This window comes from Streptomyces sp. NPDC056580, from assembly GCF_042793175.1.
In the GTDB taxonomy this organism is placed as follows: domain Bacteria; phylum Actinomycetota; class Actinomycetes; order Streptomycetales; family Streptomycetaceae; genus Streptomyces.
The window spans coordinates 504,816-616,409 of the sequence record NZ_JBHTVE010000002.1 but is presented as its reverse complement, the minus strand read 5'-3'; the positions used below and the strand labels follow the sequence as shown (position 1 = coordinate 616,409).

Annotated in this window: 108 protein-coding genes and 2 riboswitches (2 of these 110 running past the window's edge); of the genes, 56 read left to right on the top strand and 52 right to left on the bottom strand. The window is 73.0% G+C overall.

The window, feature by feature from the left end; translation table 11 throughout:
• The 4 genes from thiE to ACFQ9Z_RS06545 all read right to left on the bottom strand — a co-directional run.
• Positions 1-10: the start of a thiamine phosphate synthase gene (gene thiE, locus ACFQ9Z_RS06560; RefSeq protein WP_383011663.1), read on the bottom strand. 638 nt of this gene lie to the left of the window's left edge; the window shows 10 of its 648 coding nt (coding positions 1-10); it begins with the start codon at positions 8-10; its stop codon lies beyond the left edge, outside the window.
• Positions 11-101: 91 nt separating this feature from the next.
• A complete protein-coding gene (locus ACFQ9Z_RS06555; protein WP_383011659.1) occupies positions 102-467 on the bottom strand; it encodes an Rv2175c family DNA-binding protein in 366 nt (121 codons plus the stop codon).
• Between the two features lie 141 nt (positions 468-608).
• The gene (locus ACFQ9Z_RS06550; protein WP_383011656.1) at positions 609-1,835 is read right to left on the bottom strand and encodes an NAD(P)/FAD-dependent oxidoreductase; all 1,227 of its coding nucleotides are present in this window, start codon (positions 1,833-1,835) and stop codon (positions 609-611) included.
• A gap of 32 nt (positions 1,836-1,867) precedes the next feature.
• A complete protein-coding gene (locus ACFQ9Z_RS06545) occupies positions 1,868-2,218 on the bottom strand; it encodes a hypothetical protein (RefSeq protein WP_383011653.1) in 351 nt (116 codons plus the stop codon).
• 52 nt (positions 2,219-2,270) lie between these two features.
• A riboswitch (TPP riboswitch) is annotated at positions 2,271-2,382 on the top strand.
• Here ACFQ9Z_RS06545 and thiO point away from each other — a divergent pair.
• The 6 genes from thiO (at position 2,380) to ACFQ9Z_RS06515 (ending at position 8,185) form a co-directional block, all read left to right on the top strand.
• Positions 2,380-3,540, top strand: coding sequence for a glycine oxidase ThiO (gene thiO, locus ACFQ9Z_RS06540; protein WP_383011649.1), 1,161 nt, complete (start codon positions 2,380-2,382; stop codon positions 3,538-3,540). Its footprint overlaps the riboswitch before it by 3 nt.
• Positions 3,541-3,542: 2 nt before the next feature.
• Positions 3,543-3,743, top strand: coding sequence for a sulfur carrier protein ThiS (thiS, locus tag ACFQ9Z_RS06535; RefSeq protein ID WP_383011858.1), 201 nt, complete (start codon positions 3,543-3,545; stop codon positions 3,741-3,743).
• Between the two features lie 4 nt (positions 3,744-3,747).
• The gene (locus ACFQ9Z_RS06530; protein WP_383011645.1) at positions 3,748-4,569 is read left to right on the top strand and encodes a thiazole synthase; all 822 of its coding nucleotides are present in this window, start codon (positions 3,748-3,750) and stop codon (positions 4,567-4,569) included.
• Positions 4,570-4,688: 119 nt separating this feature from the next.
• Positions 4,689-6,614, top strand: coding sequence for a Stk1 family PASTA domain-containing Ser/Thr kinase (gene pknB / locus ACFQ9Z_RS06525; RefSeq protein ID WP_383011642.1), 1,926 nt, complete (start codon positions 4,689-4,691; stop codon positions 6,612-6,614).
• Positions 6,615-6,679: 65 nt separating this feature from the next.
• Positions 6,680-7,591: a deoxyribonuclease IV gene (locus tag ACFQ9Z_RS06520; RefSeq protein WP_383011639.1), complete on the top strand. Its 912-nt coding sequence runs from the start codon at positions 6,680-6,682 to the stop codon at positions 7,589-7,591.
• Positions 7,592-7,675: 84 nt separating this feature from the next.
• A complete protein-coding gene (locus ACFQ9Z_RS06515; protein ID WP_383011855.1) occupies positions 7,676-8,185 on the top strand; it encodes a DUF4396 domain-containing protein in 510 nt (169 codons plus the stop codon).
• A 49-nt stretch (positions 8,186-8,234) separates the two neighbouring features.
• On the opposite strand, the gene ACFQ9Z_RS06510 is transcribed toward ACFQ9Z_RS06515, so the two are convergent.
• Positions 8,235-8,867 (bottom strand): sulfite oxidase-like oxidoreductase, encoded by a 633-nt coding sequence (locus ACFQ9Z_RS06510; RefSeq protein WP_383011636.1) that lies wholly within the window; start codon positions 8,865-8,867, stop codon positions 8,235-8,237.
• A gap of 174 nt (positions 8,868-9,041) precedes the next feature.
• Between ACFQ9Z_RS06510 and bfr the strand changes: the two genes are divergently transcribed.
• The gene (bfr, locus tag ACFQ9Z_RS06505; protein WP_383011633.1) at positions 9,042-9,560 is read left to right on the top strand and encodes a bacterioferritin; all 519 of its coding nucleotides are present in this window, start codon (positions 9,042-9,044) and stop codon (positions 9,558-9,560) included.
• A gap of 19 nt (positions 9,561-9,579) precedes the next feature.
• Here the strand turns inward: bfr and ACFQ9Z_RS06500 are convergent, their stop codons facing one another.
• The gene (locus tag ACFQ9Z_RS06500; RefSeq protein WP_383011630.1) at positions 9,580-9,804 is read right to left on the bottom strand and encodes a bacterioferritin-associated ferredoxin; all 225 of its coding nucleotides are present in this window, start codon (positions 9,802-9,804) and stop codon (positions 9,580-9,582) included.
• A gap of 136 nt (positions 9,805-9,940) precedes the next feature.
• The gene (locus ACFQ9Z_RS06495) at positions 9,941-11,293 is read right to left on the bottom strand and encodes a class II 3-deoxy-7-phosphoheptulonate synthase (protein WP_383011627.1); all 1,353 of its coding nucleotides are present in this window, start codon (positions 11,291-11,293) and stop codon (positions 9,941-9,943) included.
• Positions 11,294-11,416: 123 nt separating this feature from the next.
• On the opposite strand from ACFQ9Z_RS06495, the gene ACFQ9Z_RS06490 reads away from it, so the two are divergent.
• Both ACFQ9Z_RS06490 and ACFQ9Z_RS06485 read left to right on the top strand, forming a co-directional pair.
• Complete coding sequence (locus ACFQ9Z_RS06490; RefSeq protein ID WP_142195936.1) at positions 11,417-11,473, top strand: trp operon leader peptide; 57 nt, start codon at positions 11,417-11,419, stop codon at positions 11,471-11,473.
• A 105-nt stretch (positions 11,474-11,578) separates the two neighbouring features.
• Complete coding sequence (locus ACFQ9Z_RS06485; RefSeq protein ID WP_383011624.1) at positions 11,579-13,441, top strand: anthranilate synthase family protein; 1,863 nt, start codon at positions 11,579-11,581, stop codon at positions 13,439-13,441.
• Between the two features lie 57 nt (positions 13,442-13,498).
• Here the strand turns inward: ACFQ9Z_RS06485 and ACFQ9Z_RS06480 are convergent, their stop codons facing one another.
• From ACFQ9Z_RS06480 to ACFQ9Z_RS06465, 4 genes are all read right to left on the bottom strand, one after another.
• Entirely contained in the window at positions 13,499-14,527 is a 1,029-nt protein-coding gene (locus ACFQ9Z_RS06480; protein WP_383011621.1) for a 6-phosphofructokinase, read from the bottom strand.
• A gap of 124 nt (positions 14,528-14,651) precedes the next feature.
• Positions 14,652-15,332 carry a response regulator gene (locus ACFQ9Z_RS06475; protein WP_383011618.1) on the bottom strand — a complete coding sequence of 227 codons (681 nt, stop codon included), beginning with the start codon at positions 15,330-15,332 and terminating at the stop codon, positions 14,652-14,654.
• Positions 15,329-16,561 (bottom strand): MacS family sensor histidine kinase, encoded by a 1,233-nt coding sequence (gene macS / locus ACFQ9Z_RS06470; protein ID WP_383011614.1) that lies wholly within the window; start codon positions 16,559-16,561, stop codon positions 15,329-15,331. The genes ACFQ9Z_RS06475 and macS overlap by 4 nt, the downstream gene beginning before the upstream one ends.
• Before the next feature lie 32 nt (positions 16,562-16,593).
• Complete coding sequence (locus tag ACFQ9Z_RS06465) at positions 16,594-17,331, bottom strand: lysophospholipid acyltransferase family protein (RefSeq protein WP_383011610.1); 738 nt, start codon at positions 17,329-17,331, stop codon at positions 16,594-16,596.
• A 148-nt stretch (positions 17,332-17,479) separates the two neighbouring features.
• Between ACFQ9Z_RS06465 and ACFQ9Z_RS06460 the strand changes: the two genes are divergently transcribed.
• Positions 17,480-18,259 carry an alpha/beta hydrolase gene (locus ACFQ9Z_RS06460; protein ID WP_383011607.1) on the top strand — a complete coding sequence of 260 codons (780 nt, stop codon included), beginning with the start codon at positions 17,480-17,482 and terminating at the stop codon, positions 18,257-18,259.
• Positions 18,252-18,824: a hypothetical protein gene (locus tag ACFQ9Z_RS06455; RefSeq protein ID WP_383011604.1), complete on the top strand. Its 573-nt coding sequence runs from the start codon at positions 18,252-18,254 to the stop codon at positions 18,822-18,824. Before ACFQ9Z_RS06460 ends, ACFQ9Z_RS06455 begins: the two co-directional genes overlap by 8 nt.
• Before the next feature lie 22 nt (positions 18,825-18,846).
• On the opposite strand, the gene ACFQ9Z_RS06450 is transcribed toward ACFQ9Z_RS06455, so the two are convergent.
• The 6 genes from ACFQ9Z_RS06450 to ACFQ9Z_RS06425 all read right to left on the bottom strand — a co-directional run bounded on the left by ACFQ9Z_RS06450 (position 18,847) and on the right by ACFQ9Z_RS06425 (position 23,911).
• On the bottom strand, positions 18,847-19,599 hold the full coding sequence (locus ACFQ9Z_RS06450) for an endonuclease/exonuclease/phosphatase family protein (RefSeq protein WP_383011601.1): 753 nt from the start codon (positions 19,597-19,599) through the stop codon (positions 18,847-18,849).
• A gap of 68 nt (positions 19,600-19,667) precedes the next feature.
• Positions 19,668-20,621, bottom strand: coding sequence for an ROK family glucokinase (locus ACFQ9Z_RS06445; protein WP_383011598.1), 954 nt, complete (start codon positions 20,619-20,621; stop codon positions 19,668-19,670).
• 66 nt (positions 20,622-20,687) lie between these two features.
• The gene (locus ACFQ9Z_RS06440; protein WP_383011594.1) at positions 20,688-21,179 is read right to left on the bottom strand and encodes a DUF5304 domain-containing protein; all 492 of its coding nucleotides are present in this window, start codon (positions 21,177-21,179) and stop codon (positions 20,688-20,690) included.
• A gap of 55 nt (positions 21,180-21,234) precedes the next feature.
• A complete protein-coding gene (locus ACFQ9Z_RS06435) occupies positions 21,235-22,407 on the bottom strand; it encodes an ArsA family ATPase (protein WP_383011591.1) in 1,173 nt (390 codons plus the stop codon).
• Between the two features lie 139 nt (positions 22,408-22,546).
• Positions 22,547-22,987: an SRPBCC family protein gene (locus ACFQ9Z_RS06430; protein ID WP_383011588.1), complete on the bottom strand. Its 441-nt coding sequence runs from the start codon at positions 22,985-22,987 to the stop codon at positions 22,547-22,549.
• Positions 22,988-23,113: 126 nt separating this feature from the next.
• The gene (locus ACFQ9Z_RS06425; protein ID WP_383011585.1) at positions 23,114-23,911 is read right to left on the bottom strand and encodes a metallophosphoesterase; all 798 of its coding nucleotides are present in this window, start codon (positions 23,909-23,911) and stop codon (positions 23,114-23,116) included.
• Between the two features lie 307 nt (positions 23,912-24,218).
• Between ACFQ9Z_RS06425 and ACFQ9Z_RS06420 the strand changes: the two genes are divergently transcribed.
• Complete coding sequence (locus ACFQ9Z_RS06420; RefSeq protein WP_383011582.1) at positions 24,219-26,015, top strand: AMP-dependent synthetase/ligase; 1,797 nt, start codon at positions 24,219-24,221, stop codon at positions 26,013-26,015.
• Positions 26,016-26,181: 166 nt separating this feature from the next.
• On the opposite strand, the gene ACFQ9Z_RS06415 is transcribed toward ACFQ9Z_RS06420, so the two are convergent.
• The gene (locus tag ACFQ9Z_RS06415) at positions 26,182-27,324 is read right to left on the bottom strand and encodes a glycosyltransferase family 4 protein (RefSeq protein WP_383011578.1); all 1,143 of its coding nucleotides are present in this window, start codon (positions 27,322-27,324) and stop codon (positions 26,182-26,184) included.
• Positions 27,325-27,408: 84 nt separating this feature from the next.
• On the opposite strand from ACFQ9Z_RS06415, the gene ACFQ9Z_RS06410 reads away from it, so the two are divergent.
• Complete coding sequence (locus tag ACFQ9Z_RS06410) at positions 27,409-28,638, top strand: glycosyltransferase 87 family protein (protein ID WP_383011575.1); 1,230 nt, start codon at positions 27,409-27,411, stop codon at positions 28,636-28,638.
• On the opposite strand, the gene ACFQ9Z_RS06405 is transcribed toward ACFQ9Z_RS06410, so the two are convergent.
• The 5 genes from ACFQ9Z_RS06405 to ACFQ9Z_RS06385 form a co-directional block, all read right to left on the bottom strand.
• The gene (locus ACFQ9Z_RS06405; protein WP_383011572.1) at positions 28,595-29,797 is read right to left on the bottom strand and encodes a hypothetical protein; all 1,203 of its coding nucleotides are present in this window, start codon (positions 29,795-29,797) and stop codon (positions 28,595-28,597) included. The genes ACFQ9Z_RS06410 and ACFQ9Z_RS06405 overlap by 44 nt on opposite strands.
• A 29-nt stretch (positions 29,798-29,826) precedes the next feature.
• Positions 29,827-30,849 carry an NlpC/P60 family protein gene (locus ACFQ9Z_RS06400; protein WP_383011569.1) on the bottom strand — a complete coding sequence of 341 codons (1,023 nt, stop codon included), beginning with the start codon at positions 30,847-30,849 and terminating at the stop codon, positions 29,827-29,829.
• Between the two features lie 234 nt (positions 30,850-31,083).
• On the bottom strand, positions 31,084-32,115 hold the full coding sequence (locus tag ACFQ9Z_RS06395; protein WP_383011565.1) for an NlpC/P60 family protein: 1,032 nt from the start codon (positions 32,113-32,115) through the stop codon (positions 31,084-31,086).
• A 211-nt stretch (positions 32,116-32,326) separates the two neighbouring features.
• Positions 32,327-33,670 carry an NYN domain-containing protein gene (locus ACFQ9Z_RS06390; RefSeq protein ID WP_383011562.1) on the bottom strand — a complete coding sequence of 448 codons (1,344 nt, stop codon included), beginning with the start codon at positions 33,668-33,670 and terminating at the stop codon, positions 32,327-32,329.
• A 37-nt stretch (positions 33,671-33,707) separates the two neighbouring features.
• The gene (locus tag ACFQ9Z_RS06385) at positions 33,708-33,947 is read right to left on the bottom strand and encodes a hypothetical protein (RefSeq protein ID WP_029382693.1); all 240 of its coding nucleotides are present in this window, start codon (positions 33,945-33,947) and stop codon (positions 33,708-33,710) included.
• Between the two features lie 152 nt (positions 33,948-34,099).
• On the opposite strand from ACFQ9Z_RS06385, the gene ACFQ9Z_RS06380 reads away from it, so the two are divergent.
• Positions 34,100-34,843, top strand: coding sequence for a rhomboid family intramembrane serine protease (locus ACFQ9Z_RS06380; RefSeq protein WP_383011558.1), 744 nt, complete (start codon positions 34,100-34,102; stop codon positions 34,841-34,843).
• Positions 34,840-35,121, top strand: a complete 282-nt coding sequence (locus tag ACFQ9Z_RS06375) for an Lrp/AsnC family transcriptional regulator (protein WP_383011555.1) — start codon at positions 34,840-34,842, stop codon at positions 35,119-35,121. Before ACFQ9Z_RS06380 ends, ACFQ9Z_RS06375 begins: the two co-directional genes overlap by 4 nt.
• Before the next feature lie 83 nt (positions 35,122-35,204).
• Here ACFQ9Z_RS06375 and ACFQ9Z_RS06370 read toward each other — a convergent pair whose 3' ends face one another.
• The 6 genes from ACFQ9Z_RS06370 to ACFQ9Z_RS06345 form a co-directional block, all read right to left on the bottom strand.
• Positions 35,205-36,575 carry an aminotransferase class V-fold PLP-dependent enzyme gene (locus ACFQ9Z_RS06370; protein WP_383011552.1) on the bottom strand — a complete coding sequence of 457 codons (1,371 nt, stop codon included), beginning with the start codon at positions 36,573-36,575 and terminating at the stop codon, positions 35,205-35,207.
• A 180-nt stretch (positions 36,576-36,755) separates the two neighbouring features.
• Positions 36,756-36,872, bottom strand: a riboswitch (SAM riboswitch).
• A gap of 84 nt (positions 36,873-36,956) precedes the next feature.
• Positions 36,957-38,021: an anthranilate phosphoribosyltransferase gene (trpD, locus tag ACFQ9Z_RS06365; RefSeq protein ID WP_383011549.1), complete on the bottom strand. Its 1,065-nt coding sequence runs from the start codon at positions 38,019-38,021 to the stop codon at positions 36,957-36,959.
• 123 nt (positions 38,022-38,144) lie between these two features.
• Positions 38,145-39,776, bottom strand: coding sequence for a cytochrome bc complex cytochrome b subunit (locus ACFQ9Z_RS06360; RefSeq protein ID WP_383011546.1), 1,632 nt, complete (start codon positions 39,774-39,776; stop codon positions 38,145-38,147).
• The gene (locus ACFQ9Z_RS06355) at positions 39,773-40,831 is read right to left on the bottom strand and encodes a Rieske 2Fe-2S domain-containing protein (RefSeq protein WP_383011542.1); all 1,059 of its coding nucleotides are present in this window, start codon (positions 40,829-40,831) and stop codon (positions 39,773-39,775) included. Before ACFQ9Z_RS06355 ends, ACFQ9Z_RS06360 begins: the two co-directional genes overlap by 4 nt.
• Entirely contained in the window at positions 40,828-41,640 is an 813-nt protein-coding gene (locus ACFQ9Z_RS06350; RefSeq protein WP_383011538.1) for a c-type cytochrome, read from the bottom strand. The genes ACFQ9Z_RS06355 and ACFQ9Z_RS06350 overlap by 4 nt, the downstream gene beginning before the upstream one ends.
• Before the next feature lie 59 nt (positions 41,641-41,699).
• Positions 41,700-42,320 carry a heme-copper oxidase subunit III gene (locus ACFQ9Z_RS06345; protein WP_383011535.1) on the bottom strand — a complete coding sequence of 207 codons (621 nt, stop codon included), beginning with the start codon at positions 42,318-42,320 and terminating at the stop codon, positions 41,700-41,702.
• Between the two features lie 146 nt (positions 42,321-42,466).
• Here ACFQ9Z_RS06345 and ACFQ9Z_RS06340 point away from each other — a divergent pair, with 146 nt between their 5' ends.
• Complete coding sequence (locus tag ACFQ9Z_RS06340) at positions 42,467-42,868, top strand: response regulator transcription factor (RefSeq protein ID WP_143636564.1); 402 nt, start codon at positions 42,467-42,469, stop codon at positions 42,866-42,868.
• A 57-nt stretch (positions 42,869-42,925) separates the two neighbouring features.
• On the opposite strand, the gene ACFQ9Z_RS06335 is transcribed toward ACFQ9Z_RS06340, so the two are convergent.
• From ACFQ9Z_RS06335 to coxB, 4 genes are all read right to left on the bottom strand, one after another.
• Positions 42,926-44,191, bottom strand: a complete 1,266-nt coding sequence (locus tag ACFQ9Z_RS06335; protein ID WP_383011530.1) for an Ig-like domain-containing protein — start codon at positions 44,189-44,191, stop codon at positions 42,926-42,928.
• Positions 44,192-44,334: 143 nt separating this feature from the next.
• On the bottom strand, positions 44,335-44,733 hold the full coding sequence (locus tag ACFQ9Z_RS06330) for a cytochrome c oxidase subunit 4 (protein ID WP_383011527.1): 399 nt from the start codon (positions 44,731-44,733) through the stop codon (positions 44,335-44,337).
• Positions 44,730-46,463, bottom strand: a complete 1,734-nt coding sequence (ctaD, locus tag ACFQ9Z_RS06325) for a cytochrome c oxidase subunit I (protein ID WP_383011524.1) — start codon at positions 46,461-46,463, stop codon at positions 44,730-44,732. The genes ACFQ9Z_RS06330 and ctaD overlap by 4 nt, the downstream gene beginning before the upstream one ends.
• Entirely contained in the window at positions 46,460-47,425 is a 966-nt protein-coding gene (gene coxB / locus ACFQ9Z_RS06320) for a cytochrome c oxidase subunit II (protein ID WP_383011519.1), read from the bottom strand. Before coxB ends, ctaD begins: the two co-directional genes overlap by 4 nt.
• Positions 47,426-47,743: 318 nt before the next feature.
• Between coxB and ACFQ9Z_RS06315 the strand changes: the two genes are divergently transcribed.
• Positions 47,744-49,126, top strand: coding sequence for a cysteine desulfurase/sulfurtransferase TusA family protein (locus tag ACFQ9Z_RS06315; RefSeq protein WP_383011516.1), 1,383 nt, complete (start codon positions 47,744-47,746; stop codon positions 49,124-49,126).
• Between the two features lie 262 nt (positions 49,127-49,388).
• On the opposite strand, the gene ACFQ9Z_RS06310 is transcribed toward ACFQ9Z_RS06315, so the two are convergent.
• Complete coding sequence (locus tag ACFQ9Z_RS06310) at positions 49,389-50,363, bottom strand: carbohydrate kinase family protein (protein ID WP_383011513.1); 975 nt, start codon at positions 50,361-50,363, stop codon at positions 49,389-49,391.
• A gap of 160 nt (positions 50,364-50,523) precedes the next feature.
• On the opposite strand from ACFQ9Z_RS06310, the gene ACFQ9Z_RS06305 reads away from it, so the two are divergent.
• Together ACFQ9Z_RS06305 and ACFQ9Z_RS06300 are read left to right on the top strand one after the other, a co-directional pair.
• Positions 50,524-50,733, top strand: a complete 210-nt coding sequence (locus ACFQ9Z_RS06305) for a hypothetical protein (protein WP_383011510.1) — start codon at positions 50,524-50,526, stop codon at positions 50,731-50,733.
• 99 nt (positions 50,734-50,832) lie between these two features.
• Positions 50,833-52,479, top strand: a complete 1,647-nt coding sequence (locus ACFQ9Z_RS06300; RefSeq protein ID WP_383011507.1) for a hypothetical protein — start codon at positions 50,833-50,835, stop codon at positions 52,477-52,479.
• Between the two features lie 130 nt (positions 52,480-52,609).
• Here the strand turns inward: ACFQ9Z_RS06300 and ACFQ9Z_RS06295 are convergent, their stop codons facing one another.
• Positions 52,610-52,966: an iron-sulfur cluster assembly accessory protein gene (locus ACFQ9Z_RS06295; protein ID WP_061919812.1), complete on the bottom strand. Its 357-nt coding sequence runs from the start codon at positions 52,964-52,966 to the stop codon at positions 52,610-52,612.
• A gap of 274 nt (positions 52,967-53,240) precedes the next feature.
• Here ACFQ9Z_RS06295 and nadA point away from each other — a divergent pair, with 274 nt between their 5' ends.
• Complete coding sequence (gene nadA / locus ACFQ9Z_RS06290; protein ID WP_383011503.1) at positions 53,241-54,425, top strand: quinolinate synthase NadA; 1,185 nt, start codon at positions 53,241-53,243, stop codon at positions 54,423-54,425.
• A gap of 63 nt (positions 54,426-54,488) precedes the next feature.
• Here nadA and ACFQ9Z_RS06285 read toward each other — a convergent pair whose 3' ends face one another.
• From ACFQ9Z_RS06285 to ACFQ9Z_RS06265, 5 genes are all read right to left on the bottom strand, one after another.
• Positions 54,489-57,587 carry an efflux RND transporter permease subunit gene (locus ACFQ9Z_RS06285; protein ID WP_383011499.1) on the bottom strand — a complete coding sequence of 1,033 codons (3,099 nt, stop codon included), beginning with the start codon at positions 57,585-57,587 and terminating at the stop codon, positions 54,489-54,491.
• A gap of 156 nt (positions 57,588-57,743) precedes the next feature.
• Positions 57,744-58,421 carry a response regulator gene (locus ACFQ9Z_RS06280; protein WP_383011496.1) on the bottom strand — a complete coding sequence of 226 codons (678 nt, stop codon included), beginning with the start codon at positions 58,419-58,421 and terminating at the stop codon, positions 57,744-57,746.
• Entirely contained in the window at positions 58,418-59,638 is a 1,221-nt protein-coding gene (locus ACFQ9Z_RS06275) for a sensor histidine kinase (protein ID WP_383011493.1), read from the bottom strand. The genes ACFQ9Z_RS06280 and ACFQ9Z_RS06275 overlap by 4 nt, the downstream gene beginning before the upstream one ends.
• A 164-nt stretch (positions 59,639-59,802) precedes the next feature.
• A complete protein-coding gene (locus ACFQ9Z_RS06270) occupies positions 59,803-60,081 on the bottom strand; it encodes a hypothetical protein (protein ID WP_383011490.1) in 279 nt (92 codons plus the stop codon).
• Between the two features lie 33 nt (positions 60,082-60,114).
• Positions 60,115-60,906, bottom strand: a complete 792-nt coding sequence (locus ACFQ9Z_RS06265) for a PspA/IM30 family protein (protein ID WP_383011487.1) — start codon at positions 60,904-60,906, stop codon at positions 60,115-60,117.
• Between the two features lie 310 nt (positions 60,907-61,216).
• Here ACFQ9Z_RS06265 and ACFQ9Z_RS06260 point away from each other — a divergent pair, with 310 nt between their 5' ends.
• The 3 genes from ACFQ9Z_RS06260 to ACFQ9Z_RS06250 all read left to right on the top strand — a co-directional run bounded on the left by ACFQ9Z_RS06260 (position 61,217) and on the right by ACFQ9Z_RS06250 (position 63,955).
• Complete coding sequence (locus ACFQ9Z_RS06260) at positions 61,217-61,813, top strand: DUF3043 domain-containing protein (RefSeq protein ID WP_383011485.1); 597 nt, start codon at positions 61,217-61,219, stop codon at positions 61,811-61,813.
• 74 nt (positions 61,814-61,887) lie between these two features.
• The gene (locus ACFQ9Z_RS06255; RefSeq protein WP_383011851.1) at positions 61,888-62,625 is read left to right on the top strand and encodes a class I SAM-dependent methyltransferase; all 738 of its coding nucleotides are present in this window, start codon (positions 61,888-61,890) and stop codon (positions 62,623-62,625) included.
• 259 nt (positions 62,626-62,884) lie between these two features.
• Complete coding sequence (locus ACFQ9Z_RS06250; RefSeq protein ID WP_383011480.1) at positions 62,885-63,955, top strand: S1C family serine protease; 1,071 nt, start codon at positions 62,885-62,887, stop codon at positions 63,953-63,955.
• Positions 63,956-63,995: 40 nt separating this feature from the next.
• Here ACFQ9Z_RS06250 and ACFQ9Z_RS06245 read toward each other — a convergent pair whose 3' ends face one another.
• Positions 63,996-64,208 carry a hypothetical protein gene (locus ACFQ9Z_RS06245; RefSeq protein ID WP_143639167.1) on the bottom strand — a complete coding sequence of 71 codons (213 nt, stop codon included), beginning with the start codon at positions 64,206-64,208 and terminating at the stop codon, positions 63,996-63,998.
• Between the two features lie 80 nt (positions 64,209-64,288).
• On the opposite strand from ACFQ9Z_RS06245, the gene ACFQ9Z_RS06240 reads away from it, so the two are divergent.
• On the top strand, positions 64,289-65,491 hold the full coding sequence (locus ACFQ9Z_RS06240) for a bifunctional adenosylcobinamide kinase/adenosylcobinamide-phosphate guanylyltransferase (RefSeq protein WP_383011475.1): 1,203 nt from the start codon (positions 64,289-64,291) through the stop codon (positions 65,489-65,491).
• A 209-nt stretch (positions 65,492-65,700) separates the two neighbouring features.
• Here ACFQ9Z_RS06240 and ACFQ9Z_RS06235 read toward each other — a convergent pair whose 3' ends face one another.
• Positions 65,701-66,705, bottom strand: coding sequence for a class I SAM-dependent methyltransferase (locus ACFQ9Z_RS06235; protein WP_383011472.1), 1,005 nt, complete (start codon positions 66,703-66,705; stop codon positions 65,701-65,703).
• A 133-nt stretch (positions 66,706-66,838) separates the two neighbouring features.
• Between ACFQ9Z_RS06235 and cobT the strand changes: the two genes are divergently transcribed.
• From cobT to ACFQ9Z_RS06220, 3 genes are read left to right on the top strand one after another with little or no spacing between them, the layout of a single operon-like run.
• Positions 66,839-67,981: a nicotinate-nucleotide--dimethylbenzimidazole phosphoribosyltransferase gene (cobT, locus tag ACFQ9Z_RS06230; protein ID WP_383011469.1), complete on the top strand. Its 1,143-nt coding sequence runs from the start codon at positions 66,839-66,841 to the stop codon at positions 67,979-67,981.
• Positions 67,982-68,036: 55 nt separating this feature from the next.
• Positions 68,037-69,926, top strand: coding sequence for a phosphatidylglycerol lysyltransferase domain-containing protein (locus tag ACFQ9Z_RS06225; RefSeq protein ID WP_383011466.1), 1,890 nt, complete (start codon positions 68,037-68,039; stop codon positions 69,924-69,926).
• Positions 69,927-69,936: 10 nt separating this feature from the next.
• Positions 69,937-70,644, top strand: a complete 708-nt coding sequence (locus ACFQ9Z_RS06220; protein WP_383011462.1) for a hypothetical protein — start codon at positions 69,937-69,939, stop codon at positions 70,642-70,644.
• A 379-nt stretch (positions 70,645-71,023) separates the two neighbouring features.
• Here the strand turns inward: ACFQ9Z_RS06220 and ACFQ9Z_RS06215 are convergent, their stop codons facing one another.
• Complete coding sequence (locus tag ACFQ9Z_RS06215; RefSeq protein ID WP_383011459.1) at positions 71,024-71,788, bottom strand: hypothetical protein; 765 nt, start codon at positions 71,786-71,788, stop codon at positions 71,024-71,026.
• A 92-nt stretch (positions 71,789-71,880) separates the two neighbouring features.
• Between ACFQ9Z_RS06215 and ACFQ9Z_RS06210 the strand changes: the two genes are divergently transcribed.
• From ACFQ9Z_RS06210 to ACFQ9Z_RS06175, 8 genes are all read left to right on the top strand, one after another.
• Positions 71,881-72,666, top strand: coding sequence for an adenosylcobinamide-GDP ribazoletransferase (locus ACFQ9Z_RS06210; protein ID WP_383011456.1), 786 nt, complete (start codon positions 71,881-71,883; stop codon positions 72,664-72,666).
• A gap of 469 nt (positions 72,667-73,135) precedes the next feature.
• Positions 73,136-74,662, top strand: a complete 1,527-nt coding sequence (locus ACFQ9Z_RS06205) for a leucyl aminopeptidase (RefSeq protein WP_383011453.1) — start codon at positions 73,136-73,138, stop codon at positions 74,660-74,662.
• A 283-nt stretch (positions 74,663-74,945) separates the two neighbouring features.
• Positions 74,946-76,334: a dihydrolipoyl dehydrogenase gene (gene lpdA, locus ACFQ9Z_RS06200; protein ID WP_365290421.1), complete on the top strand. Its 1,389-nt coding sequence runs from the start codon at positions 74,946-74,948 to the stop codon at positions 76,332-76,334.
• 62 nt (positions 76,335-76,396) lie between these two features.
• Complete coding sequence (gene sucB / locus ACFQ9Z_RS06195; protein ID WP_383011448.1) at positions 76,397-78,196, top strand: 2-oxoglutarate dehydrogenase, E2 component, dihydrolipoamide succinyltransferase; 1,800 nt, start codon at positions 76,397-76,399, stop codon at positions 78,194-78,196.
• Positions 78,197-78,373: 177 nt separating this feature from the next.
• Positions 78,374-78,997 carry a GntR family transcriptional regulator gene (locus tag ACFQ9Z_RS06190; protein WP_383011445.1) on the top strand — a complete coding sequence of 208 codons (624 nt, stop codon included), beginning with the start codon at positions 78,374-78,376 and terminating at the stop codon, positions 78,995-78,997.
• A 274-nt stretch (positions 78,998-79,271) separates the two neighbouring features.
• Positions 79,272-81,974: a pyruvate dehydrogenase (acetyl-transferring), homodimeric type gene (aceE, locus tag ACFQ9Z_RS06185; RefSeq protein WP_383011442.1), complete on the top strand. Its 2,703-nt coding sequence runs from the start codon at positions 79,272-79,274 to the stop codon at positions 81,972-81,974.
• Between the two features lie 86 nt (positions 81,975-82,060).
• The gene (locus ACFQ9Z_RS06180) at positions 82,061-83,095 is read left to right on the top strand and encodes a helix-turn-helix transcriptional regulator (protein ID WP_383011439.1); all 1,035 of its coding nucleotides are present in this window, start codon (positions 82,061-82,063) and stop codon (positions 83,093-83,095) included.
• A 56-nt stretch (positions 83,096-83,151) separates the two neighbouring features.
• Positions 83,152-83,670, top strand: coding sequence for a DUF4240 domain-containing protein (locus ACFQ9Z_RS06175; RefSeq protein WP_383011848.1), 519 nt, complete (start codon positions 83,152-83,154; stop codon positions 83,668-83,670).
• On the opposite strand, the gene ACFQ9Z_RS06170 is transcribed toward ACFQ9Z_RS06175, so the two are convergent.
• Together ACFQ9Z_RS06170 and ACFQ9Z_RS06165 are read right to left on the bottom strand one after the other, a co-directional pair.
• A complete protein-coding gene (locus ACFQ9Z_RS06170; protein ID WP_383011436.1) occupies positions 83,660-83,911 on the bottom strand; it encodes a hypothetical protein in 252 nt (83 codons plus the stop codon). The two genes, ACFQ9Z_RS06175 and ACFQ9Z_RS06170, sit on opposite strands and share 11 nt — an antisense overlap.
• On the bottom strand, positions 83,908-84,912 hold the full coding sequence (locus ACFQ9Z_RS06165) for a peptidoglycan recognition protein (RefSeq protein ID WP_383011431.1): 1,005 nt from the start codon (positions 84,910-84,912) through the stop codon (positions 83,908-83,910). Before ACFQ9Z_RS06165 ends, ACFQ9Z_RS06170 begins: the two co-directional genes overlap by 4 nt.
• A 138-nt stretch (positions 84,913-85,050) precedes the next feature.
• On the opposite strand from ACFQ9Z_RS06165, the gene ACFQ9Z_RS06160 reads away from it, so the two are divergent.
• Entirely contained in the window at positions 85,051-86,244 is a 1,194-nt protein-coding gene (locus ACFQ9Z_RS06160) for a MarP family serine protease (RefSeq protein ID WP_383011428.1), read from the top strand.
• Positions 86,245-86,298: 54 nt separating this feature from the next.
• Here the strand turns inward: ACFQ9Z_RS06160 and ACFQ9Z_RS06155 are convergent, their stop codons facing one another.
• Positions 86,299-86,781: a GNAT family N-acetyltransferase gene (locus ACFQ9Z_RS06155; protein WP_383011424.1), complete on the bottom strand. Its 483-nt coding sequence runs from the start codon at positions 86,779-86,781 to the stop codon at positions 86,299-86,301.
• A gap of 56 nt (positions 86,782-86,837) precedes the next feature.
• Here ACFQ9Z_RS06155 and ACFQ9Z_RS06150 point away from each other — a divergent pair, with 56 nt between their 5' ends.
• Positions 86,838-87,731 carry a TIGR01777 family oxidoreductase gene (locus tag ACFQ9Z_RS06150; RefSeq protein WP_383011420.1) on the top strand — a complete coding sequence of 298 codons (894 nt, stop codon included), beginning with the start codon at positions 86,838-86,840 and terminating at the stop codon, positions 87,729-87,731.
• 216 nt (positions 87,732-87,947) lie between these two features.
• A complete protein-coding gene (locus ACFQ9Z_RS06145; protein ID WP_383011417.1) occupies positions 87,948-89,312 on the top strand; it encodes an NAD(P)/FAD-dependent oxidoreductase in 1,365 nt (454 codons plus the stop codon).
• Between the two features lie 187 nt (positions 89,313-89,499).
• Here ACFQ9Z_RS06145 and ACFQ9Z_RS06140 read toward each other — a convergent pair whose 3' ends face one another.
• A complete protein-coding gene (locus tag ACFQ9Z_RS06140) occupies positions 89,500-90,966 on the bottom strand; it encodes a regulator (RefSeq protein WP_383011413.1) in 1,467 nt (488 codons plus the stop codon).
• Between the two features lie 239 nt (positions 90,967-91,205).
• Between ACFQ9Z_RS06140 and lipB the strand changes: the two genes are divergently transcribed.
• The 4 genes from lipB to ACFQ9Z_RS06120 all read left to right on the top strand — a co-directional run bounded on the left by lipB (position 91,206) and on the right by ACFQ9Z_RS06120 (position 94,265).
• Positions 91,206-92,003 (top strand): lipoyl(octanoyl) transferase LipB, encoded by a 798-nt coding sequence (lipB, locus tag ACFQ9Z_RS06135; protein ID WP_383011410.1) that lies wholly within the window; start codon positions 91,206-91,208, stop codon positions 92,001-92,003.
• Positions 92,004-92,110: 107 nt separating this feature from the next.
• Positions 92,111-93,076 (top strand): lipoyl synthase, encoded by a 966-nt coding sequence (gene lipA, locus ACFQ9Z_RS06130; protein WP_383011407.1) that lies wholly within the window; start codon positions 92,111-92,113, stop codon positions 93,074-93,076.
• Between the two features lie 228 nt (positions 93,077-93,304).
• Positions 93,305-93,502, top strand: coding sequence for a hypothetical protein (locus tag ACFQ9Z_RS06125; RefSeq protein WP_383011404.1), 198 nt, complete (start codon positions 93,305-93,307; stop codon positions 93,500-93,502).
• Between the two features lie 61 nt (positions 93,503-93,563).
• Entirely contained in the window at positions 93,564-94,265 is a 702-nt protein-coding gene (locus ACFQ9Z_RS06120) for a DUF4191 domain-containing protein (protein WP_383011401.1), read from the top strand.
• Positions 94,266-94,335: 70 nt separating this feature from the next.
• Here ACFQ9Z_RS06120 and ACFQ9Z_RS06115 read toward each other — a convergent pair whose 3' ends face one another.
• Positions 94,336-94,803: an RDD family protein gene (locus ACFQ9Z_RS06115; protein ID WP_383011398.1), complete on the bottom strand. Its 468-nt coding sequence runs from the start codon at positions 94,801-94,803 to the stop codon at positions 94,336-94,338.
• Positions 94,804-95,012: 209 nt separating this feature from the next.
• On the opposite strand from ACFQ9Z_RS06115, the gene glnA reads away from it, so the two are divergent.
• Positions 95,013-96,422, top strand: a complete 1,410-nt coding sequence (glnA, locus tag ACFQ9Z_RS06110; RefSeq protein WP_383011395.1) for a type I glutamate--ammonia ligase — start codon at positions 95,013-95,015, stop codon at positions 96,420-96,422.
• Positions 96,423-96,519: 97 nt separating this feature from the next.
• Here glnA and ACFQ9Z_RS06105 read toward each other — a convergent pair whose 3' ends face one another.
• On the bottom strand, positions 96,520-96,807 hold the full coding sequence (locus ACFQ9Z_RS06105; protein ID WP_383011392.1) for a hypothetical protein: 288 nt from the start codon (positions 96,805-96,807) through the stop codon (positions 96,520-96,522).
• Between the two features lie 274 nt (positions 96,808-97,081).
• Between ACFQ9Z_RS06105 and ACFQ9Z_RS06100 the strand changes: the two genes are divergently transcribed.
• The 3 genes from ACFQ9Z_RS06100 to ACFQ9Z_RS06090 all read left to right on the top strand — a co-directional run bounded on the left by ACFQ9Z_RS06100 (position 97,082) and on the right by ACFQ9Z_RS06090 (position 98,948).
• Positions 97,082-97,339 (top strand): hypothetical protein, encoded by a 258-nt coding sequence (locus tag ACFQ9Z_RS06100; protein WP_383011389.1) that lies wholly within the window; start codon positions 97,082-97,084, stop codon positions 97,337-97,339.
• A 101-nt stretch (positions 97,340-97,440) separates the two neighbouring features.
• Complete coding sequence (gene htpX / locus ACFQ9Z_RS06095; RefSeq protein ID WP_383011386.1) at positions 97,441-98,361, top strand: zinc metalloprotease HtpX; 921 nt, start codon at positions 97,441-97,443, stop codon at positions 98,359-98,361.
• 2 nt (positions 98,362-98,363) lie between these two features.
• The gene (locus tag ACFQ9Z_RS06090; RefSeq protein WP_383011383.1) at positions 98,364-98,948 is read left to right on the top strand and encodes a hypothetical protein; all 585 of its coding nucleotides are present in this window, start codon (positions 98,364-98,366) and stop codon (positions 98,946-98,948) included.
• Positions 98,949-98,967: 19 nt separating this feature from the next.
• Here ACFQ9Z_RS06090 and ACFQ9Z_RS06085 read toward each other — a convergent pair whose 3' ends face one another.
• The gene (locus ACFQ9Z_RS06085; protein ID WP_383011380.1) at positions 98,968-99,240 is read right to left on the bottom strand and encodes a hypothetical protein; all 273 of its coding nucleotides are present in this window, start codon (positions 99,238-99,240) and stop codon (positions 98,968-98,970) included.
• Positions 99,241-99,372: 132 nt separating this feature from the next.
• On the opposite strand from ACFQ9Z_RS06085, the gene ACFQ9Z_RS06080 reads away from it, so the two are divergent.
• Together ACFQ9Z_RS06080 and ACFQ9Z_RS06075 are read left to right on the top strand one after the other, a co-directional pair.
• Positions 99,373-101,031 carry an alpha/beta fold hydrolase gene (locus tag ACFQ9Z_RS06080; protein WP_383011376.1) on the top strand — a complete coding sequence of 553 codons (1,659 nt, stop codon included), beginning with the start codon at positions 99,373-99,375 and terminating at the stop codon, positions 101,029-101,031.
• A 74-nt stretch (positions 101,032-101,105) separates the two neighbouring features.
• The gene (locus ACFQ9Z_RS06075; protein WP_383011845.1) at positions 101,106-102,287 is read left to right on the top strand and encodes a winged helix DNA-binding domain-containing protein; all 1,182 of its coding nucleotides are present in this window, start codon (positions 101,106-101,108) and stop codon (positions 102,285-102,287) included.
• A 45-nt stretch (positions 102,288-102,332) separates the two neighbouring features.
• Here ACFQ9Z_RS06075 and ACFQ9Z_RS06070 read toward each other — a convergent pair whose 3' ends face one another.
• Positions 102,333-102,647: a hypothetical protein gene (locus ACFQ9Z_RS06070; RefSeq protein ID WP_383011373.1), complete on the bottom strand. Its 315-nt coding sequence runs from the start codon at positions 102,645-102,647 to the stop codon at positions 102,333-102,335.
• A 258-nt stretch (positions 102,648-102,905) separates the two neighbouring features.
• Here ACFQ9Z_RS06070 and ACFQ9Z_RS06065 point away from each other — a divergent pair, with 258 nt between their 5' ends.
• From ACFQ9Z_RS06065 to ACFQ9Z_RS06030, 8 genes are all read left to right on the top strand, one after another.
• Complete coding sequence (locus ACFQ9Z_RS06065; RefSeq protein ID WP_383011370.1) at positions 102,906-103,274, top strand: arsenate reductase family protein; 369 nt, start codon at positions 102,906-102,908, stop codon at positions 103,272-103,274.
• Positions 103,275-103,394: 120 nt separating this feature from the next.
• Entirely contained in the window at positions 103,395-104,123 is a 729-nt protein-coding gene (locus ACFQ9Z_RS06060) for a hypothetical protein (protein WP_383011367.1), read from the top strand.
• A 368-nt stretch (positions 104,124-104,491) separates the two neighbouring features.
• Positions 104,492-105,523 carry a glutamine synthetase gene (gene glnII, locus ACFQ9Z_RS06055; RefSeq protein WP_383011364.1) on the top strand — a complete coding sequence of 344 codons (1,032 nt, stop codon included), beginning with the start codon at positions 104,492-104,494 and terminating at the stop codon, positions 105,521-105,523.
• Positions 105,524-105,892: 369 nt separating this feature from the next.
• The gene (locus ACFQ9Z_RS06050) at positions 105,893-106,474 is read left to right on the top strand and encodes a winged helix-turn-helix domain-containing protein (protein ID WP_383011361.1); all 582 of its coding nucleotides are present in this window, start codon (positions 105,893-105,895) and stop codon (positions 106,472-106,474) included.
• 66 nt (positions 106,475-106,540) lie between these two features.
• Positions 106,541-107,566 (top strand): NAD-dependent epimerase/dehydratase family protein, encoded by a 1,026-nt coding sequence (locus tag ACFQ9Z_RS06045; protein WP_383011358.1) that lies wholly within the window; start codon positions 106,541-106,543, stop codon positions 107,564-107,566.
• A 52-nt stretch (positions 107,567-107,618) separates the two neighbouring features.
• Positions 107,619-108,890, top strand: a complete 1,272-nt coding sequence (locus ACFQ9Z_RS06040; protein ID WP_383011355.1) for a sensor histidine kinase — start codon at positions 107,619-107,621, stop codon at positions 108,888-108,890.
• Positions 108,875-109,528 carry a LuxR C-terminal-related transcriptional regulator gene (locus ACFQ9Z_RS06035; protein ID WP_383011352.1) on the top strand — a complete coding sequence of 218 codons (654 nt, stop codon included), beginning with the start codon at positions 108,875-108,877 and terminating at the stop codon, positions 109,526-109,528. Before ACFQ9Z_RS06040 ends, ACFQ9Z_RS06035 begins: the two co-directional genes overlap by 16 nt.
• A gap of 175 nt (positions 109,529-109,703) precedes the next feature.
• A complete protein-coding gene (locus ACFQ9Z_RS06030; RefSeq protein ID WP_383011349.1) occupies positions 109,704-111,284 on the top strand; it encodes a DUF1996 domain-containing protein in 1,581 nt (526 codons plus the stop codon).
• An 80-nt stretch (positions 111,285-111,364) separates the two neighbouring features.
• Here the strand turns inward: ACFQ9Z_RS06030 and ACFQ9Z_RS06025 are convergent, their stop codons facing one another.
• On the bottom strand, positions 111,365-111,594 hold the 3' portion of the coding sequence (locus tag ACFQ9Z_RS06025; protein ID WP_383011345.1) for a hypothetical protein. The gene runs 175 nt beyond the window's last position; 230 of the gene's 405 nt are visible here — the last part of the coding sequence; its start codon lies beyond the right edge, outside the window; its stop codon occupies positions 111,365-111,367.

The window sequence follows — 111,594 nt, the reverse complement described above, 5'->3', positions numbered from 1 at the left end:
TGTCGGTCATGCGTGGGTCCCCCCGTGGTCGGTGTCCATGGGCGTGCGAAGGGGTGGCGTACGGGCCGGGGCCGGTACGCCACCGCGCGGTGCGGGTCGGTTCAGACGGCGAGCGCCTGGGCGCGCCGCTTCACCTCCGTGCCGCGATTCTCGCTCAGTGCCTGCGCGGGGGTGCCGGGCAGGCTCGGGTCGGGGGTGAACAGCCATTCGATCATTTCTTCGACCGTGAAGCCGTCGTCCCGCAGGAGCGTCAGGGTCCCGGACAGGCCCTTGACGACCTTGTCCCCGTCGATGAAGGCGGCGGGGACGTGCAGCGCCCGGTTCTCACCTCGGCGCACGGCGATGAGCTGGCCCTCCTTGACCAGCTGCCGCACACGCGTCACCTCGACGCCGAGCTGTTCGGCGATGTCGGGGAGGGTGAGCCAGGCGGGGACGAGAGCATCGATCTTTGCGTCAATCTCGGTCACGGGATCTAGCCTGCCATCCCCTACCGACAGTCGGAAGCCAGGCCGGTCCGCGCGGGGGAGACGACGCCGCCGGGGCCGGTCGCGGAAGCGGCCCCGTCACCCGGAGGGCGGCCGCTTCCGCGACGGATCGTCAGACAGGCCCTAGTCGAGGGCTGCGCTCTTCAGCGGCCTCGCGGGGTCGGCCAGGACCCCGGGGTCCATGCGGCGGCCGGCCTCGATCAGCCGCCGGCCCTGGGCCAGGTCGCGCGGCCGGCCGACCGCCAGCAGGGCGACCAGCCGGTCCTCGCGCAGCCAGCACACGGACCAGGCCGGCCCCTCGGGCTCACCGCGCCAGACCATGCGGTCGGCGGCGGCGTGGTGGCCCGCGTACTGGACGAACCGGCCGAACTGCTCCGACCAGAAGTACGGCACCGGGTCGTAGACCGCCGGGATCTCGCCGAGGATGTTCGCGGCGACGGTGCGCGGCCCCTGCAGGGCGTTGTCCCAGTGGTGGATCAGCAGCCGGGCGCCGTAGCGGGCGGACGGGAAGGAGGCGCAGTCGCCGACCGCGTAGACGTCCTCGGCGGAGGTGCGCAGCCGGTCGTCGGCCAGGACGTCGCCGTGCGCGCCCAGCTCGATGCCCGAGCCGGCCAGCCAGGCCGTGGCGGGGCGGGCGCCGATGCCGACCACCACGGCGCCCGCGGGCAGCCGGGTGCCGTCGGCGAGCAGCACCGAGCCCGGCTCGACGCGCTCCACGCGCGCGCCGGTGCGCAGGTGGGCGCCGCTGTCGGCGTACCAGGCGGTCATGGGCGCGGCGACCTCGGCGGGCAGCGCACCGGCGAGCGGCCGGTCGGCGGCCTCCACGACGGTCACGGCGCAGCCGGCCTCGCGGGCGGCCGTGGCGAACTCGGCGCCGATCCAGCCGGCGCCGACGACCACGATGTCGTGCTGCCGGGCCAGCACCGGGCGCAGCCGTTCGGCGTCGTCCAGGGTGCGCAGCAGGTGCACGCCGGGCACGCCCTCGGCGCCGGGCAGCGTGACCGGCTCGGCGCCGGTGGCCAGGACCAGGACGTCGTACGGCACGGGGCCGGCCTCGGTGTCCAGCTCGTGGTCGGCGGGGCGCACGCCCAGCGCCTCGCAGCCGAGCCTGAGTTCGATGCCGAGGGACTCGAAGTCCACGTCGAAGGCGGAGCCCTCGGCCGTGCCGAGGAGCACGGCCTTGGACAGCGGCGGCCGGTCGTAGGGCTGGTGGGGCTCGGCGCCGATCAGGGTGACGGTGCCCGTGAAGCCCTGTTCGCGCAGGGCCACCGCGGTCTGCACCCCGGCCATGCCCGCGCCGGCGACGACCACCCGCCGCCGCGCGCCCTGCTGTGCTGTCTGCTCGCTCACCCGATCACCTTAGACAACTGACGGAACGTCAGTCAGTGGGCGTGCCCGGTGACCTGCTCCACAACGCTGGTGCCGGCGCCCCGCTGCGACTCCCACTCCCAGGTCTCCTCCAGCCGCACCCGCCCGTCGGGCAGCTCCACGACCGCCGACACGCAGTGCCCCGAGGACGTGGTCCCGTCCCGCTTGAGCTGCACGTACCGGAAGTCCAACCGGTCCCCCTCCCGGGTGCCCACCAGGTGGCCGCGCACCACGTCGCCGCCCGCGTACTCGGCCCAGACCTCGCCGTCGCGCTCGTGGTAGGCGAACCGGGTGCGGGTGCCCACCTGACCCGGTGCCTGGTCCGCCACGGGGGCGAGGACGAGTCCGTCGAGCGAGCGGGCCATGGGGCGGGGCTCCTTACGGGGTCGGGGCGCCGAGGGCTAGGGTGGCCACCGTACAAGCACTCGCGGGAGCCCGGACGCACCGGGCTGAGAGGGAGGCTGGCGGCCTCCGACCGTACGAACCTGATCCGGGTCATGCCGGCGAAGGGAGGGGCTGGACGCCCATGCCGTCACGTACGTCCGACGTCCTCGTCATCGGGGGCGGGATCATCGGCCTGGTCACGGCCTGGCGTGCCGCGCAGCGCGGGCTCGCCACGGCCGTGGTGGACCCCGAGCCCGGCGGCGGGGCCGCGCGGGTCGCGGCGGGGATGCTGGCCGCGGTCACCGAACTGCACCACGGCGAGGAGAGACTGCTCGCCCTCAACCTGGAGTCGGCCCGCCGCTACCCGGACTTCGCGGCCGAGCTGACCGAACTCACCGGCCACGACCTGGGCTACCGGCGCTGCGGCACGCTCGCCGTGGCGCTCGACTCGGACGACCGCGCCCACCTGCGGGAGCTGCACGCCCTCCAGCGGCGCTCGGGACTCGACTCCGTGTGGCTGTCGGGGCGGGAGTGCCGGCGTCTGGAGCCCATGCTCGCGCCCGGGGTGCGCGGCGGGCTGCGGGTCGACGGCGACCACCAGATCGATCCCAGACGGCTGGCGTCCGCCCTGGTGGCCGCGTGCGAGCGGGCCGGGGTCGTGTTCCACCGGTGCTGGGCCGAGCGGCTCGACGTCGCCGGGGGCCGGGCCGCCGGGGTCTCCGCGGCGGACGGCACCCGGCTGGGCGCGGGGCAGGTGGTGCTGGCGGGCGGCAGCCTCAGCGGGCGGCTCGCGGGCGTCCCGGACGACGCGCTGCCCCCGGTGCGGCCGGTGAAGGGCCAGGTGCTGCGGCTGACCGTGCCCAGGCGGTACGCGCCCTTCCTGAGCCGCACCGTGCGGGCCGTTGTGCGCGGGAGCCAGGTCTACCTGGTGCCCCGGGAGAACGGCGAGCTGGTCGTTGGCGCGACCAGCGAGGAGCTGGGCTGGGACACCACGGTGACCGCCGGCGGTGTGTACGAGCTGCTGCGCGACGCCCACGAGCTGGTCCCGGGGATCACCGAGCTGCCCCTCACCGAGACCGGGGCCGGCCTGCGCCCCGGCTCCCCCGACAACGCCCCGCTGCTCGGCCCGTCCTCGCTCGACGGGCTGCTGCTGGCCACCGGGCACTTCCGCAACGGCGTGCTGCTCACCCCGGTCACCGGGGACGTCATGGCCGCGCTGCTGGCCGGCGGCGAGCTGCCGGAGGCGGCCCGTCCGTTCACCCCGGAGCGCTTCGGCGCCGTACTCGTGGAGCAGCCCGCATGAGCATCTGTGTCTCGGTCAACGGCGAGCGCCGGGAGATCGTCCCGGGCACCGCGCTCGATGCGCTGGTGCGGTCCCTGACCGCGGCGCCCTCCGGGGTGGCCGCGGCCGTCAACGAGACGGTCGTACCGCGCGGGCGGTGGGCGGCCACCGCGCTGCGCGAGGGCGACCGCGTCGAAGTCCTCACCGCCGTACAGGGAGGCTGACCACATGACCGACGACCCCTTCCTGGTGGGCGGGGTGCCCTTCGGGTCCCGGCTGATCATGGGCACCGGCGGCGCGCCCAGCCTGGAGGTGCTGGAGCGCGCGCTGGTCGCCTCCGGCACGGAGCTGACCACGGTGGCGATGCGGCGGGTCGATCCCGGGGTGCACGGCTCGGTGCTTTCGGTCCTGCAGAGGCTCGGCATCCGGGTGCTGCCGAACACCGCGGGCTGCTTCACCGCGGGTGAGGCCGTGCTGACGGCCCGCCTCGCGCGCGAGGCGCTCGGCACCGACCTGGTCAAGCTGGAGGTCATCGCCGACGAGCGCACCCTGCTGCCGGATCCGGTGGAGTTGCTGGACGCGGCGGAGACGCTGGTCGACGAGGGTTTCACGGTGCTGCCGTACACGAACGACGATCCCGTGCTGGCGCGCAGGCTGCAGGACGTGGGCTGTGCGGCGGTGATGCCGCTCGGCTCCCCGATCGGCTCCGGGCTCGGGATCCGCAACCCGCACAACTTCCAGTTGATCGTCGAGCACGCGCGCGTGCCGGTGATCCTGGACGCGGGCGCCGGCACGGCCTCGGACGTCGCCCTGGCGATGGAGCTGGGCTGCGCCGGTGTGATGCTCGCCTCCGCCGTGACGCGGGCCCAGCGGCCCGAGACGATGGCCGCCGCGATGCGGCACGCGGTGGAGGCGGGGCGGCTGGCCCGGCTGGCCGGCCGGATCCCGCGCAGGCACTTCGCCGAGGCCTCCTCCCCCGCCGCCGGGCGCGCCGACCTGGACCCGGAGCGGCCCGCGTTCCGGTCCGGCGCGCTGCCGGACTCCGTCTAGTCCGTCCGCCTCCAGGGCTCGGCCCGTCCGCCTCCGGGACCGTCACAGGTCTGCTGCAGTCCGTCACCGGAATGGCGCAGCGTGGGGCGGTGTCCGTCGGCCCTCGTACACTCGCCTGCGTGGATACGCCCCTTCAGGACCCGATCGTCGGGCAGGTGCTCGACGGACGCTACCGCGTCGACGCGCGGATCGCGGTCGGCGGGATGGCCACGGTCTACCGGGCCCTGGACACCCGCCTGGACCGGGTCCTCGCGCTCAAGGTGATGCACCCGGCCCTGGCGGCCGACGGGTCGTTCGTGGACCGGTTCATCCGGGAGGCCAAGTCGGTCGCCCGGCTCGCCCACCCCAACGTGGTGCAGGTCTTCGACCAGGGCACCGACGGGGGCTACGTGTACCTGGCGATGGAGTACGTCGCGGGATGCACCCTGCGGGACGTGCTGCGCGAGCGCGGGGCGCTGCAGCCCCGGGCGGCGCTGGACATCCTGGAGCCGGTGCTGGCCGCGCTCGGCGCGGCGCACCGGGCCGGGTTCGTGCACCGGGACATGAAGCCCGAGAACGTGCTGATAGGCGACGACGGCCGGGTCAAGGTCGCCGACTTCGGGCTGGTGCGTTCGGTGGACACGGTGACCGGCACCACGGGCTCCGTCCTCGGCACCGTGTCGTACCTCGCGCCCGAGCAGGTGGAGCAGGGCGCCGCCGACCCCCGTGTCGACGTCTACGCCTGCGGTGTCGTCCTCTACGAGATGCTGACCGGCGGCAAGCCGCACTCCGGGGACTCCCCCGCGCAGATCCTGTACAAGCACATCCACGAGGACGTGCCCCCGCCCTCGGCGCTCGTGCCGGGGCTGCCGCCGGAGCTGGACGAGCTGGTCGCCTCGGCGACCGCGCGCACCCCGGACCTGCGGCCGGACGACGCCGCGGCCCTGCTCGGCCAGGTGCTGCGGGCGCGTGCCGGGCTCAGCGCCGGGCAGCTCGACGCCGTGCCGCCGCGGGCGCTGACCGTGGAGCACGACAACGCCGGGGACCGCACGAGTGTGATCCCGCGCTCGCTGACCGTGCCCCGGCCGCTGCCCGTCAACGAGGACGCGGGCCCGGCGGACGTCCGGTACACCAGCCGGCTGCAGAGCCCGCCGGTCCCCGCGCGGCGGGGGCCGCTCCGCCCGGGACGCGGGCTGGCCGCCCTCGTCGCCGTCGTGCTCGTCGTCCTCGGCGTGGGCGCCGGGGTCTGGTACATCAACTCCGGGCAGTTCACCAAGGTCCCGCCGCTGCTGGCGAAGACCGAGGAGCAGGCGACGGCGCGGCTGAAGGAGTCCGGCCTCCACGTCAAGGAGGTCAAGCGCGAGTTCAACGACACGGTCAGGAACGGCACGGTCGTCAGCTCCGACCCGACGGCCGGGTCCCGTATCCGGGGCAACGGCTCGGTGACCCTGGTCATCTCCCGTGGACCCAGGATCGTGAAGGTGCCCGACCTGCGCGGGGTGCCGTTGGCCGAGGCGCGCTCGCGGCTGAAGTCCGCCGGGCTCGAGCCGGGCATGGTCAACCGCGACTTCAGCGACAGCGTGGCGCGCGGCTCGGTGATCGGCACCGACCCGGAGACGGGCACCGCGCGGCACGCGGGCTCGGCGATCGCGCTCCTGGTCAGCAAGGGCAGTCCGGTCGACGTGCCGGACGTCACCGGTGAGGACCCGGACAGCGCCCGGCAGGACCTTCAGGACGCGGGGCTGAAGGTCCGGATCGCCGTGCAGCGGGTCAACTCCGAGTTCGACAAGGGCCGGGTCGCCCGGCAGAGCCCGGGGGCCGGGGGCCGGGCCGCCGAGGGCGACACGGTGACGCTGATCCTGTCCAAGGGCCCGGAGATGGTGAAGGTGCCGGACGTGGTCGGCTCCAGCGTGGACGACGCCACGCAGCGGCTCGAGGCCGCCGGCTTCGAGGTGAACGAGGACCGCGGCCTGCTCGGGCTGTTCGGCGACACCGTGCGGAAGCAGTCGGTGGACGCGGGCGGCAAGGCGCCCAAGGGATCGACGATCACGATCACCATCCGCTGAGCCGGTGAGCGGGGTCACCGGGGACCGCGGCCCGGCGGCGGGGGACGGCATGACACCCTGAACGGGTGACATCCCAGCCGTCCCAGCCGTCCCGTTCCGCCGCGCCGCCCCTTGCCGGCCCCGCCCGCAACCCGATCGGCGGTCACGTTCCGGTGGCCGGGGGTCTGCACTCGGTGGGGCTGTCCTACGCCCGCGATCTGAAGGCCGAGACCGTGCAGGTCTTCGTCGCCAATCCGCGCGGGTGGGCCACGCCGGCCGGGAACCCGCGGCAGGACGAGGCGTTCCGCGAGGCGTGCGCCGCGGAGTCGGTCCCGGCGTACGTGCACGCCCCCTACCTGATCAACTTCGGCTCGCACACCGAGGCGACCGTGGAGCGCTCGGTGGAGTCGCTCAGGCACTCGCTGCGGCGCGGCCGGGAGATCGGGGCGCTCGGCGTGGTGGTGCACACGGGCAGCGCGACCGGCGGACGGGCGCGGGATGTGGCGCTGAAGCAGGTGCGCGCCCGTCTGCTGCCGCTGCTGGACGAACTGACCCACGACGACGACCCGTTCCTGCTGCTGGAGTCGACCGCCGGGCAGGGCGCCTCGCTGTGCTCCCGCACCTGGGACTTCGGACCGTACTTCGAGGCGCTGGACGCCCACCCCAAGCTCGGCGTCTGCCTGGACACCTGTCACGTCTTCGCCGCCGGGCACGACCTGAGCGGCCCCGGCGGCATGCACCAGACCCTCGATCTGCTGGTCGGCACCGTCGGCGAGGGCCGGCTGAAGCTGATCCACGCCAACGACTCCAAGGACGTGGCGGGCGCGCACAAGGACCGGCACGAGAACATCGGCGCCGGTCACATCGGCGAGGACCCGTTCCGCGCGCTGATGACCCACCCGGCGACGGCGGGCGTGCCGCTGGTCATCGAGACCCCGGGCGGCAAGGAGGGGCACGCGGCGGACGTGGAGCGGCTGAAGAGACTCCGAGATTCCTGACCCCCGTACGGAATAGGGAATACCCCTGGGGGGTATGCGGTTCCCATGGGCACGGGAACCGTCCGTCCGGCATTGGGGGACCTCATGGAGCACACGGCGCACACCCACCACCAGCACGGCCCGGGCCACGACCACGGGTCCGGCCACGGTCACGGCGCGGCGAGCTGGCCGATGGCCGCGCAGGCCACCCTGCACTGCCTCACCGGCTGCGCCGTCGGCGAGGTGCTGGGCATGGTCGTCGGCACCGCGCTCGGCTGGGGGAACCTGCCGACCACGCTGCTGGCCGTCGCCCTGGCCTTCCTCTTCGGCTACTCGCTCACCATGCGCGGGGTCCTGCGGGCCGGCGTCGACCTGCGGACCGCCGTCCGCGTGGCCCTTGCCGCCGACACCCTGTCCATCGCCGTGATGGAGGTGATCGACAACGGCACGATCCTGGTCTGGCCGTCCGCGATGGACGCCACGCTCGCCGACACGCTGTTCTGGGTCTCGCTGGCCGTCTCGCTGGTGATCGCGTTCGTCGTGACCACCCCGGTCAACAAGTGGACGATCGGGCGGGGCAAGGGGCACGCGGTGGTGCACCGGTACCACCACTGACCCGGCCGGGGCGCCGGGACCGCGCGAACCCCGTCCATGCCCGCCGGGATCAGAGCTCGGGACCCTCCCCGGGCTCTTCCTGGTAGGAGTAACGCTGCTCCTTCCAGGGGTCGCCGACGTTGTGGTAGCCGCGCTCCTCCCAGAAGCCGCGCCGGTCGGCGGTCATGTACTCCACGCCCCGGACCCACTTCGGGCCCTTCCAGGCGTACAGGTGCGGGACGATCAGGCGGACCGGGAAGCCGTGTTCGGCGGTGAGCAGTTCGCCGTCCTTGTGGGTGGCGAAGACCGTGCGGCCGGAGGCGAAGTCGGCGAGCCGCAGGTTGGAACTGAACCCGTACTCAGCCCACACCATCACATGGGTGACGTCCGCGGCCGGCGGGGCGAGGTCCAGGATCGCCCGGGCCGGGACGCCGCCCCACTCCGCGCCCACCATGCTGAACTTCGTCACGCAGTGCAGGTCGGCGACCACGGTGGTGTACGGCAGCGCGGTGAACTCATCGTGGTCCCAGGTGTGCTTGTCGCCGTCGGCGGTGGCGCCGAAGACCCGGAACTCCCAGCGCTCGGGCCGGAACTTCGGCACCGGGCCGTAGTGCGTGACCGGCCAGCCACGCTGCAGCCGCTGCCCCGGCGGAAGCTCGGACCCTGCCGCTTCTCCAGACGCTCGCTCCACCGGATGACCCATGTATCCATCCTGACAGACCTCGGGCGGTGCCCTTGACCACCCTTCCTCACATCGGACAGATGACGTCAAGACGCCACTTACGTACTAAGTACGCACTTACTGGAAGATCCTCCCGGCCGGTGAAATCATGCGGCGCTAGCCAACCGGTTCGACCACCTGAAGGAGTCCATCGCGATGCAGGGCGACCCCGAGGTCATCGAACTGCTCAACGAGCAGCTGACCGCCGAGCTGACCGCGATCAACCAGTACTTCCTGCACGCCAAGCTGCAGGACCACAAGGGATGGACGAAGCTCGCCCAGTACACCCGGGCCGAGTCGTTCGACGAGATGCGGCACGCCGAGGTCCTGACCGACCGCATCCTGCTGCTGGACGGGCTGCCGAACTACCAGCGGCTCTTCCACGTCCGGGTCGGGCAGACGGTGGCCGAGATGTTCCAGGCCGACCGGCAGATCGAGGTGGAGGCCGTCGACCGGCTGCGCCGGGGCGTCCAGCTCATGCGCGAGAAGGACGACATCACGTCGGCGAACGTCTTCGAGGCGATCCTGGCCGACGAGGAGCACCACATCGACTATCTGGACACCCAGCTCGAGCTCGTGGACAAGCTCGGTGAGGCGCTCTACCTGTCGACGGTGATCGAGCAGAGCCAGCCCGACCCCTCCGGACCGGGCACCGGTGGCTTCGCCACGCAGTGAGCCGCCGCGGACGGCGGCGTCAGGCGGCGTCGTCCAGCCGCTCGAGGGCCGGCACGCGCCGGTCGATCAGCTCCCGGCGTGGGCAGGCGCCCCGGCCGAGCAGCGCCTGGATGCGCCGTACGCAGCCGCCGCAGTCCGTGCCCGCCTTGCAGGCGGAGGCTATCTGGCGGGGGGTGCAGGCGCCGTCCTCCGCATGCTGCTTGACCTGGGCCTCGGTGATGCCGAAGCAACTGCAGACGTACACGCGGATTCACCTCCCGACGGGATCGCTGATGTACTGCCGTCCCGTTTCCGGTGAGGCAAACCTAACCTAACCCATCCCGTCAGAGGTGCGAAAGCGCGAGGGGCGCGGATCCGCTGTGATCCGCGCCCCAGATCGCTCACTGGTCCCGGTACATCTCCGCGACCAGGAACGCGAGGTCGAGGGACTGGCTGCGGTTCAGCCGCGGGTCGCAGGCCGTCTCGTAGCGCTGGTGCAGGTCGTCGACGAAGATCTCGTCGCCGCCGCCCACGCACTCGGTGACGTCGTCCCCGGTCAGCTCCACGTGGATGCCGCCCGGGTGGGTGCCGAGCGCCTTGTGGACCTCGAAGAAGCCCTTGACCTCGTCGAGCACGTCGTCGAAGCGGCGTGTCTTGTGGCCGGAGGCCGCCTCGAAGGTGTTGCCGTGCATCGGGTCGGTCACCCAGGCCACCGTGGCACCGGACGCCGTGACCTTCTCGACCAGCTCGGGGAGCCGGTCGCGGATCTTGTCGGCGCCCATGCGGACGATGAAGGTCAGCCGGCCCGGCTCCCGCTCGGGGTCGAGGCGGTCGATGTACCTCAGCGCCTCCTCGGCCGTGGTGGTCGGGCCGAGCTTGATGCCGATCGGGTTGCGGATCCGGGAGGCGAACTCGATGTGCGCGCCGTCGAGCTGCCGGGTGCGCTCGCCGATCCACACCATGTGCCCGGAGACGTCGTAGAGCTTGCCGGTGCGGGAGTCGACCCGGGTCAGGGCGGACTCGTAGTCCAGCAGCAGCGCCTCGTGCGAGGAGTAGAACTCGACGGTCTTGAACTCCTCCGGGTCGGTGCCGCAGGCCCGCATGAAGTTCAGCGCGCTGTCGATCTCCCGCGCGAGCTGCTCGTAGCGCTGCCCGGACGGGGAGGACCTCACGAAGTCCTGGTTCCAGGCGTGCACCTGGCGCAGGTCGGCGTAGCCGCCGGTGGTGAAGGCGCGCACCAGGTTCAGCGTGGAGGCCGAGGCGTTGTACATGCGCTTCAGCCGCTCGGGGTCCGGGACGCGGGCTTCCTCGGTGAAGTCGAAGCCGTTGACGGAGTCGCCGCGGTAGGTCGGCAGCGTCACGCCGTCCCGGGTCTCGGTCGGCTTGGAGCGCGGCTTGGAGTACTGCCCGGCGATCCGGCCCACCTTCACCACGGGCACGGAGGCGGCGTAGGTCAGGACGGCGCCCATCTGGAGCAGCGTCTTGAGCTTGTTGCGGATGTGGTCGGCGGACACCGCGTCGAAGGCCTCGGCGCAGTCGCCGCCCTGGAGGAGGAACGCCTCTCCCTTGGCGACGGCCGCCATCCGGGCGCGCAGCTGGTCGCACTCGCCCGCGAAGACGAGCGGCGGATACGACTCGAGGTCCGCGATCACTGCGCGCAGAGCCTCGGGGTCGGGGTACTCGGGCTGCTGCGCCGCGGGCAGGTGTCGCCAGGTGTTGCCAGCGCTCGCGCTGGTCTTAGCGTTCACGGTCACCTTCTAAACATTACGGGGTCGTGTCCCGTGTCCTGCGTCCGGCTCGAAGGATGAGACGGACTGATTGCCCCGTGGACGCCGATCGCCCCGTGTGCGTCCGGCCGGTGCGGTAGGGTTGCCGGCATGTTCGCGCATTCGATCCAGAACTGGTGGTGGACCGCTTCTCCGGCGGCCCACTGACTGCGCGTACGCAAGACTTCGCGAAGGCCGCCCGAGGGGCGGCCTTCGGCGTTTCCCGGGGCCGTTCCTCTCCGTCCGACAGACGACCGAGAAGGAGCCCCACCCGTGAACCTGCAGGACCTGTTGTCCGACCCCCGCCCGTTCGCCCTGCTGCGCCGGCGCACCCCCGGGCGGGAGGAGCACCCGGTGGAACTGCTGCTCGGCCCCGTCACCGCCCGGGACCGGCTGGCCGACCTGCCCGACGAGGGCCTCGCGCTCGTGCCGTTCCGGCAGATCCGCGAGCGCGGCTTCGACGTCCGGGACGACGGCACCCCGCTGCTGGTGCTGACCCCGCAGGAGTCGTACGAGATCCCGTTCGCCGAGGCCCTGCGCGCGCTGCCGCGCCACGAGGTGCGGGTCGAGGGCGGGGGCTTCGACGTCGGCGACGAGGAGTACGGCGAGATCGTCGGGCGGGTGCTGCGCGAGGAGATCGGCCGGGGCGAGGGCGCCAACTTCGTGATCCGCCGGACGTACGAGGGAGAGATCCCCGGGTTCGGGCGGGCCGACGCGCTGGCGCTGTTCCGGCGGCTGCTGGAGGGCGAGCGGGGCGCGTACTGGACGTTCCTGGTGCACACCCCGGAGCGGACGCTGGTCGGCGCCAGCCCCGAGGTGCACGTGCGGATGTCGGGCGGGACGGTCGTGATGAACCCGATCAGCGGGACCTACCGCTACCCCGCCGGCGGGCCCACGCCGGAGCATCTGCTGGACTTCCTCGCCGACGGCAAGGAGATCGAGGAGCTGTCCATGGTCGTCGACGAGGAACTGAAGATGATGTGCACCGTCGGCGACATGGGCGGGGTGGTCGTCGGGCCGCGCCTGAAGGAGATGGCTCACCTCGCGCACACCGAGTACGAGCTGCGCGGCAAGTCCTCCCTCGATGTCCGGGAGGTGCTGCGCGAGACCATGTTCGCGGCCACGGTCACCGGGTCGCCGGTGCAGAACGCCTGCCGGGTCGTCGAACGGCACGAGGCCGGCGGGCGCGGCTACTACGCGGGCGCGCTGGCCCTGCTCGGGCGGGACTCCGGCGGCGCCCAGACGCTGGACTCCCCCATCCTGATCCGCACCGCCGACATCGCCGCCGACGGCCGGCTGCGCGTCCCGGTCGGCGCCACGCTGGTGCGCGGCTCGGACCCGGCGGGCGAGGTGGCGGAGACGCACGCCAAGGCGGCGGGGGTGCTCGCGGCCCTCGGGGTACGGCCGTCGGCGCCGCGCACGCCCGGCGCGCGCCCCCGGCTGGCCGACGATCCCCGGGTGCGGGCCGCGCTGGACGGGCGCCGGGCCTCGCTCGCCCCGTTCTGGCTGCGGATGCAGGAGCGGTCCGAGACCCTCACGGGGCACGCGTTCGTGGTCGACGGCGAGGACACCTTCACGGCGATGCTCGCGCACGTGCTGCGCTCCGCCGGGCTCGAGGTGACCGTCCGGCGCTACGACGAGCCGGGGCTGCGGCAGGCCGTGCTCGCGCACGAGGGCCCCGTGGTGCTGGGGCCGGGCCCGGGCGACCCGTCCGACCCGGCCGACCCGAAGATGCGCTTCCTGCGGGACCTGGCCGCCGCCCTGATCGGGGAGCACCGGCACGGCGTGCTCGGGGTCTGCCTGGGGCACGAGCTGATCGCGGCCGGGCTGGGTCTCGAGATCGTCCGCAAGGAGGTCCCCCACCAGGGGGCGCAGACCACGATCGACCTGTTCGGGCGGCCGGAGACGGTCGGCTTCTACAACAGCTTCACGGCCCGCTGCGACGACGAGGCCGCCCGGGAGCTGGCCGCGCACCACGTGGAGGTGAGCCGGGCGGAGAACGGCGAGGTGCACGCGGTCCGCGGCCCGGGGTTCGCCGGGGTGCAGTTCCACCCGGAGTCGGTGCTGACGCTGAACGGCGCGGCGGTCGTGCGGGAGCTGGTCGGCGAGCTGCGCGGGGCGAGCAGGGCGGGCTGACGCCGGGGGCCCGGGGACCGCGGTCCCCGGGCCCCCGGCGCGGGTGCCGGCGCGCCGTCAGCCGAAGAACACCCCGGCCTCCTCGTAGAGCTTCGGATCCACCGTCTTGAGCCTGGCCGTGGCCTCGGCGATGGGGACGCGCACGATGTCGGTGCCGCGCAGGGCGACCATCTTGCCGAAGTCGCCGTCGCGCACGCACTCGATGGCGTGCAGGCCGAAGCGGGTGGCGAGCCAGCGGTCGAAGGCGCTGGGCGTGCCGCCGCGCTGGATGTGCCCGAGCACGGTCGTCCGGGCCTCCTTGCCGGTGCGCTTCTCGATCTCCTTCGCCAGCCACTCGCCGACCCCGGACAGCCGGACGTGCCCGAAGGAGTCCGTCGACTCGTCCTTGAGGACCATCTCTCCGTCCTTGGGCATGGCGCCCTCGGCGACGACGACGATCGGGGCGTACGAGGCCTTGAAGCGGGAGGTGATCCAGGCGCACACCTGGTCGAGGTCGAAGCGCTGCTCGGGGATGAGGATGACGTTGGCGCCGCCGGCCAGCCCGGAGTGCAGGGCGATCCAGCCGGCGTGACGGCCCATCACCTCGCAGACCAGCACCCGCATGTGGGACTCGGCGGTGGTGTGCAGGCGGTCGATGGCCTCGGTGGCGATGCCGACGGCGGTGTCGAAGCCGAAGGTGTAATCGGTGGCTGACAGGTCGTTGTCGATGGTCTTCGGCACGCCCACGCAGGGCACGCCGTACTCGTCGGAGAGCCGGGCGGCGACGCCGAGGGTGTCCTCGCCGCCGATCGCGATGAGCGCCTCGACCTCCTGCTTGCTGAGGTTCTCCTTGATGCGGCGGATACCGCCCTCCACCTTGAGGGGGTTGGTCCGCGAGGAGCCGAGAACGGTGCCGCCGCGGGGCAGGATGCCGCGCACCGCGGGGATGTCGAGGCGCACCGTGTAGTTCTCCAGCGGCCCCCGCCAGCCGTCCCGGAAACCGACGAACTCGTATCCGTACTCCTGCACGCCCTTGCGGACGACGCCCCGGATGACGGCGTTGAGCCCCGGGCAGTCACCGCCTCCGGTCAGCACTCCGACCCGCATGCCACACGTCCCTTCACCGCGGTTACCTGACGCTCACTCACGGTAATGGTGATGCGCGTCACACGGCGAGAGGCGGGGAGGGCGATTCCGGTGAAATGTCGGCGGACCTCGCGGCCGGCCGGTCTCACTCGTCGTCGAGTCCGCGCTCGATCGCGTAGCGCACCAGCTCGACCCTGTTGTGCAACTGCAGCTTGCCGAGGGTGTTCTGGACGTGGTTCTGCACGGTGCGGTGGGAGATGACGAGGCGTTCGGCGATCTGCTTGTAGCTCAGCCCCTTGGCGACCAGCCGCAGCACCTCGGTCTCCCGCTCGGTGAGCCGGGGCGCGCCGGGCCGGTCGTCGCCGTCCGGCGCGGGCGCGGGCTCGGCGGCCAGGCGCCGGTACTCGCCGAGTACCAGTCCGGCCAGGCCCGGGGTGAACACCGGGTCGCCGGCCGCGGTACGGCGCACCGCGTCCAGCAGCTCCCCGGTCGAGGCCGACTTCAGCAGGTAGCCCGTCGCGCCGGACTTCACCGCCTCCAGCACGTCGGCGTGCTCGCCGCTTGCGGAGAGCACCAGGACACGCAGCGCGGGATCGTGGGCGATCAGTTCCCTGCACACCGTCACACCGGGTTTGGCGGGCAGGTTGAGGTCCAGCACGAGGACGTCCGGGGCCGCGGCCTTGGCACGGCGGACCGCCTGTTCGCCGTCGCCGGCGGTGGCGACCACCTCGAAGCCGGACTCGGTCAGGTCCCGGGCCACCGCGTCGCGCCACATGGGGTGGTCGTCGACCACCATGACCCGGATCGGGTCCTGCTGCTGCGTCATCGCCGCTCCGCCTCCCCCAGCGCCCGCAGGGCGCCCTTCGGTACCTTCAACTCGACTTCCGTGCCCTGTCCGGGCACCGAGATCAGCTCGGCGCTGCCGCCGAGGTCGCGCAGCCGGCCGCGGATCGACTGGGCCACGCCCAGCCGGCCCTCGTCCTCGGCCTGCGCCAGCCGGCCCTCGGGGATGCCGGGGCCGTCGTCCCGGACGGTCACGACGATCTCGTCCGGCTCGTCCTCGACCAGGATCCAGGCGCGGGCACCGGTTCCGGCGTGCCGGCGCACGTTGTCCAGGGCCGCCCCGACCGCCGCCGCCAGTTCCCGCGCGGCCGGCCCCGGCAGTTCGACCGGGGCGCCGGGCTCGGCGAGGCTGGTCCGGGCGCCCGCATGGCGGGCGAGCAGCGGGCGCAGGTCGACCGGGCCGTCCGGTTCCCCGTCGTAGGGCTCCTCGACGGCGCGTACGACGGCTCCGTCGGCGGCGTCCTGCGACACCCGGGACACCGGCAGCAGACCGCCGGAGACCAGCGTGCGCAGTGCCGCCTCCTGCTCCCCGGCCAGCCGCCCCAGTTCGGCGGCCTCGCCGCCGAGGTCGGCGCCGCGCCGCTGCACCATCGCCAGCACCTGGAGCACGCCGTCGTGGATGTCCCGGGCGAGCCGCTCGCGCTCCCGGGTCGCCGCCTCGATCTCCAGGGCGCGGGCGAGGGTGCGCTCGGAGGCACGGGCGACCTCGACCACGTAGCCGATGGCGATGGAGGCCACCCAGACCAGGATCACGTTGTGCACGGTGTCCCGGGCCGGGCTGCCGCGCTCCACCAGGTTGGCGGCGGCGACGGCCGTGGAGGCCACGGCGGCCCAGCGCCAGCCGCCCTTGAGCGCGTAGGCCAGCACCGCGCCCGCGGTCCATATCGACGGCAGGGTCGGGCCGCCGCCCACGATCCGCTCGTGGTTGTCGGCGAGCGGGGTGAGCAGGATGCCGGTGAGCGCGACGGTCAGGTCGGCGGCCAGGAAGCCCCTGGTGCAGCTCGCCGCGTTCGCCACCCTGGGCAGGGTGGCGAGGGTCCACACGACCAGGACGGCGTAGTAGCCGACGGCGACCCAGGGGCGCACGAAGTGGTCGTACGCGGTGGCGCACAGGCCGATGGCGTACAGCGTCGTCAGCACCCGGTAGCCGGCCAGCGCGCGCCACAGCGGCAGCTCGACCGACATCCTCATGACCCGCTCGCGCCTGGGCATGGCGCCGCCCCCCGATCCCCCGGTCTCCCCCGTTAGCTCCCGGTCTGCTTCTTCTCCGCCTTCTCCGCCTCCTTGGCCGCCTTCGCGGCCTCCGCGATCTGCCGCTTGGCGGCGGTCGCGTAGATGTCGACGTACTCCTGGCCGGAGAGCTTCATGATCTCGTACATGACCTCGTCGGTCACCGCCCGCAGCACGAACCGGTCGTGCTCCATGCCGTGGTAGCGGCTGAAGTCCAGGGGCTTGCCGATGCGGATGCCCGGGCGCATCAGCTTGGGCATCACCTGGCCGGGCGGCTGGATCTTCTCGGTGTCGATCATCGCGACCGGGATGACCGGGGCGCCGGTGGCGAGCGCCACGCGCGCGAGGCCGCCGGGCTTGCCCCGGTACAGCCGGCCGTCGGGCGAGCGGGTGCCCTCGGGGTAGATGCCGAACAGCTCTCCGCGCTCCAGGACCTCTATGCCGCTCTTGATCGCCGCCTCGCCGGCCCCGCGCGCTCCGGACCGGTCCACCGGCAGCTGTCCGACGCCCTTGAAGAAGGCCGCGGTCAGGCGGCCCTTGACGCCGGGGGTGGTGAAGTACTCGGCCTTGGCGATGAAGGTGACCTTGCGGTCGAGGACCGCGGGCAGGAAGAACGAGTCCGAGAACGAGAGGTGATTGCTCGCCAGGATGGCGGCGCCCACGGGCGGAATGTTCTCCAGGCCCTCCACCCAGGGCCTGAAGGCGACCTTCAGCGGCCCTCCGATGGCGACTTTCATCGTGCCGTACAACACCCGCGTGCCTCCTGTTTCCGTGGGTCAGACCATAACCCGGAGTGCCGCCAATGGGCCCGACGACCCTGGTCGGTGTCGGTGCGGTCGCGTACGGTGAACCACATCCGCCAGTTCTTCACGCCTTTTCCCAGGAACAGGAGCCCGAAAGGTGCCGGTTCTCCCCGGAGCCGAGCCGTACCGCCACGAGGGCGGGGAGGTGGGAGTCCTCCTCTGCCACGGCTTCACCGGCTCGCCCCAGTCGCTGCGCCCCTGGGCGGAGCACCACGCGGCGCACGGTCTGACCGTGTCGCTGCCGCTGCTGCCCGGGCACGGCACCCGCTGGGAGGACCTGCAGGTCACCGGCTGGCAGGACTGGTACGCGGAGGTGGACCGGGAGCTGCGGCTGCTCGCCGGCCGGTGCTCTCGGGTGTTCGTCGGCGGCCTCTCGACGGGCGCCGCGCTGGCGCTGCGGCTCGCCGCGAAGCACGGCGACGGGGTCGCGGCCGTCATGGCCGTCAACCCTGCGAACCGGGTGCACGGCCTGTCCGCGTACGCGCTTCCGGTGGCCCGGCACCTGTTGCGCACGACGAAGCGCGTCGCCGGTGACACGGCCCTGGAAGCCGCCGCGGAGCCGGCCTACGGCCGGGTGCCGCTGCACGCGGCTCACTCCCTGCGGGTGTTCCTGCGCCGGCTGGACGGCGAGCTGCCCCAGGTGACCCAGCCGTTGCTGCTGCTGCGCAGCGCCCACGACCATGTGGTCCCGGCGGCCGACTCGGCGCGCGTGCTGAGCCGGGTGTCCTCCCGGGACGTCACCGAGACCGTGCTGGAACACAGTCGCCACGTCGCGACGTTGGACCACGACGCGGACCGGATCTTCGAGGAGAGCCTCGCCTTCATCGGCCGGCTCGCACCCAGTACCGGCAAGGAAGGGACGGCCGCAGTTGGCTGAGCACGACTCCGACCGCGGGGACCGCGAGCCGGACGACAAGGGGGTGCCCTTCGACGAGGAGGCCGCCTGGCAGGCGATCGTCGCGAGCTACGGCGCCGAGCCGCCGGACCCGCCGGGCAGCCGCCCCTTCAAGCCGGTCGAGGATCTCGCGCTGCTCGAGAAGGAGGCCCCGGACGGGGGCGCCGACGGCCCCGAGGGGCCCGGTGAGCCGCGCTCCGACCGGCCGCTGGGCAGCTCCGTCGCGTTCGCGCCGGGGGTGGGCCCGCGCGACTACCGGGTGGCCGAGCCGTCCGACGACGACCTCGGCGAGGACGACGAGGGCCACTTCGTGCCGCCCGAGCCGCCGCCGCTGCCGACCGCCGACACCACCGCCAGGTTCGCCTGGCTGGGGGTCGTCGGCGGGCCGGTGCTGCTCCTGCTGGCCGTGCTGCTCGGCTGGCAGATGACCTGGTACCTGGCGACCCTGGGCATCGGCGGTTTCCTCGGCGGCTTCGTGACGCTGGTGACGCGGATGCGGACGGACGAGGACGGCGACGACGACCCGGGGCGCGGGGCCGTGGTCTGACCCACTGCCCGCCCGGCCAGCGTCACAAGGACGGGATCCTGAGGGCGGCCAGGACCGGCAGGTGGTCGCTGGCCGCCCTCAGGTCCGCCTCGCGCACGCCCGGCAGGCCGACGGGCACCCCGCAGCCGAGGACCTCGACGCCCTCGGTCGCGAAGAGGGCGTCGATGCGCTGGTGCGGGTCGGCGGCGGTGGAGGTGAACTCGCCGCCCCAGGGGCTGACGGCGCGGCAGTCCTGGAGGGCGGCCGCGAGACGCCGGAAGGTGTGGCCGTCGGGACGCTCGTTGAGATCCCCGCCCGCGACGGCGTGCTCCACGCCCAGTGCGGCGAGCCGGTCCAGGAGCATCCCGCCCTGTGCGCGCCGCTCGTCCTGCCGCAGGCTCAGGTGGCAGCTCAGGACTCCGAGGCGGGCGCCGCCGAACGTCACGACGGCGGTGGCGAAGCCGCGCCGGTGCAGTCCCGGGGTGAGCGGCAGGAGCACGTCCTCGGTGCGCTCGACCGTGGCGCGCAGCGAGCACAGGATCGCCGGGCCCGCCGCCGTCGCGCCCCCGGTGAGGACGACCTGGCCGGAGGCGGCCGCGAGCCGGGCCAGCTTCTTGCGCCAGCGGAAGAAGCGCGGGGCCTCCTGGACCAGGACCAGGTCGGGGGCGCAGGCGGTGATCACCCGGGCGAGCGCGTCGGTGTCGTCGCGCATCGAGCGGACGTTGTAGGCGAGGACCCGGATGACGGCGGAACCGTCCGGTTCGGTGCGGGAGTTGGGAAGCGTCGGGGTTGCCATGACGATCAACATACGACGGTGCCCGCCGTCCCGGGACCGGACTCGGCGGGCACTGCCGTACGCGCTCGTCACATGATCGGATCGGGCTCCCGGGCCAGGTCGGCCGCGCCCACCAGGCCCGCCTTGTTGCCGAGCTGGGCGGCGATCACGTCGGCCACCGGACGCCAGTTGCCGCCGACCAGCCAGCGCTTGTAGGACGTGCGGATCGGGTCCAGGACCAGGTCCCCCTCGTCCGAGAGACCGCCGCCGACGATGAATGCCGAGGGGTCGAAGAGCGAGGCCAGGTCGGCCAGGCCGGCGCCGGCCCAGCGGGCCAGCTCGCGGTAGGAGTCGACGGCCACCGGGTCGCCCTGCCGGGCGGCCATGGAGATGTGCTTGCCCTCGACACCGTCGGGGGTGCCGTCGCCGAGGGAGAGCAGCACCTCGGCGCGCTCGGGGGTGGCGTTGGCGCGCTGCTTGGCGTAGCGCACCAGGGCGCGGCCGGAGGCGTACTGCTCCCAGCAGCCCTGCGAACCGCAGCCGCAGAGCAGGCCGTCCGGCACCATGCGGATGTGGCCGAACTCGGCGGCCACGCCGAAGTGGCCGCGGCGCAGCTTGTTGCCGATGATGATGCCGCCGCCCAGGCCGGTGCCGAGGGTGATGCAGATGACGTTGCGGTGGCCCTTGCCCGCGCCGAACCTGTACTCGCCCCAGGCTGCGGCGTTGGCGTCGTTCTCGACCACGACGGGCAGGCCCACGCGGGCCTCGACCTTCTCCTTGAGCGGTTCGTTGCGCCAGTCGATGTTGGGCGCGAAGTAGACCGTCGAGCGCTGCCGGTTGACGTAACCGGCCGCACCGATGCCCACGCCGACGATCTCGTGCCCGGCGCGCGCGCCCTCCACCGCCGAGGCGATGGCGTCCACGATGGCCTCGGGCGTGGTGGGGGTCGGCACCTTGAACGTCGAGAGGATGTTGCCTTCCTCGTCGACCACGCCGGCCGCGATCTTGGTGCCGCCGATGTCGACGCCGATGGTGAGTCCCATGAATCCCTCAGTTCGGTCGAGCCCCGCTACGGCCAACCGTACCCGAGGCCCCGCTGTGGGAGGGCTTCAGTCCAGGTCGATGCGCTCCCCCGGGCCGCCGTCCTCGCCCCGGCCGGGGCCGTCGGTCCCCTCGCCCTTCGGGCCGGACGTTCCGGTGGTCCAGCGGCGTTCCTGGTTGTGGACGGCGGACCGGTATGCGGCCAGCAGCTCGTTGCCGGCCGCGGCGAGGTGGTCGAACACGTCCGGGTTGCGCTCGAGGACGGGTTCGACGGCGGCTTTCGCCTGCTGGACGACCTGCCGCACCGCCTGCTGGGCGGCGGGGCCGGCGAGGCCCCCGAGGAGCGGGGACTGCAGGCCGGACAGCCTGTCGGCCACGGTGTCCACGAGTCTGCGCAGCTCATCGGCGGCGGAGCCCGGGGGCGGGCCCTGATCGGAGCGGCGGCGGGCGTTCTCGGCGGCGAGGTCCTCGGCGCAGGCCGTGGCCCAGGCGTCGGCGTCGGTCGCCCCCTCCTCGTGGACCTCCGCGGCGGGGTCGGGTGTGGGGCGCTCTTCGCTCATGGCGGACTCCTGACTACGGTTCGCCCCTACGACGTTACCCGAACGGCCCACCCGTTCACCGGCCCGCCGCGGGCCACAGCCCGGGGTCGGGCGCGAACCGGATGCGCAGCTCGCCCTCGCGCAGCCCGGCGCCGGCGACGGTGCAGCGGCGCAGGGCGGAGGGCAGTGGAACGATCCGCCGGAAGGGGCCCGCGCTCACCACGAGTTCGTCGCCGCGCCGGATCAGGTCCAGGTCCTCCCGTACGGCGCCGGGCAGCGGGATGTGCCAGACCAGCACCCCGTCGGCGGCGAGGGCGTCGGTGACGGGCCACTCGACCGGGGCGGGCGCCTGGTTGACGCCCGGGACGGCGAGGGCGTCGAGGTCGTCGGCGCCGTGCGGGTCGCGGCCGAGGTGCGGCACGCAGTGGACCTCGTGCTCCGCCTGCCACTCGGCGAGCGTCTTGCGCTGCTGCGCCAGGAGCCCGGCGAGCCAGCTGTCGGGCACGGTGTCGGGCAGCACGCGGTTGGCGACCAGGCTCTCGGTGCGCAGTCCGCGCAGGGCGAGGCCGAGGCGGGCGGTGCGGACCGCGTCGGCGCCGGCCGGGCCGGGTTCGGCGACCAGGCGCACGGCCGTGTGCCGGTCGGTGAGCACCGCCTCCGCCGCGGCGAGTTCGGTGTCCCAGCGGGCCGCCGTCTCGTACAGCCACTCGGCGGGCATCGGCACGCCGGCCAGCCGGCCGAGGACCGGGCGCAGGGCGCGGGCCGCCTGCCGCTCGGGCGGGAGCAGCCGGCGCAGGTAGCGGCGCAGTTCCTCCGGGAGGGCGAGCAGCGGGAGGGCCTGCGGCAGGGGCGGGAGGTCGACGACGAGGAGGTCGTAGCGCTCGGAGAGGGCGGCGTCCCGCAGGGCGCGCAGAAAGGAGAGTTCCTGGGCGCCGGGCAGCGGGGTCACCTCCTCGGCGTCCAGCCGGGCGGCGCCGAGCAGGTCCAGGACGTTCGCCGCGCGGGTCTGGAAGGCGGTGAGGTCCTGCCGGAAGCGGTCGGCCGCGTCGGGGCGCCAGACGGTGAGGTTCCCGGCGGCCTCGGCGGGGACCGGTCCTGTTCCGGTGCCCAGCGCCGCGCCGAGGGTGTCGGTGTGGTCCGCGCCGAGCAGGAGGGTGCGGGTGCCTGCGGCCGCGGCGCGCCGTGCGGTGGCGGCCGCGACGGTCGTACGGCCGCCGCCGCCCGGGCCCGTGATCAGGAGGGTGCGCATGAGGGTGAACGGTAACGGAAGGGCGGCGGGCCGCCGCCGGTGCCGCGGCCGGGCGGCGTCCCCGGGGCTCCGGAGCCGCGGGCGGCGGGAGCTGTCCGCTCCGGGGCCACGGCGGCCTGGGCGAGACCCGCGGCGGCGCCTAGTGGTCCGACTCCACGCGCTTCTTCAGGCCCGCCAGGGCGCGGTCGATGATGACCTTCTCGGCCTTGCGCTTGATCATGCCGAGCATCGGGATCTTGACGTCGACGGTGAGCCGGTAGGTCACCTCGGTGGCGCCCTGCCCGGCCGGCTTCAGCAGATAGGAGCCGTCCAGGGAGCGCAGCATCTGGGACTTCACCAGCGTCCAGGAGACCTCATGCTCCCCCATCCAGGTGTAGGCCAGCGTCTGGTCGTCCTTGATGGCGCCGGCGTCCATGACGAGGCGGACCTGCTCGGCCCGGCCCCGGCCGTCGGTGGCGAGCACCTCGGCCTCCTTGACCTCGCCGGTCCAGTCCGGGTAGCGGGCGAAGTCGGCGATCACCGCCATGACGTCGGCCGGAGCCGCCTCGATCGTGATGCTCGAACTGGTGTGTTCCGCCATCGCCGTGGCTCCTCCAGATGCGGACCGAAGAGACTCTTGCCGTGCGCGGACCGCGCACGTGTGTGCAGCGTGAAGGCTACCGCGCCCCCGACCAGCCGCCTTCACCCCGTCCGCGTCGGCGTTCCGTCACCATTCCAGCGCCCACGGCCGGCCGGTGCCCGCGAAGTGCCCCACGTTCACGCACTCGGTCGCGCCGATCCGCATCCGGCGCGCCAGCGGCTGGTGGACGTGCCCGAACAGGGCGAACCGCGGTCTGGTGCGGCGGATGGCGTCCAGCAGCGCCCTGCTCCCCCGCTCGAAGCGGCGCGCGACCGTGTCGTAGACCAGTTCGGGCACCTCCGGCGGGATGTGGGTGCACAGCACGTCCACCTCGCCGACCGCCTCGATCTTCGCCGCGTACTCCTCGTCGTCGATCTCGTACGGCGTGCGCATCGGCGTCCGCAGCCCGCCGCCGACGAAGCCGAAGGTACGGCCGGCGATCTCCACCCGTTCGCCGTCCAGCACCGTGGTGCCGGGCCGGGCGTACTCCCGCCACAGGGGCGGCATGTCGACATTGCCGTAGGTGGCGTACGTCGGTGTCGGGAACGCGGCGAACAGCTCGGCGTACTGCTTGCGCACCGCACGCTCGATCGCGGCGGCCCGGTCGGTGCCGATCCCGGCCCACAGCCGGGCCCCGAAGGCGCGCGCCTCCTCGAACCGGCGGGCGGTGCGCAGCTCGACGATCCGGTCCGCGTTCTCCTCGCCGAACAGGTCGGGGAAGATGCCGCGCGAGTGGTCGGCGTAGTCGAGGAAGAGGACGAGGTCGCCCAGGCAGATCAGGGCGTCCGCCCCGTCGCCGGCCCGGGCGAGGTCACGGGCGTTGCCGTGCACGTCGCTGACCACGTGGACGCGGGTGCGTCGGCCGCCGGCCGGTGTGGGTGCCATGGTGATCAAGGGTAGGCGGCGCGCGGCCCTGGTGAACAGTGCCGGTCCGGCCTGCGGTTACTCGCCGGTCGGTTGTGCCGTGGACTACTGTGCGCGAAGGAACGCCAACCTGTGTGACGCAGCGAACATCTCACCTGGACCCCCTGTCGTAGAGGCCATACCGGCGGGTAACGTCCGGGCCGTCCAGTCGTGCTCTGGATTTCAACATGTGAATCGGCATGTGGTTCCCGGAGCACACCCGAGCCTTGGACCGCACCGTCGCATCACACAGAGTCGTGGCGCCGGCGCCCTATGAGGAGCAGCAGTCTTGCGCGAGTTCAGCCTTCCGGCTTTGTACGAGGTCCCTGCCGACGGCAACCTGACCGACATCGTCCGCAGAAACGCCGCGCAGCATCCCGACGTCGCCGTGATCGCCCGCAAGGTGGGCGGTGTCTGGCAGGACGTGACGGCGACCCGGTTCCTCGCCGAGGTGCGCACCGCCGCCAAGGGCCTCATCGCCGCCGGTGTGCAGCCGGGCGACCGGGTGGGGCTGATGTCCCGCACCCGGTACGAGTGGACGCTGATGGACTTCGCGATCTGGAGCGCGGGCGCGGTGACCGTGCCGGTGTACGAGACCAGTTCGCCCGAGCAGGTGCAGTGGATCCTGTCCGACTCGGGCGCGACCGCCTGTGTCGTGGAGCTGGACAGCCACGTGGCCGCCGTGGAGTCGGTGCGGGCCTCGCTGCCCGCACTGAAGCACGTCTGGCAGATCGAGGCCGGCGGCCTGGAGGAACTGGCCCGGCTCGGCCAGGGCGTCGCGGACGCGACCGTGGAGGAGCGCGGCTCCCTCGCCCGCGCCGACGACCCGGCGACGATCGTCTACACCTCCGGCACGACGGGCCGCCCCAAGGGCTGTGTGCTCACCCACCGCAGCTTCTTCGCCGAGTGCGGCAACATCGTCGAGCGGCTGCGCCCGCTGTTCCGCACCGGCGAGTGCTCGGTGCTGCTCTTCCTGCCGCTGGCGCACGTCTTCGGCCGGCTGGTGCAGATCGCCCCGATGATGGCGCCCATCAAGCTGGGCTGCGTCCCGGACATCAAGAACCTCACCGACGAACTGGCCGCGTTCCGGCCGACCCTGGTCCTCGGTGTGCCGCGCGTCTTCGAGAAGGTCTACAACACCGCCCGGGCCAAGGCGCAGGCGGACGGCAAGGGCGCGATCTTCGACAAGGCCGCGGACACCGCGATCGCCTACAGCAAGGCGCTGGACGCCCCGTCCGGCCCGTCCCTCGGCCTGCGGATCAAGCACAAGGTCTTCGACCGGCTGGTCTACAGCAAGCTGCGCGCGGTCCTCGGCGGCCGCGGCGAGTACGCGATCTCCGGCGGCGCCCCGCTGGGCGAGCGGCTCGGCCACTTCTTCCGGGGCATCGGCTTCACGGTGCTGGAGGGCTACGGCCTGACCGAGTCCTGCGCGGCGACCGCGTTCAACCCCTGGGACCGGCAGAAGATCGGCACGGTCGGCCAGCCGCTGCCCGGCTCGGTGATCCGGATAGCGGACGACGGCGAGGTGCTGCTGCACGGCGAGCACCTGTTCAAGGAGTACTGGAACAACCCGGGCGCGACCGCCGAGGCGCTGGCGGACGGCTGGTTCCACACCGGCGACATAGGGACCCTGGACGAGGACGGCTACCTGCGGATCACCGGACGCAAGAAGGAGATCATCGTCACGGCGGGCGGCAAGAACGTGGCCCCGGCCGTGATCGAGGACCGGATCCGGGCGCACGCGCTGGTCGCCGAGTGCATGGTGGTGGGCGACGGGCGGCCGTTCGTCGGCGCGCTGGTCACCCTGGACGAGGAGTTCCTCGGCCGCTGGGCCGAGGAGCACGGCAAGCCGGCCGGCTCCACCGCCGCGTCGCTGCGCGAGGACCCCGAGCTGCGGGCGGCGATCCAGTCGGCGATCGACGACGGCAACGCCGCGGTGTCCAAGGCGGAGTCGGTGCGCAAGTTCCGCGTCCTGACCCAACAGTTCACGGAGGAGTCGGGCCACCTCACCCCGTCGCTGAAGCTCAAGCGGAACGTGGTGGCGAAGGACTACGCGAACGAGATCGAGGCCATCTACGCCAAGTAGGCCGCCTGCTGAGAGCACGTCACGGCGCGGGTCCCCGGGCGGGGACCCGCGCCGACGGCGTTCGTGCCCACGGCCGGCCGAGCGGGCGCCCGCCGGCCGCGTCCGTCCAGGGCCTGCCGCGGGAGCGGCCTCGTCGCCCGAAGGGCTGCCGCTCCCGCGGCAGGCCCTAGAGCAGGTCCTTGAGCTTCTCCGCCAGCAGGTCCCAGCGCCACCTCTCCTCGACCCACCGGCGGCCGCGCTCGCCCATCCGGCGGCGCAGCCCGGCGTCGCCGAGCAGGGCGGTGATCCGCTCGGCCGCCTCGGCCGGCTCGCCGCCGCGGACGACCCAGCCGGTCTCGCCGTCCAGCACCGCGTCCGGCGCGCCGCCCGAGTCCCCGGCGACGACCGGCAGCCCGGTGGCGGAGGCCTCCAGGTAGACGATGCCGAGGCCCTCCACGTCCAGCCCGCCGCGCCGGGTGCGGCACGGCATGGCGAAGACGTCGCCGGCGCCGTAGTGCGCGGGCAGCTCGGACCAGGGCACGGCGCCGGTGAAGCGCACCGAGGCGTCGACGCCGGTCTCCCGGGCCAGCCGGCGCAGGTCACGCTCGTAGGGGCCGCCGCCGACGATCAGCAGCACGGCGTCCGGCTCGGCGGCCAGGATCCGGGGCATGGCGCGGATGAGGGTGTCCTGGCCCTTGCGCGGCACCAGCCGGGAGACGCACACCACCACCGGCCGCTCGGTGAGCCCGAGCCGCGCCCGGACCTCGTCGCCGCCGGAGTCCGGGTGGAAGGTCTTCTCGTCGACCCCGGGCGGCAGTTGCGTCATACGCCGGGCCGCGTCCTCGGTGAGGGCGGCCGCGATCCGGGAGCGGGTGTACTCGCCGAGGTAGGTGAGGGTGTCCGTGGACTCGCCGATCCGGCGCAGCAGCCGGCGGGCCGCGGGGAGCTGGGCCCAGCCGGCCTCGTGACCGTGGGTGGTCGCCACCAGCCGCTCGGCGCCCGCCCTCCTGAGGGCCGGCGCCATCAGGCCGAGCGGCGCGGCCGCCCCGAACCACACCGAGGTGCAGCCGTGCTCCCGCAGAAGGCCGGTCGCCCGGCGGGTCGCCGCGGGCGTCGGCAGCAGCATGGTCGTACGGTCGCGTACGACGGTGAAGGGCTGGTCCTCGTCGAAGGCGGCCGTGGCCCGGGCGCCCTCCTGTCCGCGCTTCCAGGTGGAGGCGTAGACGACCAGCCGCTCGGGGTCCAGCCGGAGGGCCATGTTGTGCAGGAACGCCTGGATGCCGCCCGGCCGGGGCGGGAAGTCGTTGGTCACGATGAGGGTCTTGTGCATCGCCGCCGACCCTACCGCGCGCCTGCGGCGGGCCCGGCGGCCGTGGTTGGCCGGCCATGGGCAGCGGAACGGACGGGAGCACGCGTGAGGACGACGGGCGGACGGCGGGCGGCGCTGCCGTGGACCTGGTGCGCGACCCGGCTGGTGCTGCTGCTCCTGGTCTTCCGGGTGGTCCCGCTGCCCGGCGCCGACGTCACCGCCGACGTGTCGGTGATCTACCAGGGCTGGGCCGGGGTGCTGCGCCGGGGCACGTTCCCGCTGGACGACGTGACCTGGCAGTACCCGCCCGCCGCCGCGCTCGCGGTGCTCTCCCCCGCCCTGCTGCCGTTCCTCGGCTACGCGGCCGCCTTCTTCGTCCTGAGCTGCCTGGCCGACCTGGTCGTGTTCGGGCTGCTGGCGCGCGCGGGCCGGGGCCCGGGGCGGTCCTCGCGCGGCGCCTGGATCTGGGTGGCGGGTCTGCCGCTGCTCGGCCCGACGGCGTACGCCCGCTACGACCTGATGGTGACCGCGGTGGCCGTGGCGGCCCTGCTCGCCGGGACCCGCCACCCCCGGCTGATGGGCGCGCTGGCGGCGTTCGGGGCCCTGCTGAAGGCGTGGCCCGCCCTGCTGCTCGTGGGCGCCACACGGCTGCGGGCGTGGTGCGCGGCGGCGGTGACCGCGGGCGGCGGCGCGGCCCTGTTCGCGGTGGCGATGCCGGGCGCCTTCGCCTTCCTGGCCTTCCAGCGCGACCGGGGCACCGAGGTGGAGTCGCTGGGCGGCCTGGTCCTGCATGTGGCCCGGCGCTTCGGCTGGCCCGGCGAGGTGGTGCTGAACTACGGCTCGGTGGAGTTCCTCGGCCCGTACGTCGGAGCGGTCGGCAAGGCGGCCGTGGTGCTGACCGCCGGCGCCTTCGGCTGGCTGCTGCTGTGGCGGGTGCGGGCGACCCGGTTCGAGCCGCACACGCTCGCGGACGCGGCGTTCACCGCGGTACTGCTCTTCACCGTCACCAGCCGGGTGATCAGCCCGCAGTACCTGGTGTGGCTGGTCGGCCTGGCCGCCGTGTGCGGGTGCCACCGGGCGAGCCGGACCGGGAGGCCCGCCGCCCTGGTGCTGGCGGCCGCCTTCGTGACGCTGCTGGAGTTCCCGATCGGCTTCGCGCACGTCATCGTGAGCGACACCTACGGCGTCGCCCTGCTGCTGCTGCGCAACGGCCTGCTGCTCGCCGCCGCCCTCACCGCGGCCCGGACCCTGTGGCGCGCCACCGTCCCGGCGCCCGCCGGTCCCGTGCCGCTCAGCCCAGCTGATCCCGCACGTACGCGCGCCACCGGGCGGTGAACGCCTCCGGGGTGGTGCCGAGGACCCTGTGCAGGGCGTCGGCGAGGGCGCCCGCGCGTTCGGCGTGCGCGCCGACGGCCCGGTAGAAGGCGCCGAGGCGGCTCTCGCCCCAGTGGGCGGCGATCATCCTGCAGGCCAGCCAGCCGCCCTCGTAGGCCTGGGCGAGGAGGGTGGGATCGCCGCTGAAGCCGAAGTCACGGTCGGTGGGCAGGGCCGCCGGCGCCTTGCCGTCCCGGACCGCGCGGGCCAGTTCCGGCGCGGCCTCGGCCGGGGTGCGTCCGGTGCCGAGGTATCCGATCCAGTCGGCGTAGCCCTCGGAGAGCCAGAGCGGGGTGGCCGCGGTGGTCTGCGCCCGGGTGGCCACGTGGGTGGTCTCGTGGGTGAGCACCACCTGCTTGCCGACCTCGCCCAGCACGGCGTACGCCTCCGGGTTGACCACCACCCGGTCCGCGGGCGTCCGCCCCGGGCTCCCCGCCTCGCCGGTGGTGACCGCGGCGATGCCCCGGTAGCCGGAGGCGGGCGAGCCGAGCAGGCCGGCCATGCCCGCGAGGCTCCGCGGGACCAGGACGACGAGCCGCCGGGTCCAGGCCGTCCCCCACGCCGCGGAGACGGCCGGTACGGCGCGGTCGGCGAGCCGGGCGTAGCGGCGCAGCTCGGCGGCGCTCTGGCCGGTTCCCAGGACCAGGCTGTGCGCGCCGCTGACGGCGGTGACCCGGCCCTGGTCCCAGAGCTGCTGCCCGGTCTTCGCGGCGGGCCGGTCCCCGGTGACGTACCAGCGGCCGCCGTCGGTGCGGCGCAGGGTGAGGGTGCGGCGGACGGTGACCGGCGCCCTGTCGTAGCCGGCGACCCGGTAGCGCAGCTCGGTGTCGGCGGTCGCGCCGGAGCCGGCGCGGCGCAGTGCCGTCACCCGGTACGCCCAGGAGGCCAGTGGCAGGGCGCGCAGCCGGACGTAGGCGGTGCGGGCGCCGGTGGCGCCGAAGGCCGACTCGTCGTGCCCGAGCAGGGCCGCGGAGCGCCGGTCGAGGACCCGCTGCACCTCGGCGGTGACCGGGTCGGCGGCGGTCCGCCCGGCGCATCCGGCCAGGGGCGGCAGGAGCAGCAGGCAGAGCCCCGCCGCCGCGGCGCGCCAGGTCCGCGGCGCCCGTCCACGAACAGTCACCCGCCGATCGTACGGCGCGCCGGCGGAGGTCAGGGGCGGGTGACGGAGGCGATGGGCATCATCCCGACCGGGTCGTAGCGCACCGCCGCCCCCGGGTGGGGCGCGTGGATCACCCGGCCGCCGCCGACGTACATCCCCACGTGGCCCGCGTCGGAGCGGTAGACGACCAGGTCGCCGGGGCGTGCCTGGGACAGCGGGATCCGCCGGCCGGCGTGCCGCTGGTCCTGGGAGGTGCGCGGCAGATGGACGCCGGCCCGCGCGTACGCCCACTGCATCAGCCCCGAGCAGTCGAAGCCGGACGGCCCGCTGGCGCCCCACACGTAGGGGCGGCCGAGCGCGGACCGGGCGGCGGCGACGGCGGCCGCGGCGCGGGCGTCGGGCGCGACGGCGCCGGCCAGGTCCGGCAGCCCGGGCAGGTCCACGCGGCCGTCGCGGGAGGCCCGGTCGTAGGCGGCGCGTTCGGCGGCGGGCAGGGAGTTGAGCAGTTGCCGGGCCCGGGCGAGCTTGCGCTCCACGATCCGCTTGTGGGTGTCGACGGCCCTGCGGTCGCGCTGGAGTTCCGCGAGCTTCCCGGCGGCCTCGGCGCGTTCCTGGGCGAGTTGCCGCATCTGCCTGCGCAACTCCCTGAGCTGCCCGGCCTGCTGGACGCCGATGCGGTCGAGGGTGGAGGCGCGGTCGAGGTAGTCGTCCGGGTCGTCGGACAGGAGCAGGGCGACGGCCGGGTCGAGGCCGCCGGAGCGGTACTGGGCGCCGGCCAGCGAGCCCAGCCGCTCCCGCATGGTGTTGACGCGCTGCTGGCGGCGCGCGATGCGCTCCTGCGCGTCCCGGACCTCGCGGCGCAGCGCGTCGGCCCGCTCGTCGGCCTTGTCGTAGGCCTGGGTCGCCTTCTCGGCCTCTTCGTAGAGGCGGTCCACCTCGGCGCGGGTGTTCCGGTGCGGCGCCGCGTCGGCCGGTACGGTCCCGAGGGCGGCGGCCGCCGCCGACAACGCGCACAGGGCGGTCGCTGCGCCCCGGTCGAACCCGGACGGTGCGAGACGGCGATGGGAACCCACGGCGGTCCTTCTGCTGGCGGACAGGAGCGGTCCCCCGACGCGGGGGACGGGGAGGCCCCCGCGCCGGGGAAACGCGGCAGACAGTAACCGGGCGGGAGGACGGCGGCCAAAGGCCGTCGACGGCCCCGTGACCACCGCGCCCCGCCGCTGACGCAGGTCAGGGCGGGGCGGAGGGTCAGTCGCGGTACTCGGGATTCGCCCTTTCGGGTGGCCCGGAGCCGGCGCCGGACGGCGTCAGACGCGGACGCCGAACTGGAAGGGCATGTTGTTGATCGACTCGTAGCGGACCACGGCGCCGGTGTGCGGGGCGTGCAGCACCTGGCCGTTGCCGGCGTAGAGGCCGACGTGGTGCAGGTCGCCGTAGAAGAAGACCAGGTCGCCGACCTGGAGCTGGCTCATCGACAGGTGGGCGCCGTAGCCCGCCTGGGCCTCGGAGGTGCGCGGTATGGAGACGCCGGCCTGGGCGTAGGCCCAGGAGGTCAGGCCCGAGCAGTCGAAGGAGGACGGACCGGACGCGCCGTAGACGTACGGGGTGCCGATCTTGCTCTGCGCGGCGGAGAAGGCGGCGGCGGCCCGGCCGGAGGCAGAGGTGTCGTTGCCGAGGTCCACACGGTCGGTGGAGGAGCGGTTGGCGCGCTGCTGCTCGGCGGCGAGGGCCGCCTTCTCCTTGGCCGTCAGGGTGTTGAGCAGCTTCTGCGCCTCGGCGAGCTTGCCCTGGACTTCCTTCTTCTTGTTGCCCAGCTCGGTGCGGGTGGAGGCCAGGTCCTTGAGCTTCTCGGTGGCCTCGGCCCGCTCCTGGGCGAGTTGGCGCTGCTTGTCCTGGATCTTCTTCAGCGCCTCGACCTGCTGACCGCTCAACTGGTCGAGCGTGGACGCCTTGTCGAGGTAGTCGTCCGGGTCGGCGGACAGGAAGAGCTGGACCGAGGGGTCGATGCCGCCGGAGCGGTACTGCGCGGTGGCCAGCGAACCCAGGCCGTCGCGGAGCTTGTTCAGCTCCTCCTGGCCCCGGGCCACGTTGTCCTGGATGGTGGAGATCTCCTTCTGCAGCTTCTGCTGCTTCTCCTTGGCCCCGTTGTACTTCTCGGTGGCCTGCTCGGCCTGCTCGTAGAGCTTGTCGACCTTCGCCTTGACCTCGTCCTTGCCGAGCTTCTCGCTCGGGGCGGCGTTGGCGGCGTTCGCGCTCAGCACGACGGCGGCCGCGGCCGCGGTGGTGAGCACGGTGACACGCGTGCGGCTGGGTTGCTTGGGTCGACGGTGGGACGCCACGAGGGACGATCTCCTTCTTGTGAGTGATCACCCGTTCGGAGGTTCGAGCCAGACCCTAGTGACCCAGTTGTGATCAGTTCAAATCCCTGCGGCAAAAAACCCGGTGACGCAACGCATTCTTTGCACACAACTCACGTGCGGTGATGCCGGATTGACACTACGTTGCGTGACGATACGTCCAATTCGGGCAATGCATATGCGTATTGCACGTTCAGGACAGTCGCTTCAGAAGTACCGCAGAGGCCACCGGACGGGCACCGGCGCGCGCGACCCCGTCGGCCACCTCCCGGTCGGTCGAGGCGACGATGACCGGACGGCCCGGCGGCTCGGCGCGCACGAGCTGCCGGATCAGCTCGTCCGCCGTGACGCCCGGCTTGGAGAACAGCACCCGCACCCCGCGGGGCGGCGCGAGCAGCACCGGCGCGACCAGTTCGGCGCCGTCGAAGACGCAGGTCACCTCGGCGCCGGTCTGCGCGGCGAGCGCGGAGAGCTGACCCAGCAGGCGCAGCCGCTGCTTCTCCAGCGGCATCTGCGGATAACCGGTCTTGGTGACGTTGTAGCCGTCGACCACCAGATGCGCCTGCGGCAGCGCCAGCAACTGGTCGAGGATCGCCGGGTCGTTCTCGGACAGCGCCCGGGCCGCGATGTCCTTCGGGGTCATCCGCCCCGGTTCGACCGCGTCCACGGTCTCGGCCGGCCGCACCGAGACCGGCGGCAGGGCGAGCTCGCGCCGCAGGCCCTGGGCGGCGTCCAGCAGGGTGTCCAGCAGCAGCCGCACCCGCATGTCCTCGACGCTGCGGCCCTCGCGGGCCGCCCGCCGGGTGGCCTCCAGCGCCGCCTCGACCTCGCCGAGGCGCGCCTTGAGCCGCCGCGACTCGCTCTCGGCCGCCGAGAGCTGCGCCTGCCCCTCGGCGCGCACGGCCTCGGTCTCGCCCCGGGACTTGCGCAGCGCGGCCTCACCGCGCTTGACGTCGCTGAGCGCGGCACGCAGCTTGCGGTGCAGGGACTCCGCTTCCCTCTTCGCCGACTCCGCCTCGGCGCGCAGCCGTTCGGTCTCGGCGCGGGTCTGCTCACGGGCCTGGGCGAGTTCGGCGCGCAGCCGCTCGAGTTCGGCCCGGCCCTCCTCGTCGGCCCGCTCGGCGTCGGCGCGCTGCGCCTCCTCGCCGGCCGCGGTGACCAGCTTCACCCAGCCCGCGGGCCGCAGTACGTAGGCCGCGGCCGCCACTTCGAGCGGGTCCGCGGCCGGGGGCGGCGAGCCGGAGTCGAGGGCGCCGGAGAGTTCCGGCTGCGCCTCTCTGAACTTCTCCCCGATCCGCTGCCGGAACAGCCCGTCGGTCTCCAGCGCGGCCGCCATCGCGTTGCCGGCGAACTTGGCCCGGCGATTCGGGGCGAACCGGGCGTACTGCCGCAACTGGGTGGGCAGTTCCGTCACCGTCAGCAGGCCGAAGGCGTCCGAGACGATCTGCACGACCCGCCGGCGCACGCCGTCGGGCATCGGACGGTCAAGCACCTCAGCGGTGCCGTCGCCCGGCCCCCCGCCTGCGGTCTCCACCATCCGTCACACCCCAATATCCGTCCGGGGCCCGCTCCGCTCAGGAGCCGGCGCCCGGCCTGTCCACGAGTTCCACCTGGTCCACCGCGTTGCACCAGCGGCAGCGGACCGACTCGATGGTCTCACTGACCACCTCGCGCTCCTCGACCGTCGGCTCTCCCGCGAGGTCCAGGTGAACGTACTCGACGACCTTCGACGAGCGGGTCACGTCGAAGCGGGTGAGGTTGCCGCAGAGGGCGCAGCGCCATCGTGTCGTGGCGGTCGGCAGGGGAACCGTCATCGTGGCTGTTCGCTTCCTTCTCGGTCGGTGCGCGCCGCTCCTCGACGCGTGTGGCTCGTAACCCTACGGCCTGGCGGTCGCTCGCCGCCCGCCCGTCCACGGCGGCGAGGCGGTCTGTGTGCTTGCGTCCCCTTACGTCATGCTCTGTAGTCATGATCCGCACCTGGGGCACGGCGGCCCGCGGAGCGTTCCGGGCGGTCCGGGGCGTCTCCGCGCCGATGACGTACGTCCTCCTCGTCCTGTGCACCCTGATCTTCGTGCTGAGCCCGGCCTCCGGACTCACCCCGGCGTACGGCTCGGGCGGGGCGCTGTTCGCGGCGCAGCGGGCGTACTTCCGCCACTGGGGCGTGGTCCCGGCCGAGCTGTTCGACCCGTCGGTCCGGGCCGCCCTGACCCCGGCCACCGCCCTGTTCGTGCACGGCAGCTGGGTGCATCTGCTCGGCAACATGCTCTTCCTCTTCGTCTTCGGGCTGATGACCGAGGAACGGATGGGCCGGGTTGAGTTCACCCTCTTCTACGTCGGCTGCGGGTACCTGGCCCTGCTCGGCTACGCGGCCGCCAACGCCACCTCCGGACAGTCGCTGGTCGGCGCCTCGGGGGCGATCTCGGCGGTCCTCGGAGCGTTCCTGTACCTGTTCCCCCGTGCCCGTGTGACCAGTCTCCTCCCCTTCCTGTTCTTCCTGCCCCTGCGCTTCCCGGCCTGGGTGGTGCTGCCCTTCTGGGCGGCCCTGCAGTGGCTCGCGGCGGGCCGCTCCGGCCAGGGCCCGGGGGTGGCCTACCTCGCCCACCTGATCGGCTTCGGCCTCGGCTTCGGCTACGCGCGGGTGCGCTACGGGCCGACTACTAGAGTGAAGTCCGCACCGGCCCCGGCACCCGAGGGAGAGAACCTGCCGTGATCACCGCGATTGTCCTCATCAAGACCAGCGTGGACCGGATCCCCGAGATCGCGGAGCGGATCGCTTCGCTGGATTCGGTGAGCGAGGTTTTCTCCGTCACCGGCACCTACGACCTCATCGCCATGGTGCGGGTGCGGCAGCACGAGGACCTGGCCGACGTCATCCCCGGGCGGATCAGCAAGATCCCCGGCGTGGAGGCCACCGACACGCACGTCGCGTTCCGCACGTACTCCCAGCACGACCTGGAGGCGGCGTTCGCGATCGGCCTCGACTCGTGAACGCCGGCTCCTAGGGTCCGGCACGCCAGGCGTCGCGGGCCCGGCGGGCATCGTCAGACAGGCCCTGGGGGTCCGCGCCCGACTCAGGCCTGGTCGCGCACCGGCACGCAGCGGCCGTCCTCGGTGCGGTACCGCCACCGCGCGCCGTCGCGGACCAGTTCCCGCACCGCGTCGACGAAGCGGTCGACGTGCTCCTCGGGGGTGCCCGCCCCGAAGCTGACCCGGACGGCGTTCAGCGACTTCTCGCCGGGCGCGGCCTCGGGCGCCCCGCACTCGCCCTGGGTGCCCGGGTCGCCGCCCAGCAGGGTGCGGACCAGCGGGTGGGCGCAGAACAGGCCGTCGCGGACGCCGATGCCGTACTCGGCGGAGAGCGCGGCGGCGAAGTGGGAGCTGTTCCAGCCCTCGACGACGAAGGAGAGCACACCGACCCGCGGGGCGTCGTCGCCGAACAGCGAGAGCACCCTGACCTCCGGCACCTCGGCGAGACCCGCCCGGACCCGGGCGAGAAGGTGCTGCTCACGGGCGACGAGGGTGTCCCAGCCTGCCTCGGTGAGCGCCTTGCAGGCGGAGGCGATGGAGTAGGCGCCGATCACGTTCGGGGAGCCGGCCTCGTGGCGCGCGGCGCTCTCGTGCCACTCCACGTCCACGCCCCCGTCGGTGCGCCGGGTGACCCTGCGGCTGGCGCCGCCGCCCGCGAGGTACGGCTCGGCCGCGACCAGCCAGTCGGACCGGCCGGCCAGCACGCCGGAGCCGAAGGGCGCGTACAGCTTGTGACCGGAGAAGGCCACCCAGTCGACGTCCAGGTCCTGGACCGACACCGGGTGGTGCGGGACGAGCTGGGCGGCGTCCAGGACGATCCGGGCCCCGTGCGCGTGGGCCGCGGCGGCCAGCTCGCGCACCGGCCACAGCTCGCCGGTGACGTTGGAGGCGCCGGTGACGCACACCAGGGCCGGGCCGTGCGGGTCGCGGTCGGCGAGGGCCCGCTCCAGGGTCTCCACGGCCCGCCGCGGGGTGCGCGGCGCGTCGAGGACGGTCACGCGCGCGTCCTGCCACGGCAGCAGGGAGGCGTGGTGCTCGGTCTCGAAGACGAACACCTCGCAGCCGGCCGGCAGCGCGCGGGCGAGGAGGTTCAGGGAGTCGGTGGTCGACCGGGTGAAGACCACCTGGTCGCTTCCGCGGCAGTCGAGGAATCGGGCGACCGTCCGGCGGGCGTTCTCGAACAGGTCGGTGGAGAGCTGGGAGAGGTAGCCGGCGCCGCGGTGGACGCTGCCGTAGTAGGGCGCGTAGGCGGCGACGTCGTCCCAGACGCGCTGCAGGGCGGGGGCGCTGGCGGCGTAGTCCAGGGCGGCGTAGGCGACCTCGCCGCCGGTCACGAGCGGGACGGTGACGTCCCGGCCGAGGACGGGCAGCTCGTCACAGGCGGTCTTGGCGGCGGCAGCGGTGGGTGCGGACATGGTGAACTCCCGTGAGGCAGGCAGGGATCACCGTGCGAGCGGTACGGCTCCAGCACGGCGGAAAGGTGAAAGGGGTATGCGGAGGCGGGGCTCGACGCCCTATCGCATTCGCTTGCTCACAGAAGGCTCCCTCGACGACCAGGACCCCTGGTCCCGCGCTCCCGCAGGAGCCGCGCGAGGGGTCCGCGCTTGCCGTGGACCTCGCTGCCCACGGCCTGGTCCTCACCCGGGGCACCCCGCCACGGACGGAGGGTTGCCGGACAGCCGGCCGGGGCCGCATGGCTGTCGCTCATGACCTGGTTCAGTATCCTGCCACACGATCTACGGTGCGCAAGGCGCGGTCCGCCATCCGGACCGCGCCCCGCGTCGCACCGGGCGGGGTCAGGCGTTGCTGGCCGCCACCCACCGCTCCAGCGTCCGCCCGGCCGCCCCGGAGTCGATCGACTCCGCCGCCCTCGCCATGCCCGCGCGGAGCTGCTCGGTGAGCGGCTCGTCGGTCGGCCGCAGGGCGACCAGCGCCGCCGCCGAGTTCAGCAGCACCGCGTCCCGCACGGGACCGTGCTCGCCGTCCAGCACCCGCCGGGCCACCTCCGCGTTGTACGAGGCGTCGGCGCCGCGCAGCGCCTCCACGGGGACCAGGTCGATGCCGGCGTCCCGGGGGTCGAAGCGCTCCTCGGCGACCTTGCCGTCCCGGACCACCCACACCCGGGACGTGGCGGTGGTGGTCAGCTCGTCCAGGCCGTCGTCGCCCCGGAACACCAGGGCGGAGTTCCCGCGCTCGGCGAGGACCCCGGCCACGATCGGCGCCATGCGCGGGTCGGCCACCCCGACCGCCTGGGCGCGCACCCGGGCAGGGTTGGTCAGCGGGCCGAGCACGTTGAAGGTGGTGCGGATCCCCAACTGACCGCGGGCCGCGGCGACATGGCGCAGCGAGGGGTGGAACTTCACCGCGAAGCAGATGGTGATGCCGGCCTCCTCGGCCACCTCGGCGACCCGCCGCGGGGTCAGGCCGAGGTTGATGCCGAGCTTCTCCAGCACGTCGGAGGAGCCGGAGGCGGAGGACGCGGCGCGGTTGCCGTGCTTGACGACCTTCGTGCCGGTGCCGGCGACGACGATCGACGACATGGTGGAGATGTTCACCGTCTTGGCGCCGTCGCCGCCGGTGCCGACGATGTCGACGGCCGGCCCGGGCACCTCGATCACGTTGGCGTGCTCGTACATGGTCCGTACCAGTCCGCTGATCTCCTGCACCGTCTCGCCCTTGGCGCGCAGCGCCACCATGAACCCGGCGATCTGGGCGTCGGTCGCCTCGCCGCGCATGATGAGGTCCATCGCCCAGGCGGTGTCGTCGGCGGACAGGTCCCGGCCGTCCAGCAGCCCGTTCAGCAGGGCGGGCCAGGAACGGCCCGCCGCGGTGTCGCCTCCAGCGGGGGTCACAGCGCTCATAGCCGCTCCTGGGTGTCGTCGCAGAACAGTGTGCTCCCACCCTATCCAGCACCGGACACGGCGAAGGGCCCCGTCCGTAAGCCGGACGGGGCCCTTCGACTGTGGCGTGGCGACGCTCGGGGATCAGTGGTGGCCGTGGCCGCTCGTGATCTCCCGGTACTCCTCGACGGTGGCCTTCGGGATCTGGTTGTCCTCGCCGTAGTAGGCGTTGCTGAGCTTGGCGCGCAGCTTCTCGGACCCCTTCACCTTGCGCTCGACACCGTTCTCGTCCACCGTCGGGCCGATCTCGGCCGGCTCGTACTGGTGGTGCGCGGTGAGGGTGTGCAGCTGCTCCTGGCTGAGCGGCTCGTGGACCTCGATGAACTCACCGTGCGGCAGGCGCTTGATGATGCCCGTCTCGCGGCCGTGCAGCACCTTCTCGCGGTCCCGGCGCTGCAGGCCGAGGCAGATCCGCTTGGTGACGATGAAGGCGATGACCGGTCCGGCGAAGAAGGAGATCCGGACGAACCACGTGACCGCGTTGAGCGACAGGTGGAAGTGGGTGGCGAAGAGGTCGTTGCCACCCCCGACCAGGCCCACCATGTACACCGTGACCCAGGCGACGCCGAACGCGGTGCGCGTCGGGGCGTTGCGCGGGCGGTCCAGGATGTGGTGCTCGCGCTTGTCGCCGGTGACCCAGGACTCGATGAACGGGTACACCGCGATCGCGGCGAGCACCAGACCGAAGAGGACCAGCGGGATGAACACGCCCAGGACGAGCGTGTGACCCCAGAAGTTGATCTCCCAGCCCGGCATGTAGCGGACCAGACCCTCGGCGAAGCCCATGTACCAGTCGGGCTGGGCGCCCGTGGACACCTGGTCCGGCCGGTAGGGGCCCATGGCCCAGATCGGGTTGATCTGGGTGACCGCGGCGATGGCCGCGATCACGCCGAAGACCAGGAAGAAGAAACCTCCGGCCTTGGCCATGTAGACCGGCAGCAGCGGCATGCCGACGACGTTCTTCTCGGACTTTCCGGGACCCGCGAACTGCGTGTGCTTGTGGTAGAAGACCAGGATCAGGTGGCCCACCATCAGGCCGAGCATGATGCCCGGCAGCAGCAGGATGTGGATCGAGTAGAACCGGGCCACGAAGTCGTGGCCGGGGAACTCGCCGCCGAAGAGGAAGTACGAGATGTACGTGCCGACGATCGGCATCGACAGGATCGCGCCCTCGGTGAAGCGCACACCGGTGCCGGAGAGCAGGTCGTCCGGGAGGGAGTAACCGGTGAAGCCGGTGAACATGCCCAGGACGAACAGCAGGAAGCCGAACAGCCAGTTGATCTCACGCGGCTTGCGGAACGCGCCGGTGAAGAACACGCGCATCATGTGCACGAACATGCCGGCGAGGAAGATCAGCGCGGCCCAGTGGTGGATCTGCCGGATGAGCAGGCCACCGCGCACGTCGAAGGAGATGTGCAGGGTCGAGTTGAACGCCTCGGACATCAGCTGTCCCTGGAGCGGGACGTAGGAGCCGTGGTACTCCACCTCGTTCATCGACGGGTGGAAGAACAGCGTCAGATAGACACCGGTCAGGATGATGATGAGGAAGCTGTACATGCAGACTTCGCCCAGCATGAACGACCAGTGGTCGGGGAAGATCTTCCGCATGTTCGACTTCGCCAGGGAGTAGATCCCCAGCCGGCCGTCGGCCCAGTCGGCGATCCGCTCGCCGGCGGGCGCCTTGCCGCGTCGCTCGTTGTTCTCGTTGGTGCTCATCCGCGCTCCCAGAATGCAGGACCGACGGGCTCCTCGAAGTCGCCGAGCGCCTGGAGGTAACCCTCGTCGTTCACGCCGATGCGGAGCTGCGGCAGGGCGTGACCAGCGGGGCCGAAGATCACTCGGGCACCGTCGGAGAGGTCGAAGGTGGACTGGTGGCACGGGCACAGCACGTGGTGCGTCTGCTGCTCGTACAGGGAGATCGGGCAGCCGACGTGGGTGCAGATCTTCGAGAAGGCGACGATGCCCTCGTGCGACCAGTCGAGTTCGCGCTTGTCCTTGATGTTGCCCGGCTGCAGCCGGATGATCATCAGGGCCGACTTGGCGATCTCGTTCTGGAAGTCCTCCTGGGTCTCTTCCAGGCCCTCGGGCTTGGCGAACGTCAGCGAACCGACGGCGACGTCCTCGGGACGCAGCGGCTGGTTCGTGTTCATGTTGACCAGCAGCTTGCCCTTGGCCCACAGCGTGTGACGCAGCGAGGTGCCGGGCAGCGGACCGAGGTCGCGCAGCAGGACGACGCCGGACAGCGGCACCAGGGTGAGCGCGCCGAACATCGTGTTGCGGATCAGCTTGCGGCGGCCGAGCCCCGACTCCTTGGCGCCCTCCTTGAAGTCCGCGTAGACCTTCGCACGGACCTCGGGCGGGGCCTCGATCGGGTGACGCTCGTCGGCGACCTCGACGTCGGACATCAGCGTGCGGGCCCAGTGGACCGCGCCCGCGCCGATGCAGAACAGCGCCGCGCCCAGGGTCAGGCCGAGCGCGAAGTTCAGCGCGCTGATGTGCCCGATCGGGAAGACGTAGACCGCCGTGTCGGGCGAGATCGTCACGTACGAGGCGATGAAGCCGATGGTGGCCAGCATCGAGACCGTGAACAGCAGGGCGACGACGCGCTCGGACCGCTTGGCGGCCCGCTCGTCGATGTCCTGGATCCGGTGCTCGTGGGGCGGCAGCCCCGGGTCCGCGAACGGGTTCTCCTCGTCCGCGACGCTCACGGCGCCGTGCGCGTGGTCCTGCGCTGCGGGCAGGTTCTCTTCTGGAATGTCTTGGCTACTCATGACTTCTTGGCCTTTGCGGTCCGGGCGGCGACCCACACGGCAACCGCGATCAGTGCGCCGAGACCGAAGATCCAGGCGAACAGACCCTCGCTGACCGGCCCGAGGCCGCCCAGCTCCAGGCCACCCGGGTTGACCGTCTCGTCACCGTTGACCGCGTTCAGGTACGCGATGATGTCCTTCTTGTTCTTCTCCGACATCGTGGTGTCGGGGAAGGACGGCATGTTCTGCGGGCCGGTCTGCATGGCCTCGTAGATGTGCTTGGGGGCAACGCCATCGAGGCTCGGCGCGTACTTGCCGTTGGTGAGGGCACCACCCTTGCCGGTGAAGTTGTGGCACTGCGCGCAGTTGGTGCGGAACAGCTCGCCGCCCTTGGCGATGTCCGCGCCCTCCGGGCTGTACTGCTGCTTCGTCGGCACGTTCGGGCCGGCGCCCAGCGACGCGACGTACGCCGCGAGCTGGTCGATCTGGGCCTGCGTGTAGATGACCTTCTTGCGCGGGATCTGCGCCATCTGCGAGGTGGAGGCGGGCATACGGCCCGTACCGACCTGGAAGTCGACGGCCGCGGCGCCCACGCCGACCAGACTCGGCCCGTCGGAGGAGCCCTTGCCACCGGTGCCGTGGCAGCTGGCGCAGCCGACCTCGTAGAGCTTCTTGCCCTCCTTGATGGTCAGGGACTGGGAGGTTTCATCGGCCTGTGCCTTGCTCGCGGGCGCGAACGCGGCGTACAGCCCCCCGGTGGCCGCCAGCGCGAGGAGTAGGACGACGACCGCCGCCAGCGGATGGCGTCGTCGTGCGGAGAGCTTTTTCACGGATTACCCCGGTGTCAGGATCTTCTGCGTCGATGCTTGGTGTGCGGGAACGGTCCCGGCTACTTGATCAGGTAGATCGTGGCGAAGAGGCCGATCCAGACGACATCGACGAAGTGCCAGTAGTAGGACACGACAATGGCGGCGGTCGCCTGCTCATGGGTGAACCTCTTCGCCGCGTATGTACGGCCGAGGACCAGCAGGAAGGCGATGAGACCGCCCGTCACGTGCAGGCCGTGGAAGCCGGTGGTCAGGTAGAACACCGAGCCGTACGGGTCGGAGGACAGGGAGATCCCGTCCTTCTTCACCAACTCCGTGTACTCGTAGATCTGACCGCCGATGAAGATCGCGCCCATGATGAAGGTGAGGATGAACCAGCCACGGAGCTTCTTCACGTCCCCGCGCTCGGCGGCGAAGACGCCGAGCTGGCAGGTCAGTGAGGAGAGCACCAGGATCGTGGTGTTCGTGGCGGAGAAGGGCACGTTGAGTGCCTCCGCCATCCCCTTCCAGTGCGCCGGTCCGGTCACCGACCGGAGGGTGAAGTACATCGCGAAGAGGGCCGCGAAGAACATCAGCTCGGAACTCAGCCAGATGATGGTTCCGACGCTGGTGAGGTTCGGCCGGTTGACCGACGGGTGCGCGTGCCCGGTTTCTACTGTCGTTGCTGTCGCCACGACCGACATTATGTCGGTCGCTTATCCCGCCCTCACTCCGGGGGGTGCCGTTCGGAGTGTCTAGCCCCGCCGAACCGGTGTTGACGTGGTGTTCATGGGAGTAACATCCGCCTCGAACGGCCCTGTCCGTACGACGCCCTCGTCCCGGAGGAAGCATGCAGCCGACCGCCACAGTGCTGGTGTACAGCGACGACTCCAACACCCGCGAGCAGGTGCGGCTGGCCGCCGGGCGGCGGCCCGCGCCGGACGTGCCGGTCGTGGAGTTCCTGGAGTGCGCGACGCCCGAGGCGGTGCTGCGCGAGCTGGGCAAGGGCGGCATCGACGTGTGCGTGCTCGACGGCGAGGCCGTGCCGATGGGCGGCATGGGGGTGTGCCGGCAGATCAAGGACGAGGTGTTCAACTGCCCGCCCGTGCTGCTGCTGATGGGGCGGCCGCAGGACGCCTGGCTCGCCACCTGGAGCCGTGCGGACGCCGCTGTGACGCTGCCGGTGGAGCCGGTGGAGTTCGCCTCGGCCCTGGCCTCCCTGCTGCGCCAGAAGCGGCTGCTGGGCGTCTAGGGCCCGGCGTGGGCGGTGCGGGGGCGCGGGGCGAGCCGTACCGCCCCGCGCCCTCGGTCACAGCGCCACCGGCCGCAGCCGGGGGGCGTCGCGGGACGGGGCAGAGGTGTCCGGAGCGCCGGCCGTCAGGGCGCTGCCCGTGCGCCACTTGTTCCAGTCGACGTTCCAGTCCCCGAAGCCGTTGCCGAAGGGTTCCATCGGGTCGCCGTTGGAGTTGACGACCTTCACGATGTCACCCGGATGGACGTGGTCGAAGAACCACTGGGCGTTGGACGTGCTCATCCCCGTGCAGCCGTGGCTGACGTTGGCGGAGCCCTGGGAGCCGACCGACCAGGGCGCGGCGTGCACGTACTCGCCCGACCAGGTGACCCGGGTGGCGTAGTAGACCGGCAGGTCGTACGAGTCGGAACTGCCCTCCGCGATGCCGACGGTGGTGCCGCGCATCCGTACGTAGTACTGCTTCTCGAGGATGACCTTGACGCCGTTGCGGGTCTCGAAGCCGGGCTTGCCCGTGGTGACGGGGATCTGCTCGACCTCCTGGCCGTTCTTGTAGAACGTCAGCTGGTGCGTCGCGGCGTCCGTGACGGCCTCGATCCGGTCACCCGTCGTGATCTTCAGCGGCTTCGTCTTGCCGCCCCAGAGCCGGTCGCCGATCTTCACGCCCTCCAGGTTGCTGTGCACCTGGACGGTGGTGTGGACGGGCCAGTAGTCCTTGGGGCGGAAGTGCAGCTCCTTGTCGCTGACCCAGTACCAGGAACCCTGCACGGCCGGGACGGAGTCCACCCGCAGGGCGCGCTCCACGACGGCCCGCTGCGCCTTGTCCTTGACCGCGCGGTCGAGTTGGGCGGTGATGGGCTGTCCGACGCCGTAGACGCCCGACTTCGGCCCGAACGTGACGTTCAGCCGCTGCTTGCTGGTGGGTTTGCTGGTGTCGAAGGTGAGGACCTTGCGGCCCGGCGCGCCGTCGTCGTCCTCGGTGCTGACGCGGACCGTGTAGTGGGCGTTGGCGGCCAGCGGGGAGGTGCTGTGCCAGCGGCTGCCGTCGGCCGCGAGTTCGCCCGCCACGAAGCGCCCTGTGGAGTCCTGGGCGGTGACGTCGGTGATCCGGCCCTCACCGCTCTCGGCGGTGATCTCCAGGGGCTTGTCCGGATCGGCGGGCTTCCCCTCGTCGGTGGGGCCGTTGAAGGAGATCTGGCCCGCCGCGTCGTACGGGCTGGCCGACAGGGGGTTGCCGTCCGAACCGCAGGAGGTGACGCCCGCGCCGAGGGCGGTCACCAGCAACGCGCAGGTGACGACGGTGCGGGTCCGCGGAGTGTGATTCATATGATCACGCTATGAGATGCCGACCTCCTTGGCGCGGTACGTAAGTCGTTCGGGTGACAGGTGTCGTGGCAAATGCAGGAGCCCGGACCCTCCTGACGGAAGGTCCGGGCTCCTGGCGCGCTCGGCGCCCGCGTCACCGCGTGCTACTGGGTGCGGTTCTCACCGTGGTAGTACTCGAACACCCAGCCGAACAGGCCGATGAGGATGATCGGCGCGGCGAAGAAGATCAGCCACCAGCCGACCGCGATGCCGAGGAAGGCGATCGCGCCGCCGACGCCCAGCATGAGCGGCTGCCAGCTGTGCGGGCTGAAGAAGCCCAGCTCGCCCGCCTCGTCGGCGACGTCCGCCTCCTTGTCGTCCTGGGCACCCGCGTCGACCCGCCGGGCGGTGAAGCCCAGGTAGAAGCCGATCATGATGGCCAGGCCGAAGGCCAGGAAGAGCGCCGTGGTGCCGGCCGGCTCCTTCGACCACACGCCGTACACGACGGCCATGATCAGGAGGAAGAAGCTCAGCCAGATGAACATCCGGCCCTGGATCTTCACTTGCCGGCCTCCTTCTCGCCCGCGATGGCGGTGCCGTGGCCGGCGTGCTCGAGCTGCTCGAGCGCGACGATCTCGGGGTGGTGCAGGTCGAACGCCGGGGATTCACTGCGGATCCGCGGCAGGGTGAGGAAGTTGTGCCGCGGCGGCGGGCAGGACGTCGCCCACTCCAGCGAACGGCCGTAGCCCCACGGGTCGTCCACGCCGACCGGCTTGCCGTACTTGGCCGTCTTCCAGACGTTGTAGAGGAACGGCAGGATCGACAGGCCCAGCAGGAACGAGCTGATGGTCGAGATCGTGTTCAGGGCGGTGAAGCCGTCGGCCGCCAGGTAGTCGGCGTAGCGGCGCGGCATGCCCTCGGCGCCCAGCCAGTGCTGGACCAGGAAGGTGCCGTGGAAGCCGATGAACAGCGTCCAGAAGGTGATCTTGCCCAGGCGCTCGTCCAGCATCTTGCCGGTCATCTTCGGCCACCAGAAGTGGAAGCCGGAGAACATCGCGAACACTACGGTGCCGAACACCACGTAGTGGAAGTGGGCCACCACGAAGTACGAGTCCGAGACGTGGAAGTCCATCGGCGGCGAGGCCAGGATGACACCGGTCAGACCACCGAAGGTGAAGGTGATCAGGAAGCCGACCGCCCAGAGCATCGGCGTCTCGAAGGACAGCGAGCCCTTCCACATGGTGCCGATCCAGTTGAAGAACTTCACACCGGTCGGGACCGCGATCAGGAAGGTCATGAAGGAGAAGAACGGCAGCAGCACCCCGCCGGTGACGTACATGTGGTGCGCCCACACCGTCACGGACAGACCGGCGATCGCGATGGTCGCCGCGACCAGGCCCATGTAGCCGAACATCGGCTTGCGGGAGAAGACCGGGATGACCTCGGAGATGATGCCGAAGAACGGCAGGGCGATGATGTACACCTCTGGATGGCCGAAGAACCAGAAGAGGTGCTGCCACAGCAGTGCGCCGCCGTTGGTCGCGTCGAAGACGTGCGCCCCGAATTTGCGGTCCGCCTCCAGGGCGAACAGCGCGGCCGCCAGGACCGGGAAGGCCAGCAGGACCAGCACGGCGGTCAGCAGCACGTTCCACACGAAGATCGGCATGCGGAACATCGTCATGCCCGGAGCGCGCATGCAGATGATCGTGGTGATGAAGTTGACCGCGCCGAGGATGGTGCCGAAGCCGGAGAAGGCCAGACCCATGATCCACATGTCGGCGCCCAGGCCCGGGCTGCGGACCGCGTCCGACAGCGGGCTGTAGGCGAACCAGCCGAAGTCGGCCGCGCCCTGCGGGGTGAGGAAGCCGCCGACCGCGATGGTCGAGCCGAACAGGTAGAGCCAGTAGGCGAACATGTTCAGCCGCGGGAACGCCACGTCGGGCGCGCCGATCTGCAGCGGCATGATCCAGTTCGTGAAGCCGGCGAACAGCGGCGTCGCGAACATCAGCAGCATGATCGTGCCGTGCATCGTGAACGCCTGGTTGAACTGCTCGTTCGACATGATCTGCAGGCCCGGACGGGCCAGCTCGGCGCGCATCAGCAGCGCCATCACGCCGCCGATCAGGAAGAACGCGAACGAGGTGACCAGATAGAGCGTGCCGATCGTCTTGTGGTCGGTGGTCGTCAGCCACTTGACCACGACGTTACCGGGCTGCTTGCGCCTGACCGGCAGCTCGTTCTCGTACGAGTCCTCAGCTGCCGCGGCACCCTGGGGTTCGTTGAGGATGCTCACAGGTTGTTCGTCTCCCGGTTCTTCTCGTGCGGCGTCTGCGCGATGCCGGCGGGAATGTAACCGGTCTGCCCCTTCTTGGCGAGGTCCTTGAGGTGCTGCTGGTAACGCTCGGGGGAGACGACCTTCACGTTGAACAGCATCCGGGAGTGGTCGACACCGCAGAGCTCAGCGCACTTGCCGAGGAAGGTGCCCTCCTTGTTGGGGGTCACCTCGAAGGCGTTGGTGTGGCCCGGGATGACGTCCTGCTTCATCAGGAACGGCACCACCCAGAACGAGTGGATGACGTCGCGCGAGGTCAGGACGAAGCGGACCTTCTGCCCCTTGGGGAGCCAGAGGGTCGGTCCGGGGTTGCCCGTCTGCGGGTTCCGCGTGCCCGGGGTACCGACGTCGTAGACGCCGCCGGCGTTGGCCGGGAAGGCCTTCTTGTACCGGTCCGGAATGGCGGACAGGTTCGGGTCGGCCTTGGCGTTGCCGGTCGAGCCGGGAACGTCTGCGATGTAGTTGAAGCCCCAGCTCCACTGGAAGCCGACCACGTTGACCGTGACGTCGGGCTTCTTGGAGAGGCTCAGGAGCTTCGTCTCGTCCCGTGCCGTGAAGTAGAACAGCACCGAGATGATGATGATCGGGACCACCGTGTAAAGGGCCTCGATCGGCATGTTGTACCGGGTCTGCGGAGGTACCTCGACCTTGGTGCGGCTGCGCCGGTGGAACATGGCGCTCCACAGGATCAGGCCCCACACCAGCACGCCGACGGCGAGCGCAGCCGCCCAGGAACCCTGCCACAGGGAGAGGATCCGCGGAGCCTCTTCCGTGGTCGGGGTGGGCATACCAAGGCGGGGGAAGTCTTCCCAGTTGTACGAGCAACCGGTGGCTGTCGCCAGGACCAGGCCCGCGGTCAGTGCCTGCAGCAGCTTCCGCCGCATCGGGCGCCGCGGCGAGCGGTCGGAGCCGTTGGGACTCACGTAGCGCCTTCCCGAGAGTCTCGCCCGCGCTGTACGGCTGCGGCCTTCTCGCTGGTCGGTCGCCGCCCTGCGTCGGGCAGGGGTTTGGATGTTTATGCGGACCAAACCCTAGCCGACGCTCTCCGAGGGTTCGCGGGGAGGGTGCCATACGCGCCGCCGGTCACTCCTTCAGGTCGGGAATGGGCGCCTATTAGCTCGGGTTGTCGGGGTTTGGCCGACCGCCGCGGGTACGTTGTGGCTGGTCGCGCCCGCCGCGCGGCGACTGTGCGGACACGGTCCCGCGCCCCTGCCCGGCCACCCGCGTTCTAACGTTGATGTGTGGCTTACTTCGACGCGGCCTCCGCCGCTCCCCTTCATCCCGTGGCCCGGGAGGCGCTGTTGGCCTCGCTCGACGACGGGTGGGCCGATCCGGCCCGGCTCTACCGGGAGGGGCGCAAGGCGCGGATGCTGCTCGACGCGGCCCGCGGGGCGGTGGCCGAGGCGGTGGGGTGCCGGGCGGACGAGGTGGTGTTCGGCTCCTCCGGCACCTGGGCCGTACACACGGCTGTCGCGGGCGCGTTGGCCGGGCGGCGGCGGGTGGGACGTCACCTCATCGTGTCAGCCGTCGAACACTCCTCGGTCCTCCATTCGGCTGAGGCGTTCGAGGCGGAGGGCGGTTCGGTCGGCACGGTGGCCGTCGACCGGTCCGGGGCGGTGGACCCGTCGGCCTACGCCGCCGCCCTGCGGCCGGACACCGCGCTGGCCTGCCTGCAGTCGGCCAACCACGAGGTCGGGACCGTGCAGCCGGTGGCGGAGGTGGCCGAGGCGTGCCGGGCGGCCGGGGTGCCGTTGCTGGTGGACGCGGCGCAGTCCCTGGCCTGGGGGCCGGTCGAGGGCGACTGGTCGCTGCTGGCCGGCAGCGCGCACAAGTGGGGCGGGCCCTCGGGCGTGGGGCTGCTGGCCGTGCGCAAGGGGGTGCGGTTCGCACCGCGAGGGCCCGTGGACGAGCGGGAATCGGGGCGGGCTCCCGGGTTCCAGAACCTGCCGGCGATCGTGGCGGCCGCCGCCTCCCTGCGGGCGGTGCGCGCCGAGGCGGCCCAGGAGGCGTCGCGGTTGCGGGAGCTGACGGAGCGGATCCGGGCCCGGGTGCCGCGGCTGGTGCCGGACGTGGAGGTGGTGGGCGATCCGGAGCGGCGGCTGCCCGGGATCGTCACCTTCTCCTGTCTCTATGTCGACGGAGAGGCCCTGCTGCACGAGTTGGACCGGGAGGGTTTCTCGGTGTCCTCGGGGTCCTCCTGCACCAGCAGCACGCTGACGCCCAGCCATGTGCTGAGGGCGATGGGCGTGCTGAGCGAGGGGAACGTGCGCGTGTCGCTGCCGCCGGGGGCGGCGCGGGAGGACGTGGAGCGGTTCCTCGATGTGCTGCCCGGGGTGGTGGCGGGGGTCCGCGAGAAGCTGGGGGCGCCGGCCGCCGCGCCCGCGACGGCCGTGCGGGCGGAGGAACTGGTCGTCGACTCCCTGGGCAAGCGCTGCCCGATCCCGGTCATCGAGCTGGCCAGGGTCTTCGGGGAGGTGCCGATCGGCGGGACGGTCCGGGTGCTGTCGGACGACGAGGCGGCCCGCCTGGACATTCCGGCGTGGTGCGAGATGCGGGGCCAGGAGTACGTGGGCGAGGAGCCCGCGGAGCGGGGCTCGGCCTATCTGGTCCGCCGGGTGAGCTAGTGCTGTGACCGGAAAGGTTCACCGTCTCGCGGCGTCCGGCAAACCTTTCCGGCCACAGCACTAGGGCCTGTCCGACAACTCCCGCCGGGCCCGCGACGCCTGGCACCGCACCTCGCCGCGTCGTCGGGTACGCCCAGGCACCTCCAGTACGAGGGCGACCCTCCGCCCTGCGACGCACGGCACCGGACGCCACGGGCTGATCCGCCGCGAATCGTCGGACGGGGCCTGGCGGGGGCGGTCGGTCCCGCCCCCGCCGGGACGCTCAGCCCAGGTGGGCGTGGACCTCCTCGGCCGCGTCGTGCCCGTACGCCTTGGTGAACCGGTCCATGAAGTGGGCCCGGCGGAGCTGGTACTCCTGGGTGCCGACCGTCTCGATGACGAGCGTCGCCAGCATGCAGCCGACCTGGGCGGCGCGCTCCAGGGAGACGCCCCAGGCGAGGCCGGAGAGGAAGCCGGCCCGGAAGGCGTCGCCGACGCCCGTGGGGTCGGCCTTGCGCTCCTCCTCCGGGCAGCCGACCTCGATCACGCCCTCGCCGGACCGCTCGATGCGGACGCCGCGTGAGCCGAGGGTGGTGACCCGGTGGCCGACCTTGGCCAGGATCTCCTCGTCCGACCAGCCGGTCTTGGACTCGATCAGGCCCTTCTCGTACTCGTTGGAGAACAGGTACGTCGCGCCGTCCAGCAGTATCCGGATCTCCTCGCCCTCCATGCGGGCGATCTGCTGGGAGAAGTCGGCGGCGAAGGGGATGTTCCGGGAGCGGCACTCCTCGGTGTGGCGGAGCATCGCCTCCGGGTCGTCCGCGCCGATCAGGACGAGGTCCAGGCCGCCGACGCGGTCGGCGACGGTCTTGAGCTCGATGAGGCGGGCCTCGCTCATCGCGCCGGTGTAGAAGGAGCCGATCTGGTTGTGGTCGGCGTCGGTGGTGCAGACGAAGCGGGCGGTGTGCAGGGTCTCGGAGATCCGGACCGAGTCGGTGTCCACGCCGTGGCGGTCCAGCCACGAGCGGTACTCGTCGAAGTCGAAGCCGGCGGCGCCGGCGAGGATCGGCCTGGTGCCGAGCTGGCCCATCCCGAAGGCGATGTTGGCGCCGACGCCGCCCCGGCGGACGTCCAGGTTGTCGACCAGGAAGGAGAGCGAGACCGTGTGCAGCTGGTCCGCGACGAACTGGTCGGCGAAACGGCCGGGGAAGGTCATGAGGTGGTCGGTGGCGATGGAGCCGGTGACTGCGATGCGCACGGCGTGGACTCTCCTGTGGAGTTAAGAAGGGGCGCGCGATAGCGCTCGTTGGGAAGGGCCTGACAGTTCACGCTACCCGGTTGGCGCGGGACGCTGAAGCAGGCAAAACTACCTGATAGTAGGTCTTTCTTCGTCGCTCCCACGTACATACGGTGCCGCCATGACGAACCTCAAGGTCAACACCAGCGCCCCGGCAGACCTCGAAGGCGATCTCGCCTCGCTGCGCGGGGACTGCGCCCGGATGGCCCCGCACTGGGCGCCGCCGCGGCACACCGGATCGCGGCCGGTTCCTCCGTCGCTGATCCACGGGGTGACGGTGCCCGCGCGGTCCGCGCGGCTGCTGGACGCCATGTCGGACTACGGCGACTGAGCCGGGGCGCGCGGGCGGGAACCGTGCGCTCCCCTGGCACGTCACACCGGCGTTCCCTCTGCCGGGGACGCGGGAGACGAGCCAGCGAGGAGCGATGCGGTGAACACCGAGCGACCCGAGAACCCCGAGGAGCCCAGGGACCCCGCCGAGCCGGAGGTCCAGGGCGACGCCCGGACGGCCGGCGCCGGGGGCACCGCGGACGGCGAGGCCGGGGAGGTCCGCGCGGCGGTCGGCGGGGACGCCGGCGACGCCCGCGCGGAGGCCGGCGGGGCGGGCCCGGCGGACGGCGGGGACGGCGGCGAGTGGGCCGGGCGGAACCGCTCGCGGGCGGTGATCGTGTCGGTCGCCGCGGCCGTGCTGCTGGCCGGTGGCGGCGGTGCGTACCTGGCCGCCGCGGGCGGCGGTTCCGGCCATCGCGCGGACGCCGGCGCATCCGGCCCCGGCGCCACTCCCCCGCCGCTGCGCCTGGACACGTGGACGCGGAGCGGTACGGAGGGCATCGCGCCCGGGGAGCCGGATCCGTACGGAGCGACCTATGTCGCGATCGGCGAGCTGCCGGACGGCCCCGGCTCCGCGCCGGTGTACGGACCGGGCAGCGGGGTCCGCGAGGAACAGGTGACCCGGCTGGCCCGGGCGCTCGGGGTCGAGGGCGCGCCGGTGGCCGAGGGGCGCGGCTGGCGGGTCGGCGGGAAGGACGGGTCCGGGCCGCTCCTGCGGGTGAACCGGGACGCGCCGGGCGACTGGACCTACAGCCGCTACTCGCCCGGCACCGACGACTGCCGGAAGGTGACCGTCTGCGCGCACGACCCGGCCGCCCCGGCCGCCGACCCGGTGAGCGCGGACGCCGCCGAGAAGGCGGTGGCGCCGGTGCTGAAGGCGCTCGGCCAGGAGGACGCCGCGATCGACGCCAGTCGGGTCATGGGGGCGCAGCGGGTGGTCGACGCCGATCCGGTGGTGGGCGGTCTGCCCACCTACGGCCTGACGACCGGCCTGACCGTGGACGCGAACGGCGAGCTGGCCGGCGGCCACGGCCGGCTGGCGGCGCCGGTCAGGGGCGACACGTACCCGGTGCTCGGGGCGGCCCGGACGCTGGCGCTGATGAACAAGGGGCCGAAGGCAGGTCACCGGATGGGGATCGGCGGCTGCGCCAGTCCGGTGCCGCTGAAGGAGCGTCTGGAGCAGCCGTGCGGCGGTGCGCCGTCCGCGCCCGGGGCGGCCGACCCGGTGAAGGTGGACAAGGCCGTGTTCGGGCTGGCCGCGCGCTCGTCCGACGGGCGTCAGGTGCTGGTGCCGGCGTGGCTCTTCGAGGTGCGGGGCTCCGCGACGCGCGGCGCCTTCACGGTGGCCTACCCGGCCGTCGACCCGAAGTACCTGCTCGAGCGGGGCCCGGCCATCGACCCCGAGGCGCTGACCGCCCCCGGCGGGTCGGCGGCCCCCGAGCCGGGCACGGCCACACGGACCCGCAGCGTCACGCCGGACGGCTACAGCGCCGACGGCCGTGAGCTGAGCGTGAGCTTCACGGGCGGGGTGTGCTCGCGGTACCGGGCGGCGGCGAAGGAGAGCGCGGACCGGGTGACGGTGACGGTGACGGAGCGGTCGCGGCCGGGCGGGATGTGCGTCGCCATGGGCAGGCTGTACGCGAAGACCGTGCGCCTCGACGCACCGGTCGCCGGGCGCGAGGTGGTCGCGGGTGACGGGCGCCGGCTCCCGGAGGTGAAGCCGCTGGAGCCGCGGACCGCTCGTTAGGACGCTCCCGCGCCTCCGCGGCGCACGGAGCCTCGACGCACGGAGCCTCGACGCACGGAGCCTCGACGCACGAAGCGGCGGCCCCCCTGGACAGGGGTGCCGCCGCTTCGCGCTTCAGGCCGTGGCCGGTTCAGCTGAAGGAGTCGCCGCAGGCGCAGGAGCCCGTCGCGTTCGGGTTGTCGATCGTGAAGCCCTGCTTCTCGATCGTGTCCACGAAGTCGACGGTGGCGCCGCCGAGGTACGGAGCGCTCATGCGGTCGGTGACGACCTTGACCCCGCCGAAGTCCTTCACCACGTCGCCGTCGAGCGAGCGCTCGTCGAAGAAGAGCTGGTAGCGCAGGCCGGAGCAGCCGCCGGGCTGGACGGCGACACGGAGGGCGAGGTCGTCGCGGCCTTCCTGGTCGAGCAGGGCCTTGACCTTCGACGCGGCGGCGTCGGTCAGGATGATGCCGTCGGTGACGGTGGTGGTCTCGTCCGATACGGACATCTACATCTCTCCCGGGTTGTACGGAGACTGCTTGCCGAACGAGTGCAACCGGCGCATCCGCGGATTCATTCCGGGCCGGGCATTCGCGTGGTCGCGTTTCTGGTTCCGTCTTCATGCTCGCACACGCCCGTGGACACGGACAGCGGCCTGTGGAGCGACCCGGGCGGGCCGGGCGGGATTCACGTCACACGGACACTATGGGCATCGTCAAAGTGACGTGAAGCGGCTATGATAGATAGCGTCAGTTAGACGAAAAGTAGAAAGGGTGCGTGTCGTGACCACCGCCCAGACCCCGGAGCTCGACGTACAGCCGACTCCGCTCGCCCTGCTGCTGCTCGGCCGCGAGGCCGACCCGAAGAGCGAGCGGGGTGTCGAGTGCCCCGGCGACCTGCCCTCGCCGTCCGACCCGGACCTGGTGATGCGCGCCCGCGCGGCCAAGGAGAAGCTCGGCGACAAGGTCTTCGTGCTCGGCCACCACTACCAGCGCGACGAGGTCATCCAGTTCGCCGACGTCACGGGCGACTCCTTCAAGCTGGCCCGGGACGCGGCCGCGCGCCCGGAGGCCGAGTACATCGTCTTCTGCGGTGTGCACTTCATGGCCGAGTCGGCGGACATCCTGACGTCCGACGACCAGAAGGTGGTCCTGCCCGACCTGGCGGCCGGCTGCTCCATGGCCGACATGGCCACCGCCGAGCAGGTCGCCGAGTGCTGGGACGTGCTGACCGAGGCGGGCGTGGCCGGTCAGGTGGTGCCGGTCTCGTACATGAACTCCTCGGCGGACATCAAGGCGTTCACCGGCAGGCACGGCGGCACCATCTGCACCTCGTCCAACGCCAGGCGCGCCCTCGACTGGGCCTTCGAGCAGGGCGAGAAGGTCCTCTTCCTGCCCGACCAGCACCTGGGCCGCAACACGGCGGTGCGGGACATGGGCATGTCCCTGGACGACTGCGTGGTCTACAACCCGCACAAGCCGAACGGCGGGCTGACCGCCGAGGAGCTGCGGGACGCGAAGATGATCCTGTGGCGCGGTCACTGCTCGGTGCACGGCCGCTTCAGCCTGGACTCGGTCAACGACGTCCGCGAGCGCATCCCGGGCGTGAACGTCCTGGTGCACCCCGAGTGCAGGCACGAGGTCGTGGCCGCCGCCGACTACGTCGGTTCGACGGAGTACATCATCAAGGCCCTGGAGGCCGCCCCGGCCGGCTCCAAGTGGGCCATCGGCACCGAGCTGAACCTGGTCCGCCGGCTGGCGAACCGTTTCGCGCCCGAGGGCAAGGAGATCGTCTTCCTCGACAGGACGGTCTGCTTCTGCTCGACCATGAACCGCATCGACCTGCCCCACCTGGTCTGGGCGCTGGAGTCCCTGGCCGAGGGCAACCTGGTCAACCGGATCGAGGTCGACGAGGAGACGGAGGCGTTCGCCAAGCTCGCCCTGGAGCGGATGCTGGCGCTGCCCTAACGGTTCACCGGCACACGACGGGGCCCGGTCCGCGCACTGCGCGGACCGGGCCCCGTCGTTCGCTCAGACGCCCGCGGGCTCCAGCGCCTCGGGCTCCGGCTCCCGCTCGGCCGTCTTCCGCTTCGCGCGCCGCTCCTTGCGGAGTTCGAGCATCGCGTAGAGCGTCGGGACCAGGAGCAGGGTCAGCAGGGTCGAGCTGATCAGGCCGCCGATGACGACCACCGCCAGGGGCTGGGCGATGAAGCCGCCCTCGCCGGTGACGCCCAGGGCCATCGGGAGCAGGGCGAAGATGGTCGCCAGCGCCGTCATGAGGATGGGCCGCAGCCGGTGCCGGCCACCCTCGATCACGGCCTCCACGACGCCGTGGCCCTGCCTGCGGTACTGGTTGATCAGGTCGATCAGCACGATCGCGTTGGTCACCACGATGCCGATCAGCATCAGCATGCCGATCATGGCCGGGACGCCCATGGGGGTGCCCGTGACGACCAGCAGGCCGATCGCGCCCGTGGCCGCGAACGGCACGGACACCAGCAGGATCAGCGGCTGCACCAGCGAGCGGAACGTCGCCACCAGCAGCATGAAGACGATCGCGATCGCCGCCAGCATGGCCAGACCCAGGTTCTTGAACGCGTCGTCCTGGTCGGAGGAGACGCCGCCGATCTCGGCCCGCGCCCCCGCCGGGAGCTTCAGGGCCTTGATCCGCGACTGGAGCTGGGTGCTGACCGCGCCGGTGTTGTCGCCGGTCGGCCGGGCCGTGACGGTCGCGGCGCGCCGGCCGTCGATGCGGGTCATCGACACCGGTGCGTCCACCACCTTGACGGTGGCGATGTCGCCGAGCTTCACCGGGCCGAGGCGCAGCGCCTTGAGCTGCGCGAGGGTGGTGGCGGGCTTGGCCGACTTCACGACGACGTCGCGCTCGGTGTCGTCGAGGACCGCCTTGGCGGCCGTGGTGCCGCGCACGGCCTGCGCGACCGGGGCGCCCAGCTTCTGGTCGTCGAACCCGGCCGCGGCCGCCTCGGCGTTGGCCTTGACCGAGATCCGCGGCACGCTCTGGGCCAGGTCGCTGGTGACGTCGGTGACGTCGTCCAGGCCCGCCACCGTGGAGCGGACCCGCTCGGCGGCCTCGCGCAGCGCACCGGCGTCCGAGGCCTTGACCACGACGCTGAGGTCCTGGCTGCCGAAGCCGTCACCGGCGGAGACCGTGGTCGTGCCGATGCCGTCGAGCTTCTTCAGGCCGTCCTCGAGGTGCTTCTGCACGTCGTCGTAGGACGCCGAGTCCTTCAGCATGACCTGGTACGACGCCTGGTTGGTGTCGGTGCCGCCGCCGAAGGCCGCCATGAAGCCGGAGGAGCCGACGGTGACCTGGTAGTCCTTGACGCCGTCGGTGGAGGCGAGCAGCTTCTCCACCTTCTTCGCCTGCGCGTCGGTGGCCGCCAGGCTGGTGCCGGGCTTCAGCTTCTGCTTGACCGTGAGGACCTCCTGCTCGCCCTGGTCGAAGAAGTTCGTCTTCAGCAGTCCGGACATGCCGAACGTGACGACCAGGACGGCCACCGCGATCAGCACGCTGGTGAGCCTGCGGCGGGTGGCGAAGCGCAGGACGGGGACGTAGACCCGCTGGAGGCGGCTCTTGGCCTCCTTCTCCTCTGCCGCCCGGCGCGCCTCCTCGGCGTCGTCGGGGGTGCCCTTGGGCGCGCGCAGGAACCAGTAGGACAGGACCGGCACGACCGTCAGCGAGACCAGCAGGGAGGCGAGCAGGGCCGCAGTCACGGTGATGCTGAACGAGCCGAACAGGGCGCCCACCATGCCGCCGACCAGGCCGATCGGCAGGAACACGGCGACCGTGGTGAGGGTCGAGGAGGTGACCGCGCCGGCCACCTCGCGCACCGCGCCCAGGATCGCCTCCCGGCGCTCCTCGCCGTAGCCGAGGTGCCGCTTGATGTTCTCCAGGACCACGATCGAGTCGTCGACGACCCGGCCGATGGCGATGGTCAGCGCACCGAGCGTGAGCATGTTCAGCGACAGGCCGCGGGTCCACAGCACGATGAGCGCGAGGACCACCGACAGCGGGATGGACACCGCCGTGACCAGCGTCGAGCGGACCGAGGCCAGGAAGACCAGGATGATCAGGACGGCGAAGAGCAGACCCAGCGCGCCTTCCGTCGTCAGGCCCTTGATCGACTTGGAGACGGCCGGGCCCTGGTCGCTGACGACCGTGAGCTTCGCGCCGGAGCCGAGGTCCGCCCGCAGGGCGGGCAGCTTGTCCTGGACCGCGTCGGAGATGGAGACCGCGCTGCCGTCGTGGTCCATGGTGACGTTGACGGCGAGGCTGGGCCGGCCGTCGGTGCGGGTGATGGAGTCCGCCGGGGCCGGCTGCTCCTTCACGGCGGCCACGTCGCCGAGGCGCACGGGCTCGTCCGCGCCCTCACCGGTGACCCGCAGGTCCCGGATCTGCTTCAGCGAGGTGAAGCCGCCGCCGACCTGGACGGTGCGGTTGGCGCCGTCCTCGTCGAAGGAGCCGGCCGGGACGGTCGCGCCGCCCGCCTGCAGGGCCTGGCCGAGGGCGGCGGAGGTGAGCCCGGCCTTCGCCAGCTTCGCGTCGTCCGGGGTGACCGCGACCTGCAGGTCCCGGGCGCCGGTGACCTGGACGCGGCCGACGCCGTCGATGTCCTTCAGGGCCGGCACGACGGTGGTGTCGAGCTGGTCGGCGAGGGCCTGCTGGTCCTTGTCGGCGGTGACGGCGAGGACCACGGTCGGCATGTCGTCCGTGGAGCCGGAGACGACCTGCGGGTCGACGTCGTCGGGAAGCTGGTTGCGGGCCCGGTTGACGGCCTGCTGGACGTCGGAGACGAGCCGCTTGGTGTCGTTGCCGTAGTCGAAGGACGCCATGATCACGGCGTTGCCCTCGCTCGCGGTGGAGGTGACGCCGGTGACGCCGTCGACGCCCTGCAGGTTGTTCTCGATGGGCTCGACGACCTGCTTCTCCACGACGTCGGGAGAGGCGCCCTGGTACGGCGCGATGACCGACACCATGGGCAGTTCGATGGTGGGCAGCAGTTGCTGCTTGATCTGAGGGATCGCGATCAGCCCGAAGACGAGCGCGATGAGCGACATCAGGCCGATCAGGGCCCTTTGTGCGAGGCTGAATCTCGACAGCCAGGACATGGGTCAGGGATCTCTCTTCTGTGAACGGCAGAAGCTGCTGCGGGGCGCGGACGAGCGCCCACCCCACCTTGGGCCATGCCGGACGGCGGTTCCGTAGCCCCCAGGTCCATTTCCTTATCCGGTGCCTACTCCGCGCGCAGTACACGCGGGTGGAGATCAGTCCATCCTCGGACGTACCAGACCCGACTCGTACGCGATGACCACGAGCTGTGCCCGGTCCCGTGCGCCCAGCTTGGCCATGGCCCGGTTGACGTGCGTCTTCACCGTCAGCGGGCTGACCTCGAGGCGTTCGGCGATCTCGTCGTTGGAGTGGCCGCCGGCGACCTGGACCAGGACCTCGCGCTCCCGGCCGGTGAGCGCGCCGAGCCGCTCGGAGCGAGCCGGGTCGCGGCCGTCGTCGCCGCCCTGGGCGAGGAAGCGGGCGATCAGGCCCTTGGTGGCGGCCGGGGAGAGCAGCGCCTCACCGCCGGCGGCGACCCGGATCGCGTTCAGCAGTTCTTCGGGTTCGCTGCCCTTGCCGAGGAACCCGCAGGCGCCGGCGCGCAGCGACTGCACGACGTAGTCGTCGACCTCGAAGGTGGTCAGTATGACCACGTGCACCTGGGCCAGGTCGGGGTCGGCGCTGATCAGGCGGGTGGCGGCGAGGCCGTCGGTGCCGGGCATGCGGATGTCCATGAGGACGACGTCGGCGGCGCGCTCCCCGGCCAGCCGCACCGCCTCGGCGCCGTCGGAGGCCTCGCCCACCACCTCCATGTCGGACTCGGAGTCGACCAGCACCCGGAACGCGCTGCGCAACAGCGCCTGGTCGTCGGCGAGCAGGACACGGATCGTCATGCGGTCTCCCCCGGAGCCGTCGTACGGGTCGTGACCGGCAGGATCGCATGGACCCGGAAGCCGCCGCCGTAACGGGGCCCGGTGGTCAGGATGCCGCCGACGGCTGTGACCCGCTCCCGCATGCCGAGCAGCCCGTGACCGCCGCCGTCGCCCGGCGCACCGCCCGTGCCGGCGCCGTCGTCCACCACGGTGACCTCGATGCTGCCGCCGACGCGTACGACGCTGACCTCGGCCCGCGCCTCGGCGCCGGCGTGCTTGCGCACGTTGGTCAGGGCCTCCTGGATGCACCGGTAGGCCGCCAGGTCCACGGCGGCAGGGAGTTCGGTGCCGTGGTCGGTGCGGGCCACCTCGACCGGCAGCCCGGCGCTGCGGAAGGTGCCGGCGAGTTCGTCGAGGCGGCTCAGGCCCGGGGCGGGCTCGGTGGGCGCCTCGGGGTCGCCGGACTGGCGCAGCAGGCCGACGGTGGCGCGCAGTTCGTCGAGCGCGCTGCGGCTGGCCTCGCGGACGTGGGCGAGCGCCTCCTTGGCCTGGTCGGGCCGGCGGTCCATGACGTGCGCGGCGACCCCGGCCTGCACGTTGACGAGCGCGATGTGGTGGGCGACCACGTCGTGCAGGTCGCGGGCGATGCGCAGCCGCTCCTCGGCGACCCGGCGGCGGGCCTCCTCCTCGCGGGTGCGCTCGGCGCGTTCGGCGCGCTCCCGTATGGCCTGCACGACGGCGCGGCGGCTGCGCACCGCGTCGCCGGCGGTGGCGCCGATGCCGGTCCAGGCGAGCAGGCCCAGGTTCTCCTGGGCGTACCAGGGCATGGGGCCGGCGAGCATCGCGGCGGCGGTCAGCACGGTCATGGTGAGCAGGCCGACGCGCCAGGTGGTGGTGCGGTCGGTGGTCGCGGCGACGGTGTAGAGGGCGACCACGGCGGCCATCGCGACCGGGGCGCGCGGGTCGCCGGTGAGGGACTCGATCAGGGAGGCGGTGCCGGTGACGGCGAGGACGCCCTTCGGGAAGCGGCGGCGCAGGACCAGCGCGGCGGCGGCGAGGGTCATCAGGACGAGGCCGAGCGGGTCGGGGACGCGCATGCCCCAGGTGACGCCCTTGGCGCCGTGCGGCACCGCGAAGGAGCCGGCGACCATGCACGCCAGCACACCCGCCGCGATGGCCGCGTCCAGCGCGATGGGGTGGGCCTTGAGGCTGCACCGGGCGCGATCGAGAGTGCTCACCCGCTGAACAGTACGGGGCGGGGCGGGGCGCCGGAACCTCGCGAGGCGCAGCTCACCCGCCCTCGGCGTCCGGCCGGTGCGCGCGCCGCGCGCGTCGGCCGGACGCCCCGTTCCTGCTGTTCACACGCGGTCTTCTCGCCGTCGTCCGGGCCGCCATGGGCGGCTCAGCCCGGGATGAGCCCCTCGTCGCCGAGCAGCTCCCGGACCTCCTCCAGCGTCGCCTCGGGGGACGGGAGGATGAGTTCCGAGGGTTCCAGGGCGTCGTCCGGCAGCGGGGCGCCGAGGCGCCGGACGGCGTCCAGCAGGGTGGAGAGCGTGCGGCGGAAGCCCGCCTCGTCGCCGCCCTCCACCTCGGCCAGCAGCTCGTCGTCCAGCTCGTTGAGCTCGGCGAAGTGGGCGTCGTCCAGCTTCACCTGGCCCTCCCCCATGATCCGTACGATCACGTCGGCCTCCTCGGCTCGGGGCCCCGGCCCGGACTACTGCTTGTCGAAGCGCGGGGTGTCCTGCGGCTGCTGCTGGGACTGCGCCTGGCCGGTGCCGCCCTCGATGGCCTGCTGCGAGGAGCCCCCGGCCAGCTCGGCCTTCATGCGCTGCAGTTCCAGCTCCACATCCGTACCACCGGAGAGCCGGTCCAGCTCGGCCTGGATGTCGTCCTTGGCCATTCCGGAGGGGTCGTCGAGGGCGCCGGAGGCGAGGAGTTCGTCGATGGCGCCGGCCCGGGCCTGGAGCTGGGCGGTCTTGTCCTCGGCGCGCTGGATGGCGAGGCCGACGTCGCCCATCTCCTCGGAGATGCCGGAGAAGGCCTCCCCGATGCGGGTCTGCGCCTGGGCGGCGGTGTAGGTGGCCTTGATGGTCTCCTTCTTCGTCCGGAAGGCGTCCACCTTGGCCTGCAGCCGCTGGGCCGCGAGGGTGAGCTTCTCCTCCTCGCCCTGGAGGGTGGAGTGCTGCGTCTCCAGGTCCGTCACCTGCTGCTGGAGGGCGGCGCGGCGGGACAGCGCCTCGCGTGCGAGGTCCTCACGGCCCAGCGCGAGCGCCTTGCGGCCCTGGTCCTCCAGCTTGGAGGACTGCTGCTGCAGCTGGTTGAGCTGGAGTTCGAGGCGCTTGCGGGAGGTCGCCACGTCGGCGACCCCGCGGCGCACCTTCTGAAGCAGTTCGAGCTGCTTCTGGTACGAGTAATCGAGGGTCTCGCGCGGGTCCTCGGCCCGGTCAAGGGCCTTGTTCGCCTTCGCGCGGAAGATCATCCCCATACGCTTCATGACACCGCTCATGGGCTTCGCGCGCCCCCTTCTGACGGACTCCAGCTGACCGATCCAGCGACAGAACCCACAGTACGGGCCCTGACTCCATTACCGCACTGTTCGGGGACCGATGCGCTCATCCCCAAGGACGACTGCGGACCCGGCCGATCCGGCGTGAGGAGTAGGTGATCCCCGGGGCGGGCCCGCTCGCGCCCTTCCGGTGACCGCCGGGTGAAGCGTCCGCGTCGTCCCCTCTGTCCCCCTACAGACGTCCGGTGTTGCCGGATCGTTCCCGGGCGGGCTGGGGTCCATGCCTGTGCAGCCCGTACCCTTGGGTTTTGTGTTCCGTAGCCGTGCCAAGGAAGAGAAGGCCCCCGCCGACAAGGCGGCCGTGAGCTTCTCCAAGCAGCCCCGTGACCCGCAGGCCCCCAAGGGCAGGCCGACCCCCAAGCGCAGTGAGGCCCAGTCGCAGCGCCGCAGCGTCGCCAGCACGCCGACGACCCGCAAGGACGCCGCCAAGCGTCAGCGCGAGGAGCGGCGGCAGGCGCTGGAGCGGCAGCGCAAGGCGCTGGCCGGCGGCGACGAGCGCTACCTGCCGGCCCGCGACAAGGGCCCGGTGCGCAGGTTCGCGCGCGACTGGGTGGACTCGCGGTTCAACATGGCGGAGTTCTTCCTGCCCTTCGCCGTGGTGATCCTGGTGCTGAGCGTGGTGCGGGTGCCGTCGATCCAGACGCTGGCGCTGTGGCTGTGGGCCGTGGTGATCGTGCTGATCGTCGTCGACGCGGTGCTCAGCGGCTTCCGGCTGCGCAAGCGACTGGCCGAGCGCTTCCCCGACCAGAACCGCCGGGGCGCGGTCGCCTACGCCCTGATGCGCTCGCTGCAGATGCGCCGGCTCAGGCTGCCGAAGCCGCAGGTCAAGCGCGGAGAACGGCCCTGAGCACTGAGGCTTTGACCGGGGGTGCGGCCGACGCCCGGCCGGGCGGGCTGCGTGACGTCGTGCGACAGGAGCTGGTGGCCCGGCAGCTCGACGAGCAGATGGCCGGGCGGTTCCCGGTCGGGCAGCGGCTGCGGGTGCTCGACGTGGGGATGGGCCGGGGCACGCAGGCGCTGCGGCTGGCCCGGCTCGGCCACCGGGTGACCGGCGTCGAGCAGGACGCGGCGATGGTCACGGCCGCGCGCCGGGCGCTGGCCGGTGAGCCCGAGGGCATTCGCGAGCGGGTCCGTCTGGTGCAGGGCGACGGGCGGGACACCGGGGTGCACTTCCTGCCCGGCAGCTTCGACGTGGTGCTGTGCCACGGCGTACTGATGTACGTGGAGGAGCCCGACCCGCTGGTCGCGGGCCTGGCCCGGATGCTCGCGCCCGGCGGACTGCTGTCCCTCCTCGTGTGCAACGGCGACGCGCTCGCCATGCGGCCGGGCCTGTCCGGCGACTGGCCGGGGGCGCTGGCCGCCTTCGGCACCGCCCCCCGCCTCCCCGGTCCGCGGACGGACCCGGACGCGCAGGCTCCCGACCGTCCCGGCCCGGACGTACGGGCCGACCGGCTGGCGGCGCTGACCGCCACCCTGGCCGGCATCGCCGCCCCGCTGCACGCCTGGTACGGCGTGCAGGTCTTCACCGGCACCGCGGCGGACGACGCGGAGATCCCGGACGACCTGGAGACCCTGCTGGCGGCCGAGGACCGGGCGGGGCGCACGGACCCCTACCGGGCGGTCGCGGCTCTGCTGCACCTGTGCGGGGTGCGCGGCTAGGGGCCTGTCGCGACAGGGCCTCGTAGCCCGAGGCGGCCGCGTGGCCCGGCAGGCCCTGGGGCCGGCCGGACCCCGGCGGCGTTCCGGGCCCCGGCGGCGTTCCCTGGGGCACGGCGGCATTCCCGGGTCACGGCCGGACGGGGAATGCCACCGGGGGCGTCGCGGTCGCCGCGGCGACGTCACCGGCGGCCGGCGGTGTCCGGGGCCGTTCGGACGTATCGGGCGGGCCCGGGGGGTCGCGGGTGGAAACACTCGGGGCATGGACGTTTCCCGTGGCCGCGCCCGCCTGAGGGGCGCCCGCGTTCCCGTGCTGGTCTGTGCCGTGCTGCTCGCCGCCGGCTGTACGGCGCCGGCGACGCCGGTGGAGCGGCCCGGCGCGTCCGACCGGGCGGCGCTCCCGCTGGGGCCGGACGACGTGCAGGGCCGGTTCCTGAAGGTGATCAAGGAGGTCCTGCCGTCGGTCGTGCAGATCCAGGCGAGCCGTGACCTCGGCTCCGGGGTCGTGTACGACGACCGGGGGCACATCGTCACCAATGCGCACGTGGTCGGGGCCGAGAAGACCTTCCGGGTGACCACGGCCAACAGCGAGGAGCCGCTCACCGCGAGCCTGGTGTACTCCTACCCCGAGCAGGACCTCGCGGTGATCAGGCTGGACCGGGTGCCGGCCGGGCTGCGGGCGGCGGTGTTCGGGAACTCCGAGGCGGTGCAGGTCGGCCATATCGTGCTGGCCATGGGCTCACCGCTCGGACTGTCGTCCAGCGTGACCCAGGGCATCGTCTCGGCGACCGGACGGACCGTCAGCGAGGGCGGCTCGGACGGCGGTACCGGCGCCACCATCGCGAACATGGTGCAGACCTCGGCGGCCATCAACCCGGGCAACAGCGGCGGGGCGCTGGTGAACCTCGAGGGGCAGGTCATCGGCATCCCGACGCTCGCCGCGTCCGATCCCGACCTGGGGGGCGGCGCGGCGCCCGGCATCGGTTTCGCCATCCCCGCGTCGATGGTGCGGACGGTCGCCGACCAGATCGTCCAGAACGGCAAGGTCGTCGACTCGGGGCGGGCCGCGCTCGGCGTCACCGTGCGCACGGTGGTGGACGACGGCTACCGGCCGGCCGGGGCCGCGGTGGTGACCGTCACCGGCGGCGGCCCGGCCGCCCGGGCCGGGCTGCGGGCCGGCGACGTTATCACCGGGGTGGACCGCACCCCGGTCACCTCCGCCACCGGGCTGTCCGAGGCGCTGGCGGCCCGGCGGCCGGGGCAGCGGGTCCCGGTGACCTACGAGCGCGACGGCGCGGCGAAGACGGTGGAGGTGACACTGGGTGAGCAGTGAGGAGGGCGGCCGCGGCTCCTCCCCACTCCCCGGCCGCGGCTTACGACGCCTCGGCGTGCAGGCTCATCGGGCCGTAGATCTCGCTGGTCTCCTCGAACAGGCGCACCTGGTCCGCGCCGCCTTCCTGCAGCGCCTTCCAGTGCTCGCCGATCCAGGACTCGGCGTCCCCCTGGGTGGTGAACTCCTCGGGCTGCACCGCGGGCTGGACCTCCGTCCCGTCGGCCTTCTCGAACCGCCACGTCCATGCCGTCATATGGGCCTCCTCTGATCCAACTCTGCCCCGGCAGACTAGCCGGAAGCGCAAGACCTGCTGGGAAGGGTGAAAATCGGTCCGTGGAAGTCACTCTGCTCGGCACCGGCGCCCCCGCGGGACTGCCCCGCCCCGACTGTTCCTGCGCCGTCTGCGCGACCGCGCTGGGCCCCGACGCGCGGGCGGCCACCGCGCTGCTCGTGGACGGGGCCCTGCTGCTCGATCTGACGCCGGGCGCGGCGCTCGCGGCCGCCCGGTCCGGGCATTCGCTGGGCGGAGTACGGCAGGTGCTGCTGTCCCATCCGCACGACGGGCCGCCGGTGGAGGTGCCGGCCGGGCTGCCGCAGCCCGGACGGGTGCCGGACGGGCGGGAGTTGGCGCTGCTGACGGGCCATCGGGTACGGGCGGTGGCGATGGACGCGGGCGGCACCGGGTACGCGGTGAGCGGACCGGACGGGCAGCGGCTGCTGTACCTGCCGCCGGGCGGGGCGCCGGCCGGCCTGGAGGAGCCGGCCCCGGAGACGTACCAGATGGTCCTCGCCGACGTCGTCGGCCGGCCGGACGCGCTGGCCCGGCTGCGGGCGGTGGGTTCGGTGGACCCGACCACGGACGTCGTCGCCGTGCACCTCGGCCACGACGTGCCGCAGGGCGCGGAGCTGCGGCGGCGGCTCGCGGCGGCGGGCGCGCGGGCGGTCCCGGACGGCACGACGCTGATGGTCGGCGCGTACGAGGAGGTGCCGGACGTGCCGCGCCGGACGCTGGTGCTCGGCGGAGCGCGCTCGGGCAAGTCGGTGGAGGCCGAACGGCGTCTGGAGGCCTTCCCCGACGTGCTGTACGTGGCCACGGGCGGCACGCGCGGCGGCGACACCGAGTGGGCGGCGCGGGTGGCCGCGCACCGGGAGCGGCGGCCGGGGTCGTGGCGTACGACGGAGACGACGGACCTGCTGCCGCTGCTGGCCGGGGACGGGCCGCCGGTGCTGATCGACTGTCTGTCGCTGTGGCTGACGGACGTCATGGACTCCGTCGGGGCGTGGGACGACGCGGAGTGGGCCGGAGGCGGGGAGAAGGCGCTGCGGGAGCGGGTGCGGGAGCTGACGGCGGCGGTGCGGAGCGCCCGGCGGACCGTGGTCGCGGTGTCCAACGAGGTGGGGTCGGGGATCGTGCCGGCGACTGCCTCCGGGCGGCGGTACCGGGACGAGCTGGGGCGGTTGAACGCGGCGTTCGCGGCCGAGTGCGAGCAGGTGCTGCTGGTCGTGGCGGGACAGGCGGTGGTGCTCCGCGGCTGAGGCGCGTGGTCGGCCCGGCGCCGGGCCTCGGACGGGCGCCGCCGGGATGCCGCCCGCCGCCGAGGCGCCGCCCGCCACCGGGATGCCGCCCGCCGCCGGGGTGCCGTTCGTGGTCGGGGTGCCGTTCGTGGCCCGGTGTGGGCACGTGGCGCCCGGTCGCGCGGTTCCCCGCGCGCCTTCCGCCCGGTCCCGGGGCGGCTGTGTCCCGCTCAGGGCGATGGCTGAACGGCGGCCGCCGTGTTCTTGCGGGCCACGAGGCGGTAGGCGTTGGAGAAGGGGGTGTGACGGGCCAGGGGGGAGAGGGTGTGGTCCAGCGCCCGGGCGAGGTCGGCCAGGGGGGCTGCCGCGGCCCGCAGGAGGGAATGGGTGCGGGACAGGGCCAGGGTGAGGGCCGCCGACAGGTCGTAGGGGATGTGCGGGGCGCAGCGGTCGGTGACGAGGACCGTGCAGCCCTGCCGCTCCAGCTCCGCGCGGAGGTTGGCGAGGGGCGGCAGGTGCAGGTGCCTCGGCTGTCCGTAGGACCACCACCACCTGCCCAGGAGTGCGGCGAACGCGCAGCGCGGGTCGGGGACTTCGACGACGAGGTGGCCGCCGGGCCGCAGGACGGCGAGCGCGGCGCGGAGTTCGGCGCGCGGCTCCGGGGCGTGCTGCAGGTGGTGGAACATGCTGACCACGTCGTAGCGGGCGCGCAGGCGGGCCGCCGTGCCCGGGGTGCTCAGGTAGCCGCGGTGGGCCTCCTCGACGCGGCCCTCCAGCAGGGCCTGTTCGACGCGGGCCGTCGGGTCCAGGCCGTCGAAGCTGGTGTACGGGAAGAACTCCTTCGCCGCCTCGGGGAAGCGGGCGTGTCCCGTGCCCACGTCCAGCCAGCTCTCCGGGTCGGGCAGCGCCGACAGCGCGTGCGCGGCGGCGCGGTGGCGGCGGCGGACCGTGCGGGCGGAGCGGAGCCGCCCGGCGAACTCCTCGAGCTGTCGCACGTAGGAGTCCCGGTGGTAGAAGGCGAGGCCCTCCGCGGTGAGCCGGGGGTTCTGGAAGACGTGGCGGCAGTCGCCGCACTCGTCGAGGGCGTGGCTGCCCGGCCGGTGCCGCAGCGGATCGGGGGCGCGCATCAGGGTGCGCAGGCGCCGGGAGCCGCACCAGGGGCAGTCCCCGCGGCGCGGTTCCAGGAAGGGGTCGTAGGGCTCGTTGACCGGCGTGGAGGAGGACGAGGGCTGCATGGACGGCTCCCAGGGCGACATTCCGCGGCAAACCGGAACGTATGGGATACCGATCTTGGGTGCAAAGACGTCGTCACCGCGCGGTGGCGATGTGGCGCGGGCGGGTTCGTCCGCTGCCGGTACTGTTCGGCGAATGAGCAGCCTTGAACTGGACGACTTCACCGATCTGATCGAGCGCCCGGACGGGGGCGTTCGCCGTGACGCCGAGGCCCGGCGCGAGCGCCAGATCGTGCCGCCCGGGTCGCTCGGACGGCTGGACGAGCTGGGCGAGTGGCTGTCCGCCGCGCAGGGCGCCGTACCGGTACGGCCGGTCGAGCGGCCGCGGGTGGTGCTCTTCGCCGGTGATCACGGCGTCGCGGAACTCGGCGTCTCCGCACGGCCGGCGGGCAGCGCCGAGCGGCTGGTGCGGGCGGTGCTGGAGGGCGGCAGCCCGGTGTCGGTGCTCGCGCGCCGGCTGGACGTCCCGGTGCGCGTGGTGGACATGTCGCTGGACTGCCCGCCGGAGTCCTTCCCGGAGGACGTCGTGCGCCACCGCGTGCGGCGCGGCAGCGGCCGCATCGACATCGAGGACGCGCTCACCGCGGACGAGGCCGAGGCGGCCTTCCGGGCCGGCGTGGCGGTCGCCGACGAGGAGGCCGACTCGGGGACGGACCTGGTGGTGCTCGGCGACCTGAGCGTGGGCGGGACCACGGCCGCCGCGGTGCTGGTCGCGGCGCTGTGCGGGACCGACGCGTCCGTGGTGACCGGGCGGGGCGGCCGGCCGGTCGACGACCTGGCGTGGATGCGCAAGTGCGCGGCGATCCGGGACGCGCTGCGGCGGGCGCGCCCGGTGCTCGGCGACCAGCTCCAGCTCCTCGCCACCGTGGGCGGCGCCGACCTGGCCGCGATGACCGGGTTCCTGTTGCAGTGCGCCGTGCGCAAGCTGCCGGTGATCCTGGACGGCGTGGTGTCCGCAGCGTGCGCCCTGGTCGCCCAGCGGGTCGCGTTCCGGGCGCCCGACTGGTGGCTGGCCGGGCACGACAGCGGGGAGCCGGGGCAGGCGAAGGCGCTGGACCGGATGGCGCTGGAGCCGATGCTGGAGCAGGGCGTGAAGGTCGGCGAGGGCGTGGGGGCGCTGCTGGCGCTGCCGCTGGTGCGGGCCGCCGCCGCGCTGGCGGCCGAGCTGCCCGAGGAGCCGGAGCCCGGGGCGGACGAGAAGCCGGAGCCGGAGGACGGGAACGCCGCGCCGGGTGCGGGGCCGGGGCCGGGCCGGGAGACGGGGCCGGAGAAGGAGTAGCCGGTCGCGGTCGGCTGCACGGTTCGCGGCGAGGGCCCCCATATGATCCTTCCTCATGGGAGATGCCCGATTTGCCGTGGAACAGCAGGCCGAGCCGGGGCGGCGGTCCGGCGGCGCCTCCCGCCGGGCCGCCGCGTTCGCCGTCTGGTACCTGCGGGCCGTCGCGTTCGTCAACTTCCTGAGCGGGGTGTGGGTTTCGCTGGGGCAGGACGTGCGCCGGCACAACCAGGAGAACCTCTTCACGCCCTACCTGCTGACCGCCGGCTTCGCCTCGGGCGTGTTCACCGCGTTCCTGGCCATCACCATGCGGCGGCGCAAACGGGCCGCCTGGATCCTGAACATGGTGCTGAGCGGGCCGTTCCTGGCTCTGTTCGCCTTCGCCATGACGTTCCCGGAGATCCGGCAGTACGCGCAGAACTGGGTCTCCCTGGCCCTCACGGCCGTCTTCACCGGATCGCTGCTGGCCGGTCGGCGGGAGTTCTACGCCAGGGGTGACCGGTCGAACCCGCGGCTGGCCGCGACCGTGGCGGTGGGCGGCGGCCTGCTCGCCTCGCTGCTCGCCGGTGCGCTGGTCACGGTCACCAACCAGGCCCCGGACGCGGCCCGTTCGACGTTTCTCGAGCGCTGGCACTACGGCACGCTGCGGCTCATCTCGGTGGCCGCGGACGAGAGCCGCTTCCCCGGGATCGACCCGCCCAACTGGGCCAACGTGACGGTCAACGTGCTCAGCACGGCGCTCGTCCTGGCCGTCTTCTACGCCGCCTTCCGCTCGCGGCGCGCCGTGGACCCGCTCACCGAGGACGACGAGAAACGGCTGCGGGCGCTGCTGGAGCGGCACGGGGAGCGGGACTCGCTCGGCTACTTCGCGCTGCGCCGGGAGAAGAGCGTGGTGTGGTCGCCGACCGGGAAGGCGGCCGTCGCCTACCGCGTCGTCGGCGGGGTGAGCCTCGCCTCCGGCGACCCGCTCGGCGACCCGGAGGCGTGGCCCGGGGCGATCGGGCCGTGGCTGACCGAGGCACGGGCGCACGGGTGGATCCCGGCCGTGATGGGGGCGAGCGAGGAGGCGGGCACGGTCTACGCCCGGCACGGTCTGGACGCGCTGGAACTCGGCGACGAGGCGATCGTGGAGGTCGCCGAGTTCACCCTCGAGGGACGGGCGATGCGCACGGTGCGGCAGGCGTACAACCGGGTGCGGCGGGCCGGGTACCGGGTGCGGATCCGGCGGCACGAGGACATTCCGGCGGCGGAGATGGCGTACCTCGTGGAGCGCGCCGACGACTGGCGGGACGGGGCCGGCGAGCGCGGCTTCAGCATGGCGCTGGGGCGGCTCGCGGACCCCGAGGACGGCCGGTGCGTGATGCTGGAGTGCACGGACGCCGGGGGCAGGCTGCGGGCGCTGCTCTCCTTCGTGCCCTGGGGGCCGCACGGGCTGTCCCTCGACCTCATGCGGCGGGACCGGGACTCCGACAACGGGCTGATGGAGTTCATGGTCATCGAGCTGCTGCGGCGGTCCGGGGAGACCGGGATCACGCAGGTCTCGCTCAACTTCGCGATGTTCCGCTCGGTCTTCGAACGTGGCGCGCGCCTCGGCGCCGGTCCGGTGCTGAGGCTGTGGCGGTCGCTGCTCAGCTTCTTCTCCCGCTGGTGGCAGATCGAGTCGCTGTACCGCGCCAACGCGAAGTACCGGCCCATCTGGGAACCGAGGTTCCTGCTCTTCGAGAAGAGCGCGGACCTGCTGCGCATCGGCCTCGCGTCGGCGCGGGCCGAGGGGTTCCTGGGGGGCCTGTCGTCGGATTCCCGGCGTCCGCCCGGGGGGCGGGCCGCGCGGCGTCTGGTGCGCGCGGTCGCGAGGCGCCGCGCGGCAGGCGGGAATCCGGCGACGGGCCCCGACGCTCCCGGGCCGCCGGAGTGGGCGCACCGCAGGCATCTGGAGACGCACCGATGAGGAACGCTTGATGGAGAGGCTCGCCCGCTGGGCCCGTGCCGAGTGGGGGGCGCTGTACGTCACGGTGCGCGGGCCCCTGCGCGAACGGCGGCTGCGGGCGGCGCCGATGGCCGTCGGCGCGGTGTGCCTGACCGCGCTGCTGCAGTACGCGCAGAACCAGCCTTGGGGTTACCGGTTCGTCCAGGACGTGGGGGCGGTGCGGGCCGAGGACCCGCTGTGGCAGGCGCTGTTACGCACGCCGCTGTCGCTGTTCGTGCCGGCCCTGGACCTGCCCGTGTGGGGGGCGCTCGCGCAGATCCTGTTCGTGTTCGGCATCGCCGAGATCTGTCTGGGCTGGTGGCGCACGCTGACCGTGGCCTACGTCGCCACGCTCGCCGGGACGTTGTACGCGCGGACCGGCATCGCCCTCGGCCCGCACGCCCCGTTCGGCCTGCCCGCCTCGGACGCCCGGGTGGTGGACACCGGGCCCTCGGCGGCCGTGGTCGGCCTCGCCGTGTACGTGGGCTGGCGCTACGGCGCCTATGTCACGGCGGGCGCGGTGACCGCGGCGATGGTGGTCGAGGTGCTGCTGAAGGAGAACCTGGCCGGCAAGGAGCACCTGGCCGCCCTGATGGGCGTCGGCGCCCTCTGCCTGGCGGCGGCCCTGCGCCACCGCGCCCCCTACCGCCCCGGCCGTCCCCCCGGCCCCAGCCCCACCCCGCCTCCGCTCCGCCCCTGAACGACCCGCCGGCCCCCTGCCCGGCAGCGGGACGCCGACGGCCACGGGGCTCGCGCCCCCGCGAAGCGCTCAGTGATCGCGGCCTCCAGGGAACCGCCCCGCGCGGAGCGCTCCAGGGCGGCCAGATCGACCGAGCTCGGGACCACTCCACCCCATCAACCCCGGACCGCACCCCGCCCCCCAACCCAGCCGCGAACGCCCCGGCGGCCTCCAGGGAACCGCCCCGCGCGGAGCGCTCCAGGGCGGCGAGGCAGCCAGATCGACCGAGCTGGAGACCGCTCCCCCCATCCACCCCGGACCCACCCCGGACCGCACCCCGCCCCCCAACCCAGCCGCGAACGCCCCGGCGGCCTCCAGGGAACCGCCCAGCGCGGAGCGCTCAGTGGTGGTCCGGGAGGCGGGTCGGGCGGGGGTCGGGTTTGCCGCCGATCCAGTCCTGGACCGCGCGACGGGGGCCGGACCAGCGGCGGTCGTGGCGGTAGGCGCGCAGCGCGGACCTGGCGCGGGCGCGGGGGCGGCGGCCGTAGAAGCGGCGGGCCCACGGGGAGCCGGGGCGGGCCAGGCGGATCGCGCCGACCAGCGCGACCAGCGGCACGATCGCTCCGAAGACCGCGGTGCGGGCCTTGCCCTTGCTCAGGGCGATCAGCGCGAAGAGGAAGTTCACCGCGATGGTGCCGATGACGCTGCCCCTGTTCTCCAGCTCCTGCTCGGACAGGTCGTTGACGCCGAACGGCACGAAGCCGGCCAGCAGCAGGCCGACCAGGGCGGCGGTGAGGACGACGGCCTCGACGCTCTTGCGGCCCTCCGCCGTCCAGTAGACGTCGTCGAGGTGCAGGATCAGCGCGAACTCGTCCAGCACCAGCCCCGCGCCCATCCCGAAGACGACGGCCGCGACGGCCCCGCCGGCGCCGTGCCGGTCGCTGGCGACCGCCCCGAACCCGCCGACGACGGTGAGCACCACCCCCGGGACCACGTGGTGGATGTGCAGTCCGCCCGCCCGGACGTTGCCGAACGGGCCCCTGCCGGCCCGGATCAGCCGGGTGATGACCCGGGTGACGAGGAAGGTCAGCACGAAGGCGGCGAGGGCCAGCAGCAGCGGGAGCTTGCCCGGCTCCAGGATGTTCCGCTCCCACCAGTGCCCCATGTGCGCACATTACCCGCAATTGCCCCGCCCCTGAGTGCCGTTCGCCGGATTCACCTGCCGGGGCCCGGGCCTGCGCCCGGTAGCCTGCGCCGGTGTCCAGGACCCCCTCCCTCCACGGCCTCCGCTTCGCCTTCGGCACGCTCACCGTGCTGCCCGTCCGGGTGCACCGCTGGGACCGGGAGGCCGCCCGCTGGGGCATGCTGACCGCCCCGGTGGCCGGACTCGCCGTCGGCGCCTGCGCGGCCGGGCTCGGGCTGCTGCTGCTCCTGCTGGGCGCCGGTCCGCTGCTCGCCGCCGTCGCCTCGGTGGCCGTACCGGCCGCGCTGACCCGCGGACTGCACCTGGACGGACTCGCCGACACCGCCGACGGGCTGGGCAGCGGCAAGCCTGCCGAGGACGCGCTGCGCATCATGAAGCGGTCGGACATCGGGCCGTTCGGCGTGATCACCCTCCTGCTCGTCCTGCTGGCCCAGACCGCCGCGCTGGCGCAGCTCTACGGCGACTCCTGGACCCGGGGCGCCACCGCCGCGCTGACCTCGGCGGTCACGGCCAGACTGGCGCTCACCCTGGCCGCGCGCGCCGGGGTGCCGGCCGCCCGGCCGGAGGGGCTGGGCGCGGCGGTCGCCGGGGTGGTTCCGGCGCCGGGCGCGCTGGCCGTCGCGGCGGCCGTCACGGCGGGGGCGGCCGTATGGGGCGCGGCCCTCGGCCCGTACGGGGCCCTGCGCGCCGCGGCCTCCGTACCGCTCGCCCTGGCCGCCGCCGAACTGCTGCTGCGCCACTGCACCCGGCGCTTCGGCGGCGTCACCGGCGACGTGTTCGGCGCCCTGGCGGAGACGGCCGCGACGAGCGCCCTCGTGGTGCTGTCCCTCGGCCGCTAGTCTCTCCCGTTCCGCACATCTCTCCCCTTCCGCACACGGACGGGTTTCGATCGGGGGGGATCACCCGTGCTCACGTGCTGCCGGCCGAGGGCCGGTTCCTGCTCCGGCATGGTGTGGCCGGCCGCCGCGGCACTCCTCCCGCTGAACGCGCCGCCGGTGCTCTCCCCCGGCCGCCGCCGCCTCGCCGGCAGCCCGGTCGCCGGGGTGACCCTCGGGGCCGGGGTTCCGGGGCATAGGGATATCCCGAAGGCACGGCCGAGGGATTACCCGAAGGCATGGTCCGGGGACCACCCACGGGCATGAGGGAACGGGCGCACGCGCGTAGTCTCGTCCCGGGTGTTCGCCGACAGGGTGAAGGCCCCGGTTGCCACCCGTCTCCAGGCCTGCGCCTAGGGTCGGCTGTCGGGCCCGGTCGACCCACCCCTTTTCGGCCACAGCAACTTCACATCGGAAGCGAGATCTCACCACCGTGACTGCTCTGACTCTCAGCACCGCCGCGGCGCCCGGCCTGCGGGCCGACGCGATCGTGATCGGTGTCGCCAAGGGTGCCAAGAGGCCCGTCGTCGCGCCGGGCGCCGAGGCCGTGGACAAGGCTTACGACGGCAAGCTGGCCGGCGTCCTGGAGACCCTCGGCGCCTCCGGTGCCGAGGGCGAGCTGACGAAGCTGCCCGCCCCGGGCGGCTTCAAGGCGCCCCTCGTGGTGGCGGTGGGCCTGGGCACGGAGCCCGAGAAGGACGCCGGTTACGACGCCGAGGCCCTGCGCAAGGCCGCCGGTGTGGCCGCCCGTGCCCTCAACGGGACGCGCAAGGCCGCGTTCGCGCTGCCCGTCGACGGTCCCGGCGCCATCGGCGCGATCGGCGAGGGCGTGCTGCTCGGCGCGTACTCCTTCGACACGTACAAGGAGAGCGCCAAGGACGCGCAGGCCAAGAACGGCAAGGCGCCGCTGGCCGAGGCCACGGTGCTCGGCGGCAAGCCGCGCGACGCCGCCCACAAGGGCGCCGTGGCCCGGGCCGCCGCGGTCTCCGAGGAGCTGAACCGCGCCCGCGACCTGATCAACATGCCGCCGAACGACCTCACCCCGCAGGCCTTCGCCGCCATCGCGCAGGGCGCGGCCAAGGAGCACGGCCTCAAGGTGCAGGTGCTCGACGAGAAGGCTCTGGTCAAGGGCGGCTACGGCGGCATCCTGGGCGTCGGCGGCGGCTCGGCGGCGGCCCCGCGGCTGGTCAAGCTGTCGTACTCGCACCCCAAGGCGGACAAGCACCTCGCCCTCGTCGGCAAGGGCATCACCTACGACTCGGGCGGCATCTCGCTGAAGCCGGCCGGCCACAACGAGACGATGAAGTGCGACATGAGCGGCGCCGCCGCCGTGTTCGCCGCCGTCGTCACCGCCGCCCGGCTGGGCCTCAGGGTCAACGTGACCGGCTGGCTGGCGCTGGCCGAGAACATGCCGTCGGGCACCGCCGTCCGCCCGGGCGACGTGCTGCGCATGTACAGCGGCAAGACGGTCGAGGTGCTCAACACCGACGCCGAGGGCCGGCTGGTGCTCGCCGACGCGCTGTGGGCGGCCTCCCAGGAGGCACCCGACGCGATCGTCGACGTCGCCACGCTGACCGGCGCGATGGTGCTGGCGCTGGGCAGCCGCACCTTCGGCGTCATGTCCAACGACGAGGCGTTCCGCTCCGCGGTGCACGAGGCGGCCGAGGAGGTCGGCGAGCCCGCGTGGCCGATGCCGCTGCCCGAGCACCTGCGCAAGGGCATGGACTCCTCCGTCGCCGACATCGCCAACATGGGCGAGCGCATGGGCGGCGGACTGGTCGCCGGCCTCTTCCTGCGCGAGTTCGTGGGCGAGGGGATCACCTGGGCGCACCTCGACATCGCGGGCCCCGCGTTCAACGAGGGCGGCCCGTTCGGCTACACGCCGAAGGGCGGCACCGGCTCCGCCGTCCGCACGCTGGTGCGGCTGGCCGAGCTGACCGCGGCGGGTGACCTGGGCTGATGACCGCCCGGTAGCCCGGGCCGCCCCCTCGCCGGGCGGCCCCGGGAGCGCGGGGACCGTTCGCGCGGTCCCCGCGTCCGCGCCCCCGCGCGCCCGCGTTTGCGGAAGTACGTGGGGTGTCTCACACTCAGGCCCCGCGTCTCGTCCGCCTCGAACAAGTGCAAAGATGGAGCCCGGCAGGACAGGGCCCCCACCGAAGGGCCGAAGCATCAAGCGGCCGGACACCAGCCGCCCGCCGGTCATCGGAGATCGGCGCAAGGCGCACATGCATGGAGGACGTGACGTGGCGAACGACGCCAGCACCGTTTTCGACCTAGTGATCCTCGGCGGTGGTAGCGGTGGTTACGCCGCGGCCCTGCGCGGGGCGCAGCTGGGCCTGGACGTCGCCCTGATCGAGAAGGACAAGGTCGGCGGCACCTGCCTGCACCGGGGTTGCATCCCCACCAAGGCCCTGCTGCACGCGGGCGAGGTCGCCGACCAGGCCCGCGAGAGCGCGCAGTTCGGCGTCAAGGCCACTTTCGAGGGCATCGACATCGCCGGCGTCCACAAGTACAAGGACGGCGTCATCTCCGGCCTGTACAAGGGCCTGCAGGGTCTCGTCGCCTCCCGCAAGGTGACGTACATCGAGGGTGAGGGCCGGCTGTCCTCCCCCACCTCCGTCGACGTGAACGGTCAGCGGATCCAGGGCCGTCACGTCCTGCTGGCGACCGGCTCCGTGCCGAAGTCGCTGCCGGGCCTGGAGATCGACGGCGACCGGATCATCTCCTCCGACCACGCCCTCGTCCTGGACCGCGTGCCGAAGTCCGCGATCATCCTGGGCGGCGGTGTCATCGGCGTCGAGTTCGCCTCGGCGTGGAAGTCCTTCGGCGCCGACGTCACGGTCGTCGAGGGCCTGAAGCACCTCGTCCCGGTGGAGGACGAGAACAGCTCCAAGCTGCTGGAGCGCGCGTTCCGCAAGCGCGGCATCAAGTTCAACCTGGGCACCTTCTTCCAGAAGGCCGAGTACACCCAGGACGGCGTGAAGGTCAGCCTCGCCGACGGCAAGGAGTTCGAGGCCGAGGTCCTGCTCGTCGCCGTCGGCCGCGGCCCGGTCTCCCAGGGCCTCGGCTACGAGGAGCAGGGTGTCGCCATGGACCGCGGCTACGTCCTGGTCGACGAGTACATGCGCACCAACGTCCCGACCATCTCCGCCGTCGGTGACCTGGTCCCGACGCTCCAGCTCGCGCACGTCGGCTTCGCCGAGGGCATCCTGGTGGCGGAGCGTCTGGCCGGTCTGAAGACCGTCCCGATCGACTACGACGGTGTCCCGCGGGTGACGTACTGCCACCCGGAGGTCGCCTCCGTCGGCATCACCGAGGCCAAGGCCAAGGAGATCTACGGCGCGGACAAGGTCGTCGCTCTGAAGTACAACCTGGCGGGCAACGGAAAGAGCAAGATCCTCAACACCGCGGGCGAGATCAAGCTCGTCCAGGTGAAGGACGGTGCCGTGGTCGGCGTCCACATGGTCGGCGACCGCATGGGTGAGCAGGTCGGCGAGGCCCAGCTGATCTACAACTGGGAGGCGCTGCCGGCCGAGGTCGCCCAGCTCATCCACGCCCACCCGACGCAGAACGAGGCTCTCGGCGAGGCGCACCTGGCGCTGGCCGGCAAGCCGCTGCACTCCCACGACTGACCCTTCGGTCAACGGGCGCGACGACACAGACTTTCCGCAATTCGTTAGGAGCAACCGAAACCATGGCGGTTTCCGTAACCCTTCCGGCGCTCGGTGAGAGCGTCACCGAGGGCACTGTCACCCGCTGGCTGAAGGCCGAGGGCGAGCGTGTCGAGGCCGACGAGCCGCTGCTCGAGGTCTCGACCGACAAGGTCGACACCGAGATCCCCTCCCCCGCCGCCGGCGTGCTGGCCTCCATCAAGGTCGCCGAGGACGAGACCGTGGAGGTCGGCGCCGAGCTGGCCGTCATCGACGACGGCTCCGGCGCCCCCGCGGCCGCCCCGGCCCCGGCCGCCGAGCCCGCTCCGGCCGCCGAGCCCGAGCCCGCTCCGCAGGCCGCCCCGTCCACCGAGCAGGCGGCCCCCGCCCCGGCCCCGACCGCCGAGGCGGCCTCCGGCGGCGGTTCCGCCGAGGGCACCGACGTGGTCCTGCCCGCGCTCGGCGAGTCCGTCACCGAGGGCACCGTCACCCGCTGGCTGAAGTCGGTCGGCGACTCCGTCGAGGCCGACGAGCCGCTGCTCGAGGTCTCCACGGACAAGGTCGACACCGAGATCCCGGCGCCCGCCTCCGGCGTGCTGCTCGAGATCGTGGTGAACGAGGACGAGACCGCCGAGGTCGGCGCCAAGCTCGCCGTCATCGGCGCCCCGGGTGCCGCCCCGGCCGCCGCTCCGGCTCCGGCCGCCCCGGCGCCCGCCGCCGCTGCTCCGGCCGCCCCGGCTCCGGCCCCGGCCGCTCCCGCCGCTCCGGCTCCCGCCCCGGCCCCGGCCCAGCCCGCCGCCCCGGCCCAGCCCGCGGCACCGGCTCAGCCCGCGGCCCCCGCGCCGGCCGCCCCGGCCCCGGCTCCGGTCACCCCGGCGGCCGCGCCCACCTCGCCGACCGCCACCCAGGCGACCGACGAGGGCGCGTACGTCACCCCGCTGGTGCGCAAGCTCGCCGCCGAGAACGGCGTCGACCTGGCCACCGTCAAGGGCACCGGCGTCGGCGGCCGCATCCGCAAGCAGGACGTCCTCGCCGCCGCCGAGGCCGCGAAGGCCGCCGCCGCGCCGGCTCCCGCCGCCGCCCCGGCCGCCGCGAAGAAGGCCCCGGCGCTCGAGGTCTCCCCGCTGCGCGGCCAGACCGTCAAGATGCCCCGCATCCGCAAGGTCATCGGCGACAACATGGTCAAGGCCCTGCACGAGCAGGCCCAGCTCTCCTCGGTCGTCGAGGTGGACGTCACCCGTCTGATGAAGCTGCGCGGCAAGGCGAAGGACTCCTTCGCCGCCCGCGAGGGCGTCAAGCTCTCCCCGATGCCGTTCTTCGTCAAGGCCGCCGCCCAGGCGCTGAAGGCCCACCCGGTCATCAACGCCCGGATCAACGAGGCCGAGGGCACCATCACCTACTTCGACTCCGAGAACATCGGAATCGCGGTGGACTCCGAGAAGGGCCTGATGACCCCGGTCATCAAGGGCGCCGGCGACCTGAACATCGCGGGCATCGCCAAGGCCACGGCCGACCTGGCGGGCAAGGTCCGCGCCAACAAGATCACCCCGGACGAGCTGTCCGGCGCGACCTTCACCATCAGCAACACCGGCTCGCGCGGCGCGCTGTTCGACACGATCATCGTGCCGCCGAACCAGGTCGCGATCCTCGGCATCGGTGCCACGGTCAAGCGTCCGGCCGTCATCGAGACCGAGGAGGGCACGGTCATCGGCGTCCGCGACATGACCTACCTGACCCTCTCCTACGACCACCGCCTGGTGGACGGCGCCGACGCCGCCCGCTACCTGACGGCGGTCAAGGCGATCCTGGAGGCGGGCGAGTTCGAGGTCGAGCTCGGCCTCTGACGTCCCAGATCAGGCAGTGCGGCACCCCGTCCGGAGCAATCCGGGCGGGGTGTTCGCGTTTGTCGGGGTGCGCACCGTGTAAGCCTCGTCTCACCTGCGTCAAAGCACCCCCGCGCGCCCTCTGCGCGGCGCGCACCCGCCGTATTGTCTAATCGTCAGCCCCTGGGAGGAGCCCCCATGACCGCGCCCGTCGTCCACTCGCTGCGCGAACAGATCCGCGAGCACATCGTGGAGGGGATCGTGAGCGGTCGCTGGCAGCCGGGCGAGCGCATCGTGGAGCGGCGGATCGCGACCGAGCTGGAGGTCAGCCAGACGCCGGTGCGCGAGGCGCTGCGCGAGCTGGAGTCCCTCCGCCTGATCGAGTCGGCGCCCAACAAGGGCGTCAGGGTCCGCAGCCTCACCGCCGCCGACCTGGAGGAGAGCTACCCCGTCCGGGCCGGTCTGGAGGCCATCGCGGCCGAGCTGGCCGCCGACCGCCTCGCCGAGGACTGCTCGGCCCTGGAACCGCACGTCACCGCCCTGTACGAGGCGGACCGCGCGGCCGACGGCACCGCCCAGGTGCGCCACACGGTCGGCTTCCACCGGGAGCTGGTGCGCGCGGCGGACAACTCGGTGCTGCTGCACACCTGGGAGGGCTTGGGCATCGAGGTGTTCACGGCGCTGTCGATCCGCTGGCTGGGTACGGTCCAGCAGAGCTACGCCGAGGAGCACGAGGAGCTGGTGCAGGCGTTCAAGCGCCGCGATCCCCGCATCCCGGAGCTGGTCAAGGCCCACGTCCTGGGCTGCGCCCCGCGCGCCTGACGCAGTAGAGCGCACCCCCGCTCAAAACGCCGCCCCACCTGCGAAAACCCCCTGCCGGCCCCGACACTCGGTGCCCTTGCGCGAGGCACCCGGTGCCGACTTTCTCGATATCGAGAAGTTTTCCCCTTCACCCCTTTGATCGATCATCGATCACGGAGTTAGAGTCTCGGGCGGACCTCCACCGAGGTCCGCCTGCCCTGTCCTGCCAAAGACCAAGGGCAACCCCGAACCCTTAACGATGAGGGAACCCCCTTCGACTGAGGAAGGCGGCGACATGACCGACCCCAACGCCATCCAGCCGAGCGCGCTCGACCAGCTCCCGGACCGCGACCCGGAGGAGACCGCCGAATGGCAGGCCTCCCTGGACGCCGTGGCAAGGGAGGCCGGGCCGCACCGCGCCGCCTACCTGATGCGGCGCACGCTGGAGCGTGCCGAGGCGGGCGGCGTCGCGCTGCCGAAGCTGCTCGAGACGGACTACGTCAACACCATCCCCACCTCCGCCGAGCCGGCCCTGCCCGGCGACCCGGAGATGGAGGCCCGGATCACCGCCTGGAACCGCTGGAACGCGGCCGCCATGGTGACCCGCGGCGCGAAGCACGGCGTCGGCGGCCACATCGCCACCTTCGCCTCCGCGGCCTGGCTCTACGAGACCGGCTTCAACCACTTCTTCCGCGGCAAGGAGCAGGACGGCTCCGGCGACCAGCTCTACATCCAGGGCCACGCCTCCCCCGGCATCTACGCCCGCGCCTTCCTCGACGGCCGGCTGGACGAGGCGCACCTGGACAACTTCCGCCAGGAGGCCGGCGGCAACGGCCTGCCCTCCTACCCGCACCCGCGCCGGCTGCCCTGGCTGTGGGAGTTCCCGACGGTGTCGATGGGCCTCGGCCCGCTCTCCGCCATCTACCAGGCGCGCTTCAACCGCTACCTCACCAACCGCGGCGTCAAGGACGTCTCCGCCTCCCACGTCTGGGCCTTCCTGGGCGACGGCGAGATGGACGAGCCCGAGTCGACGGCCGCGCTCGCGCTGGCCGCCCGTGAGGAACTGGACAACCTCACCTTCGTCATCAACTGCAACCTGCAGCGCCTCGACGGCCCGGTCCGCGCCAACTTCAAGATCGTGCAGGAGCTGGAGGCCCAGTTCCGCGGCGCCGGCTGGAACGTCGTCAAGACGCTGTGGGGCTCGGCCTGGGACGAGCTGTTCGCCCTCGACACCACCGGGGCGCTGGTACGCCGGCTGCGCCAGGTGCCGGACGCGCAGGTCCAGACGTACCAGACCCGCGACGCCGCCTACATCCGCCAGGACTTCTTCGGCGCCGACCCGGCGCTGGCGGAGATGGCGAAGCTGCTGAGCGACGACAAGATCCTCGAGTGCTTCCACCTCTCGCGCGGCGGTCACGAGGCCCGCAAGGTCTACGCCGCGTACAAGGCGGCCGTCGAGCACAAGGGCGCGCCGACCGTGATCCTGGCCCAGACGGTCAAGGGCCACACCCTCGGCGAGGGCTTCGCGTCGAAGAACGCCAACCACCAGATGAAGAAGCTGTCGGTGGACGAGTTCAAGACGATGCGCGACCTGCTCGACCTGCCGATCAAGGACAGCGACTTCACCGACGGCGTCGTCCCCTACGGCCACCCGGGCGCCGACTCCCCCGAGGTCCGCTACCTCCAGGAGCGCCGCGCGGCCCTCGGCGGTCCCGCCCCGGCCCGCCGCGTCCACCCGCCGGCCCCGCTGCCCGCCCCCGCCGACAAGGCGTTCGCCGCCTTCGACAAGGGCTCCGGCTCCCAGAACGTCGCCACCACCATGGCGTTCGTCCGTCTGGTCAAGGACCTGGTCCGCGACAAGGAGACCGGTAAGCGCTGGGTGCCGATCGTCCCGGACGAGGCGCGCACCTTCGGCATGGAGTCGCTGTTCCCGTCCCTGGGCATCTACTCCCCCAAGGGCCAGACGTACGAGCCGGTCGACCGCGACCAGCTCATGTACTACAAGGAGGCCAAGAACGGCCAGATCCTCAACGAGGGGATCACCGAGGCCGGTTCGATGGCCGACTTCATCGCCGCGTCCACCGCGTACGCGACGCACGGCGAGGCGATGATCCCGTTCTACATCTTCTACTCGATGTTCGGCTGGCAGCGCACCGCCGACCAGATGTGGCAGCTCGGCGACCAGCTCGGCCGCGGCTTCCTGGTCGGGGCCACGGCGGGCCGCACCACGCTGACCGGCGAGGGCCTGCAGCACGCCGACGGCCACTCCCCGGTGATCGCGGCCACCAACCCGGCCGCGCTCAGCTACGACCCGGCCTTCGCCTACGAGATCGCGGTGATCGTCCGCGAGGGTCTGCGCCGGATGTACGGCGAGGCCAAGCCGGGCGAGGACCAGAACGTCTTCTACTACCTCACCGTCTACAACGAGCCGCTGCCCCAGCCGGCCAAGCCGGCCGGGCCCGGCGTCGACGAGGGCATCGTCAAGGGCCTGTACCGCTTCAACACGGCGGAGACGGCGGGTGTGACCGCCCCGGCCAACGCGCCGCGCATCCAGCTTCTCGGCTCGGGCACGGCGATCCACTGGACCCTCGAGGCGCAGAAGCTGCTGGCCGAGGAGTGGGGCGTGGCCGCCGACGTGTGGTCCGCGACCTCCTGGGGCGAGCTGCGCCGCGACGCGCTCGACGCCGACGCGGCCCTGCTGCGCGGCGAGGAGCGGGTGCCGTACGTACGGCAGGCGCTCCAGGGCGCCGAGGGCCCGGTGCTGGCCGTCTCGGACTACATGCGCCAGGTCCCGGACCAGATCGCGCAGTGGGTCGAGCAGGACTGGTCCTCGCTGGGCGCGGACGGCTTCGGCCTCTCCGACACCCGTGAGGCGGCCCGCCGCCACTTCGGCGTCGACGCCCGGTCGATCGTCGTCGCGGCGCTCGCCCAGCTCGCCAAGCGCGGCGAGGTCAAGGCGAGCGCGGTGAAGGAGGCCCGGGAGAAGTACGGGCTGTAGGCAACTGGCTCCCACCGATTCCTGACAAGGGGCACGGCGACCGCCGTGCCCCTTGTCGTGTCAGTGGGTCCCGGCATCATGAACCCATGCGCGCCGCCCGCCTCATCAAGATGGTGCTCCTCCTGCAGTCCCGGCCGTCCATGACCGCCGCCGAACTGGCGCGGGAGCTGGAGGTGTCGGAGCGGACGGTCACCCGGGACGCGCAGGCGCTGTCCGAGGCGGGCGTGCCGGTGTACGCGGACCGGGGGCGGGCCGGCGGCTACCGGCTGATCGACGGCTACCGGACGCGGCTGACGGGGCTGGCGCGCACCGAGGCCGAGGCGCTGTTCCTGAGCGGGGTGCCGGGAGCGCTGCGGGAGATGGGCCTGCAGGACGCCGCAGGCGCCGCCCGGCTGAAGGTCTCCGCCGCGCTGCTGCCCTCCCTGCGCGACGCCCCGGACAGCGCCGCCCGGCGCTTCCACCTGGACGCGCCCGCCTGGTTCCGCGAGCCGGAGACGCCGGGGCTGCTGCCGGTGATCGCCGAGGCGGTGTGGGCCGACCGCCGGATCGGCGCCGTGTACCGGCGCGGGGAGGGGTCGGTGGAGCGGGAACTGGAGCCGTACGGGCTCGTGCTGAAGGCCGGCGTCTGGTACCTGTGCGCGCGGGTGGCGGACGGCGGTGTCTTCCGGACGTACCGCATCGACCGGTTCAGCGCGGTCGACGCCCTCGAGGAGCGCTTCGAGCGGGTCGCGGACTTCGATCTCGCCGCGTTCTGGGCCGGGCAGGTGGAGCGGTTCGCCCGGTCGCTGCTGCGCGCCGGGGTCGTCGTGCGGCTGTCCCCGCGGGGCGCGCGCAGACTGCCGTACGCCGTGGACCCGCTCGCCGCGCGCGAGGCGCTCGCGAGCGCGGGCGAGCCGGACGGCGAGGGGTGGGTGACGGTGACCGTGCCGGTGGAGTCGGAGGACGTCGCGCACGGGCAGCTCACGGCGCTGGGGCCGGAGGCGGAGGTGCTGGCGCCGGCGGGCCTGCGGGAGCGGTTCGCGGCGGACGCGGCCCGGCTCGCCGCGCGCTACGGGCGCGGGGACGGGGACGGGGACGGGGACGGGGACGGGGACGGGGACGGGGACGGGGACGGGGGATAACGATCCGCCGCACTCCGCGTGCGCCCCACCGGCGCAGGCCCGATGCTGGTGGCGTGATGGACGAGACGGAGTTCTGGGAGCTGATCGACGCGACCCGGGAGGCGGCCGAGGGCGACCCCGAGGAACAGGCCGACCTGCTCGTGGAACGGCTGCTCCAGTTCGACCCGGAGCTGGTCCTCGACTTCGCCCGTCACTTCGAGGCCCGCTACAACCGGGCCTACCACTGGGACCTGTGGGGCGCTGCCTGGGTCCTGCTGGACGGGGCCAGCGACGACGCGTTCGACTACTTCCGCTGCTGGCTGATCGGCCAGGGCCGGGAGGTCTTCGAGGGCGCCCTGCACGACCCGGACGCCCTGGCCGACCTGCTCGGGGACTTCGACGAGGAGATCGACGGCGACGGCGAGGAGCTGGGCTACGCGGCGGACGAGGCGTACGAGCAGCTCACCGGCACCGTCGCCCCGGACCTGGGCATCGCCCCGGCGCCGGCCGAGCCGGAGGGCACCCCGATCCCGTTCGAGAACGAGCGGGTGCTCGCCGAGCGCTATCCCCGCCTGTGGGAGCGCTTCAGGGAGTAGCCGTGCCGGACGCGGGCGGCACCGGGCCCGTGCGCCTGCGGGCGGTGTCCGCCGGCGGCCAGGCCCCCGTGCCGGCCCTGTCCGGGTGGTGCGGGGGCGCGGCGTTGGCCTGGCCGAGGGCGGACGCGGTGGCGGCGGCCGGGCCGAGGACGACGGCCGCGGCCGCGCACACCGCCGCCCAGGTCCGGCGTGCCGCCCGGGTCCGGTCGGCTTGTCGTTCGGGTCGCCCGCTGCCGCTCATGGTCGCCGCCTCCGCTCGTCCCGCGCCGTGCCCGGCCCGTCGTCCCGCTCCGCACCGGGCGCCTCGTGGCCGGCTTCAGGACCTGGGCCGCTGAGCGGGCCTCGGGTCTGCTGTGGCCTCGCTGTGGGCGGCCGGCCCTGGAGCCGGGCCGCCGTCCGCCTGATCTCCGGCAGCCGGGCGGTCAGGGCGGCGCCGGGGCAGTTCGTCATGAAGCCCTCGTCGTGGCCGGCCACCGCGGGCAGGGTGGCGGCGGTGCCGGCCTTGAAGCGGCTGCCCCCGTTGCTGGACACCAGCCGGGCCCGGCCGCGCGGGTCGACGTCGGCGAGGCCGAGCTTCCAGGCGGCGAGGGCGGCGATCGCGTCGGTCATGGCCCGCGGGACGGGCTCGCCCTCGGTGAAGCTGCCGAGGGCGGCGACACCGGCGGTGCGGTGGTTGAAGCCCTGGGTGTGGGCGCCGGTGACGGGCCGGTCCACTCCTCCGGCGCGGCCTTCGTAGATGGTGCCGCAGCGGTCGACGAGGAAGTTGTAGCCGATGTCGTCCCAGCGGCGGTCGCCGGTCTGCCCGGCGTACAGGCCGCGGATGATGCGGGGCGCGTCGGCGCAGTCGTACCGGTTGGGCGAGTCGGTGTGGTGGACGAAGACGGCGACCACCTTGTCGTCGTAGCGCGGGGGCGGCTGGCTGTGCGGGGCGGTGGCCGCGTCCAGCCAGACGGAGCGGGGCAGGATGTGCGGCCGGGGGGCGTGGTGGGCCGTGGTCTCCGGATCCGCGCCGGGGTGGGGCGGGCGGAGCGGGACGGCGCCCTCCACGCCCCGGGCGCACAGGGCCAGCGCCAGGACGGCCAGCAGGCCGGGCAGGCAGCCGAGCAGCACGGGTACGGCGCCGGGGACGCGGGCGGTCCGCCGTCCGCGTGTTCCCGGCGCCCTTGGCGGGACGCGCATGGTCCCACTGTCGGCTCGCTCCGCCGTGCTCGCGATGTGGGGTGTGCCACCTGGTGGAACCATCGTCCTTGTCCAGGCCGTTTCCGGGGATATACGCACAACGTGACCGGTTCGCGGTCCGGATGGCCGCTCACCCGCGCGGGACCGGTCATCGGGGCCGCCCGGCCCGTATCTCAGGGGGTCCGAGAGAAAGGCGGCTCCGTGGACCTGCTCGACCTGGTGCTAGCGCTGGTGGTCGTCGTCTACGCGGCGTCCGGTTACCGGCGCGGTCTGCTGGCCGGCTGCCTGTCCCTGGCCGGGTTCGTGGGCGGTGCGGCGGTCGGGGTGTGGATGCTGCCCTGGGTGACCGGGCTCGCGGCGCGCGGCTCCGCGACGGCGACCGTGCTCGCGGTGCTGACCGTGCTGGTGCCGGGGGTGGTGGGGCACGAGCTGGCGGGCCGGCCGGCGCTGCGACTGCGGCGCGAGCTGGACCGGGAGGGCCGGGGACCGTTGCGGGTGGCGGACGGGCTCGGGGGCGCGGCGGCCAACTCGGCCGCCGTGCTGATCGTGGCCTGGGTCGCGGCGAGCGTGCTGGGCGCCTCCTCCTCGCAGACCGTGACGACGGCGATCCGTGACTCGGCGGTGCTGGGCGCGGTGCAGCGGACGATGCCGGACACCACCCCGGCGTGGTTCTCACGGGCCACCTCCGCGCTGACCGAGGCGGGCTTCCCGCAGGTCTTCAACCCGTTCGAGAACGAGTCGACGGCCCAGGTCACCCGGCCCACCGGCGACAGCGTCACGCCCGCGGCGGCGAACGCGGCCAGGCGCAGCTCGGTGAAGATCGAGGGTGCGGCCGGCGCCGAGGGCCGGGAGGGCAGCGGCTTCGTGTACGCGGCGCGGCACGTGATGACCAACGCGCACGTGGTGGCGGGCATCGACCACCCGAGCGTCCGGGTGGGCGGGGTCGGGCCGGCCTACCTGGCGCGGGTGGTGCTGTTCGACCCGGACCGGGACCTGGCGGTGCTGTACGTGCCCCGGCTGCGTGCCCCGGTGCTGCGGCTCGACCACGGCGCGGTGCGCGGCGACCCGGCCGTGGTCGCCGGCTATCCGCAGGACGGCGGCCTGGACCTGCAGGCGGCCACGGTGGCGAACCGGGTGCAGGCGCGGGGCCAGAACATCTACGGCACCCGTACGGTCACCCGGGAGATCTACTCGATCCGCTCCACGGTCCGGCCGGGCAACTCCGGCGGCCCGCTGCTGTCGGCCGACGGCCGGGTGCTCGGCGTGGTCTTCGCCCGGTCCACCTCGGACGCCGAGACGGGGTACGCGCTGACGGCGGACGAGGTGGCGGGCGACGCCTCGCGCGCGGCCACGGCGACGGCGCCGGTCGGCACCGGCCGCCTCGTCACGTCGTAGCGCGCGGGCCGCGCCTGCCGGGCGCCGCCCGCGGGCGGCGCGGGGGCAGGGCCCTCAGAGTGCGCGTCCCATGAGCACGTCGTCGACGAACGCGCCCTCGATCAGCCACTCCCCGGGCAGCACGCCCTCGACCGCGAAGCCCTGGGACTCGTAGAGCCGCCGGGCCGGGGTGTTGTGCCCGAGCACGCGCAGGGTGAGGCGCCGCGCGCCGCGCGCCCGCGCCTCCTCGACGGCGGCCCGGACCAGCGCGCCGCCGACGCCCCTGCCCCGGGCCTCGTCGGAGACGACCAGACCCTGGATCTGGCGGACGTGCGCGTTGGCGGCCAGCGCGGTGGGCAGGGCGAGGCGGATGTAGCCGGCGACGCGCCCGTCCAGTTCGGCGACGAGGTAGTCCCCCGGCTGGTGGCGCTCGTCGAAGAAGGGCGGGTACGGCGGCCGCGGCGCGGGCAGTACGGCGTGCAGCGGGGACCAGGCGGCCCGGTCGAGGAGGGCCAGCTCCTCCTCGTCGGCGGGCCGGGCGATGCGTATGGACGGCATGGAGATCACCTTAAGCAGGCCGGAGAAGGACGGCTCCGGCGGGGAAGGATGGGCGCATGGAACGTTCGCGAATCGCGGTGGCCGGTGCGTCCGGTCTCATCGGCAGCGCCCTGGTGCGGTCCCTGACCGCGGACGGGCACGAGGTGGTGCGTCTGGTGCGGCGTGCGCCCCGGGACGAAGGCGAGGTCCGCTGGGACCCGGAGCGGCAGCAGGTGGACGCGGCCGGACTGGCCGGCTGCGACGCCGTGGTCAATCTCGCCGGGGCGGGGATCGGCGACCGGCGCTGGACCCCGGAGTACAAGCGGCTGATCCGGGACAGCCGGGTGCTCGGCACGGCCGCGCTGGCGGAGGCGGTGGCCTCGCTGGACACCCCGCCGCGGGTCTATGTGAGCGGCAGCGCGATGGGCATCTACGGCGACACCGGCGACCGCGCGGTGGACGAGGACGCGCCGCCCGGGGACGGGTTCCTGCCCTCTCTGTGCGTGGAGTGGGAGGAGGCGGCCGCGCCCGTGCGGGAGGCGGGGGTGCGCACGGTGTTCCTGCGCACGGGTCTGGTGGTCGCGCGCGGCGGCGGAGCCTGGGGGCGGCTGTTCCCGCTGTTCAAGGCGGGGCTGGGGGGACGCCTGGGGAGCGGACGGCAGTACTGGTCGTACATCGCGCTGCACGACGAGGTCGCCGCGATCCGGCACCTCATCGACGACGACGGCGCGTCCGGGCCGTACAACCTGACCGCCCCGCAGCCGCTGACGAACCGTGAGGTCACGGAGGCGATGGGGCGGGTGCTGCACCGGCCGACGCTGTTCGCGGTGCCGGAGCCGGTGCTGCGGGCGGCGCTGGGCGAGATGGCCGGCGACGTGCTGGGCAGTCAGCGGGTGCTGCCGAAGCGGCTGCTGGAGTCGGGGTTCACGTTCGCGTTCCCGGGCATCGAGGACGCGATCCGCGCGGCCTGACCGGTCCCCAGGGGGCCCCGCCGGCGTCTCCTGCGTCCTCCTGTGATCTGGTGAGTTCTCTTGTGACCGAATGCGACCGCCGTGCGACCGTGCCCTGTCGATGCGCGGACTACCACTGACCGGTCCGGGACCTAACCTCAAGCCGAACTCGGGTATCCCCGGAGCCTGTTGGGGGCATGACGTCTCCACCGGCCGCGCAACCACAGGAGGGGCCTCGTGCTTGAGCCCGCGTACCAGGTGGACGTCGTCATCGTGGGAGCCGGGATCGCCGGACTCTCGGCGGCTCACCGGCTCGCCAGCGCAGGAGTAACCACCGCAGTCCTGGAGGCCGCCCCTTGTGCGGGCGGCCGTATGTCGACCGAGAAGGTCGACGGCTTCCGGCTCGACCGCGTCGGACAGCTGCTGTCCACGTCCTACCCCGAACTCCGCCTGACCCCGGGGCTCGGTGCGCTCGCCCTGCGCCGGTTCGCGCCGGGCGTGCTGCTGCATCGTGACGGGCGCACGCACCGCGCGGGCGCCCCGGCGGCTGCGGGGAGCGCAAGGGGCGCACTTCATGTGGTGCGCGCCCTGGCAAGCGCCCCTCGCGGCCCGGCGGCCTCACCCGGCCGGGCCGGCGCGCCGGTCGGCGGCGCCGTCGACCAGGCCCGCCTCGGCACCGCGCTGGGCCGGATCGCCGCCACCCCGGTCGAACGCCTGCTCTCCCGGCCCGAGCTGCCCGCCGCGCAGGCGCTCGCGGCCCGGGGCGTACCGGCCCGCACGATCGAGGGCTTCCTGCGTCCGCTGCTCGCCGCGCTGCTGTGCGACCCGGAGCTGACCACGTCCAGCCGGTGCGCGGATCTGGCGCTGCGCGCCTTCGCGAGCGGCCGGCTGTGCGTGCCGGAGGGCGGCGCCGAGGCGCTGCCCGAGCTGCTGGCCGGGACGCTGCCGCCCGGCACCGTGCGCACCGGGGTGCGGGTCACCTCGGTCTCCACCACCTCGGTGACCACCGCCGAGCACGGCGAGATCCGGTGCCGCGCGGTGCTGCTGGCGACCGATGCGCGGGCCGCGGCGGAGCTGCTGCCGGGCCTCAGGGTGCCGGACTTCCACCCGGTGACGGTCGTGCACCACACCACGGACGACCCGGCGCCGGCCTTCGCGACCGGCACCTCGCTGCTGCTGGACGCCGACCGCGGCGGACCGGTCGCGCACACGGCGGTGCTCAGCAACGTCGACCCGAGCCGGGCGCCGGCCGGCCGGGTGCTGATCTCCTCGACCGTGCTGGGCGCCCCGCCCGACGGGATCGACACGGCCGTGCGCATCCACCTGTCCCGGCTGTACGGCACCTCGACGCGGCGCTGGGAGACGCTGGCCGTGCACCACACCCCGGAGGCGGTGCCCGCCATGCGTCCCCCGCACGACCTGCGCCGCCCGGTACGGCTGCTGGCCGGCCTCTACGTCTGCGGCGACCACCGGGACACCAGCACCGTCCAGGGCGCCCTGCACTCGGCACACCGGGCGGCGGCGGCCGTCCTCGCGGACCTCGGGGCCGCGGGGTCGGTGAACCGGTCCGAACCCGCGCCCACCCTGCCGAGGGCCGCCTGAGCCGCCGCGGACCGGGCCCGTCCGGCATGGTCCGCGGACGGGCCCCAGGCCCGCTGCGGAAGCGGCCTCCGCCGCGCGGCGCCCGGCACGCGGCCGCCCTCCGGGCGACGAGGCCGCTCCCGCGACGGGCCCCGGGCCCCGCCCGACGATTCCCGCCGGGCCCGCGACGCGGATCGCCGGACAGGCCCTAGCCGAGCGCGGCGACCTTCTCGCGGTAGCCCCGCGCGGGAGCCGCGTCCTTGTACGGTTCCAGGCGCCGCTCGAAGTCCCTGACGTACTCGACGGCGCGCACGGACCGCATCTGGGCCGCCTGCCCGGCGGCCTCCGCCGCCAGCGCGCACGCCTGGTCGAGCTCGCCGAGGCCGAGCCGCGCGCTGGCGAGCACCACCCGGCAGAACAGGCGGCTGCGGGCGTAGCCGGGGGCGCGCAGCTGCAGGGAGCGCTCGGCGTGCTGCGCCGCCGCCCGGAACTGCTGGAGATCGCGGTGGCAGTGCCCGAACTCGTCGGCGAGCTGTGCCTCGTCGAAGAACCGGGCCCAGTGCGGCACCTCGTCGCCGGGCCGGGCCGCCTCCATGGCGCGTTCGGCCCGCACCAGCGCGCCGGTGCACGCCCGTACCTCGCCGAGCACCCCGTGCGCGCGGGCCTCGGCGGCGTGCAGCAGCGCCTGTACGACCGGCGGGGCGCCGGTCCCGACGCCCTGCTGCGCCACCCGGGCCAGTTGCACGGCCTCCCGGCCGTGCCCCAGGTAGACGGCCTGGCGGCTCATGGTGACGAGCACGTAGGAGCCGTAGGGCCGGTCGCCGGCCGCCTGGGCGAGCCGCAGGGCCTGCACGAAGTAGCGCTGGGCGAGCCCGTGCGCGGCGATGTCGTACGAGGTCCACCCGGTGAGCCGGGTGAGGTCGGCGGCCGCCGCGAACAGGCGCCGCCCGGTCTGCTCGTCGTAGGCGCCGCGCAGCAGCGGCTCGCACTCGTGTTCCAGGTAGCGCACGAGCGCCTGCCGGGCGTGGCCGCCGCCGTAGGCGTCGTCGAGGGTGCGGAACAGGTCGGCGACCGAGCGCAGCGCGGCGATGTCGCCGCCGGTGACCCGGTGGCCGGGCGCCCGTTCGACCTGGCCGCGCGGCCGGGCCTGGGCGGTCACCGCCTCCAGCCGGCTCGTGACGGCGGCCGGGCGGCCCTGGACGGGCACCCGGGGCGCCGGGTCGCGGGTCACCCGGTCGTCGGCCTTGCCGATCAGCCAGTCCCGGCTGGGCACGACGAGACCGGCCGGGGTGAAGGCGATCCTGCGCAGCTCGGCGTGGCTGCCGGAGTCCTTGCGCCACAGCCCGCTGACGATGTCCACGGCCTCCTCCGGGGTGGCCGCGAACTCGAGCCCGGCGTACACCGGCGCGCACGCGTCCAGGCCGAGGTCCTGGGCCGTGAGCCGGCGCCCGAGCCGGCGTGTGAACACCTCGGCGATCAGCGCGGGCGTCGTCCCCCGGGGCTGCTGGCCGCGCAGCCAGCGGGTGACGGAGGTCTTGTCGTATCGGAGGTCGAGTCCGTGCTCCAGGCCGAGCTGGTCGACGCGACGGGCCAGACCGGCGTTGGAGAACCCCGCTTCTGCGATGAGCGCGGCGAGCTGGCGGTTGGGGGTGCGCTGCGCGGGTCGGTCCGTCATATGGGGTGCGTTCTCCTGCCTTACGGCCCTGCGGAAGTACCCGGACTGCCGGTGAGCAGCCCTTATGGCCTCGTGGACGGCGCGAATGTAGCGGAGAGTGAGCAGACCATCGCACAGTTCCCCGTTGATTCATCCGATCGTGTGAGGATTGCCCTCCGGGCTGACGTACGCCGGACGGTCGTACAGTGGCGTGGGCGCGCCACGCGCCTGGCACCGGTTCGCTGAGGGAGGCGCTTGCCGTGAGTGAGTTGCGGTTCGTCCGCATGGGGTTCGGCGCGGACGCCGTCGAGTACCAGGAGGCGTGGGACGAGCAGCGCCGGGTGCACGCGGCCCGGTTCGCCGACGAGGTCCCGGACACCGTCCTGCTGCTGGAGCACCCCCCGGTCTACACGGCGGGCCGCCGCACCGAGGACAGCGAGCGCCCGCTGGACGGCACCCCGGTCGTCGACGTGGACCGCGGCGGCAAGATCACCTGGCACGGCCCCGGCCAGCTCGTGGGCTACCCGATCCAGAAGCTGCCCCGCCCGGTGGACGTCGTCGCCCATGTGCGCCGCCTCGAGGAGGCCCTGATCCGCACCTGCGCCGAGTTCGGCCTGGAGACCACCCGGGTCGAGGGCCGCAGCGGGGTGTGGGTGCTCGGCGACCCGGTCGAACAGCGGCCGGCGCTCGGAGGCCTCTCCCTCGACTTCGACCCCCGGCTCACGGACGACGAGTTCGACCCCCGGCTCAACGGCCCCGAGTACGCGCCCTCCAACGCCGGCCAGCGCCGCGAGGACCGCAAGATCGCCGCCATCGGCATCCGCGTGGCCAAGGGCGTCACGATGCACGGGTTCGCGCTGAACGTGAACCCGGACAACAAGTGGTTCGACCGGATCATCCCCTGCGGCATCCGGGACGCGGGCGTCGCCTCGCTCGCCGCAGAGCTGGGCCGGGACGTCACCGTCGAGGACGTCCTGCCGGTCGTCGAGCGGCACCTGCGGGAGGTGCTGCAGAACGCGGACCTCAAGCCGCGCGCCGTGGAGAAGGCCTCCGCCTGATCCGGATACGCGCCCTGCGGCCCCGGGGTCGGCCTCAGCGGCAGGGCTCAGTTAATACGGGCGTACCCTGGTGTACGCCGAGGAATCGAAGTCACAGGGAGCCGGTCGTGTCCGCAGTCGCACCCGACGGACGCAAGATGCTGCGCCTGGAGGTCCGCAACAGCCAGACCCCCATCGAGCGCAAGCCCGAGTGGATCAAGACCCGGGCGAAAATGGGTCCCGAGTACACGAAGATGCAGAACCTCGTGAAGAGCGAGGGCCTGCACACGGTCTGCCAGGAAGCCGGCTGCCCGAACATCTACGAGTGCTGGGAGGACCGCGAGGCGACCTTCCTCATCGGCGGCGACCAGTGCACCCGGCGCTGCGACTTCTGCCAGATCGACACCGGCAAGCCCGAGGCCCTCGACCGGGACGAGCCGCGCCGCGTGGGCGAGTCCGTGGTCACCATGGACCTGAACTACGCCACCATCACCGGCGTCGCCCGCGACGACCTGGAGGACGGCGGCGCCTGGCTGTACGCGGAGACCGTCCGCCAGATCCACGCCCAGACCGCGGACCGTGAGGCCGGCCGGACCAAGGTCGAGCTGCTCGCCCCCGACTTCAACGCGGTCCCGGAGCAGCTCGCCGAGGTGTTCGAGTCCCGTCCCGAGGTCTTCGCGCACAACGTGGAGACGGTGCCGCGGATCTTCAAGCGCATCCGTCCCGGCTTCCGCTACGAGCGCTCCCTGAAGGTCATCACCGAGGCCCGCGACTTCGGCCTGGTCACCAAGTCCAACCTGATCCTCGGCATGGGCGAGACCCGCGAGGAGGTCAGCGAGGCGCTGAAGCAGCTGCACGACGCCGGCTGCGAGCTGGTCACCATCACCCAGTACCTGCGCCCCTCCGTGCGCCACCACCCGGTGGAGCGCTGGGTGAAGCCGCACGAGTTCGTGGAGCTGAAGGAGGAGGCCGAGCAGATCGGCTTCTCCGGCGTGATGTCCGGCCCGCTGGTGCGGTCGTCGTACCGCGCGGGGCGCCTCTACCAGATGGCCGTCGAGAAGCGGGGCTCCTTCGTCGCCGTCCAGGCGGTGTGAGCCGAGCGTGTGAATTCACGCACAAGGAACTACCGGCCAGTAATGGCCGAGTCTACGCGGTCCCGGCCGTCCTCGCTGATGAGGGCGCCGCCGGGGCCGCGCCGTCGTTCCGGGGTTCCGCACCAAGCCTTCATGGGCGTTTGACCGACCGGTCACGCCCTGGTAACACCGAACAGTGACCCTGGTATCACGCCCCGTATCCCACCCGTAACGAGGGGGAGCCCGATCATGCAGGCCGCGCCCGTCCGCGCCACAGCGATCCCGTCCGTCACCGACGCGCTCCGCGCCGTCGAGTCCCTGCTCATGAGCCATGGGCAGCGCACCGCCCGCCGTAACGCCTGGAACTCCGTCCTGGAGGACCGCCGCCGCGCCAAGGACCGTGTCGAGGCGCAGCGCGTGCTCGAACAGGCCGCCGCCCGCTCCTGAGCCTCCTCCCCAGCGGGCACTGCCGTCGTGGGTGCTCCCGGGGCCACGTAGACTTCGTGGCATGGCGAGGAAGGAAAACGCGGCGGACGCCGCGAACGCAGGGCGACTGAAGCAGATCGCCCTCACGTACAAGATGACCCGCAAGGTCGACACGAAGATCGGCCTTGTGCTCGCGGCTGTCGGTATCGGCACCTTCGGTGTCTTCCTCGCGATCGGCTTCTTGATCGGCCACCCGTACTACCTGGGCATCCTGGGCCTGCTGCTCGGGTTCCTGGCCACGGCGATCGTCTTCGGCCGCCGGGCCGAGCGGGCCGCCTTCGGGCAGATGGAGGGCCAGCCGGGCGCCGCAGCGGCCGTACTGGACAACATCGGCCGGGGCTGGACCACGACTCCGGCGGTGGCGATGAACCGCAGCCAGGACGTGGTGCACCGGGCGGTCGGCAAGGCGGGCATCGTGCTGGTCGCGGAGGGCAACCCGAACCGGGTGAAGAGCCTGCTGGCCGCCGAGAAGAAGAAGATGAACCGCATCGTCGCGGACGTCCCCGTGCACGACGTGATCGTCGGCACCGGTGAGGGCCAGGTCGAGCTGAAGAAGCTCCGCACGACCCTGCTCAAGTACCCGCGCGTGCTGACCGGCCCGCAGGTCACCGTCACCAACGACCGGCTGCGCGCCCTCGGCGACCTGATGACCAACATGCCGCTGCCCAAGGGCCCGATGCCGAAGGGCATGCGGATGCCGAAGGGCGGCCCGAAGACCCGCTAGGACTCCTCGTACGACGAAGGGGGCGCCCGGACCTGGTCCGGGCGCCCCCTTCGTCGTCGTGTCACGGGCGCTACAGGCGGACCTCGACGGTCTTCGCGAGCCGGTCGTGCAGGCCGCGGCCGTCGCGGTCCCAGATCAGCGCGGGGATCGCCAGGCAGAGCAGAACCGTGCGCAGCAGCGCGCGCGCCGGGTTCACCGTGCCGGTCTCCAGCGCCACGACCCGGATGCCGAAGAGGCGCTTGCCGGGGCTGAAGCCGATCGTGCCGACGGTCAGGACGCTCATCACGAAGAAGAGGAGCAGCGCCCAGTTGCTGGTGGCGGGGCTGTCGCCGTGCGTGATCAGACCGTATGCGATCAAGACGCACAGAGCCCAGTCCACGGCGAGCGCGCCCAGACGCCTGCCCGGCCGCGCGATCGAGTTCGGGCCCTGCTCGGGCAGACCGAGCTGCTCGCCCCGGTATCCGAAGTCGGCGCCGGCTTCTTCCAGCGCCGCGCGCGGCCCGGAGAGCCACGACCCCATTGCTTGCCTGTTGTCCACCCGTCCACGGTACTGTGCCCGGTCGGGAGCCCGGCGCACAGGGGTGTGTCGGGGCTACGGTGGAGGCGTGACCGGTTAACTTCTGCGAAACAAACGGGTCACGCCCGAGAAATCACCCGTCCCTAGGGTCGAGGGCAGCGTGTGCCACCGCACTGGCCGCACGAACGATCTACCACCCCGGCGGGACGGTCGGGAGTAGGAGGAGCTGGATGTTCCAGAACGCCGACGAGGCCAAGAAGTTCATCGCGGACGAGGAGGTCAAGTTCGTCGACGTCCGCTTCTGCGACCTGCCGGGCGTCATGCAGCACTTCACGTTGCCCGCCGAGGCGTTCGACCCCGACGACGAGCAGGCCTTCGACGGGTCGTCGATCCGCGGTTTCCAGGCCATCCACGAGTCGGACATGTCCCTGCGTCCCGACCTGTCCACCGCGCGCGTCGACCCGTTCCGCCGGGACAAGACGCTCAACATCAACTTCTTCATCCACGACCCGATCACCGGCGAGCAGTACTCCCGTGACCCGCGCAACGTGGCGAAGAAGGCCGAGGCCTACCTCGCCTCGACCGGTATCGCGGACACCGCGTACTTCGGCCCCGAGGCCGAGTTCTACGTCTTCGACTCGGTCCGCTTCGCGACCGGCGCGAACGAGTCCTTCTACCACATCGACTCCGAGGCGGGCGCCTGGAACACCGGCGCCCTGGAGAACAACCGCGGTTACAAGGTCCGCTACAAGGGCGGCTACTTCCCGGTCCCGCCGGTCGACCACTTCGCCGACCTGCGCGCCGAGATCTCCCTGGAGCTGGAGCGGTCCGGCCTGAAGGTCGAGCGCCAGCACCACGAGGTGGGCACCGCCGGCCAGGCCGAGATCAACTACAAGTTCAACACGCTGCTCGCCGCCGCCGACGACCTCCAGCTCTTCAAGTACATCGTGAAGAACGTGGCCTGGAAGAACGGCAAGACCGCGACCTTCATGCCGAAGCCGATCTTCGGTGACAACGGCTCGGGCATGCACGTGCACCAGTCGCTGTGGAGCAACGGCGACCCGCTGTTCTACGACGAGGCCGGTTACGCGGGCCTGTCGGACACCGCCCGCTACTACATCGGCGGCATCCTCAAGCACGCCCCGTCGCTGCTGGCCTTCACCAACCCGACGGTGAACTCGTACCACCGCCTGGTGCCGGGCTTCGAGGCGCCGATCAACCTGGTGTACTCGCAGCGCAACCGCTCCGCCGCGATGCGCATCCCGATCACCGGCTCGAACCCGAAGGCCAAGCGCGTCGAGTTCCGCGCCCCGGACTCCTCCGGCAACCCGTACCTGGCCTTCTCCGCGCTGCTGCTCGCGGGCCTGGACGGCATCAAGAACAAGATCGAGCCGGCCGAGCCGATCGACAAGGACCTCTACGAGCTGGCTCCGGAGGAGCACGCCAACGTGGCGCAGGTCCCCACCTCGCTCGGCGCGGTCCTCGACCGCCTCGAGGCCGACCACGAGTTCCTCCTCCAGGGCGACGTCTTCACGCCGGACCTGATCGAGACGTGGATCGACTACAAGCGCACCAACGAGATCGCGCCGCTGCAGCTGCGCCCGCACCCGCACGAGTTCGAGCTCTACTTCGACGTGTGACAGGCGCCCCGGGACCCGCGGGTCCCGGGGGGTTCCGTGCCGAGGGCCGCCGCCCGGACGTGTTCCGGACGGCGGCCCTCGGCCGTGCGGCCGTCAGCTACACCACGACGACCACCACGGGGGTGTTGAAGCCGTAACCGTTGTTGAAGCCGTAGCCGTTGTTGAACCCGTAGCCGTTGTTGAAGCCGTAGCCGTTGCGGAAGAAGCCGCCGCGGTCGAAGCAGCCGCCCCGGCTGTTGAAGCAGCCGCGGTCGGTGCTGACCCGCGTGACCTGGCTGTGGGTGGCCGCCGACGCGCCCGTCGCCGTACCGACGACGGCTCCGCCCGCCATCAGGACGCCGACGGCGGACACTGCGGCGAGGCGCCTCGCGCGATGTGCATTCATGGATCCACCTTCCTTCCACCCCTCGTGCGGCTTTCCGGGCACGAGTCGGATGGCCGCGGCCTCGGAGCGAGAGTCCGGCGCGGTCGTAGGGGGCGCCGCACGGATGTCGTGGCAGGGCGTCACCATGAGGCACCCCGCAGTGCGGCTTCTGCTGTCGATGCTAGCCGCCCGCAGGTCACCCGGCATCCTGGGGCAACCATTGCCGCTTCCCAGCGCTCCTATTCCCGGGGGATCATCACCCCTGGCTCTGTCCGACGAGAGAGGTTGAACGGGGATGCCCGAACAGGACGACTGGGAGAAAGAGTTCGATCACAGGTGGGCGAACTCGGCGGAACACAAAGAGCCTTCGGCTCGCGCCCGGATGCTCGCCGCCCGCTGGAAGGAGAACCCCCCGGACCCGGCGCCCTTCCGCGCCGACCCGGAGCGGACGGCACCGCGCCGCTCCTCGTGGGTGTCGACGGTCGTGGTCCTGGGCTGCGTGGCCGCGGTGATAGTCCTGCTCGGCTACGCCCAGCTCCACTCGCCGTACTGACCCGTCACCCGGCGTGAACGGCCCGCCGAGGACCTTCGCAGCGGTATCCGCAGGTGCACACTGGACTACGGGACGAGTGCCTGACCGTGGGGTGGTGCAAGATGCAGAGCCGCTTCCGGAGCGATCGGCGGCTGACCGTACGGATGACGGTCACGCTGTTCCTGCTCGGGCTGCTGTACGTGGCCTTCGTCGCCGCGTTGATCGTGTTTCTCAAGTCCTGGCTGCTGGTCGTCGTGGTGGTCGGGGCGATGTTCGTGGCGCAGTTCTGGTTCTCCGACCGGATCGCCATGTTCGCCATGCGCGGGCGGGTCGTGGAGCGGGAGGAGTATCCAGAGCTGCACGCCGTGGTCGACCGGCTGTGCGCGATCGCGGACATGCCGAAGCCGGTGGTCGCCGTCTCCGACATGGGCATGCCGAACGCGTTCGCGACCGGGCGCAACCCCGACAACGCCGTGGTCTGCGTGACCACCGGGCTGCTGCGCCGCCTGGAGCCCGCCGAGCTGGAGGGCGTGCTCGCGCACGAGCTGTCGCACGTGGCGCACAAGGACGTCGCGGTCATCACCATCGCGTCGTTCCTCGGGGTGATCGCCGGGCTCATCGTGCGGTTCGCCTTCTACTCGCAGATCCTCGGCGGCGGCCGCAGGGACCAGAACACCGCCGCCGTCTTCGCCGCCGTCATGGCCGTCTCGGCGGCCGTGTACGCGATCAGCTTCCTGCTGATCCGGGCGCTGTCCCGGTACCGGGAGCTGGCGGCCGACCGGGCCGCCGCGCACCTGACCGGACGGCCCTCGGCTCTGGCGTCGGCGCTCACCAAGGTCTCCGGGGACATCGCCCGGATCCCGACCGAGGACCTGCGCACGGCCCAGGCCTTCAACGCCTTCTACTTCACTCCGGCGACCGGCCGGGAGCCCGGCGTCGAGCGGTTCTTCTCCACCCACCCGACCCTGCAGCAGCGGCTCGACCAGCTCGGGCGGATCTCCGCGGAGCTGGGCGAGGCGGCCGCTCCCGGGAAGGCGGGCTGAGGATGGGGCTGCTGGACATCCTGCTCGGCCGTACCAAACCGGTCGCACCCGATCTGGACCAGCTCTTCGCGCTGCCCTCGGCGGCGATCACCCTGCAGGCGGCGGCCGGGTTCGCCCCGGCCGGCGTCGGCGCGGTGTGCTTCGCGACGGTCGAGGGCCCGGCCTTCGAGCAGACCCACCGCGAGATCCAGGAGCTGCTCGACGCGGACGCCGACCGGGCGGGGAGCCCGGTGGAACTCAGCCGGGACGACTACGGCTACTCCTGGCTGGTCTCGCGCCGGCCCCCCGACGAGCTGATCCAGCTCGTCAACGACCTGCACGCGGTGAACACCTCCCTTGAGGCCAACGGCTTCGGCCCCCAGTTGCTGTGCTCCCTGGTCGCCTTCACCGACGCGGCCGGCCGCAGGCTGGCCCTCGTCTATCTGTACAAGCGCGGTTCGTTCTTCCCCTTCGCCCCGCTGCCCGGCGGCTCAGAACGCCGGGACAGCGCCCTCGAACTCCAGGTGAAGGCGGCGCTCGCGAGCGACCTGCGGATCGAGCCGGATCTCGGCCGGTGGTTCCCGGTGTGGGGCGCGCCCGGTCTGTGACGACCGGGGGCGCCTCTGCTCACCTGCTCTTCTCGCGCGCCTGGCGCCGGGTCTCGAAGGGGCGCTCGCGGCGGTAGCGGCGCTCCCACCTGGCCTGGCGGTCACGGCGCTCGCGGTACGCCCGGTAGGAGTCGGGAACGGCGCCCGTACCGCTCGGCGGGGGCGTGGCGGGTGCGCCCCGGCCGTACTTCGCGTACAGGTACAGCAGCGCGCCGGCGGCGAGCCACCAGGTGTGGTTCCCGAATCCGAGGATCACCAGGACGGCGGTCCCGGTGCTGACGATGCCACGCATGACGGACCTCCTCCATGAGGTGAGCGGGGACGTGTTGTCGGCTTCGCGGTGTTTGTTCAGAGTAGGGAGTCCGCTTCCGGCTGCGCACCTCGTTTTTCCGCGCGGACCGGGGGCCGTGAGTGAATGGCCCGCATGAGCCGACTCCCTTCACCCACGGGTGAGTTCGACGATTTCGTGTGCGCGTCCGACGGTGAGCGCGTTCGCGGGGTGAGCGCCGGTCCGCCCGGGCGGGCGACGGCCGTGCTCCTGCACGGCGCGGGCAACGGCGGCAAGGAGCGGCTGCTGCCGCTGCTCGCCGAGTTCGCCGCCCACGGCGCGCACGCCCTGGCCTTCGACTTCTCCGGGCACGGCGAAAGCAGCGGCGCACTCGCGGAGTCGAGCCTGCGGCGCCGGTTCGCGCAGGCGGCCGCGGTGATCGACGGGCACGCACCGGCGGACGATCCGCTGGTGCTGGTCGGGTTCAGCATGAGCGGGCACACGGTCGCGGATCTGGTCCGGCACTACGGGCGCCGGGTGGCGGCCGTGGGCCTGTGCGCGCCCGCCGTGTACGCGCCGGAGGCCTGGGAGGAGCCCTTCGGCGACGGCGGCGGGCGGTTCAGCGAGATCATCCGCACGCCCGGGAGCTGGCGGACCTCCCCGGCGCCGTTGGCGCTGAGCGCCTTCGAGGGACGGGCGGTGCTGGCGGTGCCGGGCACGGACGCGGTGATCCCGCCGGAGGTGACGGAGGCCGTGGAGGGCGCGCTGTCGGCCCGCGCCCAGTACACCCGGCTCGACCTCCCGGACGCCGGGCACCGGCTGGGCCTGTGGTTCCGGGACCACCCCGAGGACCGGCGCGCGCTGGTGTCCGCGCTGCTGGAGGGGCTCGAGGAACAAGGCTGGGCGGCGACCCGCGGCTGGGTGGCCGGGCAGTTGCCCCGGGGCCGCGAGGTCGTGGGCTCCCGCCGGCTGTCCGGGGGCTGGTCGGCGCAGATGCGGGGGCTCACCCTCGACGACGGGGATGAGCTGGTGCTCCGCACGTTCGTGCGACCGTTCTTCCGGCGGCACGCCCCGGGGCTGCTGTCCCGGGAGGCGGCGGTGCTCGGTCTGCTCGCCGGGCAGGAGGGCGTCCCGGCCCCGGCCCTGGTCGCCGTCGACGCCACCGCCGAGCACTGCGACCACCCCAGCCTGCTGATGACCCGGGTGCCGGGCACGGTGCGGGTGGACGACGAGGACGGGGAGCTGCTGGACCGGCGACTGGACCTGCTCGCCGCCCAACTGGTCCGCATCCACGCGGTCGAGCCGGCCGAGCGCCCACGCCCGTACCAGGCGTGGACCTCACCGGAGCGGGTCCGCACGCCGGGCGGCGCGCTGTGGGAGCGGGCGGTCGACGTGATCCGGCGCGAGCCGCCGGCGTACAGCGGCCGGTTCCTGCACCGGGACTACCACCCGGGCAACGTGCTGTTCACCGGGGCGGGGGACGGGCTCCGGGTGGGCGGGGTGGTGGACTGGGTGGAGACCTCCTGGGGCCCGGCCGACCTGGACGTCGCCCACTGCTCCACGGCGCTGGCCCTGCTGCACGGCCCCCGGCACGGGCTGGCCTTCCGGGACCGGTACGAGCGGCACGGCGGCCACGGCCTGGCGGACGGGCCGGACCACCTGTACTGGCGGCTGCTCGACGCGCTGGCCGGCTCCCCCGACGCGGCGAAACTGGCCGGGCCCTGGCGCGAGCTGGGGCGCACGGACCTGACGCCCGGGGTGCTGGGCGAGCGGCTGACGGAGTACGTGGGCGCGCTGATGGAGCGGTACGGCTGAATCCGGGGCGCCGGTCACCGGCTGTCGGTGGTGTCGGCGATGCTTGGGGCACGGTGAGCGACGGGGAGGTCGGCATGGGCGGCGCACGGCGGCGCATCGGCACGGAGGAGCGGCGGGCGCGGCTGGCGCTGCGTCACCGTCTCGCGGACACGGCACGGGCGGCGGCGCCCGAGGAGGTGGCGGACTCCCTGGTGGCCCTGCACGGCTCGGACCCGGCGACGGTGTACCTGGCGGTGGCCGCGCGGCTCGCCGACGCGGCGAAGGCGGTGCAGGAGACGGAACGCGCGCTGTACGACGACCGCACGCTCGTCCGTATGCACGGCATGCGGCACACCGTGTTCGTGTTCCCCACGGAGCTGACCGCCGTCGTGCACGCCTCCACGGGCCTCACCGTGGCCGCGCGGGAACGCGCCTCGCTGGTCAAGGACATGGCCGGGGCGGGCGCGCCGGACGCGGCCTGGCTGGCGGAGGTCGAGGCGTCCACGCTGGCGGCGCTGGCCCGGCGCGGCCAGGCGACGGCGGCGGAGCTGACGGCGGACGAGCCCCGGCTGCGCGAGCGGTTCGTGTACGCGGCGGGCAAGAGCTACGAGGGCGTCCACACGGTGTCCTCGCGCCTGCTGCGCGTGCTCGGGGTGGAGGGCAAGGTGGTCCGGGGCCGCCCGCTCGGCTCCTGGACGTCCAGCCAGTTCCGCTGGGCGCCGGCGCCGCCGCACCCGGAGCTGGATCCGGCGCGGGCCCAGGCCGCCCTGCTGGAGCGCTGGCTGCGGGCCTGCGGGCCGGCGACGGAGGCGGACCTGAAGTGGTGGACCGGCTGGCGGGTGACGGAGGTGCGCCGCGCCCTGGCCGCGACCGGCGCGCACCAGGTCGCCCTGGAGGAGGGCACGGGGTTCGTGGCGGCCGGTGACGTGGACCCGGTGGCGGCCCCCGGCCGGCCCTGGGCGGCCCTGCTGCCGGCGCTGGACCCGACGGCCATGGCCTGGCAGCGGCGCGACTGGTACCTGTCCGACGGGCTGCGCCCGGAGCTGTACGACCGCAGCGGCAACGTGGGCCCGACGGTGTGGTGGAACGGCCGGGTGGTGGGCGGCTGGGCCCAGCGCGCGGACGGCGGGATCGTCTGGCGGATCCCGGACGCGGGCGTGCGCCGGGAGGCGGAGCCGGCGGTGGCGGCCGAGGCGCAGCGGCTGCGGGGGTGGCTGGGGACGACGCGGGTCACCCCGCGGTTCCGCACCCCGCTGGAGCGGGAGTTGTCGGCCTGACGGTCCGGGTGCCCCGCGCAGGCCCGGGGCACCCGGCGCCGGTTCTCACCGGGTGTAACGCATCAGCGCCCGCACCATGTGGCACGTGGTGGCCGACGGCGGGTGCACGCCGATCCGCTCGGCGGTGCTGCGGATCGTCTCGTCGTGGGCCTGGCCGGGCAGGTAGACGCCGGTGTCGAGCAGGGCTATGGCGAGGCGCATGGCCTTCAGGCGCCGGTTGTGGGTGACGTACCACTCGCGCGGCCGCCCGGCCGGCAGCGGACGCTTCGCCATCGGCACGTAGGGCGAGTCGAGCCGGACGGCGCGCTTGGCGGTGGACTGGGTCGGCAACGGCTTGGGCTTCAGGGCGGCAGCGGGCACGGGCATCCTCCTGTCGCGGTCGGGGCGCCCGCCGGAAGGTCTCCGGCGATCCCCTCGAACACTGCTTCCATTCTACCGCCGGGCACTGACATTCGGGCAGCCCGAGTGTCCGTCAAACTCCCAGGTAACAGGTGTAGTTGGCGGTCGGTCACGGCAGTTCCGGAAGAGGCGGACGGGGCTCGGGGAAATCGAACAGACCGGTCGCCCGCGCCCGGCCGTGACGCGGGCGCGAGGCGGGTCTCGCGTACGGTGTGCCGCATGGAGATCTGGATCAACCCGGCCTGTTCGAAGTGCCGCGGCGCCCTCGGCCTGCTCGACGCCGAGGGGGCCGACTACACCGTGCGCCGCTACCTGGAGGACGTGCCGGGCGAGGACGAGATCAGGGCCGTGCTCGGCCGGCTCAGGCTCGAGCCGTGGGACATCACCCGCACCCAGGAGGCCGCCGCGAAGGAACTGGGCCTCAAGGACTGGGCACGGGACGGGAGCACGCGGGACCGGTGGATCACGGCCCTCGCCGAGCACCCGAAGCTGATCCAGCGCCCGATCATCACGGCGGACGACGGCACCGCCCTGGTGGCCCGCACCGAGGACGCCGTGCGCGAGGCGGTGTCCCGGAGCAAGGGCTGAGCGGCGCCCGACCGCGCTGTGACGCAGGTTACCCGGACGAACACCGGTGACCGCTGAGCAACCCTGTTCGGGATCTCGTACATAGCGGCGTACGCTCCCCTACCTCTTCAGGAGGCGCGCATGTCGCGCAGGAGAACTCTCAGCACGAAGAAGAAGCTCGCGCTGCTCGTCAGCGCCGCGGCGGTGGCGGGCGGCGGGGCCTTCGCGCTGGCGTCCACCTCGAACGCCGCACAGAGTCCGCAGAACGCCCGGACGCTGTCCGCCGGGGACTCCACGGTGTGCCAGGGGCTGGCCACGGCCCACGGCAACAACGACCGGTTCATCGCGGACCAGAAGGCCAACCCGGACGCGCAGTCGGCGGCCCGGATCGCCAACCGCGAGGCGGTCGTCAAGCAGATCGAGGTCCAGCAGAAGGCCGCCGGATGCACCGTTGGGGAGTCGGCTCAGGGCTCCCAGGCGGCGCAGGGCGGCCAGCAGGGCAACGCTCAGCAGGGCGCCGGCGCCCAGGCCGGCGGGGCGCAGGCCGGCGGGGCGCAGCAGTCCGCGCAGCCCTCGGCCCCGGCGGCCGGCGGGAACGGCGCGGCCGGCGGCGCGGCCACCGGCCAGCAGGTCTGCGCGGGTTCGACCGTGACGCTCTCCGGCGAGGGCGGCGCCCCGGCCGCTTCCAGCAACCAGTTCCCGGCCGGCACGACCCTGAAGGTCACCAACCTGGACAACAACAAGTCCACGACCGTGAAGGTCACCTCGGTCTCCGGCAGTTGCGTGCTGCTGAACAACGCCGCCTTCGAACAGGTGCGGGAGCCGGGCAAGTTCCTCATCCGCCGCGCGGTGATCGAGAAGGTGGGGTGAGACCCGGCCGGTGAGACGCCGGCCGGCGGGGCGCGGGCCGCGACGGCACCGGCCGGGCAGGGAACAGGTACGCCGCCTCGTACCCGGCGCGACAGCCGGCCGGGTGCAGGAGGAACAGGCGGCGTACCCCCGGCCCCGGTGCCGCGCGGTCCGCCGCCCGTTCCGCCGGCGGCCGTCGTACGCAACCGCGCGCCGCCCCACCGCGTGAGTCCGGACACAGAACGGCCGGGTAACACGGGGTTCACATACGGGCAATGGCCGGGAAATCGCCTGTTGACAGGCTGCCGGGCAGATCGAGGCGGCGCACCGGTGCCGCAGCGCCGCCGGCACCCGCGAGTGCGACCGACCACCCCGGAGGATGTGGCCCCGTGACCTTCAAGGCTGAGTACATCTGGATCGACGGCACCGAGCCGACGGCCAAGCTGCGTTCCAAGACGAAGATCATCACGGGTGCGCCCGCCGGCCTCGGGTCGCTGCCGATCTGGGGCTTCGACGGCTCCTCCACCAACCAGGCCGAGGGCCACGCCTCGGACCGCGTGCTCAAGCCGGTCTTCACCTGCCCGGACCCGATCCGCGGCGGCGACGACATCCTGGTGCTGTGCGAGGTCCTCGACATCGACATGACCCCGCACCGGTCCAACACCCGTGCCGCGCTGGCCGAGGTCGCCGGGCGGTTCGCCGCGCAGGAGCCGATCTTCGGCATCGAGCAGGAGTACACCTTCTTCGACGGCACCCGCCCGCTCGGCTTCCCCGAGAACGGCTTCCCGGCCCCGCAGGGCGGCTACTACTGCGGTGTCGGCGCCGACGAGATCTTCGGCCGTGACGTCGTCGAGGCCCACCTCGACAACTGCCTGAAGGCGGGCCTGGGCATCTCCGGCATCAACGCCGAGGTCATGCCGGGCCAGTGGGAGTTCCAGGTCGGCCCGCTCGCCCCGCTGGAGGTCTCCGACCAGCTCTGGGTGGCCCGCTGGCTGCTGTACCGCACCGCCGAGGACTTCGGCGTCTCCGCGACCCTGGACCCCAAGCCGGTCAAGGGCGACTGGAACGGCGCCGGCGCGCACACCAACTTCTCCACCAAGGCGATGCGCGAGGGCTACGACGCGATCATCACCGCGTGCGAGTCGCTCGGCGAGGGCTCCAAGCCGCTCGACCACGTGAAGAACTACGGCGCCGGCATCGACGACCGCCTCACCGGCCTGCACGAGACCGCCCCGTGGAACGAGTACTCCTACGGCGTCTCGAACCGCGGCGCATCGGTGCGCATCCCGTGGCAGGTCGAGAAGGACGGCAAGGGCTACATCGAGGACCGCCGCCCGAACGCCAACGTCGACCCGTACGTGGTGACCCGCCTGCTGGTGGACACCTGCTGCTCCGCGCTGGAGAAGGCCGGCCAGGTCTGATCCGCGCCGCCCGCCCGAGGGGCGCCCGCCAGGACGGCGGGCGCCCCTGCGGCGTCCCGGGGACGGGCGGGCGTCCAAGCTGTGAGAGAAGGGTCCTGCCGGGGGCCCGTATCTGCTTCAATGGGCCCATGGCCAGCTTCCAGAACCGCACCGCGACGGGTCGCCACGACCTCGAGCCGTTCTGGCCCTCCCGTCAGCACCACGACTTCGACCGGGTGTGTTGCCGCGCGGCGAACGCGCGGGCCCTCTAAAGCCGTACACCCCGGCCTTCGGCCAGCGCGGAACGACGTACGTCCCCGGCGCGCCCGACCACGAATCGCGGCCGCCGCACCTTCCGACGAACTCCTCGCGCGAAAGAGCTGACCTCTCATGGCGACCACTCGTTCCCTCTCCACCGCCACCCTCCCCGCCCCCGCCGGCGCCCAGAGCGGCTCCCGTCACCGACTGCGGGCCGTCGACCGGGACGAGGTGGTGGACGTCGCGGACTTCCTGCCGCCGGGCGCCACCTGGCTGCCCGCGCCGCAGCACACCCTGCCCGCCCTCCCCGGACAGCCCCCGATGGTCGGTTACCTGGTGCTGGTCCCGGCCGACCAGCGGCCGCCCTTCCTGCCGGCCGCGGTGCCGGACGGCCCCGGCGCGGCGGCCGGGGCGGACGGGGACCCGCTGGTGCGGATCGACCCGGTGCAGCGCACCGTCAGCGTCGACGGCCGCGAACTCGACCTCACCTACCTGGAGTTCGAGCTGCTCGCCCATCTCGTGGCCAACCCGAACCGGGTGCACACCCGCGACCAGCTCGTGACCACCGTCTGGGGCTACGGCCACGTCGGCGACGGCCGGACCGTCGACGTCCACATCGCCCGGCTCCGCCGCAAGCTGGGCGAACGGCACCGCCGCGCGATCCAGACGGTGCGCCGGGTCGGCTACAAGTACACCCCGCCGACCGGGGACTGAGCCGGGCCGTCTGCCCTCGGCAGACGGCCCTTCCCTCCCCGGGCCGCACCGGTCACGCTCACCGGTATGAGACTTCTGGTGCTGGGCGGTACGGAGTTCGTGGGCAGGACCGTCGTGGAGGCCGCGCTCGCCCGCGGCTGGGAGGTGACCGTCTTCCACCGGGGACGGCACGCGCCGCCCCCGGGGGTGCGGTCGCTGCACGGCGACCGCACCGCGCCCGGCGGGCTCGCCGCCCTCGCCGGGGACGACGGCTCCTGGGACGCGGTGGTCGACACCTGGTCGGCGGCGCCCCGCGCGGTCCTGGAGGCGGCGCGCCTGCTGCGCGGCCGCGCCGGCCGGTACGCGTACGTCTCCAGCCGGTCCGTGTACGCCTGGCCCTGGCCGACGGGGGCCCGTGAGGACGCCCCGCTGGTCGAGGGCGCCGCCGCCGACGCGGGGGCGGCGGACTACGCCCGGGACAAGCGGGGCGGCGAACTCGCGGCCGTGGCGGCCTTCGGCGCCGGCGACTCGCTGCTGGTCCGGGCCGGGCTGATCCTCGGCCCGTACGAGAACGTGGGCCGGCTGCCCTGGTGGCTGAACCGGATCGCCCGCGGCGGCCCGGTCCTGGCGCCGGGGCCGCGCGGCCTGGCCGTGCAGTACATCGACGTGCGCGACCTCGCCGGCTGGCTGCTCGGCGCCCTGGAGCGGGCGCTGAGCGGCCCGTACGACCTGGTCGGGCCGCCGGGTACGACCACCATGGGCGAACTGCTGGAGGCATGCGTCCGGACGACCGGCGCGGACGCGGAACTGTGCTGGACGGACCCGCGGCCGATCCTGGACGCCGGCATCGAGCCGTGGACCGGGCTGCCGGTGTGGGTGCCGCCGGACAGCGAGATGTACGACGCCGTGCACCGCTCGGACGTCTCCCGGGCCCTGGCCACGGGGCTGGAGTGCCGGCCCGTGGGCAAGACCGTCGCGGACACCTGGCGATGGCTGACCGGGATCGGGGGCTCGGCGCCGCAGCGGCCCGACCGGAGCTTCAAGGGTGTCGCCCCCGAGGTGGAGGCGCGGGTGCTCGCCGCGGCCCGGGGTGTACCTGGCGCCACCCCCTGACCGGGGGCTTCGGGCCAGTGACCGCCGCACCGGGGTCGGCCAGACTGACCGCATGACTACCGACACGAAGGGCGGCGCGGTGCGCGCGCGGGCACGCGACGCGGCACTCGCCGCCGTACGGGGCTTCGTACTGGCCGTGGCGGCCCTGCCCGTCACGGTGCTGTGCCTCACGCTGACCCTTGTCTCCCTCGCACTCATACCGATAGGCGTCGGCATCGTCACCACCCCCTGGATCCTCGGCGGGGTGCGAGACGTGGCGGACCTCAGGCGCAGGCTCGCGGCCGAGTGGGGCGGGGTCCGCATCCCTTCGGCGTACCGGACCGTGCCCGCCGGCGCCAACCCGTGGACGCGCACCCTCACGATGCTCGGCGACCGGCAGGTGCGGCGGGACCTGCTGTGGCTGCCGGTGGACATGACGGCGGGCTTCGTCACGGCGCTGCTGCCCGCGGTGCTGTGCTTCTATCCGCTGGAGGGCTTCGCGGTGGCCGCGGGCCTGTGGCGGGTGGTGGCGGACGGCGGGACGTACTGGTACGGCTTCGTGCCGGTCAGCGGCTGGCCGACCGCGCTCGGCGCCGCGGCCGTCGCCGCGGTCCTGCTGGTCGCCGCCCTCCGCTTCCCGCCGCGCCTGCTGGCCGCGCACTTCCGTCTCACCCGCGCCGTCCTCGGCGCGGACCGGGGCGAACTCGCCGAGCGGGTACGGGTGCTGACCGAGACCCGGCGCGACGCCGTGGACACCTCCGCCGCCGAACTGCGGCGCATCGAACGGGATCTGCACGACGGCGCCCAGGCGCGGCTGGTCGCGATGGGGATGGACCTGGGGACCGTCGAGATGCTGCTCGACAAGGACCCGGCGCAGGCCAAGCGGCTCCTGTCCCAGGCCCGCCGCAACTCCGCCGAGGCCCTGGAGGAGCTGCGCGACCTGGTCCGGGGCATCCACCCGCCGGTGCTGGCCGAGCGCGGACTCGGGGACGCGGTCCGGGCGCTGGCGCTGCGGCTGCCGGTGCCGGGCGAGGTGAGCGTGGAGCTGACCGGCCGGGCGGACGCGCCGGTGGAGTCGGCCGCCTACTTCGCGGTCAGCGAGGTGCTCACCAACGCCGTCAAGCACTCCGGCGCCGACCGGCTGTGGGTGGACCTGCACCACGCCGACGGGATGCTGCGGATCACGGTCACCGACAACGGCAGGGGCGGCGCGGTGATCGGCGCGGGCTCCGGTCTGGCCGGGGTGGAACGGCGGCTCGGTACATTCGACGGCGTCCTGGCCGTCAGCAGCCCCGCAGGCGGTCCCACCCTGGTGACCATGGAGCTCCCGTGCGCGTTGTCCTAGCCGAAGACCTCTTCCTGCTGCGCGACGGGCTGGTCCGGCTGCTGGAGGCCTACGACTTCGAGATCGCGGCGGCCGTCGAGTCCGGCCCCGAGCTCGACCGCGCGCTGGCGGAGCTGAAGCCGGACGTGGCCGTCGTCGACGTCCGGCTGCCGCCCACGCACACCGACGAGGGCCTGCAGTGCGCGCTGCGGGCCCGGCGGCAGCGGCCCGGGCTGCCGGTGCTGGTCCTCTCCCAGCACGTCGAGCAGTTGTACGCGCGGGAGCTGCTGGCCGACGGCAGCGGCGCGGTGGGTTATCTGCTGAAGGACCGGGTGTTCGACGCCGGCCAGTTCGTGGACGCGGTACGGCGGGTGGCGGCCGGGGGCACCGCGATGGACCCGCAGGTGATCCAGCAGCTGCTGTCACGGCGGGCGGCGGACGACCGGCCGCTCGGTCACCTGACCCCGCGCGAGCTGGAGGTGCTGGAGCTGATGGCGCAGGGCCGCTCGAACGCGGCGATCGCCGGGCAGCTCGTGGTGACGGAACGGGCCATCGCCAAGCACACCTCCAACATCTTCACCAAACTGGGCCTCGAGGTGTCGGACGACGACAATCGGCGCGTACTGGCGGTGCTGGCCTACCTCGACCGCGGCCGCTGATACGAAACTCAACTACCGCTGGTCAAGGGGCATTTGAGGCCCCCGGCGCCAGGAGCCCCCGCGACTGATTCGCGAGACGGCTGAACACCTCCGGGGCGGCGTCCGTATGGAAGGGCGCCGCTTCACTCCTGTCGGGCGCCTCGATGCTGCCCCGCAAGGAAGTCAGAGGAGTTCCATGGGACGCAACACACGAAAACGCCGTACGCCGCTGGCCACCAAGGCCATTGCCGCATCGGCGGCCCTAGCGCTCGGTGGGGGCGGGCTGATCTGGGCGAACTTCTACGCCTCGGCGCACGAGTCGAACAACCAGTCGTGGGGAGGCAACCGGACCAAGGCAGCCACTGCGCAGGTCTCGACGATCTCGTGTCCGGACGTGGGCCAGAGGCTGACCGACGTGCCGAACCAGGCACGGGGCGAGGTAGCCGGGGAGCTGTCCAACCTCGACCGCCAGATCACCGACGCCTACCAGCGTCTGGCGACCACGCGGGACGCGCAGACCCAGGACGCGAGCTTCGTCCAGAACTCCATCCTGCAGCCGCTCAAGGACCGGCGGAAGGTGATCCTGGACCGGATCAGGCTGGAGATCACCCGTGTCGGCGGCACCGCGCCCGGCGACCTGGACACCCTGGCCAACTGCACGGCACAGAACGCCAACCAGACCACCGGCGGCGGCCAGCAGCAGAACGGCGGCCAGCAACAGGGCGGTCAGCAGCAAGGCGGGCAGCAACAGGGTGGCCAGCAGCAAGGCGGCCAGCAGCAAGGCGGCCAGCAACAGGGGGGCCAGCAGCAAGGCGGCCAGCAGAACGGCGGGCAGCAGCAGAACAACGGTGGGCAGGCCGGCAACGGCCCGGCCGCGGCCGACTTCGTCGACATCACCAAGGTCCAGGCGAACGTGCAGGCCAAGCCCCGCAAGTCCCGCAACGCGTCGACCGGCACGTTCACCACGCGCTGCGGCGTGAACGCCAACAAGAACCACAACACCGACAACGTGATCGTGGCGCCCGGCGTGACCAACGGCGCCCACCACCTGCACGACTACGTCGGCAACCAGAAGGTCAACGCGTTCTCCAGCAACAACACCTTCCTGCAGGGCGGCACGAGCTGCCAGAACAAGAACGACCTGTCGTCGTACTACTGGCCGGTGGTCCGCGTCCAGGACGGTTCGCAGGACTTCGACCAGAACGCGGACGGCGGCGGCAAGGAGGGCAACGTCGGCAAGATCCTGGTGCCGGCGCAGGCCCAGATCAAGTACGTGGGCAGCCCCACCGGCAAGGTCGTCGCGATGCCGCAGTTCCTGCGGATCATCACCGGTGACGCCAAGACCACCACCAACGGCCTGGCCAACGCCAACGCGCACTGGAGCTGCACCGGCTTCGAGAACAAGGTGCAGCTCACCACGCAGTACCCGATCTGCCCGCAGGGCAGCAAGGTGGTGCGCACGTTCGCATTCCAGAGCTGCTGGGACGGGCAGAACATCGACAGCGCCAACCACCGCACGCACGTGGCCTTCGCCGACGCGAACGGCAACTGCCAGAACGGCTTCAAGGCCATTCCACAGCTCACGATGCGCCTGGTGTACGACACCACCCCGCCGACCGTGCAGAACGGCCAGGTGAAGAACGCCTACGCGGTGGACGGCTTCCCCGAGCAGCTGCACAAGCCGGCCACCGACCACGACGACTTCATCAGCGTCACGACCGGCGGACTGGCCAACAAGATCGCGAACTGCGTCAACCGCGGCCAGAACTGCGCGTGATCCCCTGAGACGCGCGGACGGAAGAAGGCCGGTGGCGGGTCCCTCCCGCCACCGGCCTTCGCCGTGTCCGCGCGGCCGGATCAGCCGCTGTGCGCGTGGTGGTCCGTGCCGATCTCCACGTCGCCGCCGAGCGTGCCGCGCAGCGCCTCGACGACGCCGTCGTCGCCGACGGCGACCCACTTGCGCCCGACGAGGTAGTAACCGCCGTAGTCCTTGGCGTCGTTGATCCACTCGCGCTGGCCGCGGTCGGTGGCGAAGGTGGCGAGGACGAACCTGCCGTCGCCGTTGCGGCAGATGGCCTGGCGGATCT

Coding starts and splice junctions, on each gene's coding strand:
- ACFQ9Z_RS06100 (WP_383011389.1), top strand. CDS start 97,082: ATGCCCGAACAGGACGACTGGGAGAAAGAGTTCGATCACAGGTGGGCG.
- ACFQ9Z_RS06140 (WP_383011413.1), bottom strand. CDS start 90,966: ATGACGGACCGACCCGCGCAGCGCACCCCCAACCGCCAGCTCGCCGCG.
- ACFQ9Z_RS06155 (WP_383011424.1), bottom strand. CDS start 86,781: ATGCCGTCCATACGCATCGCCCGGCCCGCCGACGAGGAGGAGCTGGCC.
- ACFQ9Z_RS06425 (WP_383011585.1), bottom strand. CDS start 23,911: ATGGCACCCACACCGGCCGGCGGCCGACGCACCCGCGTCCACGTGGTC.
- ACFQ9Z_RS06250 (WP_383011480.1), top strand. CDS start 62,885: ATGGACGTTTCCCGTGGCCGCGCCCGCCTGAGGGGCGCCCGCGTTCCC.
- ACFQ9Z_RS06360 (WP_383011546.1), bottom strand. CDS start 39,776: ATGAGCACCAACGAGAACAACGAGCGACGCGGCAAGGCGCCCGCCGGC.
- ACFQ9Z_RS06105 (WP_383011392.1), bottom strand. CDS start 96,807: ATGAATGCACATCGCGCGAGGCGCCTCGCCGCAGTGTCCGCCGTCGGC.
- ACFQ9Z_RS06120 (WP_383011401.1), top strand. CDS start 93,564: ATGGCGAGGAAGGAAAACGCGGCGGACGCCGCGAACGCAGGGCGACTG.
- glnA (WP_383011395.1), top strand. CDS start 95,013: ATGTTCCAGAACGCCGACGAGGCCAAGAAGTTCATCGCGGACGAGGAG.
- ACFQ9Z_RS06435 (WP_383011591.1), bottom strand. CDS start 22,407: ATGCGCACCCTCCTGATCACGGGCCCGGGCGGCGGCGGCCGTACGACC.
- ACFQ9Z_RS06545 (WP_383011653.1), bottom strand. CDS start 2,218: ATGGCCCGCTCGCTCGACGGACTCGTCCTCGCCCCCGTGGCGGACCAG.
- sucB (WP_383011448.1), top strand. CDS start 76,397: ATGGCGGTTTCCGTAACCCTTCCGGCGCTCGGTGAGAGCGTCACCGAG.
- ACFQ9Z_RS06280 (WP_383011496.1), bottom strand. CDS start 58,421: ATGACGATCCGTGTCCTGCTCGCCGACGACCAGGCGCTGTTGCGCAGC.
- ACFQ9Z_RS06355 (WP_383011542.1), bottom strand. CDS start 40,831: ATGAGTAGCCAAGACATTCCAGAAGAGAACCTGCCCGCAGCGCAGGAC.
- ACFQ9Z_RS06180 (WP_383011439.1), top strand. CDS start 82,061: ATGCGCGCCGCCCGCCTCATCAAGATGGTGCTCCTCCTGCAGTCCCGG.
- ACFQ9Z_RS06220 (WP_383011462.1), top strand. CDS start 69,937: ATGGAGAGGCTCGCCCGCTGGGCCCGTGCCGAGTGGGGGGCGCTGTAC.
- ACFQ9Z_RS06305 (WP_383011510.1), top strand. CDS start 50,524: ATGACGAACCTCAAGGTCAACACCAGCGCCCCGGCAGACCTCGAAGGC.
- ACFQ9Z_RS06335 (WP_383011530.1), bottom strand. CDS start 44,191: ATGAATCACACTCCGCGGACCCGCACCGTCGTCACCTGCGCGTTGCTG.
- ACFQ9Z_RS06125 (WP_383011404.1), top strand. CDS start 93,305: ATGCAGGCCGCGCCCGTCCGCGCCACAGCGATCCCGTCCGTCACCGAC.
- ACFQ9Z_RS06295 (WP_061919812.1), bottom strand. CDS start 52,966: ATGTCCGTATCGGACGAGACCACCACCGTCACCGACGGCATCATCCTG.
- ACFQ9Z_RS06385 (WP_029382693.1), bottom strand. CDS start 33,947: ATGACGGTTCCCCTGCCGACCGCCACGACACGATGGCGCTGCGCCCTC.
- trpD (WP_383011549.1), bottom strand. CDS start 38,021: ATGAGCGCTGTGACCCCCGCTGGAGGCGACACCGCGGCGGGCCGTTCC.
- ACFQ9Z_RS06345 (WP_383011535.1), bottom strand. CDS start 42,320: ATGTCGGTCGTGGCGACAGCAACGACAGTAGAAACCGGGCACGCGCAC.
- ACFQ9Z_RS06380 (WP_383011558.1), top strand. CDS start 34,100: ATGATCCGCACCTGGGGCACGGCGGCCCGCGGAGCGTTCCGGGCGGTC.
- ACFQ9Z_RS06030 (WP_383011349.1), top strand. CDS start 109,704: ATGGGACGCAACACACGAAAACGCCGTACGCCGCTGGCCACCAAGGCC.
- aceE (WP_383011442.1), top strand. CDS start 79,272: ATGACCGACCCCAACGCCATCCAGCCGAGCGCGCTCGACCAGCTCCCG.
- ACFQ9Z_RS06450 (WP_383011601.1), bottom strand. CDS start 19,599: ATGGCAACCCCGACGCTTCCCAACTCCCGCACCGAACCGGACGGTTCC.
- ACFQ9Z_RS06090 (WP_383011383.1), top strand. CDS start 98,364: ATGGGGCTGCTGGACATCCTGCTCGGCCGTACCAAACCGGTCGCACCC.
- ACFQ9Z_RS06285 (WP_383011499.1), bottom strand. CDS start 57,587: ATGTCCTGGCTGTCGAGATTCAGCCTCGCACAAAGGGCCCTGATCGGC.
- ACFQ9Z_RS06215 (WP_383011459.1), bottom strand. CDS start 71,788: ATGGGGCACTGGTGGGAGCGGAACATCCTGGAGCCGGGCAAGCTCCCG.
- macS (WP_383011614.1), bottom strand. CDS start 16,561: ATGCCCAGGCGCGAGCGGGTCATGAGGATGTCGGTCGAGCTGCCGCTG.
- ACFQ9Z_RS06175 (WP_383011848.1), top strand. CDS start 83,152: ATGGACGAGACGGAGTTCTGGGAGCTGATCGACGCGACCCGGGAGGCG.
- ACFQ9Z_RS06150 (WP_383011420.1), top strand. CDS start 86,838: ATGGAACGTTCGCGAATCGCGGTGGCCGGTGCGTCCGGTCTCATCGGC.
- bfr (WP_383011633.1), top strand. CDS start 9,042: ATGCAGGGCGACCCCGAGGTCATCGAACTGCTCAACGAGCAGCTGACC.
- ACFQ9Z_RS06080 (WP_383011376.1), top strand. CDS start 99,373: ATGAGCCGACTCCCTTCACCCACGGGTGAGTTCGACGATTTCGTGTGC.
- ACFQ9Z_RS06445 (WP_383011598.1), bottom strand. CDS start 20,621: ATGGGACTCACCATCGGCGTCGACATCGGCGGCACCAAGATCGCGGCC.
- ACFQ9Z_RS06235 (WP_383011472.1), bottom strand. CDS start 66,705: ATGCAGCCCTCGTCCTCCTCCACGCCGGTCAACGAGCCCTACGACCCC.
- ACFQ9Z_RS06390 (WP_383011562.1), bottom strand. CDS start 33,670: ATGGTGGAGACCGCAGGCGGGGGGCCGGGCGACGGCACCGCTGAGGTG.
- ACFQ9Z_RS06370 (WP_383011552.1), bottom strand. CDS start 36,575: ATGTCCGCACCCACCGCTGCCGCCGCCAAGACCGCCTGTGACGAGCTG.
- ACFQ9Z_RS06085 (WP_383011380.1), bottom strand. CDS start 99,240: ATGCGTGGCATCGTCAGCACCGGGACCGCCGTCCTGGTGATCCTCGGA.
- ACFQ9Z_RS06225 (WP_383011466.1), top strand. CDS start 68,037: ATGGGAGATGCCCGATTTGCCGTGGAACAGCAGGCCGAGCCGGGGCGG.
- cobT (WP_383011469.1), top strand. CDS start 66,839: ATGAGCAGCCTTGAACTGGACGACTTCACCGATCTGATCGAGCGCCCG.
- ACFQ9Z_RS06440 (WP_383011594.1), bottom strand. CDS start 21,179: ATGAGCGAAGAGCGCCCCACACCCGACCCCGCCGCGGAGGTCCACGAG.
- ACFQ9Z_RS06480 (WP_383011621.1), bottom strand. CDS start 14,527: ATGCGGGTCGGAGTGCTGACCGGAGGCGGTGACTGCCCGGGGCTCAAC.
- ACFQ9Z_RS06430 (WP_383011588.1), bottom strand. CDS start 22,987: ATGGCGGAACACACCAGTTCGAGCATCACGATCGAGGCGGCTCCGGCC.
- thiO (WP_383011649.1), top strand. CDS start 2,380: ATGCCGTCACGTACGTCCGACGTCCTCGTCATCGGGGGCGGGATCATC.
- ACFQ9Z_RS06040 (WP_383011355.1), top strand. CDS start 107,619: ATGACTACCGACACGAAGGGCGGCGCGGTGCGCGCGCGGGCACGCGAC.
- ACFQ9Z_RS06190 (WP_383011445.1), top strand. CDS start 78,374: ATGACCGCGCCCGTCGTCCACTCGCTGCGCGAACAGATCCGCGAGCAC.
- ACFQ9Z_RS06340 (WP_143636564.1), top strand. CDS start 42,467: ATGCAGCCGACCGCCACAGTGCTGGTGTACAGCGACGACTCCAACACC.
- ACFQ9Z_RS06165 (WP_383011431.1), bottom strand. CDS start 84,912: ATGGTTCCACCAGGTGGCACACCCCACATCGCGAGCACGGCGGAGCGA.
- ACFQ9Z_RS06170 (WP_383011436.1), bottom strand. CDS start 83,911: ATGAGCGGCAGCGGGCGACCCGAACGACAAGCCGACCGGACCCGGGCG.
- ACFQ9Z_RS06515 (WP_383011855.1), top strand. CDS start 7,676: ATGGAGCACACGGCGCACACCCACCACCAGCACGGCCCGGGCCACGAC.
- ACFQ9Z_RS06075 (WP_383011845.1), top strand. CDS start 101,106: ATGGGCGGCGCACGGCGGCGCATCGGCACGGAGGAGCGGCGGGCGCGG.
- ACFQ9Z_RS06530 (WP_383011645.1), top strand. CDS start 3,748: ATGACCGACGACCCCTTCCTGGTGGGCGGGGTGCCCTTCGGGTCCCGG.
- ACFQ9Z_RS06045 (WP_383011358.1), top strand. CDS start 106,541: ATGAGACTTCTGGTGCTGGGCGGTACGGAGTTCGTGGGCAGGACCGTC.
- ACFQ9Z_RS06265 (WP_383011487.1), bottom strand. CDS start 60,906: ATGAGCGGTGTCATGAAGCGTATGGGGATGATCTTCCGCGCGAAGGCG.
- ACFQ9Z_RS06510 (WP_383011636.1), bottom strand. CDS start 8,867: ATGGGTCATCCGGTGGAGCGAGCGTCTGGAGAAGCGGCAGGGTCCGAG.
- ACFQ9Z_RS06245 (WP_143639167.1), bottom strand. CDS start 64,208: ATGACGGCATGGACGTGGCGGTTCGAGAAGGCCGACGGGACGGAGGTC.
- htpX (WP_383011386.1), top strand. CDS start 97,441: ATGCAGAGCCGCTTCCGGAGCGATCGGCGGCTGACCGTACGGATGACG.
- ACFQ9Z_RS06065 (WP_383011370.1), top strand. CDS start 102,906: ATGGAGATCTGGATCAACCCGGCCTGTTCGAAGTGCCGCGGCGCCCTC.
- ACFQ9Z_RS06415 (WP_383011578.1), bottom strand. CDS start 27,324: ATGCACAAGACCCTCATCGTGACCAACGACTTCCCGCCCCGGCCGGGC.
- ACFQ9Z_RS06050 (WP_383011361.1), top strand. CDS start 105,893: ATGGCGACCACTCGTTCCCTCTCCACCGCCACCCTCCCCGCCCCCGCC.
- ACFQ9Z_RS06475 (WP_383011618.1), bottom strand. CDS start 15,332: ATGACGCAGCAGCAGGACCCGATCCGGGTCATGGTGGTCGACGACCAC.
- ACFQ9Z_RS06060 (WP_383011367.1), top strand. CDS start 103,395: ATGTCGCGCAGGAGAACTCTCAGCACGAAGAAGAAGCTCGCGCTGCTC.